The sequence below is a fragment of the Telluria sp. GW821-FHT07G12 genome (assembly GCF_059418525.1).
In genome coordinates this window covers 1,312,280-1,421,877 of sequence record NZ_JBWKQA010000001.1, presented here as the reverse complement: position 1 = coordinate 1,421,877, position 109,598 = coordinate 1,312,280, and the positions used below count along the sequence as shown (strand labels likewise).

General features: G+C 65.1%; 111 protein-coding genes (1 of these 111 cut by a window edge). 68 read left to right on the top strand and 43 right to left on the bottom strand.

Annotated elements, in window-relative coordinates; all coding sequences use genetic code 11:
- The 5 genes from AC07PE_RS06680 to AC07PE_RS06660 all read right to left on the bottom strand — a co-directional run.
- Positions 1-154, bottom strand: partial view of a GNAT family N-acetyltransferase gene (locus AC07PE_RS06680; RefSeq protein WP_498762613.1) — the start only. Its footprint begins 344 nt before the window's first position; the window shows 154 of its 498 coding nt (coding positions 1-154); its start codon is at positions 152-154; its stop codon lies off the left edge, out of view.
- A complete protein-coding gene (locus AC07PE_RS06675; RefSeq protein ID WP_498762612.1) occupies positions 151-1,116 on the bottom strand; it encodes a DMT family transporter in 966 nt (321 codons plus the stop codon). Before AC07PE_RS06675 ends, AC07PE_RS06680 begins: the two co-directional genes overlap by 4 nt.
- A gap of 26 nt (positions 1,117-1,142) precedes the next feature.
- Positions 1,143-1,589: an outer membrane lipoprotein gene (locus AC07PE_RS06670; RefSeq protein ID WP_498762611.1), complete on the bottom strand. Its 447-nt coding sequence runs from the start codon at positions 1,587-1,589 to the stop codon at positions 1,143-1,145.
- 73 nt (positions 1,590-1,662) lie between these two features.
- Positions 1,663-2,097, bottom strand: coding sequence for an Mpo1 family 2-hydroxy fatty acid dioxygenase (locus AC07PE_RS06665; protein WP_498762610.1), 435 nt, complete (start codon positions 2,095-2,097; stop codon positions 1,663-1,665).
- Positions 2,098-2,127: 30 nt separating this feature from the next.
- The gene (locus AC07PE_RS06660; protein WP_498762609.1) at positions 2,128-3,117 is read right to left on the bottom strand and encodes a LysR family transcriptional regulator; all 990 of its coding nucleotides are present in this window, start codon (positions 3,115-3,117) and stop codon (positions 2,128-2,130) included.
- 122 nt (positions 3,118-3,239) lie between these two features.
- Between AC07PE_RS06660 and AC07PE_RS06655 the strand changes: the two genes are divergently transcribed.
- From AC07PE_RS06655 to infA (AC07PE_RS06620), 8 genes are all read left to right on the top strand, one after another.
- Positions 3,240-3,404 carry a hypothetical protein gene (locus AC07PE_RS06655; RefSeq protein ID WP_498762608.1) on the top strand — a complete coding sequence of 55 codons (165 nt, stop codon included), beginning with the start codon at positions 3,240-3,242 and terminating at the stop codon, positions 3,402-3,404.
- Positions 3,401-4,270, top strand: a complete 870-nt coding sequence (locus tag AC07PE_RS06650; RefSeq protein ID WP_498762607.1) for an alpha/beta hydrolase — start codon at positions 3,401-3,403, stop codon at positions 4,268-4,270. The genes AC07PE_RS06655 and AC07PE_RS06650 overlap by 4 nt, the downstream gene beginning before the upstream one ends.
- Before the next feature lie 161 nt (positions 4,271-4,431).
- The gene (locus AC07PE_RS06645) at positions 4,432-5,637 is read left to right on the top strand and encodes an efflux RND transporter periplasmic adaptor subunit (RefSeq protein ID WP_498762606.1); all 1,206 of its coding nucleotides are present in this window, start codon (positions 4,432-4,434) and stop codon (positions 5,635-5,637) included.
- Between the two features lie 15 nt (positions 5,638-5,652).
- Positions 5,653-8,847 carry an efflux RND transporter permease subunit gene (locus tag AC07PE_RS06640; protein WP_498762605.1) on the top strand — a complete coding sequence of 1,065 codons (3,195 nt, stop codon included), beginning with the start codon at positions 5,653-5,655 and terminating at the stop codon, positions 8,845-8,847.
- Positions 8,848-8,873: 26 nt separating this feature from the next.
- Positions 8,874-10,466 (top strand): efflux transporter outer membrane subunit, encoded by a 1,593-nt coding sequence (locus tag AC07PE_RS06635; RefSeq protein WP_498762604.1) that lies wholly within the window; start codon positions 8,874-8,876, stop codon positions 10,464-10,466.
- 92 nt (positions 10,467-10,558) lie between these two features.
- Positions 10,559-11,098, top strand: coding sequence for a DNA-deoxyinosine glycosylase (locus tag AC07PE_RS06630; RefSeq protein WP_498762603.1), 540 nt, complete (start codon positions 10,559-10,561; stop codon positions 11,096-11,098).
- 317 nt (positions 11,099-11,415) lie between these two features.
- Positions 11,416-11,682 (top strand): translation initiation factor IF-1, encoded by a 267-nt coding sequence (gene infA, locus AC07PE_RS06625; protein ID WP_230026758.1) that lies wholly within the window; start codon positions 11,416-11,418, stop codon positions 11,680-11,682.
- A 209-nt stretch (positions 11,683-11,891) separates the two neighbouring features.
- Positions 11,892-12,152 (top strand): translation initiation factor IF-1, encoded by a 261-nt coding sequence (infA, locus tag AC07PE_RS06620; protein WP_230026759.1) that lies wholly within the window; start codon positions 11,892-11,894, stop codon positions 12,150-12,152.
- A 9-nt stretch (positions 12,153-12,161) separates the two neighbouring features.
- Here the strand turns inward: infA (AC07PE_RS06620) and AC07PE_RS06615 are convergent, their stop codons facing one another.
- Positions 12,162-13,319, bottom strand: a complete 1,158-nt coding sequence (locus AC07PE_RS06615; RefSeq protein ID WP_498762602.1) for a tetratricopeptide repeat protein — start codon at positions 13,317-13,319, stop codon at positions 12,162-12,164.
- Between the two features lie 89 nt (positions 13,320-13,408).
- Positions 13,409-14,278 carry an HDOD domain-containing protein gene (locus AC07PE_RS06610; RefSeq protein ID WP_498762601.1) on the bottom strand — a complete coding sequence of 290 codons (870 nt, stop codon included), beginning with the start codon at positions 14,276-14,278 and terminating at the stop codon, positions 13,409-13,411.
- A gap of 177 nt (positions 14,279-14,455) precedes the next feature.
- Here AC07PE_RS06610 and AC07PE_RS06605 point away from each other — a divergent pair, with 177 nt between their 5' ends.
- On the top strand, positions 14,456-15,025 hold the full coding sequence (locus AC07PE_RS06605) for a DNA-3-methyladenine glycosylase (protein WP_498762600.1): 570 nt from the start codon (positions 14,456-14,458) through the stop codon (positions 15,023-15,025).
- A gap of 3 nt (positions 15,026-15,028) precedes the next feature.
- On the opposite strand, the gene AC07PE_RS06600 is transcribed toward AC07PE_RS06605, so the two are convergent.
- The gene (locus AC07PE_RS06600; protein ID WP_498762599.1) at positions 15,029-16,714 is read right to left on the bottom strand and encodes a methyl-accepting chemotaxis protein; all 1,686 of its coding nucleotides are present in this window, start codon (positions 16,712-16,714) and stop codon (positions 15,029-15,031) included.
- A 131-nt stretch (positions 16,715-16,845) separates the two neighbouring features.
- Complete coding sequence (locus AC07PE_RS06595) at positions 16,846-17,295, bottom strand: cache domain-containing protein (RefSeq protein ID WP_498762598.1); 450 nt, start codon at positions 17,293-17,295, stop codon at positions 16,846-16,848.
- Positions 17,296-17,576: 281 nt separating this feature from the next.
- Between AC07PE_RS06595 and AC07PE_RS06590 the strand changes: the two genes are divergently transcribed.
- From AC07PE_RS06590 to AC07PE_RS06580, 3 genes are read left to right on the top strand one after another with little or no spacing between them, the layout of a single operon-like run.
- Positions 17,577-18,989, top strand: coding sequence for a KamA family radical SAM protein (locus tag AC07PE_RS06590; RefSeq protein ID WP_498762597.1), 1,413 nt, complete (start codon positions 17,577-17,579; stop codon positions 18,987-18,989).
- 22 nt (positions 18,990-19,011) lie between these two features.
- Complete coding sequence (locus AC07PE_RS06585) at positions 19,012-20,322, top strand: MFS transporter (protein WP_498762596.1); 1,311 nt, start codon at positions 19,012-19,014, stop codon at positions 20,320-20,322.
- Positions 20,291-21,142, top strand: a complete 852-nt coding sequence (locus tag AC07PE_RS06580) for a fumarylacetoacetate hydrolase family protein (RefSeq protein ID WP_498762595.1) — start codon at positions 20,291-20,293, stop codon at positions 21,140-21,142. The genes AC07PE_RS06585 and AC07PE_RS06580 overlap by 32 nt, the downstream gene beginning before the upstream one ends.
- 85 nt (positions 21,143-21,227) lie before the next feature.
- On the opposite strand, the gene AC07PE_RS06575 is transcribed toward AC07PE_RS06580, so the two are convergent.
- Positions 21,228-22,559, bottom strand: coding sequence for an aspartate aminotransferase family protein (locus AC07PE_RS06575; RefSeq protein ID WP_498762594.1), 1,332 nt, complete (start codon positions 22,557-22,559; stop codon positions 21,228-21,230).
- A gap of 115 nt (positions 22,560-22,674) precedes the next feature.
- Between AC07PE_RS06575 and AC07PE_RS06570 the strand changes: the two genes are divergently transcribed.
- Positions 22,675-23,229, top strand: coding sequence for a carboxymuconolactone decarboxylase family protein (locus AC07PE_RS06570; protein WP_498762593.1), 555 nt, complete (start codon positions 22,675-22,677; stop codon positions 23,227-23,229).
- A 61-nt stretch (positions 23,230-23,290) separates the two neighbouring features.
- On the opposite strand, the gene AC07PE_RS06565 is transcribed toward AC07PE_RS06570, so the two are convergent.
- The 5 genes from AC07PE_RS06565 to yjgA all read right to left on the bottom strand — a co-directional run bounded on the left by AC07PE_RS06565 (position 23,291) and on the right by yjgA (position 25,812).
- Complete coding sequence (locus AC07PE_RS06565) at positions 23,291-23,479, bottom strand: hypothetical protein (protein WP_498762592.1); 189 nt, start codon at positions 23,477-23,479, stop codon at positions 23,291-23,293.
- A gap of 255 nt (positions 23,480-23,734) precedes the next feature.
- Positions 23,735-23,932: a hypothetical protein gene (locus AC07PE_RS06560; RefSeq protein ID WP_498762591.1), complete on the bottom strand. Its 198-nt coding sequence runs from the start codon at positions 23,930-23,932 to the stop codon at positions 23,735-23,737.
- Positions 23,933-23,937: 5 nt separating this feature from the next.
- A complete protein-coding gene (locus AC07PE_RS06555; RefSeq protein WP_498762590.1) occupies positions 23,938-24,606 on the bottom strand; it encodes an alpha/beta hydrolase in 669 nt (222 codons plus the stop codon).
- Between the two features lie 17 nt (positions 24,607-24,623).
- Positions 24,624-25,223 (bottom strand): molybdopterin adenylyltransferase, encoded by a 600-nt coding sequence (gene mog / locus AC07PE_RS06550; protein WP_498762589.1) that lies wholly within the window; start codon positions 25,221-25,223, stop codon positions 24,624-24,626.
- The gene (gene yjgA, locus AC07PE_RS06545; RefSeq protein ID WP_498762588.1) at positions 25,207-25,812 is read right to left on the bottom strand and encodes a ribosome biogenesis factor YjgA; all 606 of its coding nucleotides are present in this window, start codon (positions 25,810-25,812) and stop codon (positions 25,207-25,209) included. Before yjgA ends, mog begins: the two co-directional genes overlap by 17 nt.
- 93 nt (positions 25,813-25,905) lie before the next feature.
- Here yjgA and pmbA point away from each other — a divergent pair, with 93 nt between their 5' ends.
- Both pmbA and nfsB read left to right on the top strand, forming a co-directional pair.
- The gene (gene pmbA, locus AC07PE_RS06540) at positions 25,906-27,258 is read left to right on the top strand and encodes a metalloprotease PmbA (RefSeq protein WP_498762587.1); all 1,353 of its coding nucleotides are present in this window, start codon (positions 25,906-25,908) and stop codon (positions 27,256-27,258) included.
- Positions 27,259-27,310: 52 nt separating this feature from the next.
- On the top strand, positions 27,311-27,964 hold the full coding sequence (gene nfsB, locus AC07PE_RS06535; RefSeq protein ID WP_498762586.1) for an oxygen-insensitive NAD(P)H nitroreductase: 654 nt from the start codon (positions 27,311-27,313) through the stop codon (positions 27,962-27,964).
- 18 nt (positions 27,965-27,982) lie between these two features.
- On the opposite strand, the gene AC07PE_RS06530 is transcribed toward nfsB, so the two are convergent.
- Positions 27,983-28,792: a hypothetical protein gene (locus AC07PE_RS06530; RefSeq protein ID WP_498762585.1), complete on the bottom strand. Its 810-nt coding sequence runs from the start codon at positions 28,790-28,792 to the stop codon at positions 27,983-27,985.
- A 75-nt stretch (positions 28,793-28,867) separates the two neighbouring features.
- Complete coding sequence (locus AC07PE_RS06525) at positions 28,868-30,001, bottom strand: M14 family metallopeptidase (protein ID WP_498762584.1); 1,134 nt, start codon at positions 29,999-30,001, stop codon at positions 28,868-28,870.
- A 262-nt stretch (positions 30,002-30,263) separates the two neighbouring features.
- Between AC07PE_RS06525 and AC07PE_RS06520 the strand changes: the two genes are divergently transcribed.
- Together AC07PE_RS06520 and AC07PE_RS06515 are read left to right on the top strand one after the other, a co-directional pair.
- Positions 30,264-30,515: a DUF2442 domain-containing protein gene (locus AC07PE_RS06520; protein ID WP_498762583.1), complete on the top strand. Its 252-nt coding sequence runs from the start codon at positions 30,264-30,266 to the stop codon at positions 30,513-30,515.
- A 25-nt stretch (positions 30,516-30,540) separates the two neighbouring features.
- Positions 30,541-30,738 (top strand): glycine zipper domain-containing protein, encoded by a 198-nt coding sequence (locus AC07PE_RS06515; RefSeq protein WP_498762582.1) that lies wholly within the window; start codon positions 30,541-30,543, stop codon positions 30,736-30,738.
- On the opposite strand, the gene paaX is transcribed toward AC07PE_RS06515, so the two are convergent.
- A complete protein-coding gene (gene paaX, locus AC07PE_RS06510) occupies positions 30,711-31,637 on the bottom strand; it encodes a phenylacetic acid degradation operon negative regulatory protein PaaX (protein WP_498762581.1) in 927 nt (308 codons plus the stop codon). The two genes, AC07PE_RS06515 and paaX, sit on opposite strands and share 28 nt — an antisense overlap.
- 129 nt (positions 31,638-31,766) lie before the next feature.
- Between paaX and paaA the strand changes: the two genes are divergently transcribed.
- The 12 genes from paaA to paaZ all read left to right on the top strand — a co-directional run bounded on the left by paaA (position 31,767) and on the right by paaZ (position 43,573).
- Complete coding sequence (gene paaA / locus AC07PE_RS06505) at positions 31,767-32,753, top strand: 1,2-phenylacetyl-CoA epoxidase subunit PaaA (protein ID WP_498762580.1); 987 nt, start codon at positions 31,767-31,769, stop codon at positions 32,751-32,753.
- Between the two features lie 16 nt (positions 32,754-32,769).
- Positions 32,770-33,054 carry a 1,2-phenylacetyl-CoA epoxidase subunit PaaB gene (gene paaB / locus AC07PE_RS06500; RefSeq protein ID WP_047821541.1) on the top strand — a complete coding sequence of 95 codons (285 nt, stop codon included), beginning with the start codon at positions 32,770-32,772 and terminating at the stop codon, positions 33,052-33,054.
- A gap of 8 nt (positions 33,055-33,062) precedes the next feature.
- Positions 33,063-33,818 (top strand): 1,2-phenylacetyl-CoA epoxidase subunit PaaC, encoded by a 756-nt coding sequence (paaC, locus tag AC07PE_RS06495; RefSeq protein ID WP_498762579.1) that lies wholly within the window; start codon positions 33,063-33,065, stop codon positions 33,816-33,818.
- Positions 33,819-33,837: 19 nt separating this feature from the next.
- Positions 33,838-34,350 carry a 1,2-phenylacetyl-CoA epoxidase subunit PaaD gene (gene paaD / locus AC07PE_RS06490; RefSeq protein ID WP_498762578.1) on the top strand — a complete coding sequence of 171 codons (513 nt, stop codon included), beginning with the start codon at positions 33,838-33,840 and terminating at the stop codon, positions 34,348-34,350.
- Between the two features lie 4 nt (positions 34,351-34,354).
- Positions 34,355-35,431 carry a 1,2-phenylacetyl-CoA epoxidase subunit PaaE gene (paaE, locus tag AC07PE_RS06485; RefSeq protein WP_498762577.1) on the top strand — a complete coding sequence of 359 codons (1,077 nt, stop codon included), beginning with the start codon at positions 34,355-34,357 and terminating at the stop codon, positions 35,429-35,431.
- 140 nt (positions 35,432-35,571) lie between these two features.
- Positions 35,572-36,363 carry a 2-(1,2-epoxy-1,2-dihydrophenyl)acetyl-CoA isomerase PaaG gene (gene paaG, locus AC07PE_RS06480; RefSeq protein ID WP_498762576.1) on the top strand — a complete coding sequence of 264 codons (792 nt, stop codon included), beginning with the start codon at positions 35,572-35,574 and terminating at the stop codon, positions 36,361-36,363.
- A gap of 4 nt (positions 36,364-36,367) precedes the next feature.
- Positions 36,368-37,948, top strand: a complete 1,581-nt coding sequence (gene paaH / locus AC07PE_RS06475) for a 3-hydroxyacyl-CoA dehydrogenase PaaH (protein ID WP_498762575.1) — start codon at positions 36,368-36,370, stop codon at positions 37,946-37,948.
- Positions 37,938-38,369, top strand: coding sequence for a hydroxyphenylacetyl-CoA thioesterase PaaI (gene paaI / locus AC07PE_RS06470; RefSeq protein WP_498762574.1), 432 nt, complete (start codon positions 37,938-37,940; stop codon positions 38,367-38,369). Before paaH ends, paaI begins: the two co-directional genes overlap by 11 nt.
- A gap of 12 nt (positions 38,370-38,381) precedes the next feature.
- Positions 38,382-39,692 (top strand): phenylacetate--CoA ligase PaaK, encoded by a 1,311-nt coding sequence (gene paaK, locus AC07PE_RS06465; RefSeq protein WP_498762573.1) that lies wholly within the window; start codon positions 38,382-38,384, stop codon positions 39,690-39,692.
- Positions 39,693-39,709: 17 nt separating this feature from the next.
- A complete protein-coding gene (pcaF, locus tag AC07PE_RS06460; RefSeq protein ID WP_498762572.1) occupies positions 39,710-40,915 on the top strand; it encodes a 3-oxoadipyl-CoA thiolase in 1,206 nt (401 codons plus the stop codon).
- Between the two features lies 1 nt (position 40,916).
- Positions 40,917-41,507 carry a phenylacetic acid degradation protein PaaY gene (paaY, locus tag AC07PE_RS06455; RefSeq protein ID WP_498762571.1) on the top strand — a complete coding sequence of 197 codons (591 nt, stop codon included), beginning with the start codon at positions 40,917-40,919 and terminating at the stop codon, positions 41,505-41,507.
- A 14-nt stretch (positions 41,508-41,521) separates the two neighbouring features.
- Complete coding sequence (gene paaZ / locus AC07PE_RS06450; protein WP_498762570.1) at positions 41,522-43,573, top strand: phenylacetic acid degradation bifunctional protein PaaZ; 2,052 nt, start codon at positions 41,522-41,524, stop codon at positions 43,571-43,573.
- A gap of 109 nt (positions 43,574-43,682) precedes the next feature.
- Here paaZ and AC07PE_RS06445 read toward each other — a convergent pair whose 3' ends face one another.
- On the bottom strand, positions 43,683-45,737 hold the full coding sequence (locus AC07PE_RS06445) for a UvrD-helicase domain-containing protein (RefSeq protein ID WP_498762569.1): 2,055 nt from the start codon (positions 45,735-45,737) through the stop codon (positions 43,683-43,685).
- Positions 45,738-45,806: 69 nt separating this feature from the next.
- Here AC07PE_RS06445 and AC07PE_RS06440 point away from each other — a divergent pair, with 69 nt between their 5' ends.
- A complete protein-coding gene (locus AC07PE_RS06440) occupies positions 45,807-46,397 on the top strand; it encodes a cupin domain-containing protein (protein ID WP_498762568.1) in 591 nt (196 codons plus the stop codon).
- Here AC07PE_RS06440 and AC07PE_RS06435 read toward each other — a convergent pair.
- The 4 genes from AC07PE_RS06435 to AC07PE_RS06420 form a co-directional block, all read right to left on the bottom strand.
- Complete coding sequence (locus AC07PE_RS06435) at positions 46,375-46,566, bottom strand: helix-turn-helix transcriptional regulator (RefSeq protein ID WP_498762567.1); 192 nt, start codon at positions 46,564-46,566, stop codon at positions 46,375-46,377. The genes AC07PE_RS06440 and AC07PE_RS06435 overlap by 23 nt on opposite strands.
- A 20-nt stretch (positions 46,567-46,586) precedes the next feature.
- Entirely contained in the window at positions 46,587-47,018 is a 432-nt protein-coding gene (locus tag AC07PE_RS06430; protein WP_498762566.1) for a hypothetical protein, read from the bottom strand.
- Positions 47,019-47,085: 67 nt separating this feature from the next.
- Positions 47,086-47,748 (bottom strand): HAD-IA family hydrolase, encoded by a 663-nt coding sequence (locus tag AC07PE_RS06425; RefSeq protein ID WP_498762565.1) that lies wholly within the window; start codon positions 47,746-47,748, stop codon positions 47,086-47,088.
- Positions 47,749-47,767: 19 nt separating this feature from the next.
- Positions 47,768-48,010, bottom strand: a complete 243-nt coding sequence (locus tag AC07PE_RS06420) for a hypothetical protein (RefSeq protein ID WP_498762564.1) — start codon at positions 48,008-48,010, stop codon at positions 47,768-47,770.
- A gap of 248 nt (positions 48,011-48,258) precedes the next feature.
- Here AC07PE_RS06420 and AC07PE_RS06415 point away from each other — a divergent pair, with 248 nt between their 5' ends.
- Positions 48,259-49,314, top strand: a complete 1,056-nt coding sequence (locus AC07PE_RS06415; protein ID WP_498762563.1) for an NF038122 family metalloprotease — start codon at positions 48,259-48,261, stop codon at positions 49,312-49,314.
- A gap of 74 nt (positions 49,315-49,388) precedes the next feature.
- Here AC07PE_RS06415 and argH read toward each other — a convergent pair whose 3' ends face one another.
- Positions 49,389-50,786 (bottom strand): argininosuccinate lyase, encoded by a 1,398-nt coding sequence (gene argH, locus AC07PE_RS06410; protein WP_498762562.1) that lies wholly within the window; start codon positions 50,784-50,786, stop codon positions 49,389-49,391.
- A 135-nt stretch (positions 50,787-50,921) separates the two neighbouring features.
- Between argH and AC07PE_RS06405 the strand changes: the two genes are divergently transcribed.
- The 4 genes from AC07PE_RS06405 (at position 50,922) to AC07PE_RS06390 (ending at position 54,116) form a co-directional block, all read left to right on the top strand.
- Entirely contained in the window at positions 50,922-51,506 is a 585-nt protein-coding gene (locus AC07PE_RS06405; protein WP_498762561.1) for a hypothetical protein, read from the top strand.
- Positions 51,507-51,665: 159 nt separating this feature from the next.
- Entirely contained in the window at positions 51,666-52,043 is a 378-nt protein-coding gene (locus tag AC07PE_RS06400) for a GNAT family N-acetyltransferase (RefSeq protein WP_498762560.1), read from the top strand.
- 75 nt (positions 52,044-52,118) lie between these two features.
- Complete coding sequence (locus tag AC07PE_RS06395; protein WP_498762559.1) at positions 52,119-53,357, top strand: cyanophycinase; 1,239 nt, start codon at positions 52,119-52,121, stop codon at positions 53,355-53,357.
- Positions 53,358-53,429: 72 nt separating this feature from the next.
- Positions 53,430-54,116, top strand: a complete 687-nt coding sequence (locus AC07PE_RS06390) for a hypothetical protein (RefSeq protein WP_498762558.1) — start codon at positions 53,430-53,432, stop codon at positions 54,114-54,116.
- Positions 54,117-54,118: 2 nt separating this feature from the next.
- Here the strand turns inward: AC07PE_RS06390 and AC07PE_RS06385 are convergent, their stop codons facing one another.
- Entirely contained in the window at positions 54,119-55,177 is a 1,059-nt protein-coding gene (locus AC07PE_RS06385; protein ID WP_498762557.1) for an alpha/beta fold hydrolase, read from the bottom strand.
- 126 nt (positions 55,178-55,303) lie between these two features.
- Here AC07PE_RS06385 and AC07PE_RS06380 point away from each other — a divergent pair, with 126 nt between their 5' ends.
- The 7 genes from AC07PE_RS06380 to AC07PE_RS06350 all read left to right on the top strand — a co-directional run bounded on the left by AC07PE_RS06380 (position 55,304) and on the right by AC07PE_RS06350 (position 61,799).
- Positions 55,304-56,728, top strand: a complete 1,425-nt coding sequence (locus tag AC07PE_RS06380) for an IgA Peptidase M64 (protein ID WP_498762556.1) — start codon at positions 55,304-55,306, stop codon at positions 56,726-56,728.
- A 98-nt stretch (positions 56,729-56,826) separates the two neighbouring features.
- Positions 56,827-57,411: a hypothetical protein gene (locus AC07PE_RS06375; protein WP_498762555.1), complete on the top strand. Its 585-nt coding sequence runs from the start codon at positions 56,827-56,829 to the stop codon at positions 57,409-57,411.
- Between the two features lie 156 nt (positions 57,412-57,567).
- The gene (locus tag AC07PE_RS06370) at positions 57,568-58,176 is read left to right on the top strand and encodes a hypothetical protein (protein WP_498762554.1); all 609 of its coding nucleotides are present in this window, start codon (positions 57,568-57,570) and stop codon (positions 58,174-58,176) included.
- Between the two features lie 536 nt (positions 58,177-58,712).
- Complete coding sequence (locus AC07PE_RS06365; RefSeq protein ID WP_498762553.1) at positions 58,713-59,651, top strand: hypothetical protein; 939 nt, start codon at positions 58,713-58,715, stop codon at positions 59,649-59,651.
- Positions 59,652-59,762: 111 nt separating this feature from the next.
- Positions 59,763-60,269, top strand: a complete 507-nt coding sequence (locus AC07PE_RS06360; RefSeq protein WP_498762552.1) for a nuclear transport factor 2 family protein — start codon at positions 59,763-59,765, stop codon at positions 60,267-60,269.
- A 4-nt stretch (positions 60,270-60,273) separates the two neighbouring features.
- Entirely contained in the window at positions 60,274-61,035 is a 762-nt protein-coding gene (locus tag AC07PE_RS06355) for a lipase secretion chaperone (RefSeq protein ID WP_498762551.1), read from the top strand.
- A 17-nt stretch (positions 61,036-61,052) separates the two neighbouring features.
- On the top strand, positions 61,053-61,799 hold the full coding sequence (locus AC07PE_RS06350; protein ID WP_498762550.1) for a DsbC family protein: 747 nt from the start codon (positions 61,053-61,055) through the stop codon (positions 61,797-61,799).
- A gap of 74 nt (positions 61,800-61,873) precedes the next feature.
- Here AC07PE_RS06350 and parC read toward each other — a convergent pair whose 3' ends face one another.
- Both parC and AC07PE_RS06340 read right to left on the bottom strand, forming a co-directional pair.
- A complete protein-coding gene (gene parC, locus AC07PE_RS06345) occupies positions 61,874-64,231 on the bottom strand; it encodes a DNA topoisomerase IV subunit A (RefSeq protein ID WP_498762549.1) in 2,358 nt (785 codons plus the stop codon).
- 11 nt (positions 64,232-64,242) lie between these two features.
- Positions 64,243-66,243: a DNA topoisomerase IV subunit B gene (locus tag AC07PE_RS06340; protein WP_498762548.1), complete on the bottom strand. Its 2,001-nt coding sequence runs from the start codon at positions 66,241-66,243 to the stop codon at positions 64,243-64,245.
- Positions 66,244-66,506: 263 nt separating this feature from the next.
- Between AC07PE_RS06340 and AC07PE_RS06335 the strand changes: the two genes are divergently transcribed.
- Positions 66,507-67,460, top strand: coding sequence for a gamma-glutamyl-gamma-aminobutyrate hydrolase family protein (locus AC07PE_RS06335; protein WP_498762547.1), 954 nt, complete (start codon positions 66,507-66,509; stop codon positions 67,458-67,460).
- Here the strand turns inward: AC07PE_RS06335 and AC07PE_RS06330 are convergent.
- Positions 67,457-68,785 (bottom strand): ATP-binding protein, encoded by a 1,329-nt coding sequence (locus AC07PE_RS06330; protein WP_498762546.1) that lies wholly within the window; start codon positions 68,783-68,785, stop codon positions 67,457-67,459. The genes AC07PE_RS06335 and AC07PE_RS06330 overlap by 4 nt on opposite strands.
- A gap of 185 nt (positions 68,786-68,970) precedes the next feature.
- Here AC07PE_RS06330 and AC07PE_RS06325 point away from each other — a divergent pair, with 185 nt between their 5' ends.
- Complete coding sequence (locus AC07PE_RS06325; protein ID WP_498762545.1) at positions 68,971-69,834, top strand: STAS domain-containing protein; 864 nt, start codon at positions 68,971-68,973, stop codon at positions 69,832-69,834.
- A 73-nt stretch (positions 69,835-69,907) separates the two neighbouring features.
- Positions 69,908-70,273 (top strand): hypothetical protein, encoded by a 366-nt coding sequence (locus AC07PE_RS06320; RefSeq protein WP_498762544.1) that lies wholly within the window; start codon positions 69,908-69,910, stop codon positions 70,271-70,273.
- Between the two features lie 6 nt (positions 70,274-70,279).
- Here AC07PE_RS06320 and AC07PE_RS06315 read toward each other — a convergent pair whose 3' ends face one another.
- Positions 70,280-70,957: an ArsR/SmtB family transcription factor gene (locus tag AC07PE_RS06315; RefSeq protein ID WP_498762543.1), complete on the bottom strand. Its 678-nt coding sequence runs from the start codon at positions 70,955-70,957 to the stop codon at positions 70,280-70,282.
- 73 nt (positions 70,958-71,030) lie between these two features.
- Here AC07PE_RS06315 and AC07PE_RS06310 point away from each other — a divergent pair, with 73 nt between their 5' ends.
- Both AC07PE_RS06310 and AC07PE_RS06305 read left to right on the top strand, forming a co-directional pair.
- Positions 71,031-71,360 carry an NIPSNAP family protein gene (locus tag AC07PE_RS06310; protein WP_498762542.1) on the top strand — a complete coding sequence of 110 codons (330 nt, stop codon included), beginning with the start codon at positions 71,031-71,033 and terminating at the stop codon, positions 71,358-71,360.
- Positions 71,357-71,707, top strand: coding sequence for an antibiotic biosynthesis monooxygenase family protein (locus tag AC07PE_RS06305; protein ID WP_498762541.1), 351 nt, complete (start codon positions 71,357-71,359; stop codon positions 71,705-71,707). Before AC07PE_RS06310 ends, AC07PE_RS06305 begins: the two co-directional genes overlap by 4 nt.
- On the opposite strand, the gene AC07PE_RS06300 is transcribed toward AC07PE_RS06305, so the two are convergent.
- Positions 71,697-72,143, bottom strand: a complete 447-nt coding sequence (locus tag AC07PE_RS06300; RefSeq protein ID WP_498762540.1) for an SRPBCC family protein — start codon at positions 72,141-72,143, stop codon at positions 71,697-71,699. The two genes, AC07PE_RS06305 and AC07PE_RS06300, sit on opposite strands and share 11 nt — an antisense overlap.
- Positions 72,144-72,229: 86 nt before the next feature.
- Here AC07PE_RS06300 and AC07PE_RS06295 point away from each other — a divergent pair, with 86 nt between their 5' ends.
- Complete coding sequence (locus AC07PE_RS06295; protein WP_498762539.1) at positions 72,230-72,565, top strand: hypothetical protein; 336 nt, start codon at positions 72,230-72,232, stop codon at positions 72,563-72,565.
- On the opposite strand, the gene AC07PE_RS06290 is transcribed toward AC07PE_RS06295, so the two are convergent.
- A complete protein-coding gene (locus AC07PE_RS06290; RefSeq protein ID WP_498762538.1) occupies positions 72,562-73,692 on the bottom strand; it encodes a YbdK family carboxylate-amine ligase in 1,131 nt (376 codons plus the stop codon). The genes AC07PE_RS06295 and AC07PE_RS06290 overlap by 4 nt on opposite strands.
- Positions 73,682-74,872 (bottom strand): cation:proton antiporter, encoded by a 1,191-nt coding sequence (locus tag AC07PE_RS06285; protein ID WP_498762537.1) that lies wholly within the window; start codon positions 74,870-74,872, stop codon positions 73,682-73,684. The genes AC07PE_RS06290 and AC07PE_RS06285 overlap by 11 nt, the downstream gene beginning before the upstream one ends.
- A gap of 122 nt (positions 74,873-74,994) precedes the next feature.
- Between AC07PE_RS06285 and AC07PE_RS06280 the strand changes: the two genes are divergently transcribed.
- Positions 74,995-75,606, top strand: a complete 612-nt coding sequence (locus tag AC07PE_RS06280; protein ID WP_498762536.1) for a CPBP family intramembrane glutamic endopeptidase — start codon at positions 74,995-74,997, stop codon at positions 75,604-75,606.
- Here AC07PE_RS06280 and AC07PE_RS06275 read toward each other — a convergent pair whose 3' ends face one another.
- Genes AC07PE_RS06275 through AC07PE_RS06265 form a run of 3 tightly spaced genes read right to left on the bottom strand, consistent with a single transcriptional unit; the run spans position 75,607 to position 78,221 of the window.
- Entirely contained in the window at positions 75,607-76,776 is a 1,170-nt protein-coding gene (locus tag AC07PE_RS06275) for a vWA domain-containing protein (protein ID WP_498762535.1), read from the bottom strand. It abuts the gene before it with no gap.
- A 3-nt stretch (positions 76,777-76,779) separates the two neighbouring features.
- Positions 76,780-77,370: a GNAT family N-acetyltransferase gene (locus tag AC07PE_RS06270; RefSeq protein WP_498762534.1), complete on the bottom strand. Its 591-nt coding sequence runs from the start codon at positions 77,368-77,370 to the stop codon at positions 76,780-76,782.
- Entirely contained in the window at positions 77,367-78,221 is an 855-nt protein-coding gene (locus AC07PE_RS06265; protein WP_498762533.1) for an AAA family ATPase, read from the bottom strand. The genes AC07PE_RS06270 and AC07PE_RS06265 overlap by 4 nt, the downstream gene beginning before the upstream one ends.
- Positions 78,222-78,397: 176 nt before the next feature.
- Here AC07PE_RS06265 and AC07PE_RS06260 point away from each other — a divergent pair, with 176 nt between their 5' ends.
- Positions 78,398-78,745: a c-type cytochrome gene (locus AC07PE_RS06260; protein ID WP_379776040.1), complete on the top strand. Its 348-nt coding sequence runs from the start codon at positions 78,398-78,400 to the stop codon at positions 78,743-78,745.
- An 11-nt stretch (positions 78,746-78,756) separates the two neighbouring features.
- Positions 78,757-79,110: a c-type cytochrome gene (locus tag AC07PE_RS06255; RefSeq protein ID WP_498762532.1), complete on the top strand. Its 354-nt coding sequence runs from the start codon at positions 78,757-78,759 to the stop codon at positions 79,108-79,110.
- 94 nt (positions 79,111-79,204) lie between these two features.
- On the opposite strand, the gene AC07PE_RS06250 is transcribed toward AC07PE_RS06255, so the two are convergent.
- From AC07PE_RS06250 to AC07PE_RS06235, 4 genes are all read right to left on the bottom strand, one after another.
- Positions 79,205-80,746, bottom strand: a complete 1,542-nt coding sequence (locus AC07PE_RS06250; RefSeq protein WP_498762531.1) for an aspartyl protease family protein — start codon at positions 80,744-80,746, stop codon at positions 79,205-79,207.
- A 61-nt stretch (positions 80,747-80,807) separates the two neighbouring features.
- Positions 80,808-81,233: a DUF1841 family protein gene (locus AC07PE_RS06245; RefSeq protein WP_498762530.1), complete on the bottom strand. Its 426-nt coding sequence runs from the start codon at positions 81,231-81,233 to the stop codon at positions 80,808-80,810.
- Between the two features lie 77 nt (positions 81,234-81,310).
- Complete coding sequence (locus tag AC07PE_RS06240; RefSeq protein WP_498762529.1) at positions 81,311-82,882, bottom strand: retroviral-like aspartic protease family protein; 1,572 nt, start codon at positions 82,880-82,882, stop codon at positions 81,311-81,313.
- A 145-nt stretch (positions 82,883-83,027) separates the two neighbouring features.
- Positions 83,028-83,732 carry an RNA pyrophosphohydrolase gene (locus tag AC07PE_RS06235; RefSeq protein WP_498762528.1) on the bottom strand — a complete coding sequence of 235 codons (705 nt, stop codon included), beginning with the start codon at positions 83,730-83,732 and terminating at the stop codon, positions 83,028-83,030.
- Positions 83,733-83,940: 208 nt separating this feature from the next.
- On the opposite strand from AC07PE_RS06235, the gene AC07PE_RS06230 reads away from it, so the two are divergent.
- Both AC07PE_RS06230 and AC07PE_RS06225 read left to right on the top strand, forming a co-directional pair.
- Positions 83,941-85,680, top strand: a complete 1,740-nt coding sequence (locus AC07PE_RS06230) for a proline--tRNA ligase (RefSeq protein ID WP_498762527.1) — start codon at positions 83,941-83,943, stop codon at positions 85,678-85,680.
- Positions 85,680-86,333: a lytic transglycosylase domain-containing protein gene (locus AC07PE_RS06225; RefSeq protein ID WP_498762526.1), complete on the top strand. Its 654-nt coding sequence runs from the start codon at positions 85,680-85,682 to the stop codon at positions 86,331-86,333. The genes AC07PE_RS06230 and AC07PE_RS06225 overlap by 1 nt, the downstream gene beginning before the upstream one ends.
- Before the next feature lie 99 nt (positions 86,334-86,432).
- Here AC07PE_RS06225 and AC07PE_RS06220 read toward each other — a convergent pair whose 3' ends face one another.
- A complete protein-coding gene (locus AC07PE_RS06220) occupies positions 86,433-87,323 on the bottom strand; it encodes a LysR substrate-binding domain-containing protein (RefSeq protein WP_498762525.1) in 891 nt (296 codons plus the stop codon).
- A 94-nt stretch (positions 87,324-87,417) separates the two neighbouring features.
- Here AC07PE_RS06220 and AC07PE_RS06215 point away from each other — a divergent pair, with 94 nt between their 5' ends.
- Genes AC07PE_RS06215 through AC07PE_RS06205 form a run of 3 tightly spaced genes read left to right on the top strand, consistent with a single transcriptional unit; the run spans position 87,418 to position 91,073 of the window.
- Complete coding sequence (locus tag AC07PE_RS06215; protein ID WP_498762524.1) at positions 87,418-88,191, top strand: sulfite exporter TauE/SafE family protein; 774 nt, start codon at positions 87,418-87,420, stop codon at positions 88,189-88,191.
- A 58-nt stretch (positions 88,192-88,249) separates the two neighbouring features.
- Positions 88,250-89,689 carry an alkaline phosphatase gene (locus AC07PE_RS06210; protein ID WP_498762523.1) on the top strand — a complete coding sequence of 480 codons (1,440 nt, stop codon included), beginning with the start codon at positions 88,250-88,252 and terminating at the stop codon, positions 89,687-89,689.
- A 19-nt stretch (positions 89,690-89,708) separates the two neighbouring features.
- On the top strand, positions 89,709-91,073 hold the full coding sequence (locus tag AC07PE_RS06205; RefSeq protein WP_498762522.1) for an alkaline phosphatase: 1,365 nt from the start codon (positions 89,709-89,711) through the stop codon (positions 91,071-91,073).
- 73 nt (positions 91,074-91,146) lie between these two features.
- Here AC07PE_RS06205 and AC07PE_RS06200 read toward each other — a convergent pair whose 3' ends face one another.
- Both AC07PE_RS06200 and ffh read right to left on the bottom strand, forming a co-directional pair.
- Complete coding sequence (locus tag AC07PE_RS06200; protein ID WP_230019610.1) at positions 91,147-91,548, bottom strand: SWIB/MDM2 domain-containing protein; 402 nt, start codon at positions 91,546-91,548, stop codon at positions 91,147-91,149.
- A 133-nt stretch (positions 91,549-91,681) separates the two neighbouring features.
- Entirely contained in the window at positions 91,682-93,046 is a 1,365-nt protein-coding gene (gene ffh, locus AC07PE_RS06195; RefSeq protein WP_258844330.1) for a signal recognition particle protein, read from the bottom strand.
- A 239-nt stretch (positions 93,047-93,285) separates the two neighbouring features.
- On the opposite strand from ffh, the gene AC07PE_RS06190 reads away from it, so the two are divergent.
- From AC07PE_RS06190 to AC07PE_RS06135, 12 genes are all read left to right on the top strand, one after another.
- Complete coding sequence (locus AC07PE_RS06190; protein WP_498762521.1) at positions 93,286-94,260, top strand: ABC transporter substrate-binding protein; 975 nt, start codon at positions 93,286-93,288, stop codon at positions 94,258-94,260.
- 84 nt (positions 94,261-94,344) lie between these two features.
- Complete coding sequence (locus tag AC07PE_RS06185) at positions 94,345-95,181, top strand: ABC transporter permease (protein WP_498762520.1); 837 nt, start codon at positions 94,345-94,347, stop codon at positions 95,179-95,181.
- A gap of 2 nt (positions 95,182-95,183) precedes the next feature.
- A complete protein-coding gene (locus AC07PE_RS06180; RefSeq protein WP_498762519.1) occupies positions 95,184-95,978 on the top strand; it encodes an ABC transporter ATP-binding protein in 795 nt (264 codons plus the stop codon).
- Positions 95,979-96,116: 138 nt separating this feature from the next.
- Positions 96,117-96,914, top strand: coding sequence for a cytochrome C assembly family protein (locus AC07PE_RS06175; RefSeq protein WP_498762518.1), 798 nt, complete (start codon positions 96,117-96,119; stop codon positions 96,912-96,914).
- Entirely contained in the window at positions 96,911-97,204 is a 294-nt protein-coding gene (locus AC07PE_RS06170) for a PP0621 family protein (protein ID WP_498762517.1), read from the top strand. Before AC07PE_RS06175 ends, AC07PE_RS06170 begins: the two co-directional genes overlap by 4 nt.
- A gap of 5 nt (positions 97,205-97,209) precedes the next feature.
- A complete protein-coding gene (locus AC07PE_RS06165; protein ID WP_498762516.1) occupies positions 97,210-98,841 on the top strand; it encodes a sensor histidine kinase in 1,632 nt (543 codons plus the stop codon).
- A gap of 5 nt (positions 98,842-98,846) precedes the next feature.
- The gene (locus AC07PE_RS06160; protein ID WP_498762515.1) at positions 98,847-100,337 is read left to right on the top strand and encodes a sigma-54-dependent transcriptional regulator; all 1,491 of its coding nucleotides are present in this window, start codon (positions 98,847-98,849) and stop codon (positions 100,335-100,337) included.
- 423 nt (positions 100,338-100,760) lie between these two features.
- A complete protein-coding gene (locus AC07PE_RS06155; protein WP_498762514.1) occupies positions 100,761-103,670 on the top strand; it encodes a ribonucleoside-diphosphate reductase subunit alpha in 2,910 nt (969 codons plus the stop codon).
- Between the two features lie 122 nt (positions 103,671-103,792).
- Positions 103,793-104,896: a ribonucleotide-diphosphate reductase subunit beta gene (locus tag AC07PE_RS06150; protein WP_498762513.1), complete on the top strand. Its 1,104-nt coding sequence runs from the start codon at positions 103,793-103,795 to the stop codon at positions 104,894-104,896.
- 86 nt (positions 104,897-104,982) lie between these two features.
- Positions 104,983-105,696 carry a purine nucleoside phosphorylase YfiH/LACC1 family protein gene (locus AC07PE_RS06145; protein WP_498762512.1) on the top strand — a complete coding sequence of 238 codons (714 nt, stop codon included), beginning with the start codon at positions 104,983-104,985 and terminating at the stop codon, positions 105,694-105,696.
- 81 nt (positions 105,697-105,777) lie between these two features.
- Complete coding sequence (locus tag AC07PE_RS06140) at positions 105,778-107,034, top strand: glycosyltransferase (protein ID WP_498762511.1); 1,257 nt, start codon at positions 105,778-105,780, stop codon at positions 107,032-107,034.
- Positions 107,031-108,392 (top strand): glycosyltransferase family 4 protein, encoded by a 1,362-nt coding sequence (locus AC07PE_RS06135; protein ID WP_498762510.1) that lies wholly within the window; start codon positions 107,031-107,033, stop codon positions 108,390-108,392. Before AC07PE_RS06140 ends, AC07PE_RS06135 begins: the two co-directional genes overlap by 4 nt.
- A 574-nt stretch (positions 108,393-108,966) precedes the next feature.
- Here AC07PE_RS06135 and AC07PE_RS06130 read toward each other — a convergent pair.
- Positions 108,967-109,598: hypothetical protein (locus AC07PE_RS06130; protein ID WP_498762509.1), on the bottom strand; the 632-nt coding region annotated here is incomplete at its 5' end.

The following is a 109,598-nucleotide window of genomic DNA, read 5'->3' as shown; positions in this document are numbered from 1 at the left end:
CGAACAGGCCTTCGTGCAGCAGGGCATCGGTCGCCACCACCATGTGCTCGAGCTTCTCGAACACGGCAAGCTCGTGGATCATGCCCATGATGTGGGTAAGGTCGGCCGGGGTTGCAGGGCGGATGGCGAAGGTGTTTACGGTGTCGGCAGTCATGGTGTTTCGCAGGGTGCGTCGAGCGCATCGGTGAGGTTGATTGTGGGCGCCTTGCTCTTGGGCGTGTGCAGTGCCCAGGCGACGCTGCCCAGGCAGACTCCCATCCCCAGCCATTCGATGAGGCCGGGGCGGTAGTGTTCGAGTTTGATCGACATGAGCACCGACAGCACCGGCGTGATCACGCCGATGTACACGGCCTTGGCCGAGCCGATGCGGTTGATCAGCGTGAAGTAGCAGATAAAGGCCACCACCGAGCCGAAGATGGCCAGGTGCAGCAGGCCCAGCACGTAGCTGGTGGTGTGCGGCAGGACGAACTGCTGGCCGCTGAGCACGCACCATAGCGCGACCATGCAGGTGCCCCAGAACATCGACCAGCCGGTGGTCAGAATCAGATTGGTCGACTGTTCGCGCACCTTGCCGACGACGATGCTGCCGCCCGCGCTGGCGATCGAGGCGACGATGCCCAGTCCCAGGCCGAGCAGGAAATGGCCCTGGCCCCCTTGGTTGATGTCATGCAGGGCGCCCTGGATCGAATGCCAGAACAGCAGGACCACGCCGGCGATGGCGCCGACGCCCGCGGTCCAGGTCTTGCGCGGAATCGCCGTGCCGAAGGCGATGCGCGACAGCAGCGGCGTCCAGAACACCATCAGCGCGAACAGCACGGCCACCAGGGCCGACACCACGTATTGCTCCGAGTTGTAGGTGCAAACATACGATAAGCCAAACGTGAAGAAACCTTGCATCAAGGTCCACTTCTGCGTGCGCCAGGGTAGGTGAAGGCATGAAATGCCTGAACGCTTGTGCTCGCGCACCAGGCACCAGGCGAACAGGGCGCCGGACGCCAGCGCAAAGCGGTAGACGACCGAGACCGCGGGCGGAATCTCCCCCAGCTGCAGGGTGATGGCCCAGAAGGTCGAACCCCAGATCAGGGAGGCAATGGTGAAGAGGACATAGGATGGCATCCAGAAAGTATACGTGGAAACAGTCCTCAGTGCGTAATGCGGGTGTTGTAGCCGTTGCTCAGCAGACGCACGCGCTCGCCGGGGCGGAACATCTCATCGGCCGGCTGGGTGATGGCGCGCAGTTCGCCGCTGTCGAGCTTCACGGTGATCTCGAAGCCGGCGCGGTTGCTGGCGCCGCGCTCGACGCGCTGGCCGACCAGGCCACCGGCCACGGCGCCGATCAGGCCGGTCGCGATCGAGCCCTTGCCGCCGCCGGCCTCCGAGCCGGCCAGTCCGCCCAGCGCGGCGCCGGTCATGGTGCCGACCCCGGATTCGGGACTGGCGATGGTGACGTTGCGCACGGACTCCACGGTGCCCATGCGCACCACCTGTTCGTTCATGGTCTGGTAGCTGTTGTACACGCTGCCCGACTCGGGCGGGGTGGCACAGCCGGCAAGGAGGCAAGCTCCAGCCAGGGCGACGACGAGTTTCATGATGAGCTCCTCATGCAGTAGGCCAGCGCGCTGCGGCTGCAGCGACACAGCTAGCCTACTCTCAATGAGAAGATCAGTAAGCCACGTTCAGCCGGCGGTACAGGAAGCCCAGCACGAACAGCGGACCGATCAGCAGGAAGCGCAGGTCGTCCAGGAAGGAGGGCTTCTTGCCTTCGATCTTGTGGCCGATGAACTGGCCGATCCAGGCCACCACGAAGATCGCGATCGACAGCGGCAGCACCGTCATCGGCGGCATCAGGGCCAGCACGGCCAGCATCAGGGCGCTCATCAGCAGCATGCCGAAGGCGAAGGGACGCGACAGCTTGAAGTAATACACCAGCGCCGCCACGCAGGCGAGGACGGCGACGGCCGGGTGGATGCTCCACAGGATGCCCAGCAGCGTGAACACGATCACCGGCACGCACACGAAATGGATCAGCTCGTTGGTCGGGTTGCGGTGGCTTTCGCTGTATTGCTCCAGCAGGGCGTCGATGGTGCGGGGCTGCATGGTGGTCTCCTTGGTCTTATGACTTATGACTTATGAAGACATGGTAGCAGCCGCCGCCGCGGCGGTCACGGTTTCCATCGCCGCCAGCGGCAGCGGGCGCGGCACCGCGCGCAGGTGCATGAAGGGGTGATTCGCGAACAGCTCCGACACCCATTCGACGAACACCCGCACCTTGGCCGACAGGTGGCGGTTCTGCGGATAGATGACGTGCACCGGCAGCGGCTCGCTGGTCCAGTCGGGCAGCAGCTGCACCATGCGCCCGGTCGCCACGTGCTGGGTCAGCAGGTAATCCGTCATCTGGATCACGCCCAGGCCGGACAGGCCCGCCTGCACATAGGCGTTCGAATCGTTCAGCGCGATCACGCCGCGCATCGGAATGTCGATGCGCTCCTCGCCGCGCCGGAAGTCCCAGTCATAGGTCTTGCCGGTCTTGGCCGAAAAATAGTTCACGCAGCGGTGGCGCTCGAGGTCGCGCGGATGCTGGGGCGTGCCGTAGCGCTCCAGGTAGGCCGGCGACGCGGCTGTCACGAAGTTGATGATGCCGACCCGGCGCGCGATCAGGCTGTCGTCGCCCAGCTCGCCGCCGCGGATCGCGCAGTCTACGCCTTCTTCGATCAGGTCGACCGGGCGGTCGGTGCTGCCCAGTTCCATCATGATGTCCGGATAGCGCTCGAAGAAGGCGGGCAGGGCCGGGATCAGGATCTCGCTGGCCAGGCCGGTCGGCACGTCCACGCGCAGCCGTCCGCTCGGGGAGAGGCGGGTGCGCGACAGCGATTCCTCGGCGTCGCGCACGTCGGACAGGATGCGCACGCAGCGTTCGTAATAGGCGGCGCCGTCGGTGGTGACTGTCACCATGCGGGTGGTCCGGTGCAGCAGTTTGGCCGACAGCGAGGTCTCCAGCGCCTGCACGAGGGTCGAGACCGTGGCCTTGGGCAGCTGCAGGGCGTCGGCCGCGCGCGTGAAGCTGCCGGCGTCCACCACCTGCACAAACACTTCCATCGCTTGCAGCTTATTGTTCATTTGGATTGTTCAGGGATCTGAATAATGGATTCGCGATTGCGGTATTTATCAGATTCTAGTTCATGTCTATAGTATCGGCACGGGCACTGATAAAAGTGTCATCCACGAAACGGGAGCAGGTCATGAAACATCGCGATGGAATCCTTGCAAGCCTTGCGCTGGCGCTGAGCGTCACGCTCATGGCCGCGCTGGTCGGCAGCGGCGCCTATGCGAATGCGGCCGCCGGCGAAGCCGTCGGTTACCAGGCCCTGTTCCATGTCGTGGCCACTAACAAGGTGCAACAATGAATGCGGCTGTACTGAACAATGAGCAGGTGGACGATCAGCACGAGCTGGTGGTGAAGGAGCTGGACGTTGCCGGCTCCGAGGGCCCGCTGGCCGGCCGCCTGTACCGCGCAGCCGTGGATGGCAAGCGCGACATCCTGATCGTGTTCTTCCATGGCGGCGGCTTCGACGACGGCGATCTGGACGAGTCCGACAGCTTCCTGCGCCGTCTCGCCGACGCGAGCGGCTACCCGGTGGTGCTGTCCTCGACCTATACGCTGGCGCCGGTCAAACCCTTCCCGGCGGCTGCTGAGGATGCCCACGCAGTGGTGAACTGGGCCAAAAAGAACAAGACCAAGCTGGGCTGGACCGGCAAGCGCCTGATCGTGGCCGGCATCGAGGCCGGCGGCAACCTGGCGGCAGTGGCGGCAATGATGTCGCGCGACCGCGGCGGCCCGGCGCTGGCCGGCCAGATCCTGATCATGCCGATGCTGGACCCCGGCCTGTCGAGCTGCTCGATGCGCGAGATGCCGACCTGCCCGGATAAAGCCAGGGTGTTCGACGAATGCGCGGCAGCTTACCGCGGCTACCTGCCGCACGCCGCCGACCGCGGCCACCCGTATGCATCGCCGCTGCAGTCTAGCCGATTGAAGAACCTGCCGCCGGCACTGATCCTGTCGGCGGACGACGACCCGCTGCGCGACGAGGCCGAAGCCTACGGCGCGAAGCTGATCAACGCGGGGGTACGGACCACGGTGCGGCGCATGGCGCCGGCCCGCATCGAGGAACCGAACGCCCGTAACGAATGTGCCTGTACCGGGCACGCCTTGCACGAAATCGCCAACTTCATCGCCGGGCTCGAATCCGACAGCGCCCCGCCCGGCAACTAGCGCTAACCCTTAGCAGTATCCAAACCTAGAACAACGTGCCCGTTTTCGGGCACGGGAGACCTGTCTTTTCCTGCGTTTCCGTCTGCATCCCGCATGCGAGACCGGAAGGGACTGCTTTCGCCTAATTTTTTATAAGTTATCAATAATCGGAGGGCTTACCCATGAAATCCATTCATCAATTACGCAGCGCCCTACGTCCAGTCGTGCTGGCGCTCGGCGCCGCCGGCGTCGCCGCCCTGATCGCCGGCTGCTCGGATGCCACCGGCAAGGCCGCCGAAGCCCAGCCGCAGGCGCAAGCAGGTCCGCCCGTCTCCGCCGCCATCGTGGTCGAGAAGCAGGTCGCCGACACCCAGGAATTCTCGGGCCGTCTGGAAGCCGTGGAACACGTCGAGATCCGTCCGCGCGTGTCCGGCTTCATCACCGCCGTCAACTTCAAGCCGGGCGCCACCGTGAAAAAGGGCGAGGTCCTGTTCGTGATCGATCCGCGTCCCTTCCAGGCCGAAGCCGAACGCGCCGCCGCCGCCGCCAACTCGGCGCGCGCCAAGGCCGACCTGGCCAAGCTGGAGCTGAGCCGCGCCGAGCGCCTGCTGGGCGACAAGGCCATCGCGCAGCGCGAATACGACGCCAGCGCCTCCGCACACAAGGAACTGGAAGCGAATGCGCGCGCCGCCCAGGCCCAGTACGAGACCGCGAAGCTGAATCTGGCTTATACCCGCGTCGTCTCGCCGATCGACGGCCGCGTGTCGAAAGCCGAGATCACGCTGGGTAACCTGGTCGACGCCTCCAGCCTGCTGACCTCCGTGGTCTCGATGGACCGCATCTACGCCAGCTTCGACGGCGACGAAGACACCTACCTGCGCGTGCGCTCGCAGGCCCACAGCGGCCAGCCGGTAACGGTGCGGGTCGGCCTGGCGAATGAAGAAGGCTTCCCGCACGAAGGCAAGCTGGAATTCGTCGACAACCAGCTCGACACCCGCGCCGGCAGCGTGCGCATGCGCGCCACCTTCGCCAACAAGGACGACCTGATGGCGCCCGGCCTGTTCGCCCGCGTGCAGATCGGCGGCGGCAGCGAAAAGCCGGCGCTCCTGATCAGCGACCGTGCGGTCGGCACCGACCAGAGCCACAAGTTCGTGTTCGTGGTGGACAAGGACGGCAAGGCCGAGTACCGCGAAGTGAAACTGGGCCCGGTGGTCGATGGCCTGCGCGTGGTGAAGACCGGCCTGAAGCCGGGCGAACGCATCGTCGTCAATGGCCTGCAGCGCGTGCGTCCGGGTTCGCCGATCACCGCGCAGACCGTGCCGATGGTCGCCAACCTTGGCAATGCGAAGGACAAGTCCGCGCAGCTGGCCATGGCAGACGCAAAATAAGAAGGAATCAACAACATGAACATCTCACGCTTTTTCGTCGACAAGCCCATCTTCGCGGCGGTGTTGTCGGTCATCGTCTTCGTGGCCGGCCTCATCTCGATCTTCCAGCTGCCGATTTCCGAATATCCGGAAGTGGTGCCGCCCTCCGTGGTGGTGCGCGCCCAGTACCCCGGCGCGAACCCGAAGGTGATCGCGGAAACCGTCGCCACGCCGATCGAACAGGAGATCAACGGCGTCGAGGACATGCTCTACATGACCTCGCAAAACACCTCGGACGGCGCGCTGCAGCTGACCGTGACCTTCAAGATCGGCACCAACGTCGAGCAGGCCGAAACCGCGGTGCAGAACCGCGTCCAGCGTGCGCTGCCGCGCCTGCCGGAAGAGGTGCGCCAGATCGGCGTCACCACGGTCAAGAGCTCGCCCAACATCACGATGGTGGTCCACCTGAATTCGCCGGACGGCCGCTATGACGACCTGTACCTGCGCAACTACGCGACCCTGAACGTCAAGGACCAGCTGGCGCGCATTACCGGCATGGGCGACGTCCAGCTGTTCGGTTCCGGCGACTACGCGATGCGCGTCTGGCTCGACCCGCAGAAGGTGGCCGCTCGCGGCCTGACCGCCAGCGACGTCGTGGGCGCGATCCGCGAGCAGAACGTGCAGGTCGCGGCCGGCGTGGTCGGCCAGGGCCCGTCGAAGGGCGCCGATTTCCAGCTGACCGTGAACACCCAGGGCCGCCTGCAGTCGGAAGAAGAGTTCGGCAACATCGTCGTGAAGACCAGCCAGGATGGCGCCACCACCCTGCTGAAGGATGTCGCGCGCCTGGAAATGGGCTCGAACTCCTATGCCCTGCGCTCGCTGCTCAACAACAAGTCGGCCGTCGCGATCCCGATCTTCCAGTCGCCTACCGCCAACGCGCTGCAGCTGTCGACCGACGTGCGCAACAAGATGGCAGAGCTGTCCAAGGACTTCCCGCAGGGGATGGAGTACAGCATCGTGTATGACCCGACCCAGTTCGTGCGCGAATCGATCGACTCCGTGGTTCACACCCTGATCGAAGCGGTGGTGCTGGTGGCGCTGGTCGTGATTGTCTTCCTGCAGACCTGGCGCGCATCCGTGATCCCGCTGCTGGCAGTGCCGGTGTCGGTGGTCGGTACCTTTGCCGTCATGCTGGGCTTCGGCTTCTCGATCAACACCCTGTCCCTGTTCGGCCTGGTGCTGGCGATCGGTATCGTGGTCGACGACGCCATCGTGGTGGTGGAGAACGTCGAGCGCAACATCGAGAACGGATTGAGCCCGCACGACGCGACCGTACAGGCGATGAAAGAAGTGTCCGGTCCGATCATCGCGATCGCCCTGGTGCTGTGCGCCGTGTTCGTGCCGATCGCCTTCGTGTCCGGCCTGACCGGCCAGTTCTACCGCCAGTTCGCCCTGACCATCGCGATTTCGACCGTGATCTCGGCTTTCCTGTCGCTGACCCTCGCGCCGGCTTTGTCAGCCGTACTGCTGCAGCCGCACGGCGCCAAGAAGGATGCGCTGACCCGCGGCATGGACGCGGTGTTCGGCCGCTTCTTCAAGGGCTTCAACCGCTTCTTCCACCGCTCCTCGCACGCCTATGAGAGCGGTGTGCAAGGTGTCCTGAAGCGCAAGAGCGCCTCGCTGGCGGTGTACCTGCTGCTCGGTATTGCCGGCATCTTCATGTTCAAGGCGGTGCCGCCGGGCTTCGTGCCTGCGCAGGACAAGGCTTACCTGATCGGCTTCGCCCAGCTGCCGGACGCCGCCTCGCTGGATCGCACCGATGAAGTGATCCGCAAGATGTCCGACGTGGCCAAGAAGATCCCTGGCGTGGAATCCTCGATTGCTTTCCCTGGCCTGTCGATCAACGGCTTCACCAATGCGCCGAACGCCGGCATCGTGTTCACCAGCCTGAAGCCGTTCGACGAGCGCAAGGGCAAGGACCAGAGCGCCGAAGCCATCGCCGCCGAGATCAACAAGCGCATGGGCGCCATCGAGGACGCCTTCGTGATGGTGCTGCCGCCGCCGCCGGTGAACGGCCTTGGCACCACCGGTGGCTTCAAGATGATGATCGAAGACCGCGGCAACCTCGGCTACGATGAGCTGAACAAGGCGGTGCAGGCCTTCATGGCCAAGGCCGCAGCCGACAAGCGCCTGCAGGGCGTGTTCTCGGGCTACCAGATCAACGTGCCGCAGCTGTTCGCCGACGTTGACCGCGTGAAGGCCAAGCAGCTGGGCGTGTCGCTGGCCGAGATCAACCAGACCTTGCAGATCAACCTCGGCTCGCTGTACGTGAACGACTTCAACCAGTTCGGCCGTACCTACCAGGTGCGCGTGCAGGCTGACGCCCCGTTCCGTTCGCAGCGCGAGCAGATCGCCCAGCTGAAGGTGCGCAGCGGCACCGGCGAGATGATTCCGCTGTCCTCGATCATGAAGGTCAAGGATACCTACGGCCCGGACCGCGTCCAGCGCTACAACGGCTACGTCGCCGCCGAAATGAACGGCGGCCCGGCCCCGGGCGTGTCCTCGGGCCAGGCCCAGGCCGCGATGGAGCAGATCGCCCGCGAAGTGCTGCCGAAAGGGATCACCTACGAATGGACCGACCTGACCTACCAGGACATCCTGGCCGGTAACACCATGATCTACGTGTTCCCGCTGTGCGTGCTGCTGGTGTTCCTGGTGCTGGCCGCGCAGTACGAAAGCTGGACCCTGCCGCTGGCCGTGATCCTGATCGTGCCGATGTCGATCCTGTGCGCCCTGATCGGCGTGAAGCTGACCGGCGGCGACAACAACGTGTTCACGCAGATCGCCCTGTTCGTGCTGGTCGGCCTGGCGTCGAAGAACGCGATCCTGATCGTGGAGTTCGCGGTGGAGCTGGAACAGCATGGCCGCAGCATCGTCGCCGCCGCGCTGGAGGCTTGCCGCCTGCGTCTGCGTCCGATCCTGATGACCTCGATCGCGTTCATCATGGGTGTGCTGCCGCTGGTGTTCTCGCACGGCGCCGGCGCCGAGATGCGCCATGCGATGGGTGTGGCGGTGTTTGCCGGCATGCTGGGCGTGACCTTCTTCGGCCTGTTCCTGACGCCGGTGTTCTACGTCCTGCTGCGCACCCTGGCGGCGCGCTTCGGCAAGCCTTCGCATCGCCTTGTGCATGTCGAGCCGTACGGCCCTGAACTTGAAGGAGCAACGAAATGAATGTAACGATGAATCAAGCCCGAGGTATGGCTCGTGATGCGGCCCTCGATGAGGCCCTCGCCCGGCCCCCACGCCGTCCGCTGGTGAAGCCGGTGGTCGACAAGGTCGCGAAATTCGCACCGCGCTTCGCCACCGTGCTGGCGGCCCTGCTGCTGAGCGCCTGCGCGGCGCCTGCCTTCCACCAGCCGTCGGTATCGACGCCGGCTGCGTTCAAGGAGGCGCAGGTGGCCACGCCTCTGGCATCGCCTGAAGCAGTGCGCAGCGCGGCCGACGGCACCACCTGGAAGACCGCGCAGCCGGCCGAAAGCCAGCCGCGCGGCGAATGGTGGAAAGCCTTCAACGACACCCGCCTGGACGGCCTGATCGCCCAGGCCACGGCCAGCAACCAGAACCTGACGGTGGCGGCGGCGCGCGTGAAGCAGGCGCGGGCCATTGCCGGCATCGCCGAAGCGGACCGCATGCCGCAGATCGGCGTCGGCATCGGCGCCCAGCGTGCGCAGTTGTCGCCCTTCGAAGCGGGCGTGGCGCCGGGAACGCGGATGTCGCCGGCGACCAGCTACAAGGCCAATCTGAGCGCCAGCTATGAGCTCGATCTGTTCGGCCGCGTGTCGAGCAGCGTGGCGGCGGCGCGCGGCGATGCCGCCGCCAGCGAAGCGACCTACCGCTCGGTGCTGCTGTCGCTGCAGGCCGACGTGGCGCAGACCTACTTCAGGCTGCGCTCCCTGGACGCGGAAATCGCCACCGTGAACCAGACTGTGCGCCTGCGTGAGGAGAGCGTGCGGGTGACCGGCCGCCGCTTCGAGCTGGGCGACATCGGCGAATTCGACCTGTCGCGGGCCAAGACGGAACTGGCAACCGCGCGCGCCGAGGCCATCGGCCTGCAGCGCCAGCGCGCCACCGCGGAACATGCGCTGGCGGTGCTGCTGGGCCAGCCGGCCTCGAACTTCGGCGCCACCAGCGACCCGCTGGAAGCGAATGCCAGCCTGCCGCTGATCCCGGCCGGCCTGCCATCGAGCCTGCTGGAGCGCCGTCCCGACATCGCCGGCGCCCAGCGCACGATGGAAGCGGCCAACGCCCGCATCGGCGTGGCGCGCTCCGCCATGTTCCCGGCACTGAGCATCGGCGCCAACGGCGGCGGCGTGGCCGGCACCTTCGGCGATGTGTTCAAGTGGAGCAGCCGTTCCTGGCTGCTGGGCGCTGCCTTGTCGATGCCGCTGATCGACGGTGGCCGCAACCGCAGCAACGTGGTGCGCAGCGAAGCCGCGCTCGAAGAAGCAGTGGGCTCGTATCGCCAGAGCGTGCTGGTGGCCTTTGCCGAAGTCGAGGACAACCTGGCCGGCCTGCGTGTGCTGGCGGGGCAGGGCGCGGAAGTCGAAGCGGCCGTGCAGTCGGCGCGCCGCTCGGCCGACCTGGCGCAGAAGCTGTACGACGCCGGCCGCTCGAGCTACCTGGAACTGCTGGACGCGCAGCGCAACCTGGCTTCGGTGGAACGCACCGCCGTGCAGCTGCGCGGCGACCGTGCGATCACCACGGTGGCCTTGATCCGCGCGCTGGGCGGCGGCTGGGATGCTGCGCCGGCTTCGTCGTCTGCAAACACGGTGGCGCTGGCGAGCAAATGATGTGACGTGAGTGGGTAGTTTTGGGGAAGCCCTTTGCGGCGGCATGTGTGAGCGTGCCGCCGTTTTTTTCGTCCGGCCGCTACAATCCCTGCATGCCCAGCATTTCTCTCGAATCGACCTCGCTTCTCACCGGCCTCGCCCCGGTCATCGCGCCCGACACGCGCATCCTCATCCTCGGCAGCTTCCCCGGCGCCAAATCGCTGGCCGCCCAGCAGTACTACGCCCACCCGCGCAACCAGTTCTGGAAGCTGGTCGGAGAACTGGTCGGCGAAGATCTCTACAACCTGCCGTATGACGAGCGCCTGCCACGCCTGCTGGCCCACCGTTTCGGCCTGTGGGACGTACTGGCCGCCTGCGAGCGTGAGGGCAGCCTCGATTCCGCAATCCGCAAGCCCGCCGCCAACGACTTCGACCGCCTGCGCCACCTGTTCCCGCAACTGGAAACGGTGGGCTTCAACGGCCAGGCCTCGGGCAAGTTCGCGCCGCAGTTCGAACAGGCCGGCTATCGCACCGTGGTGCTGCCTTCGTCCTCGCCCGCGCACATGGCGATGAGCTTCGAGCAGAAGCTGGCAGTGTGGCGCAAGCTTGTCGACAGCGCTCTTGACACCGGAAGCACTCCCCAGCTTTTTTAAGCTATTTGTGCGCCGCACAAGGAAGCGTGTTACACTGCGTTATCGGTCAGGTCTTGATGGTCCTGCCGTTCCCCGCAAAAGGTACGCGGCGCAATATGTGTAGTGCTGCGCGCGAACACGCCGGACGGGGATGTCATTCCACATACGTTGGTCGGTCTACACGATGGAGGCACCTGGCAGATAGCCTGGGCGTCCGGGCTCCGCACCTTGCAGATAGCAGGGGCTGGAGCGGCGATTAAAGCATTGGCGTCACATTGAAACGAAGCCCGCAGTGAGCGGGCTTTTTTTTCACCATCCTACCGAACAGGAGTATGCAGATGGCAAAAGAAGAACTCATCGAAATGAATGGCGTTGTCTCCGAGGTCCTGCCCGACTCGCGTTTCCGTGTGGACTGCGAAAATGGCCACAAGCTGATCGCCTACACCGCGGGCAAGATGAAGAAAAACCACATCCGCATCCTTGCCGGCGACCAGGTCAGCCTGGAACTGTCCCCGTACGACCTCAGCAAGGGCCGCATCACCTTCCGCCACATCGAGAAACGCGGCGCACCGGCACCCCGCTCGAACTTCCGCGGCCGCCGCTGATCGGCACGGCGCAAAAGCAGAAAAGGGCGCCAGCCCTTTTTTTTTCGCGCAACGTCCCCATATCGCTTTCATCCCCCAATCTCCACACGGCTCGACACTGCAGCCGGAGCCGTTTTTCCCGACTTCGACCCTGTCAACCGCCCCAGGCGTTGCGTAAGCATTGCCTGGGATTGGGCATTGGCGTTAACGAGTTATGTAAAGGACACGAGATGAAAGAAGACCTGATTGAAATGCATGGCAAGGTTACCGAAGTGCTGCCGGAAATGCGCTTCCGCGTGGACCTCGAGAATGGTCACCAGCTGGTCGCGTACACCTCCGGCCGCATGAAGCGGAACCACATCCGCATCATCGCGGGCGACCGCGTCACGCTGGAAATGTCGCCGTACGACCTGAACAAGGGGCGGATCACTTTCCGCCACCTCGAGAAGCATGGCATGCCGAAGCCGGCGCCGCGCCCGCGTCGCCACTAAGCGCTGAACTTAGCGCATGCCGAGCTGGCGCAGGTGGGCCAGCTTGGCGTTGTAGATGTTGCGCGTGTCCTTGCGCGTGCTGGTGTCTGCTGCGAGGCTCAGCTGTTCGCGCGCCTGCTTGAGCTCGCCGAGCTGCAGCAGACTCGCCGCCAGCCAGAAATGGAATTCGTCATAGTAGGGCGCTCGTTTCACCTCGCGCGCGAACAAGTCGCGCGCTTCCTTGAATTCCCCATGCTGATAGGCCGTAACACCCTTGTTGAAGTAGTGGAAGGGCGGGATCGGCTCGATTTTGGCAACGCGCTGCGCGATCGCCTTCGCTTCCTCGGTTTTGCCCAGCGCCATCAGTACCGGCTCGAGGTTGCGTAGGGCGGTGGCGCTCTCCGGCTCGCGCATCAGGGCGGTGCGGTAAGCCCGCTCGGCCATGGTCAGATCGCCGTGGCGCGAATAGATCACCCCCAGCGTGTTGTAGGCCAGCGCGGCGCGCGGATTGCCCTCGGTTGCCGCCCGCGCCCACCAGTAGGCATCGTCGATCTTGCCCTCCACCAGGGCCTCGGCGGCGCGGTTGTTCTTGTACATCATGATGATTTCGTCTTCATCCAGCGGCTGCGTGTAGCGTTTGTCGGCGCTTGGATCCGGCAGGAAGTCGACCACCAGCGCACGCTCCGGATCCGTGGCATACGGCTGGTTGGGGATGCGGAAGCCCAGCACCAGGTTCACGTGGCCGCTGAGCAGGTACAGTCCACCGTCGCGGCTCCAGCTTTCGTCGAGGGTCACGGCCTGGTACTGCACGCGCATGCCGAGTTCCTTGGCGAAGGCGGCCGTCATGATCACCAGCGACATGCAGTTGCCGGCGCGGTCGCGGTAGGTTTCGGCGGCGTTGCGGGTATAGCTGGCGTCGTAGTCGAGCTTGAGGCCGCTCTTGCTGCCGTTGTACAGGGCCTCGAGCAGTCCATATTCCTGGCCGCGGTTGCGCACGTGGGTATTGAAGGCCGCGCTGTGCAGGTACTCGCGCATTTCCGGACTGAGCGTGAACAGGTCATCCGTGCTGACCGGCTTCGTGGGCGGACCGAAGGAAGCGTCGCTGTAGAGGTCGGGGGTAGGGGGCAGTTTCGGCGTGCTGGCGCATCCGGCCAGCAAGACCAGCAGGATCGCTACGAGGTGTCTCATCTTCTCCTCCGTGTCCGGTGAACTTTTTCTTCCAGTATCTGCCGGTGTGGAGAAGATGTAAAGACGCTCTCGAGGGGGAATCAGTTCAATTACTGCTCGTCGTGGAAGGCTTCGTGCAGTTCGTCGAGCAATTCGGCGGTTTCTTCCGCCGACAGGCCGAGATAGGCGCAGGCGCGCGCGCCGCCCTTGTTCCATTCGGGCGATTCGGCATGGCCCTGGTACTTGCAGATCGCGCATTCCGCCAGCAGCGACAGCGCCACCAGCGAACGCACGGCGCCGGGGGTAGCCGCGTCTTCCAGCACGGCGTAGTCGTGGTGGTGCAGGATGGCCCAGGCCACGTGATCCGACAGCCCCCAGTTGTGCGCCAGCAGGCAGCCGATCGAGGCGTGCGAGGTCGCGTGGCGTTCTTCCTCCAGGGCCGTGAACGGGCGTTCTGCTTCCAGCGAGGCGGCGGCGTAGGTGGCGTCGTAATCGGCAAAGCGGTCCATCAGCAGCGGCACCCCGGTATCGCAGAACAGGCCGAAGGTGTGGGCCACGTCCGCCTCGCCGATGCGCAGGCGGCGCGAGAGGAATACCATCGCTTGCGCACGGCGCGTCGAGACGTCCCAGAAGCTGGCCAGGGCCGCGCTGTTGGCCGGGATCGCCTGGCGCGCCAGTAGGCCCGTCATCAGTGCAGCGACCTGGTTAATGCCGAGGAAGAGGATGGCCTGTTCGATCGACTTGGCCTTGCGCCGGCCGCCGTAGATGGACGAATTGGCCAGCTTCAGCAGGGCGCCCGACATGCCGACGTCGCTGGCGACGATGCGGCCGATGGTCTCGGGGCTTGGATCCGGCGACGACAATTCGCGCTGCAGGTCCGCCAGCAGGCTGGGGCGAGGCGGGATACGGATCGACTTCATCAAGGCGTCGACGGGATCCTCGGCGGCGCTCGGACGCGCCAGGGCGGATGCAGTACTCATGGCAGTAGGGGGAAACAATGCCGCACGGAAATATGTGCAAAGCTCGTCACTATAAACCAGTGCAGCTCAAGTTGCACCAAAGTATTCACCATGTGTAGCAAATCGGACAGTTGTGCTTTTTACAATCGGGGCGCTGACTGTGCGACTTGCCGGCCGCAGCCGTTATAAGATTGTTACATGTCTTCTACCATTCTTGCCGGTATCGATTTTTCCGCCCCGTCCCACCTGGTGGCGCGCCAGCTGATCGGCGTGACGGTGCTGTTCGACGGCGTCGGCGGCCGGATCGTCGAGACCGAAGCCTACGACGGCGAGGACCCGGCCTCGCACAGCTATTCCGGTCCCACCGAGCGCAATGTCGCGATGTTCGGCCCGCCCGCCCATGCCTACGTCTACCGCTCCTACGGCATCCACTGGTGCCTGAACTTCGTCTGCCGCGAAGAGGGGCACGGCGCCGGGGTCCTGATCCGCGCGCTGGAGCCGGTTGCCGGGCTGGAGTTGATGCGCGAGCGGCGCGGCACCAGCGACGAGTGGCTGCTGTGTTCGGGCCCGGGCAAGCTGACCCAGGCGCTGGGAGTGACGCGGGCCCAGAACGGGGCCTCGCTGGCGCAGCCGCCGTTCGAGCTGGCGGCCGCGCCGAAGGGGATCGAGGTGGTGACCGGGCCGCGCATCGGCATCTCGAAAGCGATCGATGTGCCGTGGCGCTTCGGTCTCAAGCACTCGCGTTATGTGAGCAAGCGCTTCCCCTGAAGACTAAGCGCGGCGCCGCGCAGGTGTGCGGTGCTCGAGTGCAGGACGCTGGCTGCGCATCGGGCTGCCGGGCGAGCGCCGCTCGACCCGCGCGAACTCCTCGTCCTCTTCCTCTTCGGCCGCGGCCTCGTCGAGCGGCTCGACGCCCTCGATCTTGAAGACCGATACCGCGCGCGCCAGGTTGACGGTCTGCTCGTGCAGGCTGGCCGCCGCCGCCGCGGCTTCTTCGACCAGGGCCGCGTTCTGCTGGGTCATGTCGTCCATCTGCCCGACCGCGAGGTTGACCTCCGCAATGCCGTCGGCCTGCTCGGTGCTGGCCGAACTGATGCGGTTGATGATGTCGTTCACCTGCTGCACCGAGGCCACCACGCTGCCCATGCTGGCGCCGGCTTCGTGAACGGAAGCGTTGCCGCTGTCGATGATGGCGACCGAATCGGCAATCAGGGCCTTGATCTCTTTGGCCGCCGAGGCCGAGCGCTGGGCCAGGGTGCGCACCTCGCTGGCCACCACCGCGAAGCCACGTCCCTGCTCGCCGGCGCGCGCCGCTTCCACCGCCGCGTTCAGCGCCAGCAGATTGGTCTGGAACGAGATGCCGTCGATGACGCCGATGATGTCGACGATCTTGCGCGAGCTGGCGCGGATCGATTCCATGGTCGCCACCGCGCGCTCGACCGACTCGCCGCCGCTGGACGCCAGCCGCGCCGCCTCGGCCGCCAGTTCGGTGGCCAGGCGCGCATTGTTGGCGTTGTCCTTGACCGCCGTGGTCAGGGTCTCCATCGCGCTGGCGGTCTGCTGCAGCGAGCCGGCCTGCAGCTCGGTGCGGGTCGACAGGTCCAGGTTGCCGCTGGCGATCTCCTTCGAGGCGGTGTCGATCGAGCGCACCGAATCGAGCACGCTGCGCAGGGTCTGGTTGAGCGTGGCGATGGTGTGGTCGAGCGCGCGCGAGACGCCGGCGATCTCGTCGCGGCCCTCGTTCCTGGCGCTGGCCGAGAGGCGTCCCGCGGCCAGCTCGTCGACCACCGCCGAGATCGCGCCGATATCGGCCAGCATGGCGCGCCGCACCCGCATGGTCACCACCATCGACACCGCGATCGACAGCAGCACCAGCACCGCCATGGTCTTGCCCAGGTTGTGGAACTCCTCGCGCGCCGTGGCATAGGCCTGTTCGCTGAGGGTCTTTTCCAGCGCTGCCAGCTGGGCCAGCTGCTGGTTCAGCGTGACGAATTCCTTTTCCGCCTTCTGCATCGAGTTGGTCGCGATCGACTGGTCGACCTGGGCCATCTCGATGGTTTCCTGCACCGCCTTGACGTAGGCCGCCAGCGCCGCCAGCGAGGCGTCGACCGGTTTGCGTTCCGCGCCGCTGGTGACCTTGGCCAGTTCGCCCAGCTGGGTCTTGAGCGAGACGTGGCGGCGGCCGATGTCGGCGATCAGGGCGTCGAGCCGGTTCTTGGCGAAGCTGCCGTTGATCCAGGCCAGCAGCTGGTAAGCGTTGGCGTGCACGTACTTGGCGTCGCCGGCAACGTCGGCCACGTTCTGCAGGCGCGCCGCCCGCACCTGCACTATGTTTTCCAGCGATGCGTTCTGGCGCACCATCCCGTACCAGGCGGCGCCCGACAGCATCAGCAGCAGTACCAGCACCAGTCCGGGCGCCAGCAGCAGCTTGGGACCGATCCGCAATTTTTTCAGCATGCTTTGCTCCTTGTCGGGCGCCGTGCCGAGCGCCTGACAAACCTTCAGGGCAAGGCGCATCGTCGAAGACAGTACGTTAGTACGGCGAGACGATGCAACGCCGCCATGAGGGTTTTGTCAGGTGATCGGGATTATTTCTTGTACAGGCCTGCTTCGAGCACCACACCGTCGACCAGCAGGATGTAGGTGGTCTTCGGCTCGATCTTGCCGCTGGTCGGGTTCTTGTACTGGTAGTCGACCCAGCCCTTGCCCTTGGCGGCGGCCAGCTCGATGATCTCGCGGCGGTACTTCTTGCCGTTGGCGTCGGGGACGTCGGTCAGGTCCTTGCCGACGATCGAGGCGTTGTAGGGGTGGGCCAGCACGATGCCGGTCTTGACGTCGCGCATGTCGATATACAGCGAGCCCTGGACGAAATCCGGGTCCTTGGCGGTGATGCGTTTCATCACCTCTTCCTTGCCCTTGGCCTTGACCATGGCAGCGCCGCGCTCGGCCATGGCGATGGCGTCTTTCTCGGTCGGTTCATTGGCCAGTGCGGCGGCGGAGACCAGGCACAGGGCGGTTGCGGTAGCGAGCAGCTTCATGGAGATTTCCTTTCGAAGTGACGGCTGGTCTGAATGTTGCCAAATTGCATTTAGTACTCTACGCCGGGGTCAGCCCTGCGAAATTGTCTTAGCGCAAGCACTTGCCGATGTGGCGGCGCAAATGCAGGACTGATTTTCCACAGTGCTTAGCCATATTCCGACAGGGTGTCAGACTTGACTTGATTAGAGGCAACTCAGGGTCGCAGGCTGCTGTCTACCATCAGTTCCTGCCGGCAATTTCGGTTCCCTACGTCAACCTTTCTTCTCTCTGGAGAACTCCCGTGACCACGCCAGACGCTCTGCCAGCGAAATTCAAGCCTTATACCCGCCAGTCGATCGCCACCGCACGCCAGTGGCAGTGGATGAGCCCGGACCTGCAGGAAGCGGTCCAGGTGGTATCCCATGTCCTGCCTTTCCGTACCAACGAATATGTCATGGAACAGCTGATCGACTGGAACCGCATCCCGGACGATCCGATCTACCGCCTGACCTTCCCGCACCGCGACATGCTGCCGGCCAAGGAGTACGAGCAGCTGCGCGACCTGGTGCTGTATAAGAAGGACGATGCCGCGATCGCCAAGCTGGTCCACGACATCCGCATGCGCATGAACCCGCACCCGGCCGGCCAGATGACCCACAACGTGCCGCGCGTGAACGACGCGCCGCTCAAGGGTCTGCAGCACAAGTACAAGGAGACGGTGCTGTTCTTCCCGAGCGCGGGCCAGACCTGCCACGCCTACTGCACCTTCTGCTTCCGCTGGCCGCAGTTCGTCGGCATGGACGACATGAAGTTCGACGCCCGCGAATGCACCGAGCTGGTGTCCTACCTGGCGACCCACCCGGACGTGACCGACGTCCTGATCACCGGCGGCGACCCGATGATCATGAATACGCGCTCGCTGACCGAATTCATCGAGCCGCTGCTGGCGCCGAACCTGGCCCACATCCAGAACATCCGTATCGGCACCAAGTCGGTGGCCTACTGGCCGCAGCGCTACGTCTCCGACAAGGACAGCGACGACCTGCTGCGCCTGTTCGAGAAGGTGGTCAAGGCCGGCAAGAACCTGGCGATCATGGGCCACTACAACCATGCGGTGGAACTGCGCAGCCCGATCGCCCAGCAGGCCGTCAAGCGCATCGTCGGCACCGGCGCCACGCTGCGCATGCAGGGCCCGCTGATCCGCCACATCAACGAAGATCCGCACAGCTGGGCCGAGCTGTGGACCACCGGCGTGCGCCTGGGCGCGATCCCGTACTACATGTTCGTCGAGCGCGACACCGGCCCGCGCGAGTACTTCTCGCTGCCGCTGGCGCGCGCGCACGAGATCTTCCAGTCCGCCTACAGCATGGTGTCGGGCCTGTCGCGCACCGTGCGCGGGCCGTCGATGAGCGCCTTCCCGGGCAAGGTCGTGATCGACGGCGTGGTCACGATCAACGGCGAAAAGCTGTTCGCGCTGCAGTTCCTGCAGGCCCGCAATCCGGAGTGGGTGCGCCGTCCCTTCTTTGCCAAGTACGACCCGGAGGCCACTTGGCTCGATCATCTGAAACCTGCGTTCGGCCGCAAGAAGTTCTTTTTCGAAGCGGAAGCGGACAGCGGGGATGCCGATTTCCAGCCACCGGCCGGGCGCGTGATCCCGATCGTCCAGGCGCCGCGGGACCGGCGCGCCAGCGATTCTCAGCCCGACGCCGCCTGAGCCGCGCTGAACGCATCCAATCATGGAGACCGACCAGAGCACGCCACGCCTCTCCGGCGTGGCGGTTTTTTTCTACGTGTTCCTGCCGTTCGCGCTGGGGCACTACCTGTCCTCCCTGCTGCGCAACGTGAATGCCGTGCTGGCCCCGCAGCTGGTCGGCGCGCTCGCGCTCACGCCCGGCCAGCTCGGACTGCTCACCAGCGCCTTCTTCTTCGCCTTCGCGCTGGTCCAGCTGCCGGTCGGCATCGCGCTCGACCGCTACGGCCCGCGCAAGGTGCAGCTCTACCTGATGCTGATGGCTTCCTGCGGCGCGCTGCTGTTCGCCTACGGCCACAGTTTCGCGCAGCTGGTGGTGGCGCGCGCGATCATCGGCTTCGGCCTGGGCGGCTGTTTCATGTCCGCGGTGAAGGCGATTTCGACCTGGATCTCGCCCAAGAAGCTGCCCTCGGTGCAGGGTTACCTGATCGCAGTCGGCGGACTGGGCGCGGCAACGAGCACCATGCCGGTGCGCGCGCTGTTGCAGCATACCGACTGGCGCGGCCTGTTCATTCTGCTGGCCATCCTGTCGGCCTGTTCGGGGCTGTTGATCTGGCTCGTGAGTCCGCGTTCGAAGCCGCTGGGCGGCAAGGCGCCCACGGTGCGCTCGGTGCTCGACGTCTACCGCACGCCGGCCTTCCGCAACACGATCTCGCTGGTACTGCTGCCGCATGCGATCTTCTTCGGCATCCAGGGCCTGTGGATCGGGCGCTGGCTGTCCGACGTCGCGCGCTTTCCGGAAGGCGCGGTGGCCTACCTGCTCTACATGGGCATGGCCTCGGTGATCTTCGGCGCGATCGCGGTCGGCATGATCACCGAGTGGGCGGGGCGGCGCGGCATCCAGGCGCTGGACGTGGCGGCGGTCGGCGTGGGCCTGTTCGTGCTCGTGCAGGGACTCATCGTGATCGGCTACCGCCCCAGCCTGCAGATCCTGTCGGTGCTGTTCACGCTGGTGGGCACCATCACCGGCATCGAGTACGCGATCGTGGCCCAGAGCCTGCCGCGCGAGCTGACCGGACGCGCCGCGACCTGCCTGAACCTCCTGATCTTCATCGGCGCCTTCCTGGTGCAGGCCGGCTTCGGCCAGGTGGTCGGGCTCTGGCATCCCGACCTGACTGGCCACTATCCGGTGCAGGCCTACCGCGTGGCCTTCGGCGTGCTGGTGCTGCTGCAGCTGCCCGGCCTGCTGGGTTACTACCTCAAAGTCTTCCGTCGGCGGCGTCCGGTAAAATGCGGGATTGCTTTACTCGCTCCGAAGGAAGAATATGAGATTGGTACGTTACGGTCGCCCCGGTAAGGAAAAACCCGGACTGTTCGACGAAGAAGGCCGCTTGCGCTCGCTGGCCGGCATCATCGACGATATCGATGGGTCGGTGCTGTCGGAAAAGGCGCTGCGCAAGCTGGCCAAGGTCGACTGGAAGACCCTGCCCATCGTGCGCGGCGAACCGCGCTTCGGCGTGCCGGTCAAGGGCGTCGGCAAATTCATCGGCATCGGCATGAACTACTCCGACCACGCGGCCGAGGTGGGCGCGCCGATCCCGAAGGAGCCGATCCTGTTCATGAAGGCGACCAGCTGCCTGTCCGGCCCGGACGACCCCATCCAGCTGCCGCAAGGCTCGAAGAAGACCGACTGGGAAGTCGAGCTGGGCGTGGTCATCGGCGAGCGCGCGCAATACGTCAGCGAAGCGGACGCCATGAAGTACGTGGCCGGCTATTGCGTGGTCAACGACGTCTCCGAGCGCGCCTTCCAGTTCGAGATGGGCTCGCAGTGGGACAAAGGCAAAGGCTGCGACACCTTCGGCCCGGTCGGCCCCTTCCTGGTGACGAAGGACGAGATCTTCGACGTCCAGGACCTCGACCTTTACCTGGAACTGAACGGCAAGCGCATGCAGACCGGGAACACCTCGAACATGATCTTCACGGTGGCGCAAATCGTCAGCTACCTGTCGCGCTTCATGACCCTCGAGCCGGGCGACATCATCACCACCGGCACGCCGCCGGGCGTGGGGCTGGGCCTCACGCCGCAGCGTTTCCTCAAGAAGGGTGACAAGCTGCGTCTTGGTATCGCCGGTATTGGCGAGCAGCAGCAGGAAGTGGTGGCATTCCCGAAGAAGTGATCACGCAGGGTGGGCACCCCGTGCCCACGCGAACGTCTGCACAGTGCCAGCTTCCGCGTGGGCTCGGAGAGCCCACCCTACAAGATTACAGAACCGTCTTCAGCGCGGCCTTCAGGGCATCGTCCAGCCGCGTCACGATCTCCGACAGCTGCGCCGCGCTGACGATGAAGGGCGGCGCCAGCAGCACGTGGTCGCCCCTGCGGCCGTCGATGGTGCCACCCATCGGGTACACCATCAGCCCGCACTCCATCGCCTTGGCCTTGATCGCCGCGTGCAGCTTCAGCTCCGGCGCGAAGGGCTCCTTGGTGGCGCGGTCGCGCACCAGCTCCAGCGCCAGGAACAGCCCGCGGCCGCGGATGTCGCCGACGTGCGGATGGCTGGCGAAGACGTCGCCCAGCATCCGGCGCAGGGTGGCGCCGCGCTTCTGCACCTGCACCAATAAATCGTCGCGCTCGATCACCTCCTGCACCGCCAGCGCGGCGGCCGCCGCCACCGGATGACCGATGTAGGTGTGCCCGTGCAGGAAGCTGCCGCTGCCGCTGCGCAGGCGCTCGACGATGGCGCCGTTGGCCAGCACCGCGCCGATCGGCGCATAGCCCGCGCCCAGTCCCTTCGCCACCGCGATCAGGTCCGGCGCCACGCCGTCCTGCTCGATCGCGAACATGGTGCCGGTGCGCCCCATGCCGCACATGACTTCGTCGGCGATGAACAGGATGCCGTACTTGTCGCACAGCGCGCGCACGCCGCGGAAGTAGTCCGGCGTCGGCGGAATCGCGCCGCCGGTGGCGCCCACCACCGGCTCGGCGCAAAAGCCGATCACCCGCTCCGGCCCGACCAGCAGGATGGTCGCCTCCAGCTCGTCCAGCAGCATGCCGGTGTACTGGGCCGTGGTCTGGCCTTCCAGGCGGTCGCGGTATTCGTAGCAGGGCGCGACGCGCGGCACATCCATCAGCAGCGGCGCGAAGGGCTTGCGGCGCCACTCGTTGCCGCCCACCGCCAGCGCGCCCAGCGTGTTCCCGTGATAGCTCTGGCGGCGCGCAATGAACAGCGAGCGCTGCTCCTCGCCGCCTTCGACGAAGTACTGGCGCGCCAGCTTGAGCGCGGTTTCCATCGCCTCCGAGCCGCCCGACACCAGGTAGACCCCGCCGATGCCCGCCGGCGCGCGCGCCACCAGGCGGTCGGCCAGCTGCTCCGCCACCTCGGTGGTGAAGAAGGCGGTGTGCGCGTAGGCGCAGCGGTCGATCTGGGCGTGCATGGCGGCAATCACGTCCGGGTGGCCATGACCGAGCGAGGACACGGCCGCGCCGCCGCTCGCGTCGATGTAGGTCTTGCCCTGGCTGTCGCGCAGGCAGATGCCCTGGCCGCCGACCGCCACGGGCGGCGTCTGGCGCAGGCTGCGGTGAAGGATGCGGCTCATTGGGAATCTCCTTCAAAAAGTTGACGATTGACAATAAACGCTTAGCGCCAGGATTCTTTTGATTTTTAATGGGAGCCGTGCGAATATTTTCTTCCTGGACATTATTTGAACAGCCATGACCGACCGCCTACGCCCGATTCCCGAAACCGAATGGACCGCCGCCCAGCGCGAGGCGGCCCAGGAGATCGTCAGCGGCCCGCGCGGCGCCCTGTACGGCCCCTTCGTGCCGCTGCTGCGCAGCCCTGAGCTGATGGGCTATGCGCAGCGCCTCGGCGAATACCTGCGCTACCGCAGCGCGATCGGCGTCAGACTATCCGAGCTGGCCATCCTGGTCACTGCGCGCGAATGGGACCAGCAGGTCGAGTGGGCGATCCACGCCCCGATCGCGCAGCAGGTCGGCATCACCGCGGACGTGATCGGCGCCATCGCGCGGCGCCAGCGCCCGGCCGCAATGCTGGTCGACGAATCCGTGGTCTACGATTTTTGTCTCGAGCTGCACCGCGACAAACGGGTCTCCGACCGAGTCTACAACGATGCGCTGGCGCTGTTCGGCGAGCAGGGCGTGGTCGACTTGATGGGGGTGAACGGCTACTACACCTTCCTGGCGATGGTGATGAACACGGCGCAGACCGAGGCGCCGGCATCGTCCGCTGATCCGCTGCCGGAGTAGCTGCTGGGGTATGTAGTGGTTTCGGAGGATAAAAAAAGCCGAGCTATGCTCGGCTTTTTTATCAGTAGTGCCCGCGATCAACCTCGTGAATGTTTACGATATCGATCAGATGAGCAGGATAACGCCTCTCATACATTTCACGAACAGTGTACGCAAATTCAGAAACGAGAATTTCCGTCGTATCCAGAGTCGCAAACTCTTCGAAATAGCGTGGTGCGTCAGGATTGGTAACGCAAATCTTAATTTTCATAGATGTCTCCGCATGAAAACAGGGTTAATGGATCGAGCGCAGACCTATCGTCATGAACGATATTTTTGAGATAGCCCCGGTAAATCGGGTTACTTGGTCTGAACATCTGCCAAATCAGGCAGATGTAATTCCTCGCCATTCCATGCGAAAACTCCTATTGATTAAAACAGAAATGATATTAACACAAAGATATAATTATTTTAACTTTTGCCCAAATTGTGTTTGCAGGTGCACGACGACAAAAGCTCGATACGCTCAGGCCAGCGCTTCCTTGGCCGCCTGCTCCGGCGTGAACTCATCGTAGAACATGTCGGTGAACCACTCGACGTTCTCTTCGATGTGTTCCTGCGCCTGCTTCTGGGTGGCGCCGCCGGCCACCAGGTGTTTTTCGACTTCGATGCACCAGTTAATCAGCGCCATCGTCTCTTCGTCGAGTTCTTCCTTCTTTGCCATCGCACTTACCCTAAAATACGTTTGAAGAATGCAGACATGTGCTGCACCTCTTCCAGGCACACCGAGTGCTGCATGGTGTACTCATGCCACTCGACCTGGTAACCCAGCGACACCAGCAGGTCGCGCGATTGCTCGGCGCGGCTGAAGGGCACCACGTTGTCGTGGCGGCCGTGGGCCATGAAGATCGGCGTCTGCAGGCTTTCCTGGGTACGTTCCGTGGCCAGCTTGGCGGACAGCGGCACGTAGCCCGACAGGCAGAGCATGCCGGCCAGCGATTCAGGGTGGCGCAAGCCGGCCTGGATGGTCATCGCGCAGCCCTGCGAGAAGCCGGCCAGCACGATGCGCGAGGCCGGAATGCCGCGTGCCTTTTCGCGGGCGATGAAGGCTTCGACTTCCAGCTGCGAGGCGCGCAGGCCGGCTTCGTCTTCGCGGCGCGTCAGCTCGGCGCCGGTGATGTCGTACCAGGCGCGCATCACGTAGCCGCCGTTGATGGTGACCGGGATCGTGCGCGCATGCGGGAAGATGAAGCGGATGCCCGGCAGGCCGGCCAGGTCCAGTTCGCGCACGATGGGCACGAAGTCGTTGCCGTCGGCGCCCAGGCCGTGCAGCCAGATGACGGAGATTTCCGGGTGGTCGCTGGTGTCGATCGTGACGTGTTCGAGCAGCTCGCTCATGCGCTTGTCCTTGGGGCTTATTTTTTCTTGGGACGCCAGGCGGCGCAGACGTCCGGGTTGGTGTCGCTGAACGGGCCGCCGATTAGGTCGATGCAGTAGGGGACGGCGGCGAAGATGCCGTTGACGATGGTCTTGCCGTCCGCATCCTTCAGGCCCTCGAGGGTTTCCTTGATCGATTTCGGCTGGCCCGGCAGGTTCAGGACCAGGGCAGCATGGTCCGGCGTCTCGCGGATCACGGCCACCTGGCGCGATAGGATCGCGGTCGGCACGAAGTGCAGGCTGACCTGGCGCATCTGCTCGCCGAAGCCCGGCATCTCTTTCGTGCCGATGGCCAGCGTCGCCTCGGGCGTGACGTCGCGCCGCGCCGGGCCGGTGCCGCCGGTGGTCAGCACCAGGTGGCAGCGGGTTTCGTCGACCAGCTCGATCAGCGTGCTCTCGATCTCGTCGCGGTCGTCGGGGATCAGGCGGGTCTCGACGCGGAAGGGCGTGGTCAGGGCTTTGCCCAGCCATTCCTGCAGGGCCGGGATGCCCTTGTCCTCGTAGATGCCGCCGCTGGCGCGGTCCGAGACCGAGACCAGGCCGACGACCAGCTCCTGTACCTTATTCTCCAGACTCATCGTCGGCTTCCTCGCCTTCGTCTTCGTCGGAAGGCGCGGCCGCTTTGGCCGGCTTGGCCAGGTCCTTCAGGATCTGGAAGATCTCGCGGTAGGCCTTCGGCGGCTTGTTCTCGGCCTGTTCCTTGCGGGCGTTGCGGATCAGGGTACGCAGGTGCTGAACGTCCAGCTGCGGATGTTCTTCCAGCAGCTGGGTGAGAGCCTTGTCGTCGGCCAGCAGCTTGTCGCGGCGGCGCTCCAGCGCGTGCAGCGAAGCGGTTTCGGCCTTCGAGGCGCCTTTCCAGCTCTCGATGGTGCGCTGGATGACGGCGACTTCCTCTTCGTCGAGGGTGCGCATCATCTTGCCCACGTACTGCAGCTGGCGGCGGCGGCCTTCGTGGTTGGTGATGGTCTGGGCCATCAGGATCGCATCCTTGACCTCGTCCGGCATCGGCACGCGCTTGACGCGGTCGCGCGGCGCATCGATGAGTTGTTCGCCGAGCTTTTGCAACTCGTTACTCTGCCGTTTCAGTTCGGACTTGGAAGGGCGGTCGTATTCCGGTTCGAACTCGTCGGAGCGGAAGCCGACAGCGCCGCGGTTTGCATTTGGCATGATGATCTAGATTCGTCAGACGCACGTCTGGACGGTAAAAACAGTAAACGGCTGCTATGATAACTGTTTTAGGGCTCGCTACGAAAAACGCACATGAACGACTCCGTCTTCACCCATACCCAGGATCAGCTCAAGCAGCTCGCGCAGGACGTGCTGGCGATTGCAAAGGAAACCGGCGCCAGCGATGCATCGGTCGAGATCAGCGAGGGTAGCGGGCTGGCGGTGACGGTGCGCAAGGGCCAGGTCGAAACCATCGAGCAGAACAAGGACAAGGGCATCGGCGTGACCGTCTACTGCGGCCAGCGCCGCGGCCATGCCAACACCTCCGATTTCTCCAGCGCCTCGCTGCGCGCCACCGTCGAAGCGGCCTACAACATCGCCCGCTTCACCGCCGAAGACCCGGCCGCCGGCCTGCCGGACGCCGATCTGCTGGAAATGAACCCGCGCGACCTGCGCCTATGCTACCCATGGGACATCGATGCCGAGGGCGCGGTGCAGCTGGCCCAGCGCTGCGAAGCGGCCGCCTTCGGCGTCGACAAGCGCATCACCAACAGCGAAGGCGCCAGCGTCTACGTCCAGCAATCGCATTTCGTGGCCGCCAACAGCCTCGGTTTCTGCGCCGGCTACCCGTTCTCGCGCCACACGCTGTCGGTGGCGCCGATCGCCGGCAAGGGCAACAAGATGCAGCGTGACGACTGGTACAGCTCGGCGCGCGACCCGAAAAAGCTGGCCGACCCCGAAAAAGTCGGCCGCTATGCCGCCGAGCGCGCGCTGGCCCGCCTGAACGCGCGCAAGCTCGACACCCGCACCTGCCCGGTACTGTTCGAAGCCCCGCTGGCCGCCGGCCTGGTCGGTTCCTTCGTGCAGGCAACTTCGGGCGGCGCCCTCTACCGTAAATCGAGTTTCCTGCTGGACTCGCTGGGCCAATCCATTTTCCCCTCGCACATCAATATCGTGGAAGACCCGCACATCGTCGGCGCGGTCGGCTCCTCGCCCTTCGACGAAGAAGGCGTGCGCACCCAGACCCGCAAGGTCGTCAGCGATGGCGTGCTGCAGGGCTATTTCCTGTCCTCGTACACGGCGCGCAAGCTGGGCATGCAGACCACCGGCAATGCCGGCGGTTCGCACAACCTGTCCATGACCTCGAAGGAAACGAAAATTGCGGACGACTTCGAAGGCATGCTGCGCAAGATGGGCACCGGCCTGCTGGTCACGGAACTGATGGGGCAGGGCACCAACTACGTCACCGGCGACTATTCGCGCGGCGCTTCCGGCTACTGGGTCGAGAACGGCGTCATTCAATACCCGGTCGAAGAGATCACCATCGCCGGCAACATGAAGGACATGTTCCAGTCCATCGTCGGCATCGGCAGTGACGTGCTGACGCGCGGCAACAAGTCGACCGGGTCGATCCTGATCGAGAAAATGGTCATCGCCGGCAGCTGAATCCGGTTCCTGCAATAATGTGCGGATATGTATCGCACATGAAAGGAACCGCATGGACATTCTCGCCGCCGCCACCAAACGCCACACCACCAAGGCCTACGACGCTTCGCGCCGCGTCCCTGACGAGCTGATGCAGCAGATCTATGGCCTGCTGCGCAACAGCCCGTCTTCGGTCAACTCCCAGCCCTGGCACTTCATCGTCGCCAGCACCCCGGAAGCCAAGGCCCGCATGGCCAAGGGTGCGCAGGGCGGTTTCTCGTACAACGAAGCGAAGATCACCAACGCTTCGCACGTGATCCTGTTCTGCGTGCGCGCCGACGCCGACCAGCAGCACCTGGACAATATCCTGGAGCAGGAACAGCGCGACGGCCGCTTCAAGGACGAGGCAGCGAAGGCCGGCCAGGCCAAGGGCCGCCTGGGCTACGTCAACCTGCACCGCTACACCCAGAAAGACCTGCCGCAGTGGCTGGAAAAGCAGGTCTATATCGCCCTCGGCACCGCCATGCTGGGCGCGGCCAAGCTGGGCATCGACACGACGCCCATGGAAGGCATCGACGTGCCCGTGCTGGACGCCGAGTTCGGCCTGCACGAGCGCGGCCTGACCAGCCTGGTCATGCTGAGCTTCGGCTACCACGCCGAGACCGACTTCAATGCCGGCCTGCCGAAGTCGCGCCTGGCCGAAGAACAGGTCTTCACCTTCCTGTAAAATCCTCGGGGTTCACGCTCATTTAATGATATTGAAGGGAGCGAGCATGGAAAACCATGCCCGCTCGAGGATCTTCGCGAAGCCCTCGCGGGTCGGGTAACCCTCGTTTTCCCAGTCTTCCAGGTATTGCGGTGCAGCGGTCTCCAGCACGCCGCGGCTGTCGACGTGGAACACGTGCTCGAGGGGCGAGTGGAATTCGGCCAGCACCTCGTCGTTGACGGCGTCGATCATGTGCTTCATGACCTGGGTGCGGAAGGCCGGGTCGGGATTGACGTTGGCGTCGTCCATCACCGTCGTGATCCAGCCGCCATGGCTGTCGACGAAACCGCGGCCGTCGGGCACCGGGTAGTCGTAGCCGTTCAGGAAGATCGGCTGCTGCCAGGGCGTCTTGCGGTAGGCCCAGCGGATGGCGCGGATGATGCCGTTCAAGCCTTCGCTGATGTGGTAGAGCATCAGGTCGAGGCGCGCGGCCGAAAAGCAGGCTGCCGGGTCGGGCGCGGAGGTGCAGTCGTCGCGCAGGGCCAGCCTGTGCTCGAGCGCATCGTTGGCGAAGCCGCCCAGATAGAACTCGGTGAAATGAAAGTTCGGCGCCAGCTCCATGTGGACCACGCCGGCATAGGGGCCGTCGCCGATGTACTGGTTCAGGCGGGCGCCGTTGAAGCCGAGCAGGCGGATGGACGCATGCTCGGGCGCCACCCGCGGATGCTCGACCAGCGCCTGCAGCAAGGTCTGCTCGGCGTGCCAGAACCAGGAGTCGCCCAGCGCCAGTCCGGCGGGAGACGGCGCTCCCGGTTCCGGATTTTCACCTGGCCGATATACGATACCCATACCGTTCCCCGCTTCTGACTGCTACTCATGCTTTGGACATGGGCAGCGCAGACCGGTTCCCAGCTGGGTGGATGCTTACTTGATCGCGCGAACGGCCTGCAGCACCGGCTGCAGCACGGCGGCGCCGAGTCGGGCGCTGCGCGCGCCGTCCCAGCCGACCAGCGGATCCGGATCGTTGGCGTTGTCCTTGAACGGCAGTTCCAGGGTCAGCGACAGGCAGCCGAAGGCGTGCGTGATGTGCGGCGAGCCCATGGTCAGCGTTTCTTCGCTGTAGGGCGTTTCACCGTAGCCGTGCACGTCCTGGAAGTCCGGGCTGGCGATCATGAAGGCGTCCGAGAAGGCTTTCTGCGCCGCGGCCTGTTCGGCGGTAAAGTTCGGCAGGGATTCGCTGCCAGCCACGAACACATAGGGCAGGCCTTCGTCGCCATGCACGTCCAGGCACATGTCGACGCCGGTTTCATGCATCTTCTGCTTCACCAGGAACACTTCCGGGCTGCGCTCCATGGTCGGGTTCAGCCATTCGCGGTTCAGGTTGGCGCCGGCGGCGTTGGTACGCAGGTTACCGCGCACCGAGCCGTCCGGGTTCATGTTCGGCACCACGTAGAACACCGATTCTTTCAGCAGCTGACGCCCGAAGGGATGGGCCGGGTCGAGCAGGGCGTCCAGCATGCCTTCGACGAACCATTCGGCCATGGTCTCGCCCGGGTGCTGGCGTGCGATCACCCACACCTTTTTCTTTTCAGGCGAAGGTTCACCGACGATCAGCATGTTCAGGTCGCGGCCGTCGACGGTCGAACCCAGGTCGACCATGCGCACGTGCTCGGACAGCTGAGCGCGGTCCAGCAGCTCCAGGTGGCGCTCCCACGAGTACGGCTCGAAGTAGGCGTAATAGACGCTGTCCATGGCCGGGGTGTGCTCGATGGTCAGCACCTGGCCGTCGAAGCTGGTCGGCACGCGGAACCAGTTGACGCGGTCGTAGCTCGCCATCGCGTTGTAGTCTTCCCAGCCCTTCGGGTAGGCCGACTGGCCGGCATTGAGCAGGCGGATGGTGCAGGGCTGGGCTTGCGCGCCCTGCAGGCGGAAGTAGAACCACTGGATGATGTCGGCGTGCGAATCCTTGCGGATGTTCAGGTCGATGGCGCCGGCGCTCGTGGCGCTGACGATATCGATGGCGCCAGCGTCGAACTGGCTGCTGATCTTGATAGACATTGTGCGTCCTGTAGATGGGACCTCGTCAAACCTGCTGCGCGTTGCATTTTCGGCCTGCGATGCTCGCCGTACCGTCAGTACGGCTGCGCTTCTCGGCCGAAACTGCGGCCGCTCGCTACGGTTTGACGAGGTCCTGTTATTGAGTGGTAAGAGACACATCATACCCACACCACGAATCGGTGCGCAAATCTGCTCATCTGTTGCCGCTCAAATGCGGGCCTTCGGGCTTTTGCTAACGTGCTTGTTTGGGAGGAAAAGAAGAATGAAAAACGAAATCCGCGTGGCACGCGCCGAAATTACCAGCATCGACAGGCAAGGCTTCTGGCTGCGCTGCCGTCGTGAAGAGCTGTATCTGCCGTTCGCTATGTTCCCCTGGTTCGAGCACGCCACCGTGGCGCAGCTGTGCCGGGTCGAATGCTTTGGGGATACCTGCCTGTACTGGCCGGGGCTGGATCTGGAGCTGGGGATCGACAGCATCCGTAATCCTGCCGTCAAACATGGCCGCCCGAGCTAGCCGGCTCGAACAGAAGGGAGATCGCATGAACGAGTTGGCATTGGGAATCGCCTTAGGAACGCTGTTCGGCGCGGTCTATTTGAATCCTTCGGTCGGCATTTGTCTCGGGGTAGCGTTCGGCCTTTCCCTACGGCAGCTAAGGCGCTCGGCGGCAAAGAAGGCCGGCAAAGACGAGCTGCTCACGCCATCGTCCGATCAACCGAGGCCGCCGAATCGTTCATAGAAGGCGCCGTCCGCCTCGGGCGCCTCCACATCCTCGCGTCTCAGCACATCCATCAGGTGCTGCTCGGCCTTTTCCCAGGTCAGGCGGTAGATCGCCTGCGCCAGCGCATACGCTTCCGAGCCCGGCCAGGGTTGCGGCAGCAGCTCCAGCGGCAGCATCGGATCGTGCAGCTGGACGCGGCGGTAGGCGTGGATCAGGAGGCTGCGCACCACGAAGGCGTCCCGGTTCGACAGCTGCGGCTCCTCGCGCAAGGTGGCCAGCAGCGGCGTGAACTCGGCGATGAAGCGGCGGTAGTCGGCCACCACGGCGCTCAGGTCCCAAGCCTCGCGCACCAGCTCGCCCAGCGGACGGGAACCGGATCCCGGCAGCTCGGCGGCGCTGCAGACGAAGATCTTGCCGGTGCCTTTCACACGCTCGAGGATGTCGGCCAGGGTCGGGGCATCGGCCGCCGGATGGGTCAGCAGGCCGGGCGCCAGCATCGCATAGCCTTCCCACTCGAGCTCCTTGCGCACGGCCGCGCGCAGAGGCGCATCGATGCTGCCGTTGGGCGCCATCACGACGGTCCAGCGGCCGTCCCAGTCCAGGCCGGGCGGCGCGTAGATGCGGTGGTTCGCGCGCTCGAAACGCGGACGCGCTTCTGGGAGCAGGGCATAGCTGCTGCGCCGTCCTTCGCGGCTGGCGACCAGCCAGCCTTCCTGCGCCAGGCGGAACACGCTGGTGCGCACCAGGCGGTCGGTGACGCCCATCGGCGCCACTAGTTCGATCAGGCTGCCCAGCCACAGGCGCGCGCCGTGCGGGGCGATGGCGTCGCCGAAGATGGTCATCACCAGCGATTTCGAGCGCGGCGGATCGGTGGCGAGGAACTGGCTGATCCAGTCGTTGCTGGTGAGCATTTTCATATAGTTACTTTACCGTAATCACGTCGCATTCGACAGATACTTGCACCTCAATATGATTCAAAATTCTTGTGTACATCGCGTTTTTTGTATCGTATTATGGATTCAGTGAGAACACAAACGGAGACCACCATGTACGCCCAACTGGTAGAAACCGGCCTCAAAAAGGTGCAGACCCGCGAAGACATGAGCGCGGAAGAGCAAGCCTTTCAGGCCCGCATCGACGCCGGCGTGAAGATCGAAGCCAAGGACTGGATGCCCGAGGCTTACCGCAAGACCCTGATCCGCCAAATCTCCCAGCACGCCCACTCCGAGATCGTCGGCCAGCTGCCGGAAGGGAACTGGGTCACGCGTGCACCGACGCTGAAACGCAAATCGATCCTGCTGGCCAAGATCCAGGACGAAGCCGGCCATGGCCTGTATCTGTACAGCGCGGCCGAGACCCTCGGCGTCTCGCGCGACGAGCTGCTGGAAGCTCTGCACTCCGGCAAAGCCAAGTACTCGAGCATCTTCAATTACCCGACCCTGACCTGGGCCGACATCGGCGCCATCGGCTGGCTAGTCGACGGCTCGGCCATCATCAACCAGATCCCGCTCTGCCGCTGCTCCTACGGCCCGTATGCGCGCGCCATGATCCGCGTCTGCAAGGAAGAGTCCTTCCATGCGCGCCAGGGCTACGACATCATGATGAAGCTGGCCCAGGGCTCGCCCGAGCAGAAGGCGATGGCCCAGGATGCGCTGAACCGCTGGTGGTGGCCTTCGCTGATGATGTTCGGCCCCTCGGATGCCGAGTCGGTCAACAGCGCGCAGTCGAGCCAGTGGCGGATCAAGCTGTTCTCGAACGACGAGCTGCGCCAGCGCATGGTCGACCAGACCGTGCCGCAGGCCGAATTCCTCGGCCTGACCGTTCCCGACCCGGACCTCAAGTGGAACGAAGAAACTGGCCACTACGACTTCGGCGAGATCGACTGGACCGAATTCCAGAACGTCCTGAAGGGCAACGGCCCCTGCAACAAGGACCGCCTGCGCACCCGCGTGAAGGCCTGGGAAGACGGCGAGTGGTTCCGCGATGCGCTGGTGGCGTATGCGGACAAACAGGCGGACAAGCAAGCCGCTTAAGAATACGGAGACAAACATGAGCAAAGAATGGCCACTGTGGGAAGTCTTCATCCGCAGCCAGCACGGACTCGCCCACAAGCACGTCGGCAGCCTGCACGCACCGGATGCCGAGATGGCGATCAACAACGCACGCGACGTCTACACGCGCCGTAACGAAGGCGTCTCGATCTGGGTTGTGAAGGCGGCCGACATCGTCGCCTCCAGCCCGAGCGACAAGGACGCGCTGTTCGAGCCGTCCAACAGCAAGGTGTACCGCCACCCGACCTTCTTCCCGATGCCGGAAGAAGTCAAGAACCTGTGAGGCCTGGCGTGGATAAGGCAAAGTTCGAATACCTGCTGCGCCAGGGCGACAACGCCCTGATCCTGTCCCAGCAGCTGTCCCAGCTCTGCGGCAAGGGCCCGGCGCTGGAAGAGGACATGGCGCTCACCAACGTCGCCCTCGACCTGCTGGGCCAGACCCGCATGTGGCTGACCTATGCCGGCGAACTCGAAGGCCATGGCCGCGACGAAGACCGGCTGGCCTACCTGCGCGACAGCCGCGAATTCCGCAACGTGCTGCTGGTCGAGCAGCCGAACACGGACTATGCGATGGTCATGGTGCGCCAGTTCTTCTTCGATACCTGGCACTACTTCCTGATGCGCGAGCTGCTGAATTCGACGGACAAGCGCATCGCCGAGATCGCGGAAAAGTCGATCAAGGAAGTCACTTATCACCTGCGCCGCAGCGGCGACCTGGTGGTGCGCCTGGGCGACGGCACCGACATCAGCCACGCCAAAATGCATGCCGCGGTCGACGAGCTGTGGACCTATGCAGGCGAGGCCTTCATCTACGACGAGCTTGATCTGGCGATGGTGGAGCAGGGCGTGGCCCCGGCTGCCGAGACCCTGCGTGCAGCCTTCCTGCAGCACGTGTCCGAAGTCCTGCTTGAGGCCACCCTGAGCATGCCTTCGCCGGACGCCTACATGCAGCGCGGCGGCAAGCAGGGCAGGCACAGCGAGCGCCTCGGCTTCATCCTGGCCGAGATGCAGTTCCTGCAGCGCGCCTATCCCGGCGTGGAATGGTAAGACCGTGGCGGAGGCGATCGTGACCGATACCGCACAAGTCTGGGCCTGGCTGGGCGAGGTGCCCGATCCCGAGATTCCGGTGATCTCGGTGGTCGACCTGGGCATCGTGCGTGAGGTCGCCGTAGACAAGGCCAGCGGCGAATGCGTGGTGACGATCACCCCGACCTATTCCGGATGCCCGGCGATGCAGGTGATCGCCGAGGACGTGGAAGCGGCCCTGCGTGCGCGCGGCGTGGACAAGCTGCGCATCGCCACCCGCCTGTCGCCGGCCTGGACCACCGACTGGATGAGCGAAGCCGGCAAGGCCGCCTTGAAAGGCTACGGCATCGCCCCGCCGGTGCAGCAGGTGATCGACATCAGCGGTTTGAAGCACGGTGTGAAACGCCATGCGATCCAGCAGCCCGACGTCGCGTGCCCGCACTGCGGCTCGCACCACACCCGGCTCACCAGCCAGTTCGGCTCGACGCCCTGCAAGGCGCTGTACCAGTGCCTCGATTGCCGCGAGCCTTTCGACTACTTCAAGTGTCATTGAGACCATGAGCAAATTCCATCCCCTGACCGTCGCCCAGGTGAAGCACGAAACCCGCGACGCGATCGCCGTCACCTTCGAGGTGCCGCCCAACCTGCAGGATGCCTTCCAGTACCAGCAGGGCCAGCACCTGACCCTGCGCGCGATGATCGACGGCGAGGACGTGCGCCGCTCCTATTCGATCTGCTCGGCGGTGCAGGACAAGCGCCTGCGCGTGGCCATCAAGCGCGTGAACGGCGGCCTGTTCTCGACCTGGGCCAACGAATGCATCCGGCCCGGCGTGACCATCGACGTGATGCCGCCCGAGGGCCGCTTCAACCTGCCGCTGGAGCCGGAGAGCAGCCGCCACTACCTGGCCTTCGCGGCCGGCAGCGGCATCACGCCCATCCTGTCGATCATCAAGACCACCCTGCTGGCCGAACCGAACAGCCGCTTCACGCTCCTGTACGGGAATCGCGCCTCCTCGTCCGTGATCTTCCGCGACGAGCTGACCGACCTGAAGGACCAGTACCTGGAGCGCCTGAACCTGGTCTACATCATGAGCCGCGAGCCCCAGGACATCGAGCTGTTCCACGGCCGCATCACCGAAGATAAATGCCGAGAGCTGTTCCAGCACTGGCTGCGCGTGGAGAACGTCGACTACGCCTTCATCTGCGGCCCGGAAGACATGATGCACGGCGTCTCGAACGCGCTGCAGGAAGCGGGCATGCCGAAGGAGCGCATCCGCATCGAGCTGTTCGCGGCAGGCACGGGCAAGACCGAACGCAAGCCGCGCCCGGTGTCTGCGGAGCCGCGCCACCAGACCGAAGTCACGGTGGTGATGGACGGCGTCCACGCCAGCTTCACGATGGACAAGGACAAGGAATCGCTGCTGGACGCCGGCCTGCGCGCGGGCATCGACATGCGCTATTCCTGCAAGGGCGGCGTGTGCTCGACCTGCCGCTGCAAGGTGCTGGAAGGGCAGGTGGAGATGGACGTCAACTACGCGCTCGAGGACTACGAAGTGGCGCGCGGCTTCGTGCTGAGCTGCCAGAGCTTCCCGGTGACGGACAGGATCGTGGTCGATTTCGACGTGCACGAATAAACACCACCCCGTCATCCCCGCGCAGGCGGGGATCCATACTGAGCTGGCTAAGATACTCAGCATGGGGTCCCGCTTCCGCGGGAAGTCAGGTCGGGCAATGCCCGGCATGACGGCGCAATAAAAACAGGAGGAGACATCTAATGAGCTACGAATCCATCAAATTCACCCTGGACCACGGCATCGCCGTCCTCACCCTCAACCGGCCGGACCGCCTGAACAGCTTCACCCAGGCCATGCACCGCGAAGTGCGCGACGCCCTGGACAAGCTGCAGGCCGACAAATCCGCCCGCGTGCTGGTGCTGACCGGCGCCGGCCGCGGCTTCTGCGCCGGCCAGGACCTGAACGACCGCGCTGTAGAGCCGGGCGCGCCCGGCGTGGACCTGGGCGAATCGGTCGAAAAATTCTATGCGCCGCTGGTCACGACCCTGCGCACCCTGCCGATGCCGGTGATCTGCGCGGTGAACGGCGTGGCCGCCGGCGCCGGTGCCAACCTAGCGCTGGCCTGCGACATCGTGCTGGCCGCGAAGTCGGCCAGCTTCATCGAAGCCTTCTGCAAGCTGGGCCTGATTCCCGATACCGGCGGCACCTGGGTGCTGCCGCGCCTGATCGGCCCGGCACGCGCCATGGGCCTGGCCCTGCTGGGCGACAAGCTGCCGGCCGAGAAGGCCGAGCAGTGGGGCCTGATCTGGCGCTGCGTGCCGGACGAAGCCCTGATGGACGAAGCGATGGCGATGGCCGAGCACTTTGCCGCCGCGCCGACCAAGGGCCTGGCGTTCACCAAGAAGGCGATGCTGGCCAGCTGGACCAACACCCTCGAAGAACAGCTGCAGATGGAAGCCGGCATGATGCGCGAGCTGGGCTACAGCCATGACTACCGCGAGGGCGTGGCCGCCTTCATCGAAAAGCGCCAGCCGCACTTCAAGGGAGAATAAGACGATGGCACATGCATTGGACAAGGGCAGCGTCATCGCCGTCGTCGGCAGCGGCGCCATGGGCTCCGGCATTGCCCAGGTGGCGGCCAGCGCCGGGCACCAGGTGCGGCTGTACGACACGCGCCCGGAAGCCGTGGCGAAAGCGATTGCCGGCATCGGTAAAGCCTACGACAAGCTGGTGGAAAAGGGCCGCATGGGCGCCGCCGAGGCGGACCTCGCCCGCGAGCGCCTGATGCCCGCGCAATCGACGGCGGAGCTGAAGGATGCGGCGCTGGTGGTCGAGGCCATCGTCGAAGACCTGGACGTCAAGCGCAGCCTGTTCGCGGAGCTGGAAGGCATCGTCGGCCCGGACTGCATCCTGGCTACCAACACCTCCTCGATTTCGGTGACGGCCATCGCCGCGCAGCTGCAGCGCCCGGAGCGCCTGGTCGGCATGCACTTCTTTAACCCGGTGCCGCTGATGGCGCTGGTCGAAGTGATCAGCGGCGTCGCCACCGACAAGGCCGTCGCCGATACCGTGTACGCCACCGCGGAAGTCTGGGGCAAGAACCCGGTGCACGCGAAGTCGACGCCGGGCTTCATCGTCAACCGTGTGGCGCGTCCCTACTATGCCGAGGCCCTGCGCCTGCTGCAGGAACAGGCCGCCGATGCCGCCACCCTGGACGCGGTGATGCGCGATTGCGGCGGTTTCCGCATGGGCCCCTTCGAGCTGATGGACCTGATCGGCCACGACGTCAACTTCTCGGTCACGCAGTCGGTCTTCAAGGCCTACTTCAACGACCCGCGCTTCACGCCCTCGGTGCTGCAGCAGGAACTGGTGAACGCCGGCTTCCTGGGCCGCAAATCGGGCCGCGGCTTCTACCGCTACGGCGAGGATGCGGCTGCGCCCACGGCCCAGGCCGAGCCGCTGGCGGAGCGCCCGCATACCGTGCGCATCACGCGCAAACGCGACGTCGCCGACTCTGCCTTCGATCCGCTGCTGGCGGTCGTCACCGAGCGCCTGGCGCAACACGGCGTTGTGCCCAGCCACCCGTCCATGTTCGACGGCAGCGATACGCGCGAAGAACCGGCCTTCCACGTCCACGGCGCCGCCATCTACCTGACGGACGGCCGCAGCGCGACCCAGCGTGCGGCGGACGACAACCATCCGAACACGGTGCTGTTCGACCTGATGCTGGACCCGGCAAAGTCGCCGCGCATCGCCCTGGCACGCGCCGACCAGTGCAGCGAGGAAGCCTGGCAGGGCGCGGTCGGCCTGTTCCAGACGACCGGCTTCACCGTCACGCGCCTGGATGATGTGCCCGGCATGGCCGTGATGCGCACCGTCGCCATGCTGGCCAACGAAGCGGCGGACGCCGTCAACCAGGGCGTGTGCAATGCGCGCGCCGTCGACATCGCGATGCAGAAGGGCGTGAACTACCCCTGCGGGCCGCTGGCCTGGGCGGACAAGGTCGGCCTGCGCCACATCGCCGCGGTGCTGCACAACCTGGGGAAGGCGTATGGCGAGGACCGCTACCGCATGTCGCCGCTGCTGCGCCGCAAGCTGGCCGCGAACGCGGGAGGAGCACGCTTCCATGCAGTTTGATGCACAAGCGCTGGCCGAACTGGCCGGCAAGACCATGTACGAACGCGATCCGGCCAGCCAGAAGCTGGGCATGACGCTCGACGCCATCCGCCCCGGCTACGCGCGCATGAGCATGCGGGTGCGCGAGGACATGCTGAACGGTCATAGCACCTGCCACGGCGGCTACATCTTCATGCTGGCCGACAGCGCCTTCGCCTTCGCCTGCAATTCGCACAACTTCAACACCGTCGGCGCCGGCTGCAGCATCGATTACCTGGCGCCCGGCCGCGGAGGCGACCTGTTGACGGCGGAAGCCGTCGAGCAGGCGCTGTCCGGCAAGACCGGCGTTTACGACGTCGTCGTCACCAATCAGGAAGGGCGCAAGGTGGCGCTCTTCCGCGGCAAGTCCCACCGTGTGAACGGCATGGTGGCGGAAGTTTAAAAGGAGAGGCAGATGGTGCAACGCATTCCTCAACCCGGCGATCTCGAACCGATCGAGCGCGCCAGCCGCGACGAGCTGCAGGCGGTGCAGCTCGAACGCCTGAAACAGACGCTGCGGCACGCCTACGAGAACGTGGCCCACTACCGCCGCAGCTTCGACGAGGCGGGCGTGCACCCGGACGACCTGAAAACGCTCGGCGACCTGGCGAGGTTCCCCTTCACCACCAAGAAGACCCTGCGCGACAACTACCCCTTCGGCCTGTTTGCGGTGCCGAGGGAGCAGGTGGTGCGCGTGCACGCATCGAGCGGCACCACCGGCAAGCCGACCGTGGTCGGCTACACGAAGCGCGACATCGACACCTGGGCCGACCTGGTGGCGCGTTCGATCCGCGCGGCCGGTGGCCGTCCCGGCGACATGGTCCACATCGCCTACGGCTACGGCCTGTTCACCGGCGGCCTGGGCGCCCACTACGGCGCCGAGCGCCTGGGCTGCACCGTGGTGCCGATGTCCGGCGGGCAGACCGAGAAGCAGGTCCAGCTGATCCAGGATTTCAAACCCGCTATCATCATGGTCACGCCTTCCTACATGCTGAACATCGTCGAGGAATTCAAACGCCAGGGCATCGATCCGGCCACGTCCTCGCTGCAGGTCGGCATCTTCGGCGCCGAGCCCTGGACCGATGCCATGCGCCGCGAGATCGAAGCGGGCGCCGGCATCGACGCGGTCGACATCTACGGCCTGTCCGAAGTGATGGGCCCGGGCGTGGCCAGCGAGTGCATCGAGAGCAAGGACGGCCCGGTGATCTGGGAAGACCATTTTTATCCCGAGATCATCGACCCCGACACCGGCGAGGTGCTGCCCGACGGCGCCGAGGGCGAACTGGTGTTCACCTCGCTGTCGAAAGAGGCGCTGCCCATCATCCGTTACCGCACCCGCGATCTCACGCGCCTGCTGCCGCCGACTTCGCGTGCTATGCGCCGCATGGGCCGCATCACCGGCCGCTCGGATGACATGCTGATCATCCGCGGCGTGAACGTCTTCCCCAGCCAGGTCGAGGAGCAGGTGCTGCAGATGCCGGCGCTGGCCCCGCAGTACCAGCTGGTGGTCAGCAAGGACGGCCACCTGGACAAGCTGGAAGTGCGCTGCGAGCTGCGCGAGGGCGAGTTTTCGGATGAGATGGTAGCGGCTCTGGCCCAGGAACTGAAGCACCGCATCAAGACCTATATCGGCGTGACGACCAGCGTGAACCTGCTGCCCAGCCAGGGCATCGAGCGTTCGATGACGGGCAAGGCCCGGCGCGTGGTCGATCAGCGCAACAAATAAAACGAGGAGATTGATCCATGAGTGACGCATACATCGTCGACGCCGTCCGCACCCCCTTTGGCCGCTTCGGCGGTTCGCTCGCCAACGTGCGCGCGGACGACCTGGGCGCGCTGCCGATCGCGGCGCTGAAAGACCGCAACCCCGGCGTGGACTGGAGCAAGGTCGACGACGTCTATTACGGCTGCGCCAACCAGGCCGGCGAGGATAACCGCAACGTCGCGCGCATGGCGGCCCTGCTGGCGGGCTTGCCGCCGTCCGTCCCGGGCAGCACCATCAACCGCCTGTGCGGCTCCAGTCTGGACGCCGTGGGCCTGGCCGCGCGTGCGATCCGCAGCGGCGAGGCCCATCTGGTCATCGCCGGCGGCGTCGAGAGCATGACCCGCGCGCCCTTCGTGATGGCCAAGGCCGACACGGCCTTCTCGCGCACGGCCAAGATCGAGGACACCACCATCGGCTGGCGCTTCGTGAACCCGAAGATGAAGGCGGAATATGGCATCGATTCGATGCCGGAGACGGCCGAGAACGTGGCGCGCGATTTCAATGTCTCGCGTGCGGACCAGGACGCGTTCGCGCTGCGCAGCCAGCAGAAATGGGCTGCCGCGCACGCTGCCGGCGTGTTCAAGGAAGAAATCGTGCCGGTCACCCTGCACGGAAAAAAAGGCGAGTCGCGCGTGTTCGACACGGACGAGCATCCGCGCCCGGACGTGAGCCTGGAAGGCCTGGCCAAGCTGAAGGGCGTGGTCACGCCGGACGGTTCGGTCACCGCCGGTAACGCCTCGGGCGTGAACGACGGCGCCTGCGCGCTGCTGCTGGCATCGTCGGCGGCGATCGACCAGTACAAGCTGACGCCACGCGCACGCGTGGTCGGCATGACGGTCGTCGGCCTGGAGCCGCGCATCATGGGCTTCGGCCCGGCGCCGGCCACCAAGAAGCTGCTGCAGATGACGGGGCTGAGCATCGAGCAGATGGACGTGATCGAACTGAACGAAGCCTTCGCCTCCCAGGGCCTGGCGGTGCTGCGCGACCTCGGCGTGGCCGACGACGATGCGCGCGTAAACCCGAACGGCGGCGCCATCGCCCTCGGCCACCCGCTGGGCGCGTCCGGCGGACGCCTGGTGATGGCGGCCGTGAACCAGCTGCACCGCACCGGCGGCCGTTATGCGCTGTGCACGATGTGCATCGGCGTCGGCCAGGGCATCGCGCTGATCGTCGAGCGGGTCTGAGATGCCCATCTACGAAATCGATGGCATCCGCCCGGTGGTGCACCCGAGCGCCTACGTGCACCCGACCGCGGTACTGATCGGCGACGTGATCGTCGGCCCGCGCTGCTACGTCGGCCCGCTGGCCTCGCTGCGCGGCGACTTCGGGCGCCTGATCCTGGAAGAGGGCGCGAATATCCAGGACACCTGCGTGATGCACGGCTTTCCGGAGGATGACACCGTGGTCGAGGTGGACGGCCATATCGGCCACGGCGCCGTGCTGCACGGCTGCCGGGTCGGGCGCAATGCCATGGTCGGCATGAATGCGGTGGTGATGGACAAGGCCGTCGTCGGCGCGGAATCCATTGTCGGCGCCGCGGCCTTCGTCAAGGCCGGGATGGCGATCCCGCCGCGCAGCCTGGTGTTGGGCGCTCCGGCCAAGGTCGTCCGCCCGGTCAGCGATGAAGAGATCGCGTGGAAGAGTTATGGCACGCGCCAGTATCACGACCTGGCAGTGCGCTCGATGAAGTCCCTGCGCGAAGTCGAGGCCCACACCGAGGTGGAGCCCGGCCGCGGACGGATGGTGTTCGACGAGCCGCACAAACCGAAAAAGTAAAAGGAGAGAGACAAATGCACACCCCGTCGACCCTGCAAAGCTATATCGCCGGCCGCTGGCAAGGCGAATCGGCCCATCAGCCGCTGCACAGCGCGCTGGACAACCAGCTGATCTATCACACCCACGCCGAGAAAATCGACTTCGACGAAGCGCTGACCTACGCCCGCAAGCAAGGCGTGCCTCAGCTGATGCAGCTCGACTTCCAGAAGCGCGCCCAGCGCCTGAAGGCCCTGGCCATGTACCTCATGGAGCGCAAGGAAGAGCTGTACGAGATCTCGCACCTGACCGGCGCCACCCGCCCGGACAGCTGGGTCGACGTCGAAGGCGGCATCGGCACCCTGTTCGCCTATGCCAGCATGGGCTCGCGCGAGCTGCCCTCGTCGAACGTGCTGCACGAAGGCCCGGCCATGGCGCTGGGCAAGCGTGGCGGCTTTGCCGGCACCCACATCCTGGTGCCGCGCGGCGGCGTGGCGGTGCACATCAATGCCTTCAATTTCCCGATCTGGGGCATGCTGGAAAAATTCGCGCCCAGCTTCCTGGCCGCCATGCCCTGCATCGTCAAGCCGGCCACCGCCACCAGCTACCTGACCCACGCCACGGTGAAGATGATGATGGAATCGGGCCTGGTGCCGGAAGGCTCGCTGCAGCTGGTGATCGGCTCGACCGGGGACCTGCTGGACCGCCTGAGCGGCTTCGACGCCGTCACCTTCACCGGCTCGGCCGACACCGCCGCCAAGCTGCGCGCGAACCCCAACCTGATCCGCGAAGCCGTACCTTTCACGGCGGAAGCCGACTCGCTCAACTGCGCGATCCTGGCGCCGGACGTGACGCCCGACGACGAGGAATTTGACCTCTTCGTCAAGGAAGTCGCGCGCGAGATGACGGGCAAGGCCGGCCAGAAATGCACGGCGATCCGCCGCATCATCGTGCCGGAACAGCACGTCGATGCGGTCGGCGAGCGCCTGCGTGCGCGGTTATCGAAAATCGTGGTCGGCAATCCGAAGGTCGAGGGCGTGCGCATGGGCGCGCTGGCCTCGATGGACCAGCATCGCGACGTGAGCGAGCGTGTGGAGATGCTCGCGCGCGGCAACGAAGTGCTGTTCAGCGCCCGCGACGGCTTCAAGCCGGTGGGTGAAGGTTGCGGCAACGGTGCCTTCTTCTCGCCGACCCTGATCCTGTGCCGCAACGGCATGAACAACGACGCCGTGCACGATGTCGAAGCCTTCGGCCCGGTCAGCACCATGATGACTTACCGCGACATCGACGAAGCCCTGATTCTCGCCGCGCGCGGCAAGGGCAGCCTGGTGACGACCCTGGTGACGAAAGACCCGGCGATCGCCGCGCATGCGGTGCCGGTGGCGGCGGCGTATCACGGCCGCGTGCACATCCTCGACCGCGTGGCAGCCGTCGATTCGACCGGCCACGGCTCGCCCCTGCCGCAGCTGAAGCACGGCGGCCCGGGCCGCGCCGGCGGCGGCGAAGAGCTGGGCGGCATCCGCGCGGTGAAGCACTTCCTGCAGCGCGCCGCGGTGCAGGGCTCGCCGACCATGCTGGCGGCGGTGACCGGCGAATACGTGCGCGGCGCCGAGGTCAAGGAAAGCGAGATCCACCCCTTCCGCCGCTGGTTCGAAGACCTGGAAATCGGCCACTCGCTGCTGACCCACCGCCGCACCGTGAGCGAGGCGGACATCGTCAACTTTGGCGGCGTCTCGGGCGACTACTTCTACATGCACTTCGACGAGATCGCGGCCAAGGACACCCAGTTCGGCAAGCGCATCGCCCACGGCTACTTCGTGCTGTCGGCGGCGGCCGGCCTGTTCGTCTCGCCGGCGCCGGGCCCGGTGCTGGCCAACTACGGCCTCGACAACCTGCGCTTCGTGGCGCCGGTGGCGATCGGCGACACCATCCGCGCGCGTTTGACTTGCAAGCGCAAGGTGGACCGCAATCGTACCGACGAGCAGGGGCGTGGGCAGGGTGTGGTGGCGTGGGATGTGCAGGTGACCAACCAGAATGACGAGCTGGTGGCCAGCTATGACATTCTGACCTTGGTGCAGAAGCGGGGCTGAGCCTAGCTCGTAACCCAAGCACGTCATTCCCGCGCACGCGGGAATCCATACTGAGTATCCCGTTCAGCTCAGCATGGATCCCCGCGTTCGCGAGGATGATGTGCGGCAGCTAACTCAAATACGCCAGGCGCTTTCCAGCTGACGCCTCATCCGGCTCGAACAGAACGAGCTCCTTCATCACCCGCGTCAAGCCAACATACAGGTGCCGCACCTCGTTGGTCGCATCCCGCCCGCGCACGAACTCGTCCTGCTCGAGGAAGGGCACCAGCACATACGGCCATTCGCGCCCCTTGGCCGCCTGGATGGTGGTGACGCGCACCAGGCTGCGCCGGGTGCCGATGCTGTTCGCGCTCTTCGACTTGCGCACCAGTGCGACGTCGTTTTCCATTTGCGTGATCCGGGCCAGGAATTCCGCCGCCGGCACCTGCCCGTGCGACGAGGCAAAGCGCAGGAAGGCATCGATGGACCGCCGCGCCGAGGCCACGCGGTCGCGGCTGACGAAGGCGCGGCTGGTGGCGTCGTGCAGGTCGACCTGCGCGCGCAGCGTGACCAACAGCTCGTAGGCCGTCGCCGACGCCGCCGAAGAAGTCATCGCCGCGATCACCGGCCGGATCAGGTTCTTGGACTGGCGCGCCTGCGGGCTGTCGAACTCGGTCTCGCGCAGCAGGGCGCCGTCGAAGAAGCTCTTCAGCACTTCCGGCGTGCGCTTGACCTCGTCCTGCGCATAGCCCAGCACCGAGCGGCGCTCGGCCCAGTCGAGGTTCCAGTGCTTCGGATCGCGCGTCAGGTAGAAATAGCGCGACAGCGCCAGCACCATCTGCACGCAGGTTTCGGTGTGGCCTTTCAGGGCCGAGTAGTCGTTGCTGACGTAGTGCAGGATCCCGCGCAGCAGCAGGATCTCCGGCAGCAGCAGGAAGGTCTCGAAGCCGTCGCATTTATAGGGGATCTTCGCTTCCATCAGCGCCGTTTCGATCTCGATGCTCTGGTCGACGTCGCGCAGCACCACCGCGAAGTCGCGGTTGCTGGCGCGGTTGCCGGATCCTGGGCGGCCCTTCTGCAGGGTGGTGCGGATGGTGTCGGCCACCAGCTGCGCGCAGGCGCCGGGCTGCGCCGGATGGTAGGCCACGCGGCGCACGACGGTATCGCGGTCCGGGCGGCCCTCGCAGCCGTTGTGGGTCAGCGCATCGGCCAGCACGGCGGCGTCCGGGCCGAAGCGGTAGGACATCCCCAGCGGGAAGCGCTCGGCATCAGGACGGTAGGCATCCATGAAGCGCTGGCCGGAAAAGACGGGGTCGGCGCCGCGGTCGCGGTTGATGGTCTGGTCCTTGTCGCCGGCCACCACCAGGCGCGCGCCGCGGCGCAGGCGCTGCAGCAATTCGAATTCGGCGGCGTTCACGTCATGCCATTCGTCGACGAGGTAGAGCGACCAGCGGCGCAGTTCCTGGGCCAGCGCGGGCTGGCGCTGCAGCAGGTAGACCAGGTCGGTCACCGCGTCGTTCGGCCCCTGCCAGCGGAAGTCGTCAGGGTAGGGATGGCGCGCCGTCTCGTACTCGCGGATGATGTCCGCGATCGGGTCGGCCTGGCCGGCCAGTTCGCCGTCGCCGCTTTCGTCGTAGGCGGCATCGTCGTCGTTCTCGTCGGTGAAGTTCTCGTTGTCCTTGGGCGCGAATTCAGCGGTGGCCAGCGCGGCCTTCAGCTGGGCCAGGCGGCGCGCGATGTCGTCGAGGTGCTGGTTGTTTTCGTCGAGGCCGAAATTGAAGTCGCTGCGCACGCCCTGTTCCTGGTAGCGCTGCCAGACGCGCGCGGCGGCCGCGACCAGTTCGCCGCGGATGCCTTCGACGTCGGCGTGGGCCACGGGGCGGGTGATGCGGCCCTTTTCGGCCAGGTCTTCGATCAGCTGGCGGGCGAAATCCTCGACCGTCATCACGAAGACGGCGCTGTCCTCGCCCGCTTCCTCCTTCAGCTTTTCATGGAAGCGCAGGCGCGCGCCGCGCGAGAAGCACAGGGCCAGGATGCCGCGCTCGGACAGACCGTCGTCGCGAGCCTGGCGCGCTTCCATCGCAAGCGTTGTGGTTTTGCCTGCGCCGGCGACGGCGGCGATGAGTTTGACCTTGTGGGGGGACTGCAGGATGGCAGCCTGCTGGCTGTTTGCTTGCGTGGACATGCGTGGTGCTTTCGGCTTTTTGGCTACTATACACTGTCACTTGTCCAAACCAACAATGAGGAACGTCCAATGTCGAGGTTAGACCTGAGCAGTATTCCCGTGCTGACCGGCACCGGTTATCCCGATCCCTTCGCCGAGGCCGTCAACGGGCGCAGCCGCCAGGCGCTGGGGGACGCCGGCGGCATCACCCAGTTTGGCGTCAACCTGACGGAACTCCAGCCCGGCGCGGCATCCTCGCAGCGCCACTGGCATACGCACGAGGACGAGTTCGTGATGGTCGTGTCCGGCGAGCTGACCCTGATCACCGACGAAGGCGAGACCCTGATGCGCGCCGGCGATTGCGCCGCCTTCCCGGCCGGCCGACCGAACGGCCACCACCTGGTCAACCGCGGCTGGGGCACGGCGCTGTTCCTGGCCGTGGGTTCGCGCTTCGAGGAAGACAAGGCGACCTACCCGGACATCGACCTGATGTACGACGGCAGCACCGACAGCTACACGCACCGCGACGGCACGCCGTATCCGAAGCGCGACAAGAACCGGCCGGCCGGCAGCCTGCCGATCGAAGCCGAGACCCTGGCGCCGCGCGTTTACATCGCCGACCACGGCGAGCAGGACGGTCTCAGTGGCCATGGCGGTCTCAGTCCGGGCGAAGCTCGATAGCGAACAGCTCCTCCACCGTCACCCCCAGTACCTTCGCCAGTTTCAGCGCGAGGAGGGTGGAGGGGACCATGTGGCCGGCCTCGATCGCATTCACCGATTTGCGGGTGACGCCGGCGCGTTCGGCCAGCTCGGCCTGGGTCAGGTCGAGGCGCGCGCGCTGGACTTTCATGGTGGTCGTCAGGTGCTCCATCAACGGTCGTACCACTGGAGCGTGGTGAGCACAGTGCCAGCGCCGATGCAGACGGTGGCGGCGGCCATCAGGGCAAGCCCGTTCGCCGCGCCGCTCCAGGTCAGCCCCAGGGCCAGCACCGGCTGCACGCCTAACGCAGCAATCAGGCCGTTGCGCCAGGCGAGTGACAAGCTGGCCTGACGCAGTTCGTCATTGCGCATGGCCTTCATCGCACGGGTCTCTACCCGCCTGTACATGCGGTGCAGCGATGCCGCGGTGACCGCAATCATGATCGGCAGGACCCTCCACAGCGTCTTGCCGGCATCTCCGCCGGCCGTGGTAAGACTCAACACGGCAGCAAAGCCCAGCATACCGACGATCATCAGCGCTGCCATCAGGTGACGGTGCGACATTCTTGCGGCATCGTCGATCGCGCTCGCTTGTTCGGCCATTTCCTGCTCCTTCATGAGTTGTGGAAACGGCAGAGTAACCTGAATGACTCAAAAAGTCACCAATAAGTTACATCGACGCGATACGCAAGCCGTCCGGTGCGGTCACCACGCGCAAGTCCTCGTAATCGAGCACGGCAGTCACGCCGGTCTCCAGCGGATGCGAATGCGTGGTGGTCACGACGATGCTCGCCATGCCCGCAGCGGCTGCGGATTGCAGTCCGGCCAGCGTATCTTCGAACACCAGGCAATCGGCGGGCGCCACGCCCAGCTTGCGCGCGCCCAGCAGGAAGGGATCGGGCGCCGGCTTGCCGCGCTCGACGTCCTCGGCGGCCACCAGCACCTCGGGCATAGGCAGGCCGGCGGCGGCGATGCGCGCCTCGGCCAGCAGGCGCGGGGCGGAGGTGACGATGGCCCAGCGTGCCTCCGGCAGGCTGGCCAGGAAAGCGGCGGCGCCGGCGATGGCTTCGATGCCGGCCACGTCCTCGATTTCGGCGCGCGTGATGAAGGCGGCTTCACGCACCGGGTCGACGCCCGGCAGTTCGAGTGCGCGAATGGTTTCCTCGGTGCGCTTGCCGTGGATGGTGGGGAGGAAGGCCGCGACGTCCAGGCCGTGGCCCTTGGCCCACTGTCCCCAGACCCGCTCTGCGGCCTTGATCGAGGTGAGGATGGTGCCGTCCATGTCGAACAGGAAGGCGGAGAAGGAACGGTCGGGCAGGGGAATCCGGGTCACTGGGAACTTTCATTGATGGTTAGTACAAGCGGCCCGAGTTTACCTTGCGCTCGTAGCGGTTGTGCACATGCTGGCTGATGAAGCTGGACAGGCCGCTTCCGGCCCGCGCCAGCTCCTGCATCTTCGCGACGTTGGCGGCGCCGGCGCTGTCCTCGGTATAGAGATAGCGGTCGCCGTTCCTGAACTGGACGATGATCTGGCCGGCGTCGATGTCGTAGGCGACCACGCCCGACTCGCCGCCGCTGTGCTTGTAGCGGTGCATGTCGAAATCCTCGGTCAATAAGTGTGCTGTGAGATCTTACGCAGGGAAGAAAAACACGAGCGTTCTGAAGGAAACGGCAGAAACTGTCGGAAATATTTACATTGACCACCGAAAATTTCGTTTCATAAATAAATTTTCTATTAGAAACAATTACTTGCTCTTTCTGGCCCGAAACTTGCTAATCAGAAATCGACGATTCTCGCAGACAGATCGCCGATAAACAGATTAATGACAAGCGGAAAGAGACTATGAAAAACCTGAAAAAAATCTTCAAGATTGCACCGTTGCTGGCCCTTGCGTTCGGCGGTTCCGCGCAAGCGCTGACGATCAACTTCAATCACGCCGCAGACATGGATGCGCGTGCGCTGGCCGGCTTCCAGGCTGCAGCCGACCGCTGGAGCGCGGTGCTGCACGACGACGTCACCGTCAACCTGAACATCGGTTTTTCGGTCCTCGGCCCCGGCATCCTGGGCTCGACCGGTTCGACCCGCGGCACCCTCAGCTATGAGGACTACCGCAATGCGCTGATCGCGGACGCATGGGGCGCCACCGACCAGGCTGCCATCGCGCACCTGTCGCAAAACAAGTGCCTGAACGTGTACATGAACGGTACCAAGGGCAATCCGAACGGCGCCGGCAGCGCCACGCCTTACCTGGATAACGACTGCGACGCCAACAACCAGACCATTCGCATGACCTGGGCGAATGCCCGCGCCCTCGGCCTGACCGATGCGCATGACTCGACGGTCGACGGCTCGGTCTCGTTCAGCAGCACCTTCAACTGGGACTTCAACCCGGACGACGGCGTCAATGCCGACGCCTTCGACTTCATCGGCGTGGCAACCCACGAAATCGGCCACGCGCTCGGTTTCGTCAGCGGCGTGGATACGCTGGACGCCAACCGCAGCAACCCCAACCTGCTGGATTCGCAGTTCACCTACATCGCTCCTGCCGACCTGTTCCGCTGCTCGACCGCCAGCAAGGCGGCCGGCGCCGACATCGACTGGTCCGCCGACAACCGTACCAAGTTCTTCTCGTTCGACAATTGCGACACCACCCTCGCAACCTTCTCGACCGGTGTCACCAACGGCGACGGCCGCCAGGCTAGCCACTGGAAGGACAACCTGGGCATCGGCATCCTGGACCCAACCGCAGCCTACGGTGAGCACATGGCGATCAGCGCCATGGACCTGAAGATGTACGACGCGATCGGCTGGAACGTGGTTCCTGAGCCGGGCAGCTTCGCACTGCTGGGCCTCGGCATGTTCGGCATGTTCGGCCTGCGCCGCCGCAACAAGGCATAAGCCTGTCGTTCAAAGGCTGCAAAAGAAACGGCGCTCACTGAGCGCCGTTTTTCTTTGTGCAGCGCCGGTAGCGCTTAGTCCTTCAGCTGCCCGCGCACGCGTTCGATGGCCTTGCGCACCTGGTTCGGCGCGGTGCCGCCCACGTGGTCGCGCGCGGCCACCGAACCTTCCAAGGTCAGCACGGCAAACACATCCTGCTCGATCAGCGGCGAAAATGCCTGAAGGCGCTCGAGCGCCATCTCGGACAGGTCGCAGCCGGCGTCGTCGCAGGCGCGCACCGCATGTGCCACGGCTTCGTGGGCGTCGCGGAAGGGCAGGCCCTTCTTGACCAGGTAGTCGGCGAGGTCGGTCGCGGTGGCGTAGCCCTGCAGGGCGGCGGCGCGCATGTTCTCGGCTTTCACGCTAATGCCGGCGGCCATGTCGGTGAAGATGCGCAGGGTGTCCAGCACGGTGTCGACGGTGTCGAACAGCGGCTCCTTGTCTTCCTGGTTGTCCTTGTTGTAGGCCAGCGGCTGGCCCTTCATCAAGGTCAGCAGGCCCATCAGGTGGCCGTAGACACGGCCGGTCTTGCCGCGCGCCAGTTCCGGCACGTCCGGGTTCTTCTTCTGCGGCATGATCGACGAGCCGGTGCAGAAGCGGTCGGCGATGTCGATGAAGCCGACGCGCGGGCTCATCCAGGTCACCAGCTCTTCCGACATGCGCGAGATGTGCATCATCAAGACCGATGCGGCCGCCGTGAACTCGATCGCAAAGTCGCGATCAGACACAGCATCGAGCGAGTTGTGGGATACGTCATCGAAGCCCAGGGTCCTGGCCACGCGCAGGCGGTCGATCGGGAAGGTGGTGCCCGCCAGGGCGGCGGCGCCAAGCGGCAGGCGGTTCACGCGGCGGCGCGTGTCCTGCATGCGCTCGGCATCGCGGCCGAACATCTCGACATAGGCCAGCAGGTGGTGGCCGAAGGTCACCGGCTGCGCCACCTGCAGGTGGGTAAAGCCCGGCATGATGGTGTCCGCGTGCTTCTCGGCCAGATCGGTGAGGGCGCTGCGAAGGCCCTTCAGCAGGGCCAGGATGTCGTCGATGGCGGCGCGCATGTACAGGCGGATGTCGGTCGCCACCTGGTCGTTGCGGGAGCGGCCGGTGTGCAGGCGCTTGCCGGCGTCGCCGACCAGTTCGGTCAGGCGTTTTTCGATGTTCAGGTGCACGTCCTCCAGGTCGAGCAGCCACTCGAACTTGCCGGCTTCGATCTCGCCGCGGATCTGGGCCATGCCGCGCTCGATCTCGGCACGGTCTTCGGCGCTGATGATGCCTTGCGCGGCCAGCATTTCGGCGTGGGCCAGCGAGCCCTGGATGTCGAACAGGGCGAGGCGCTTGTCGAAGAACACCGAGGCGGTGTAGCGCTTGACGAGGTCGGAGACGGGTTCGGAGAAGCGGGCCGACCAGGCCTCCGCTTTTTTGGCGAATTGTTCGGTCATGATGGAGGAGGGTGTGGGAGATTCTTGGATCCCTGATTATAAACTGTGCACCGGATGATCCCCCAAAGCTGGGGCGATGACTTCTAAACGGAAATGCGGGATGATGTCTGTTCTAATAATTACAAGGAGACAGGCATGAAGCGTTTCACCCTCGTGGCAGTGGCGATTGCGGTCGCCATCGGCGGCGTCTACAGCGCCAAAGCGCAGACGGCGGCTGCCCCGGCAGCGGCGCCCGCACCGGCATCACCGGCATCCAGCTACCAGGCCCGCGCCGCCGACGTGCAGAGCGTCGACGGCATCGTCGCCGCGCTCTACGACGTGATTTCCGGCGATGCCGGCAAGCCGCGCGACTGGGACCGCATGCGCTCGCTGTTCGCGCCCGAAGGCCGGCTGATGGCGGTCGGCGCCCGTCCGGACAATAACTTCGTGCTGCGCGGTATGAGTGTCGAAGACTATATCTCGCGCAACAGCAAAGCCTTCGCCACCATGGGCTTCTTCGAAAAGGAAGCCGCGCGCACCACCGAGACCTTCGGCCAGATCGTGCACGTGTTCAGCACCTATGAATCGCGCCACGCGGCGGGCGACGCCAAGCCCTTCCAGCGCGGCATCAACAGCATTCAGCTCTACAACGACGGCAAGCGCTGGTGGATCGTGAATGTGCTGTGGCGCGCCGAGGATGAGCACCTGCCATTACCCGAGCGTTACCTGCGTGGTCATTGAGGCCGGGGCGGCGCACGATTGGATAATCGGCCCGGGCGCCGCGAACGGCGCTAGAATTGGTTTTTTTACCAGAGTTACCAAGCCACGCCGCCCATGATGCACACTACCAACGACTCAAATTTCCAGGTAAGTACGGATCGCACGCGCTTGGACGTGCCGATGATTTATCGCTTCCTCAGCGAAAATTCGACGTGGGCGGTAGGCATCTCGCGTACCGTGGTCGAGCGCTCGATCGAAAATTCGCTGTGCTTCGGCGGCTACCTCGATGGCCGCCAGGTTGCCTTCGCCCGTGTGGTGACGGACTATTCCACCTTCGCCCACCTGTGCGACGTCTTCGTCATCCCCGAATACCGCGGGCGTGGCTATGCGAAGCAGCTGATCCGCGTCGTCATGGAGCACCCCAGCCTGCAAGGCTTGCGCCGCTTCACGCTCAACACGACCGACTCGCATAGCCTGTACGAGCGCTTTGGATTCACAGCGCCGCAACGTCCGGAAACCGTGATGGAGCGTTACTCCCCGAACATTTATCTGACCTGACTCGGCTCAACACGGCGACACCTCTCTGCAATCAGGCTTACGATTGTTCCATCGGTCAAGATTGGAAGGGAGCTCATGTTCCGGGTTGCATTGCGTGTCGTCCTCGCCTGCCTGGCGCTCGCCAGCTTCCAGTTCGCCCTGGCCGCGGAGGCAAACGCGGCCTCTGCCAGCGCGCCGCCGCCCAAGGGATCGCTGGTCATCATCGGCGGCAACCTGCGTCCGGGTAACGCCCCGGTCTGGGAACGCATCCTGCAACTGGCCGGCGGCAAGGATGCGCGCATCGCCGTGTTCGCCTCCGCCGCGGGCTATCCCGAAAAATCCGGCAAGTTCCTGGTAGACCGTCTCAACGCTTACGGCGCCAAGGCCTTTTTCGTGCCGGTGGCCGTCAAGCTGGCCGGCAGCGATTACCACGCCGCGGCCGACGATCCCAAGCTGGCCGAGCTGGTGCGTTCCGCCGGCGGCGCCTTCTTCGCCGGCGGCGACCAGAGCCGCATCACCAGCGCCCTGCGGCATGAGGACGGCAGCAATACCCGCGTGCTCGATGCGCTGTGGGACATGTACCGGCGCGGCGGCGTGATCGCCGGCACCAGCGCCGGCGCCGCCATCATGAGCAGCACCATGTTCGGCCGCCCGCGCACCGTGCTGGCCACGCTCAAGCTGGGTGTCGAGGACGGCAAGGAAATCACGGAAGGCCTCGGCTTCATCGGCGACGACGTCTTCGTCGACCAGCACCTGCTGGTGCGCGGCCGCTTCGCGCGCATGCTGCCGGCCATGATGGCCAAGGGCTACAAGCTTGGCCTGGGCATCGACGAGGACACCGCCATGGTGGTGCTGCCCAACCGCGACGTCGAAGTGATCGGCTACAAGGGCGCGCTGGTGCTCGACCTGGCCGGCGCCGGCGCGCGCGAGGGCGCTTTCAACATCAGCAACGTGCGCGTCAGCTACCTCGACAATGGCGACCGCTTCAATATCGTCACCCGCGAATTCACGCCCTCGGAAGACAAGGCCGACGGCAAACTCGACCCGTCGCGGCCGTATTACCGCGAGCCCCTGTTCACCGCCGACATCCTCGGCAACAGCACCGTCGTCGATCTGATGAGTAAGCTGATCGACAGCGACCAGCCGGAAGCCATCGGCATCACCCTCGGCAGCCCGAACGGCGTCCAGCCCGACCTCGGCTTCGAGTTCCGCTTCACCCGCGCTGCCGACAGCGTCGGCTATTCCTCGGCCTCGACCGACGCCTACTCGATCTACAACCTGCGCCTCGACATCCGGCCGATCCTGATCCGGCGGCCGATCTACCAGTACAAATAAGCGCAAGTAATTGCATAAAAGAAAATACTGGGATAGATTGTTGTTTCTTTATCTATTCCAGGTTGGTTTGTCATGCATTTCGAGGTCCCCAAAGCGAAGAAATTCAAGGAGTTCGGCGGCGAGTACGTGATGATCGTCATCAGTATCCTCACCGCACTGGCGCTCGAGCATGGCGTGCAGACCTGGCATCACCGCCACCTTGCGCATGAAGCGGCCGAGAAGATGAACGTCGAACTGCGCGCTACGATCAAGGAAGTGAATGCGGCGCTGGAGCACAACGAGAAAAAGCGGCAGACACTTCATCAGGTACGTGAGCAACTGCTTGCCGGGATACGTGCGAAGACCAGCGATGCCGAACTGATGAAGCGCTATGCACAGGAATGGGCGGAGATGATGCGCCTGGACCTGAACACGCCCACACTGCACCGCGAGGCATGGGAAGCGGCGGTCGCCAACCAGGCTGTCACCTGGATGACGCGGGAACAGCTGGAAAACTATGCGGTGGCCTATGGCGCGATCCGGGACACGAGCAGTATCACGTACAACGGGGCAATGGGTTTCATGGATGTGCCGCGCTTGCTGGACACCATCGGCCGGGCGCAGATGGGTACGGCGAATCCGCAGGAAATCTACCTGCTTTCGTACCGGATGGTCACCGCCTACGACAACCTCGACGGCAACCTGAAGTCCTTGAACAAGCTGCTGGAGGCGGTCGTTAACGAAAACGACGGTGGCCACGTCGACAAGCCTAAGACCTGATCTCAGCGGCAGTCGCCGATCTTCTTCAGCAGCCGGTACTGCGCATCGACCATGGGCGGATTCGGGTCGTGCCCGGCGCGCGGCACCAGCACGAATTCCTTGCGCGGCGCCTGGATGAAATCGAAATAGCGCTTGCTGGGTTCCGGCATCGTCAGCAGGTCCTGCTCGCCCTGCACCATGTAGATGGGTATCTCGAACGTCGGTCCCAGCTTGTACAAATCGATTTTCGAGCCGATGCCGTCGCCCTTCAGGCCGACGAACTGCAGCCAGGAATAGTCCTCGCCGGCCGTGTAGTCGGCTTCGTATCTGGCGGTGGCGTACTCGGGCGAGGGCGCCCACCAGGCTTTCGGCGCCGGCTCGGTGCGCATCGCCTCGTACTTGCGCATGATCCGGCGCATGATGCCGGGGTTGCGCGGATTGGTCCAGGGCGGCGGGCCGATGCCTTCCAGCTTCCCGATCGCGTCCGCATCGCCGGCCGCGCGCGTCAGCGCCAGGGTCGCATCGTAGCTGCCGCGCTGCGAGACCGCGTTGCCCACCACTTGCGCGCTGCTGACGTAGCCGCAAAACATCTCCGGGTTCGATTTCGCCATGTGCACGCCCAGCACCGAACTCCAGGACCCGCCCATCAGAATCACCTTGCGCTTGCCGAAGCGCTTCGCCGCATAGCGCGCAACCTCGACGCCATCGTCGCGCAGGCGCTCGAGCACCAGAGGCTCATCCTCGGCCGGCGGATTGCGTCCATAAGTCATGCCGGCGCCGCGCTGGTCCCACTGGACGATGGTGAAGTCCTTTTCCCAGGCGTGATAGACATTGTCGGCCCAGGGCGTGGTCGGATTGCCCGGTCCGCCATGGACGAGCAAGAGGATCGGATTGGCGCAGCTGCTGCCCTTGATGCGCACCCATTGCTCCAGGCCGCCGATGCGTACAAAACCTTTTTCGTCGACGGGATTGTTGGCGCTGGTGCAGACAGCGTCGGGGAGCAGGCCTGACACGGGAGCTTGGGCCTGGGCCGGCAGCTGGATGAACAGGAAGGGCAGGGCGGCAAGGACGTGACGTGGCATCGCGAACTCCAATGGGGTAATGGCAGCCATTCTTGCCGGGAAATCAGGCCCGGTCATCCTGCGGAAAATGACAGGACGGCGGTAGCCAGGCTTACAATGTGATGATTCTCAGCCGCAAGGAAGATCATGTCCCTCGCTTCGAAACGCCTGCTGTCCGCACTGTTTAGTTTCACCTGCATCACCGCGGCCGGCGTCGCCCAGGCCCAGCAACCCGCCACCGTCCGCCTCGACTACACCCACAGCGGCAACGCCCTCTCCGAGCAATACGCCATCGAGCGCGTGCTGATCGAACCGCTGCCCTGGCCGGGCGATCTGTCCCAGCCCTTCGACAACACGAACCGCGGCAATAACCGCCTGGAAGTGGCGGATGCGAAAACCGGCGACCTCTTGTACTCGCGCGATTTCTCGACCGTCTTCGGGGAATGGAAGACGACGGAAGAGGCGAACAAGCTCAGCCGAGGATTCCACGAATCGGTGCGCTTCCCGAAGCCGGACCGCAAGGTTGCCGTGCGCATCCTGAAGCGCGACGAGCGCAACGAATTCTCGGTGGCCTGGAGCGTCGAGGTCGATACCAATGCGCAGGAGGTCGTGCGCAGCCAGCCGCCGGCGCCGGCAAAGCCGATTGCCATCAAAGTCAGCGGACCCTCGCCGCAAAAGGTCGACCTGCTGATCCTGGGCGATGGTTACACCCAGAAGGACATGGCGAAATTCGAAGCCGACGCACGCCGCCTGTCCAAGCACCTGTTCGAAGTGTCGCCTTTCAAGGAGCGGGCGAACGACTTCAATGTCTGGGCGATGGCGGTGCCGACCCAGGAGTCCGGCATCACGCGGCCGTCGACTGGCGTGCACCATGCGTCGGCACTGGGCACGCGCTACGACATCTTCGGCAGCGAGCGCTACGTGCTGACCCTGGACAATCGTGCGCTGCGCGACATCGCCCAGTACGCGCCCTATGAGTTCATCGAAATCCTGGTCAACAACGACACCTATGGCGGCGGCGGCATCTTCGGCCAGTTCAGCACGGCGGCAGCCAGCAATGATTGGGCGAACTACCTGTTCGTGCACGAGTTCGGCCATCACTTCGCCGGCCTGGCCGACGAGTACTACACATCGCCGGTGGCCTACCAGTCGAGCGGCGCGCGCATGGAGCCGTGGGAGCCGAATGCGACCGCGCTGCGCGACCCGAACAAGCTGAAGTGGAAGCAGCACGTGAAGGCCGGCACGCCGCTGCCGACGCCGTGGCCGAAGGCGGAATACGAAGCGTATTCGCGCGAGTACCAGAAGCGGCGCGCGGCGCTGCGGGCGGCGAATCGTCCGGAATCGGAGATGAGCGCGCTGTTCCGGGAAGACCTGGTGCACACGAAAGAGCTGTTCTCGAAGGCCGAGTACCGCACGGCGATCAGCGCCTTCGAAGGCGCCAACTACGAAGCCAGCGGCTACTACCGTCCGGCCATGCAGTGCATCATGTTCGACCGCAGCGAGCAGTTCTGCCCGGTATGCCAGGACGGGATCAGCGAGATCATCGACCTGTACGCGCGCCCGGCCAGGTAAGGCGCCATCGGCATCGCGCCCTAGGGTGCGGTGCCGAACAGATGGCGGGAGCGCCGGCTCCTATTCTCGATGCTTATTCTTATGCAACGGGAATCATCATGAACAAACTCCTTGCCATCCTCATCGGCGGCCTGCTGGCGGTGTCCGCCCAGGCCCAGACCCAGACGCCCCAGGCCAAACCCCAGCCGCGCGAGCAGGCCGGCAGCTCCGCCAACTCGGCGCCGATCGGCCAGGCGGTGTCCGGCCATAACTCGACCGCCGCCGGCGTCTCGGGCACCGGCTTGCACACCGATGGCAGCGCCACCACCGGCAGCGCGCATGGCGCCACCGGCCTGCAGGCGGCGGGCGTGAACAGCGCCGGCCAGGTGACCGGCAAGAGCACCGCGGTGATCGGCGTCGATCCGCAGAAGGCGGACAACGTCAACGCCCAGGCCACCAACACGACGGCGCCGAACAACACGGCGGCGGATGCGAAAGCCACCGGCGGACGCGGCAAGGCCGGCACCAGGGCCGAGCAGGAAGTCCGCAAATCGAATACGAGCAAAGTCGCGGAACCTGTCGGTGCGCGCCTGAAGACCGCACATTCGGCACAGGAAGGTATCGAGAAACGCGCCGAAGCCAAGGAAAAGTCGAAGCGCAAGGCAGCCAACCGCGCAGCCGGCGGCGATACCGAGAACCGTTGAATAATTTGTTACATTTTTAACACGCCTTCCTTGGGCAGCGTGCGCTGGCGAACAGAACGCGCGGTGTCCGAGGCCTATTCTGAAAGCTCGAATTAATTAATAAAAAGTCATGGCGCACCCGCGCCGTCTCACCATATACGGAATAGGAGAACTACCATGAATAAACTGCTCGCTACCCTGATCGCCGGCCTGTTTGCTACCTCGGTGTACGCCCAGACCCAAGCCCAGAGCACTTCCTCGACCGGCGCCCCGGCCGGCAGCACCGCCACCAGCATGACCCCGGCCACCGGCACCGCCGTGACCCCGGCAGCAGGCACCACCGTGGTCGGCACCCAGTCGACCGGTACCTCGGGCATGGCTGGCCAGACCGGCTCGACCGGCGATGCCAAGGCCGACAAGGACATCGCCAAGGCCAACGAGAAGGAATCGAAGGAAATCGCGAAGCAGGACGAGAAGATCTCGAAGGCTACGCAAAAAGCCAACGAGAAGAAGGCCAAGGCACAGCACAAGGCCGACAAGAAGATCGCTGACGCCAACGAAAAGGTGATGAAGGCCGATCCGGAAGACAAGGCCAAGGCATCGGCCAAGGCCGAGAAGAAGATCGCCGAAGCCAACGCCGACGCGCACGAGACCATGATCAAGGCTGACGAGAAGGCCCAGAAGAAGATCGTGGACGCCAATGCCGACAAGGCCAAGGCCCAGAACAAGGCTGCCGAGAAGACTTCCAAGGCTGTGGCTGACGCGCACAAGGACGCCGCCAAGTAAGTTCGGATCGAAGCTGGCGCCCAACCGGGCGCCACGACCCGGCGCAAACGGACCCGTCAAGGGTCCGTTTGCATTTTGCAATTCCCCTGGCATGGAGCAAGGATTTACGTATTGATCTTGATCAATTTTCACAAATCTGTTGTTTTTTTTATAGTTTTGTTAGGTTTGTGTGAAGTTTTAGAAAGCTCAACATTTGCGCTCTATACTAAGTTTTTTCGGCATGTATAGCAGCTCAACAGGAGGCGTCTCAATGTCGTGTTCCACAGCTTGGCTTTACGTTTCGCCTCTCGTCGTCGCCCCTCCCCGCATGCTCCCTGCGCAGGTCCCTTTGCCGCCGCGCTAGCTTCCTCTTCGTATCACCGAATTCATACCGCTTGCGAGATCGCGCAGGCGGCATGCCAGGCATTCGCGCGCCAGGACCTCTTGCGTCCTGCGTGCGGGTAAGTCTCTGCGCCGGGCCAAAAACCTTGCCGGAGGAACGGGAACGTCCCGACTCGGGACGACATTATTTTAATAACGATCGAAACGGAGAAACAATGAAACTCAGCCGCAAACTTGGCCTGCTCGCTGCCAGCCTCGCATGTGCTTTTGCTGCCCAAGCGCAAACTGTCAAAGAAACGCCAAATTCCCATTTCAAGCCGACCGGCAAGGGTTTCGGTGAACTGGACAACGTCGCCACTGAGGCGTCGAGCGGCAATGCCGGCGGCAGCTCGCGCGCCGCGCCGTCGTCCAACCTGAGCTACCACGGCGGTCCGGTGATGGTGGCGCCGACCAACCTGTACTACATCTGGTACGGCTCGCAGTGGGACACGGCCTCGAAGAACGTGCTGACCAACCTCGGCCAGAACATCGGTGGCTCGCCTTACTTCAATATCAACACGACCTACTACAACGGTTCGAACGTGCACGTGCAGAACAGCGTGACCCTGGCCGGTACCACCACCGACAGCGGCACACTGGGCACCAGGCTGACCGACGCGAACATCGCCTCGATCGTCTCCAGCGCGATCACCTCGGGCAAGCTGCCGAATGACGCGAACGGCGTCTACGTCGTGCTGACCGACAAGGCGACCACCGCGACCTCGGGCTTCTGCACCCAGTACTGCGGCTGGCACGATCACACCACCGTCAGCGGCAAGGACATCAAGTATGCCTTCGTCGGCAATGCCGAGACCCAGTGTGCATCGGCCTGCGGCGCGACCAGCCCGAGCCCGAACGGCACCCCGGGTGCGGACGGCGCAGCCAGCGTGCTGGCCCACGAGCTGGAAGAGGCGGTGACCGATCCGAACCTGAACGCCTGGTACTCCAGCTTCGACGGCCAGGAAAACGCCGACAAGTGCGCCTGGACCTGGGGCACGACGTCGACCGCTTCGAACGGCGCCAAGTACAACCAGACCTTCGGCACGATGAAGTACCTGATACAGCAGAACTGGCTGATCGCTACCACGCAGAAATGCGTGCAGAAGTATCCGTGAGCGACTGCCTGAAGCTATGCTGATGTAGCCAGGTAAACGAGAAGGCAGAGGCGGCCAAGCCCGTCTCTGCCTTCGCGTGTGCTTTTTGTCCGTACTTTTTTGTCGAAGCATATGAAACGATTCCTGATTTTCCTTGGCCTGTCCGCAGTGCTGGGCAGCGCAATGGCGGTCGAGCAAACGCCGACCGGCGGCCGCGGTGGGCCCGTCCCGACCCGCAACGTCTCGATCTTTAGCAAGCTCGAAAACGACTTGCTCGATGCGGTCCGGCGCCATGACGCCGACGCGCTGGCGCGCATCGTCGGCGACGACTTCGAGATCCGCAGCGCGGGAGCGCCCGGCGTACCGACCGCGCGCGAGGAAGCCTTGCACGCGTGGACCCAGCTGCCGGCCCAGCCCTCGGCGATCGGCCAGATGGCGGCGCACGATTACGGCGAGCTGATGGTGGTGAGCTTCGCCTGGAAGCTGGGCGAGCAAGCCTTCTTCGTGGTCGATACCTGGAAGCGCGCCGGCGCCGACTGGAAGCTGTCGGTGCGCTACGCCGCCCCGATCGTGGCCGGCGCTGCAGCGGTGCCGGGCGCGGTCGCGCCGGGCGAGCAGTCGCTGCGCAAGAAGATGTAGCGCGATGGCTTCCCTGCTGGACAGTAAATTCGGCTTCGGCCTGGCCTGCGTGCTGTGCGCGGCGGCCGGCGCGGCCGGCGTTGCCTGGCTGCGCGACGAAGGGCCGCAGCCGCCGTCCGCCGCGCCGGTCAAGGCGGCGTCCTGGGACGGTCCGCTCGGCCCGGGCGCGTTGCCGGCGTCGCCATCGGATGGCGGCGCCGCCTTTGCGGCGGTATCGGCCGAGCCGCCGCTGATCGATGCCGCCGGCCGCCTGGCGGTCGATTCTGCGCTGCACCACCTGTTCGACGCTTACCTCAAGAACGGCGCGCCGCGCGAGCAGGAACTGCGCGCCTTGCTGCGGCGCCGCCTGCAGCAGCCGGCGCTGGCGCAGGCCGAGAGCCTGGCCGGCGATTATCTGCGCTACCTGCGGGCCGAGGCGGCCCTGCGCGCGAACGCACGCCTGGTGCAGCCCGATCCGGCTGGCTTGAGCGCGGCCCAGGCCGAGCAGATGCTGGGATGGCAGGATCAGCGCGCCCAGCTGCGCGAGCGGATGCTGGGCGCCGCCGTCTCGCAGGCCTGGTTCGGGCAGGAAGACGCGGCGTGCCGGACCGCGCTGGCCGACTGGCGCCTGGGGCGCGCACCGGCCGAAGCGGAAGAGGTGGATTCGAACGAACTGCGCGCGCGCCGCCTGCATGGCGCCATGCTGGTACAGCGCCGCAACGAACGGGCGCAGTCGTGCGCCGCCCAGCTGATGGACCGGCTGGCGGCGGACGACCCGGCCGCATGAACCCGAGGAGCAGAACGATGACATGGACAACCGGATGGGCGCGGGCGCTCGGCGTACTCGCCCTCGCCGCAGCGGCAGCCGCAAGCACGGCCACGCCGCAGGTGGAGTCGCCGGACGAGGCGCGCGTGCACAAGCTGGTCGAGCCGCGCATGGGCAGCAATGTGACGGTCGACGCGGTCAGCAAGACCGCGTATGGCGGCCTGTATGAAGTGCGCAGCGGCGGCGACATCTTCTACACGGACGCCGATGCACGCTACATGTTCGTGGGGAAGGTGGTCGACCTGGGGACGCTGCAGGATCTCACGCGCGCCCGCGCGGACGAGCTGGCGGCGGTCCGCTTTGCCGATCTGCCGCTCGACATGGCGATCAAGACCGTGAAGGGCAATGGCCAGCGCGTGATGGCGGTGTTCGAAGACCCGAACTGCCCGTATTGCCGCAAGCTGCACGAGACCCTGCGCGGGATCGACAACGTGACGGTCTACACCTTCCTGATGAATATCCTGTCCGAGGATTCGGCGGCGAAATCGAAGAACATCTGGTGCGCCGCCGACCGCGCCCAGGCCTGGCAGGACTGGATGCTGGCGGCCAAGCCGGCGCCGGCCGCGCCGGCGGCCTGCGTGACGCCCAACGAGCAGGTGCTGGCGCTGGGCCGCAAGCTGCACCTGCAGGGGACGCCGACGATTTATTTCGCCGACGGCTCGCGCAGCGGCAGCGGCTTCGACGCCGCGACGCTGGAAGCTCGGCTGCGGCAGGCGCAGCGGTGAGCGTGGGCACGTGGTGCCCACCCTACGGTTAGCGGCCGAGTCGGTAGGGTGGGCACCCCGTGCCCACGTATACCTTAGCTGGCCTCGCCCAGCACGCGCATCGCCAGATCCTTGGCCTTGAGCTTGGCCGACAGCGGCTTGCCCTTGCGCGCCCGCTTGCCGAAGTGCGGCTCGAGGCCGACGCCGAACAGCTCCACGGTGCGCGGCTTGTCGCCGGCCCAGGTGCCGTTGACGTTCACGCCTTTCGGGCTGATCGGCTGGGCGGCCAGCAGGCTTTCCTTCGGCTCCAGCTCCATCAGGGTCACGCCGCGGCCGCCGTTGGTCAGCACCTTCATTTCGTCGATGCCGAACACCAGCACGCGGCCCTTCTCGGACAGGCAGGCGATCGCGCCGGCATTGTCCGTCACCACGCGCGGGGCCAGCGGCACGGCGCCGTCGTCCAGGGTGATGAAGGACTTGCCGCCCTTGAGTCGCGTGGCCATGTCGCCGGCCTTGGCGATGAAGCCGAAGCCGGCGGTGGTCGACAGCAGCAGGCGCGTGTCGGCGGCGCCGGCGAAGTAGTACAGGATGCGGCCGCCGCCCGACAGGTCGACCAGGGTCGTGATCGGCACGCCGTCGCCGCGCGCACCCGGCAGCGCCGCCACCGGCACCGAATATGCCTTGCCGTTGTCGCCGATGCACAGCAGGTTGTCGACGGTGCGGCATTCGAATGCATAGCCGAGCGAATCGCCGGCCTTGAAGGTGAACTGCGCCGGATCGTGGCCGATGCCGGTGCGCGCGCGCACCCAGCCCTTCTCGGAGACGATCACGGTGACCGGCTCGTCGATGATCTTCTGTTCGAGCACGGCCTTCTGGGCTTCCTCGATCAGGGTGCGGCGGTCGTCGCCGAATTGCTTGGCGTCGGCTTCGATCTCGCGGATCACCAGGCGCTTCATGCTCGAGGTATTCTCGAGCAGGTCCTCGAGCTTTTCCTTTTCGCCGCGCAGCTCGGCCAGCTCCTGCTGGATCTTGATCGCTTCCAGGCGCGCCAGCTGGCGCAGGCGGATTTCGAGGATGTCCTCGGCCTGGCGGTCCGACAGATTGAAACGCTCGATCAGCGCGGCCTTCGGCTCGTCCGAGTTACGGATGATGGCGATGACTTCATCGATGTTCAGCAGGACGGTCTCGCGGCCTTCCAGGATGTGGATGCGGTCGTTGACCTTGCCCAGCCTGAACTCGGTGCGGCGGCGAACCGTCACGAAGCGGTAGTCGATCCATTCCTGCAGGATCTCGGTCAGGCCCTTCTGGCGCGGACGGCCGTCGCCGCCGATCATCACCAGGTTGATCGGGGCCGAGCTCTCCAGCGAGGTGTGGGCCAGCAGCATCAGCATGAACTCGGCCTGGTCCTGGTTCTTCGACTTCGGCTCGAATACCAGGCGCACCGGGGCTTCGCGGCCCGATTCGTCGCGCACGGCATCCAGCGCGCCGAGGATGGTCTGCTTCAGCGCCAGCTGCTCGGGCAGCAGGGTCTTCTTGTTCGGCTTGAGCTTCGGGTTGGTCAGTTCCTCGATCTCTTCCAGCACGCGCTGCGACGAGCAGCCCGGCGGCAGTTCGGTGACGACCGCCTGCCACTGGCCGCGCGCCAGTTCTTCGATCTTCCAGCGCGCACGCACCTTCATGGAGCCGCGGCCGGTGGCGTACATGTCGGCGATGTTCGAGGCCGGCGTGATGATCTGGCCGCCGCCCGGGTAGTCCGGACCCGGCATCAGGGTCATCAGCTCGGCGTGGGTGATCTTCGGATTGCGGATCATCGCCACCGCTGCCGCCGCCACTTCGCGCAGGTTGTGCGACGGGATCTCGGTGGCCAGGCCGACCGCGATGCCGGAGGCGCCGTTCAGCAGCACCATCGGCAGGCGTGCCGGCAGGGTACGCGGTTCCTCGACCGAGCCGTCGTAGTTCGGCTGGAAATCGACCGTGCCCATGTCGATTTCGTCCATCAGCACGCGCGCCATCGGCGTCAGGCGGGCTTCGGTATAACGCATCGCCGCGGCGCCGTCGCCGTCGCGCGAACCGAAGTTGCCCTGGCCGTCGATCAGCGGGTAGCGCAGCGAGAAGTCCTGGGCCATGCGGACCAGGGCGTCGTACACGGACTGGTCGCCGTGCGGGTGCAGTTTACCCAGCACGTCGCCGACCACGGCCGCGGATTTGCGCGGTTTCGCGGTCGGGCCCAGGCCCAGCTCGTGCATCGCGTACAGGATGCGGCGCTGCACCGGCTTCTGGCCGTCGGACACGTCCGGCAGCGCGCGGCCCTTCACGACCGAGACCGCGTAGTCCAGGTAGGCGCGCTCGGCGAAGGTGGAAAGGGTGAGGGTTTCGGCGTCGTCGCCGTTGCCGCCGTTATTGTCGCCGCCGCCGGGCGGATTCATTTGTTCAAAAAGGCTTGCTTGAGTCATATTCGTTCGTATCAGATATCCGCTTCGGTTTCGTTACCGTGCTCTTCCAGCCATGCGCGGCGGGCGGCGGCTTCGCCTTTACCCATCAGCATGTTGAAGCGCGCCGACGACTCGGCCAGGTTGTAGTCGCCGAAGGAGACCGGCAGCAGGCGGCGGGTGTCCGGATTCATCGTGGTTTCCCACAGCTGCTCGGCGTTCATCTCGCCCAGGCCCTTGAAGCGGGAGATGCTCCACACGCCTTCCTTCAGGCCTTCCTTCTTGAGCTTGTCCTCGATCGCCAGCAGTTCGCCGTCGTCCAGCGCATACAGTTTCTGGATCGGCTTCTTGCCGCGCGCCGGCACGTCGACGCGGTACAGCGGCGGACGGGCGATGCACACGTGGCCATTGCGGAACAGGGCAGGGAAGTGCTTGAAGAACAGGGTCAGCAGCAGGACCTGGATGTGCGAGCCGTCGACGTCCGCATCGGAGAGGATGCAGATCTTCCCGTAGCGCAGGCCGGACAGGTCGGGATTGTCGCTTGAGCCATGCGGGTCGACGCCGATCGCCACCGCGATGTCGTGGATCTCGTTGTTGGCGAACAGGCGGTCGCGGTCGGTCTCCCAGGTGTTCAGCACCTTGCCGCGCAGCGGCAGGATGGCCTGGAATTCCTTGTCGCGGCCCATCTTGGCGGAACCGCCCGCCGAGTCGCCCTCGACCAGGAACAGTTCGTTGCGGGTGATGTCGGTCGATTCGCAATCGGTCAGCTTGCCCGGCAAAACGGCCACGCCCGAGGACTTCTTCTTCTCGACCTTCTGCAGCGAGCGCAGGCGGCTTTGCGCCTGCTTGATGACCAGTTCGGCCAGCTTCTTGCCGTAGTCGACGTGCTGGTTCAGCCACAGTTCGAGCGGCGGCTTGGTGAAGGTCGAGACCAGTTTCACGGCGTCGCGCGAGTTCAGGCGCTCCTTGGTCTGACCCTGGAACTGCGGGTCCAGCACCTTGGCCGACAGCACGAACGAGACGCGTGCGAACACGTCTTCCGGCAGCAGCTTGACGCCCTTCGGCAGCAGCGAGTGCATCTCGACGAAGTTCTTCACCGCGCCGAACAGGCCGTCGCGCAGGCCGGATTCGTGGGTGCCGCCGCTGACCGTCGGGATCAGGTTGACGTAGGATTCGCGCACCACGGCGCCTTCCTCGGTCCAGGCCACGACCCAGGCCGCGCCTTCGCCTTCGGCAAAGCCTTCGTCGCCGGCGGCCGCGTATTGCGCGCCTTCGAACAGCGGGATCACGGTCTGGCCCTGGCCCACGGTCTGGGCCAGCGCTTCGGTCAGGTAGCCGCGCAGTCCTTCGTCGTAACGCCAGGTCTGGACGTCGCCGGTCTTGCCGTTGGTGAGCGTGACGGTCACGCCCGGCAGCAGCACGGCTTTCGAGCGCAGCAGGCGCTGCAGCTCGGTCATCGGGATGTTCGGGGAATCGAAGTATTTACCGTCCGGCCAGGCGGTGACGCGGGTGCCGTTCTTCTTGCCGCCGCGATCAAACGGTGCGGAGCTCAGGGCTTCGACGACGTCGCCGGCTTCGAAAGCCAGGTTGTGCACGCCGTTACCCTGGTCGTCCTTGCGCCAGACGGTGATTTCGAGGCGCTTCGACAGCGCGTTGGTGACCGAGACGCCGACGCCGTGCAGGCCGCCCGAGAAGGCATAGGCGCCGCCCGAACCCTTGTCGAACTTGCCGCCCGCGTGCAGACGCGTGAAGACGATCTCGACGGTCGAGACGCCTTCTTCGGGGTGGATGCCGACCGGGATGCCGCGGCCGTCGTCCTCGACCGTGATCGAACCGTCCGGGTTCATCGTCACGGCGATGTTCTTGCAGTGACCACCCAGCGCCTCGTCCGAGGCGTTGTCGATCACTTCCTGGATGATGTGCAGCGGGTTTTCGGTGCGCGTGTACATGCCCGGGCGCTGCTTGACGGGCTCCAGTCCCTTGAGGACCCGGATGGATGATTCGCTGTAATCGGTTGGGGTTTTCTTGGTGGCCATGCTGTATTTGTGTAATCGAATGCCTGCGCATTCTATCTTGTCGCGCGGCAATAAGGACGCTAAAGGACGTGGTAAAAGCGTGGCAAAAGGCGCCAGTGTCGGTGCTTACGCGCGTTTTGGGAAGAGTACCTCGCGCAACACTGTATGGAAACACAGTATTTTTGCCTGTAGTGCGGAAGTTTGCAAGCCCTGAATCGTCAGAATCTGCAGAATGTGCGAATGCGGCGAATCGTGCGCGCCTACGGCAGGGCTATAGTTATTTCATGGCAGAGGACAATGAAAATCGCGAAAGTTCAGGTCCGCCGCGGGTGCCGGACCGGCGCGCCACTGGCGGCGGCTCGCGCTACCTCCGGCAGGGCGATACACCCTTGACCGTAGCCGGGCGCGTGCTGCGCTCGCGCTGGCGCGCCATCAGCGACCGCTTCAGCCGCGACTTCATGCGGCGCACGCTGCGCATCGGCGTCTCGGCCCGCATTTTTCACCCGGAGCCCGGCTCCGTCGGCCTGCGTAGCAAGAACCTGCAATACCTGGAAGAGTCGATCGCGCAATGGGTGATGTCGCGCGACGTGCTGGTCTTCATGGTGCCGACCGTGAATACGAACGGCCTGCTGCATCCTTCCAACATCACCATGCGCCACTACGCACGCCACCTGGACGGGCTGGTGCTGCAGGGCGGGGCCGACGTCTCGCCGATGACCTATGCGGAAGCGCCGACGCGCCCCGAATGGAACGGCGACCGCGCGCGCGACGTGTACGAGCTGGAACTGCTGCATGAGTTCGTCGACGCCGGCAAGCCGGTGCTGGGCATCTGCCGCGGTTGCCAGCTGATCAACGTTGCCTTCGGCGGCACCCTGTACCAGGACGTGGCGACCAATGTGCCCGAGGCGCAGGCCCACGTGCACGAAGACTACGACGCCCACCGCCACGCCATTGTGTTCCCGTCCGGTTCCTCGCTGGGCAAGATGTTCCCCGACCAGAAGCGCCCGATCGTAAACTCCATCCACCACCAGGCCGTCAAGGACCTGGGCCGCGACATCCATATCGAGGCGATGTCGGATCCGGACGGGATCGTCGAAGCGATCCGCTACCAGCGGGCGCCCTTCGTGATGGGCCTGCAGTGGCATCCGGAGTTTCACCGGGCGAAAGGGACGGAGCTGCTGGACTGCACGCCGGTGCTGGATGAATTCCTGCGGGCGGCGCGCGAGACGCGGCTTTAGTTTTGTTGTCCGGTCAGCTTCAGGCGCACCTCGAACCGGCTGCCGCAGCCTGCGCCGCCGCTGCTGGCCGTCACGCTGCCGCCATGCGCCTCGACCAGGCTTTTTACCAGCGCAAGGCCCAGCCCCAGTCCGCTGTTCTTGCTGTCGGTTGAGCGTTCCGCCTGGGTGTACAAATCGAAGAGATGGGGCATCAGGTCCGCCGGAATGCCGATGCCGTTGTCGGACACGCGCATCAGCAGCCAGCCGTCGTCCGCTTGCATGCTCAGCTCGATCCTGCCGCCGTCGGGCGTGTAGCGGATGGCATTGCCCAGCAGGTTGGCGACGATCTGGACTAGTCGCGTACGGTCACCCTCGACGGTCCAGGCCTGCAGCGCCTCCGGCTGGCTGACGTTATGTCCTTTGGCCCGCACCGCCGGTGCGTGCTGCTCGAAAGCCGCGTCGACCACCTCGCGCATGTCCACCGGGGCGCGGCTGATCGACACCAGGCCGCGGCTGACACGCGAGACGTCCAGCAAGTCCTCGACCATGCGGCTCATGTGCCCGGTCTGGCGCTTGATGAGCTGGCCGAGCCTGACGCCCTGGTTGGGGTTATCGGGACTGTTTTCCAGCAAATGCGCCGCCATCGATACCGCCGAGAGCGGGCTGCGCAATTCATGGCTGAGGATGGAAAGGAACTCGTCCTTGCGACGGTCGGCCGATACTAGCGACTGCGCCTTTTCGTTCAGAAGCACGTTCAAGGCCTCGACCTGGCGGTTGGTGCGATCCAGGCAGGCGGACATCTCCAGCAGTTCGGCCTGCTTGGCCTGCAAGGCGGCCAGCGCGCCGGTCAGCTCACGGTTCTGCTGATTGGCTTCCGACAGCGCGACATTGCTCGGCAACGCACCCAGCTGCGACAAGGCGAGGTCGATGGCGCCGGCATGCAGCACCGGCGCCTGCGCCGCAAAGGCTTTTACCAGCACGATATGGGTGCCGTGGCTGCCGGTGTCGATCTCGCAACGGTCCATCAGGCGGCGCGCGGCCGGGATGCCGCCGCTCAGGGCGCCGTGCGACGCGCCGTCTTCGCCCAGGATGCGATCGAGCGCGGCAATGCCCGTCCCCTGGTCGTCGATGGTGACTACCAGGGCCTGGCGCGCGCCCAGGCGCCCGACGAAGAAACGCACCTTGCCCCCGTCAGCGTAGACGAGGGCATTCCTGGCCAGTTCGGACACCGCTGTGGCGATACGCGTCTGCTCGTGATGGCCGAACGCGCACAAGCTCGTGATCTGGCGCGCGCGCAGCCGGGAAGCAATGACGTCGAGTTCGCTGCGTACGCTTACCGTCAGCAAAGGATGAAGAGGAGCGAACTCTTGGGGGAAAGGCTCAGGCATTTCCGGGATTATCCGCTATGAAGGCCGGCAAGTGTCAAAAAGCTTGCGTGTTTTTCATTACAAGAGTGCTATAGTCGACCGGTTATGCACCCGAGACCCGATGCCTCCTTGGTCGGTTTACAAGTTTGAAGCTGGACCCGACAATGACCGACACAAGCTATTTCCCCGCGATCGCCGAGCTGCTCCAGGAGCACCGCAGTGCCATCTTGGCGGAGTGGGAAGCCCGGCTCGACACGGTCGTGCTTGGCAGCAGGCGCGTCAGGAAAGACGAGCAGCGCAGCCAATGCGACGATTTTCTCGGCGCATTCGTTGCCGCCCTGCGCGACGACAGCCCCGGCGACATCGACAGCCGGGGCTGGAGCGGGATGCGCGTCGTCCTGGACGACGTGTCGTCCTCGCGTGCAAAAGCAGGCTCCACCTCCAGCGAAACCGCCACCTTCGTGTTTTCGGTCAAGCAGCCGATCTTTGCCGTCCTGCGCACCGGCCTTGCCGATCAGCCGGCCGTCCTGGCGGCTGCATTCTGGGCGCTCAGCACCTTGCTGGACAAGCTCGGCCTGTACACGGTCGAGGTATTCCAGCGCGGCCGCGACCAGGTCGTCGTGCGCCAGCAGCAGGAACTGCTCGAGCTTTCCACGCCGGTCATCAAGTTGTGGGACGGCGTGCTGGCCTTGCCGTTGATCGGCACCCTCGACAGCATGCGAGCCCAGGTCGTGATGGAAAACATCCTCCAGAAGATCGTCGATTCCGGCGCCACGATTGCCATCATCGACATCACCGGCGTGCCGACCGTCGATACCCTGGTGGCGCAGCACCTGATGAAGACCATCGCCGCCGCGCGCCTGATGGGCGCGGACTGCATCATCAGCGGCATCCGCCCGCAGATCGCCCAGACCATCGTTCATCTCGGGGTCGACCTGCAGAACGTGACCACCAAGGCCACCCTGGCCGATGCTTTCCTGGTCGCGCTCGAGCGGACCGGGACGACGGGCATTGCCAGGGCATCCTGAATTCGCTTGCGCAGGCGGCAAACTGCCTCCATAATCTAAATGAGAATCATTCTCATGAAGAAAAGGAGCTTCCATGGACGACGATTACCTGGACGACAGCCCCGCATCGGGCACGCCGAGCACCCGCCACGCGCTGCTGGTCGCGGCCCTGCTGCACCTGATGTCCCAATACACACTGCGCAGCACGCAACGCAGCCCGGGCGCGGCGGGCAGCGATGACGGCGGCCCCTGCGTGAAGCTGGCCGCCGTGATCGAGCGCCACCTCGACGCCCTGGCGCGCCTGCCGGACGCCGAGCCGGTGCTGCGCGCCACCTGCGAGCAGCTGCGCGTGAAATGGGAAGACCTGGTCGACAGCCGCATGCCGGCGCCCGTCAAGCGGCCGCTGTTGTCGCGCATCCTGCGCCCAGGCGCGTTCAAGGCGCCGGCGCTGGCGACTTGATCGACACTAGGCCAGCCAGGCGCGCAGGGCGGTTTCGCCGTCCGGTGTAAACGCCAGCACCCGCGAGTCCGGCACGCGCCTGGCCCAGCCCAGTTGCTGGAAGCGGTCCAGCAGGGTGCTGCCGAGCTGGCCGGCCAGGTGATGGCGGCGCTCGCTCCAGTCCAGGCAGGTGCGGCAGAAGGGGCGGCGCGAGACGGGCAGCGTGGCGGCGTCGATGCCGAGTGCGCGCACCAGATCCTGGCCTTGTGAAGTCAGCGCGATGCCGTCGGCGCCGAGCGCAAAGGCGCCGCGGCGCGCCAGGCTCTCGTAGACCAGCACGCCCAGTTCGCCCGCCAGGTGGTCGTAGCAGACCCGCGCCTTCCTCAGCGCCGGCTCGCGCGGGCTCGAGCGCACGCGCACGGCGCCGGTGCCGAAGGCCACGCCCATCAGCGATTCGAGCAGCTGGGCCACCTCGGCATCGGCAATGCGGAAGTAGCGGTGCCGGCCCTGCGACTCGACGCTCAGCAGGCCCGCATCCGCCAACTTGGCCAGGTGCGTGCTGATGGTCTGGCGCGTGACGCCGGCGGCATTGGCCAGTTCGGTCGCGGTCAGCGCCATTCCGCTCATCAGGACGGTGAGTACTTCGGCGCGCGCGTGGTCGCCGATCATGGCGGCGATATTCGTAATGTTCGGTCCATCTTTCATGCTTCGATCCTAACCGAAGCATCGCGACATGGCAAAAGACTACAGTGGTCTCATTCATCAACGAGGAGACCCCATGATCACCTGCTTCATCCGCTACGAGATCGACCCGTTCCAGAAAGAACAATTCAAACGCTACGCCGACAACTGGGGCCGCATCATCCCGCGCCTGGGCGGCCGCGTGCTCGGCTACTTCCTGCCGCACGAGGGAACGAACTACGAGGCCTGGGGCCTGGTCGGCTTCGACAGCCTGGCTGCCTACGAAGCCTACCGCGCGCGCCTGAAGCTGGACGAGGAAGCGCGTGCCAACTTCGCCTTCGCGCAAGAGCAGCGCTTCATCCTGCGCGAAGAGCGGACCTTCACCGAGCTGGTCGAGGGCACGTTCCAGCCGGAGCCGCTGCAATGATCGCCGTGATCTTCGAAGTCGAGCCAGATCCGGCGTATCGGCAGGACTACCTGGATACCGCGGCCGCGCTGCGCGCCGAACTGGAAGCGATGGACGGCTTCATGTCGGTGGAGCGCTTCGAGTCGCTGGCACAGCCGGGAAAAATCCTGTCGCTGTCCTTCTGGCGCGACGAGGAAGCGGTCAAAGGCTGGCGTAACCTGGCCTTGCACCGCGAAGCGCAGATGCGCGGGCGGCAGGGCGTCTTCCGCGACTACCGGCTGCGCGTGGCCGAGGTGGTGCGTGATTACGGCCTGCGCGAGCGCGAGGAGGCGCCGGCCGACGCCCCACGCCTGCCCATCAATCCCTGACCTCGGCCTCGACCAGCTTGGCCAGCAGCTCCAGCGATTCCTGCCAGCCCAGGTAGCAGGCCTCGGCCGGAATCGCGGCCGGGATACCTTCCTGCGTGATCCTCACCTCGACGCCGCAGAACACCTCGCGCAAGCTCACCGTGGTCTGCATGCGGCCCGGCAGGTGCGGATCGTCGAATTCGGCCGAGTAGCGCAGGCGCTGCCCCGGTTCCAGTTCCAGGTATTCGCCGCCGAAGGAATGGCTATGGCCAGTGGTGAAATTGGTGAAGGACATCCGGTAGCGGCCGCCGACCCTGGCGTCCATCTCGTGGACGGTGCCGATGAAGCCATGCGGCGGCAGCCATTTGGCAAAGGCGCCGGCGGTGGTGAAGGCGCGGTAGACGCGGTCGGCGCTGGATTTCAGCACGCGGTGCAATTCGACGGTATTCGTGGACATGATCTCTTCCTTATCGTTGGCAGAGGAGAACCCTCTGATGCTACGACGAACGGGGTGCGGCGGAATCGACATGCTACAGTGAGTTCATGCCGACTCCTCGAGAATATCCCGTCACGCCGGACGGCCGCTACTTCGTGGTCGACGGCCGCTTGTGGCGCACATCCAATCCCGCGCTGGCGCCGGAACTGCGCCAGGAACTGGTCGATAAACTGATGAAGGCGCGCCGCCAGGTCGGTCTCGCGAAGAAGGCCGGCGATGCGGCAGCGGAGCGCGAGGCCCGCGCCGCGGTCGACGAGGCCAAGCGCGCACTGGGCGAGCGCGGTCCCGTGTGGTGGACCGATGGTGCGCCGGATTTCAACCGGCGGCTTGCCGTCAACACGCCCTACGCGGACTGGCATGCATCGCTGCTCGCCGGCAATTAGTGCAGGCGCCGCTCGCCCCGGAAACGCTGGATAGCCGCATTCACCATGCCTTCGCAACTGCCCTGGCGTTCGTACTGCGCCCGCAGGTAGGACGCATCGCTGCCCTCCGAGGCCGCGGCGGCCAGGTGCAGCAGCGCCTCCACGCTGCCCAGCGCCTGGGCGTGCGGTTCCATCTGGTCGAGGGTGGCGAGGATGTCTTCGCGCAGCGGCAGCTGTTCGTAGGTCTTGGGGTGCGTGATCACGCCGTCGAGGCCGAAGCGCGCGGCCTGGAAGCGGTTGTAGTTGTAGACCAGGTAGTCGTCTTCGAGGGGCGGCGCATCTTTTCTTTGCAACAGGTGCCGGCAGATCGCCTGCAGGTAGGCCGCCAGGCTTGCTGCGCGCTCCACCGTCAGCGGGGTGTCGCACACCCGCAGCTCGATGGTGCCGTACTCCGGCTTGGGCCGCAGGTCCCAGTAAAAATCCTTCATGCTCTTGATGATGCCGGTACGCTCCATCTTCGCGAAATACACCTTGGAGAAGTCGTCCCAGTCCAGCACGAAGGGCGCGCGGCCGCTCAGCGGGAAGGCGGTGACGGAATTCAGGCGCGCCGAATCGAAGCCGGCGTCAATGCCCTGCACGAAGGGCGAGGAGGCGGACAGCGCGATGAAATGCGGGATGTAGCGCGAAAGCGCGTGCAGCAGGTAGAGCGCGTCGTCGCCATGTGCGCAGCCGATGTGCACGTGCTGGCCGAACACCGTGAACTGCTTGGCCAGGTAGCCGTACAGGGTCGACAGCTCCTGGTAGCGCGGCTTGGAGGAGATGCGCTGCTCCGACCAGTGCTGGAAGGGATGCGTGCCGCCGCCGGCGATGCCGATGTTGAGGACGTCGCCGGCGGCGACCAGGGTATCGCGGATCTCCTGCAGTTCCGCCAGCAGCGGGCGGTAATGGGTCTGCACGCTCGAGTTAATCTCGATCATGCTCTCCGTGATTTCCGGTGTCACGTTGCCGGGAAAAGGCTTGCGCTTCAGGAGGTGCAGCAGGTCGGGGCTGGCCGGGGTCAGGTCGAGATCCGACAGGCTGACCAGCTGCAGCTCGAGCTCGACCCCGAAGGTCAGCGGCTCGGAGGTGGCGAAGGCTTCAAGCGGCATGGCGCGGCTCCGGGGCTTCGCGCGCCCACACCAGGGCGCGCTGCAGGATGATGGGTCCGAACACTTCGAGCAGCATGGTCACCGCGGCAATCGCGCGCAGCTCCTCGACCACCTGCACGCCGGCGTGGCGCGCATGCTCGATCAGGAGAATCACGAACACGGACAGGGGCGCCAGCGCGACTCCGGTCAGCGCGCCCTTGCGCCAGGAGATGCCGGCCAGATGCGCGAAGGCCGTCACGCCCAGCAGCTTGGTCAGCAGGCGCGCCAGCACCAGCGCCACGGCCATGGCGCCGCCGGCGAGGATCTTTTCCCAGTCCAGCGTGGAGGCGGCGAACACGAACAGCACCACGGTCAGCAGTTCGCCCAGAGCGCCGAAGTTGCGCTGCGCCTGGCTGAAGGCGACCCGCCGATGCCGCGCCATCAGACCGAAGGCGAGGGTGGCGACCACCGGCGACAGACCCAGCGTATAGGTGATCGAGACCAGCAGGATCACCGCCAGCGCGAAGGCGACGGTGGCGTCCTGGGCCAGCTTGCCCAGCAGGCGCAGCACCGCCGGCACGACCAGGCCGAACACCGCGCCGCTGAAAGCCGACACGGCCAGTACCACCAGGCTGTTCAGCAGGGCATCGCCGACGTCCTCGGAGGTGCGGAAGATCCACAGCGCGACGCTGACGTTGAAGGCGAATACCGCCAGCACACAGTTCAGGGCGCACAGGTGCAGGGCACGCTCCGTCACCTGGCCGGAGCTTTTCTGTTCGTTGATCACGCGGACCACGGTGGCGGGCGAGGTCGCCATAGCCAGCGAGGCCAGCATCTGCGCATTGATGACGGCCACGCCGAAAGCCCGCGCGATGTAATACACGGCAAGGAAGGTGAGGAGCGCTTCCGCCAGCCCGGACACGCCGATCCACGGATTGGTGCGCAGCCAGCGCAGGTTGATGCGGTAGCCGAGCTCGAACAGGATCAGGCCAAAGGCGACGTCGGCCAGCAGCAGCGCGGTGCCGGCTTCGGGACGCGGCAGCACGCCCAGCTGGGGCGCGGCCAGCAGGAAGCCGACCAGGCCATAGAAGCTGATGCGCGGCAGACCGGTCCAGCGCTGGCCGAATTCACCGGCCAGCCAGGCCAGCGTGATCGCGACCGGCCAGGACAGACTGCTCAGGATCGCCAACAGGTCCGGCATGCACGCTCCTTTTGTCAAAATGGCATGATGTGTGAGCCGATTCTACAAGAGGGTCCTGCGCGCACGATTGCGTGTAGGAAGACTGGAAGAGCGGGGCGTCTGCGCTGGGATAAAATGGCGGGATGACCCAAACACCGAATATCGATACACCGCCGCCGCCGACCACGGCCCGCGCGCCCATCCGTCTTGTCTCGCAAGTCCTGACCTGCCTGGTTTTCTGCCTGATCGCCGCCCCCATCATCTGGTTCAACCGGCCCGAGCCGCTGACCGTCTTCAGCCGTCCGGCCGGGCCGCTGACCCAGTTGCTGGTCGGCCAGGTGCTGGCATTGATCGCGGCCGTCGTCTGCTGGCTGCTGTACAAGCTGACGTCCAGCTCGGCCTCCAGCGCCAGGACCGTGCAGAGCTATGCACGGCTGGACCTGCGCGGCCTGAATCCGCTGTGGATCAGCATCGCCGCCGCCATCGGCGAGGAAATGCTGTTCCGCGCGGCGCTGCAACCGCTGCTGGGCGTGTGGATCGTCTCGCTGCTGTTCCTGCTCACGCACGTGCCGGTGTACCGCTTCCGCAAGATCGACGGCGCGACGATCGCGCAGGCGGCCAGCGTGTTTGCCGGCAGCGTGGTGCTGGGCTTCGTGTTCGAGTATGTCGGGGTGATCGCTTCGATCCTGGTGCATGCGTGGATCGATATCGTGGGCTTGCTGATCGTGCGGCACGCGATCCAGACGCGCGCCTGATTACTTGCTCAGCAAGCGCATCGCCCGTTCCAATCCATCGATCGTGACCGGAAACATCCGGTTATTCATGATCTGCCGGATCACGGCGATGGATTGCCGGTACTGCCACAAACTCTCCGGCTCCGGATTCAGCCAGGCGAACTTCGGGAAGGCGTGGCAGAAGCGCGCCAGCCATTCGGCGCCGGCTTCCTCGTTGTTGTACTCGACCGAGCCGCCCGGGGCCAGCACCTCGTAAGGGCTCATGGTGGCGTCGCCGACGAAGATCACGCGGGTATCGGGCGGGTACTTGCGCAGCACGTCCCAGGTCGGGAAGCGTTCGGAGCTGCGGCGGCGGTTGTTCTTCCACAGGTAGTCGTAGACGCAGTTGTGGAAGTAGAAGAACTCCATGTTCTTGAATTCGGTCTTCGCCGCCGAGAACAGCTCCTCGGTGCGCTCGATGTGGTCGTCCATGGTGCCGCCGACGTCCAGCAGCATCAGCACCTTGATGCGGTTCTTCCGTTCCGGCTGCATCTTGATGTCCAGCCAGCCGGCGTTGTTGGCGGTCGAACGGATCGTGTCGTCGAGCGCCAGTTCTTCCGCCGCACCGGTACGCGCGAAGCGGCGCAGGCGGCGCAGCGCCACCTTGATGTTGCGGACGCCCAGTTCGCGCTCGCCGTCGTAGTCTTTATATTCGCGCTGCTCCCAGACCTTGACCGCGGTGCGGTTGCGGCTCTTGCCGCCGATGCGGATCCCTTCTGGATTGGTGCCGCCATTGCCGAAGGGGGAGGTGCCGCCGGTGCCGATCCACTTGCTGCCGCCTTCGTGGCGGGCCGATTGCTCCTTCAGCAGCTCGGCCAGGCGCGACATCAGCTTGTCGTAGCCGAGCTTCTGCAGCTCGGCCTTCTGCTCGGGCGTCAGCTCGCGCTCCAGGCGCTTGATCAGCCAGTCGAGCGGAATGTCGGCTTTCGCATCGAACACCGCTTCGATGCCCTTGAAATACAAACCGAAGGCCTTGTCGAACTTGTCGAAATGGGCCTCGTCCTTCACCAGGGTCAGGCGCGCGAGGTAGTAGAACTCGTCCAGCGAAGGCGCGATCACGTTCTTCTCCAGCGCCTCCAGCAGCGTCAGGAATTCCTTGATCGTGACGGGGACCTTGGCGTCACGCAGGGCGAAGAAGAAGCCGATCAGCATGGCTCAAGCCTCGGCATGCCGGCTGAGGCGATAGTGCAGCTGCGATTTGATCTCGGGCCATTCGCCGCGCAGGATGCTGTACATGACGGTGTCGCGCACCGTGCCGTCGCGGCGCAGCGCGTGGTGGCGGATGGCACCGTCCTTCTTCGCGCCCAGGCGCTCGATCGCGGCCTGCGAGGCGTGGTTGAAGTTATCGGTGCGCAGGCCGACCACCGCGCAGCCGAGGGTGTCGAAGGCGTGCGAGAGCAGCAGCAGCTTGCAGCTGGTGTTGACGTGGCTGCGCTGGCGGCTGCGCGCGTACCAGGTGTAGCCGATCTCGACGCGGTCGACGCCGGGGACGATGTCGTGGTAGCTGGTCGAGCCGATCACCTGGCCGGTCGGCACGTCGATGACGGCAAAGGCCAGCCGGTTGTCCATCTCCAGCGCGGTGCGGATGTAGCGCTCGGTCTCCTCCGGCGCCGGCACCGAGGTAATGCGCAGGTTCCACAGCTCGCCGTCCGCGGCGGCGGCGCGCAGGCCATCGGCGTGGTGCAGGGCCAGCGGCTCCAGGCGCACGCCGTTGAATTCGAGGGTGACGGGGTCGACGCGGATCATCGGTTGTGCCTCGCCATTGCCACCAGGCGCTCGAACAGGTGCACGTCCTGCTCGTTTTTCAGCAGGGCGCCGTGCAGCGGCGGCACGATGGTCTTCGCGTCCTGGCTGCGCAGGGCCTCGACCGGGATGTCCTCGGCCAGCAGCAGCTTGAGCCAGTCCAGGAATTCCGAGGTCGACGGCTTCTTTTTGAGGCCCGGCACGTCGCGCAGCTGGAAGAAGTTCTCCAGCGCGGCCGCCAGCAGGTCCTGCTTCAGGTTCGGGTAGTGGACATTGACGATGTCCGCCATGGTCTCGCGGTCCGGGAATTTGATGTAATGGAAGAAGCAGCGGCGGAGAAAAGCGTCCGGCAGTTCCTTCTCGTTGTTCGAGGTGATGATGACCAGCGGGCGGTGCTTGGCCACCACCATCTCGCGCGTCTCGTACACATAGAATTCCATGCGATCGAGTTCGCGCAGCAGGTCGTTCGGGAATTCGATGTCGGCCTTGTCGATCTCGTCGATCAGCAGCACCACCGGTTCCGGCGCCGTGAAGGCCTGCCACAGCACGCCCTTGACGATGTAGTTGTGGATGTCGCGCACGCGCTCGTCGCCCAGCTGCGAATCGCGCAGGCGCGAGACGGCGTCGTATTCGTACAGGCCCTGCTGCGCCTTGGTGGTGGACTTGATGTGCCACTGCAGCAGCGGCATGTTCAGCGCCGCCGCCACTTCCTCGGCCAGCATGGTCTTGCCGGTGCCGGGCTCGCCCTTGATCAGCAGCGGGCGGGCCAGGGTGAGGGCGGCGTTCACGGCCAGTTTCAGGTCATCGGTGGCGACGTAGTTGTCGCTGCCTTCGAAGCGTTGAGTTGCGTGCATGAGCGTGCGCGGTCGTTTAGGGAAATGCCATCGAGTATAAGACAGATGCCCGGGGCGCGCCGAAAGTGTTGCTCTGTAGACTGAGTCATGTTCTTCATATAGAATCGGCTATTCGTAGTACAAATGCTAAGTTTTTGGGCAGTTGCGGTTCCGATTCAACCTTACGATTCCCAATCATGAAAAAATCATTAGCAGTACTGATGTTTGCCGCCGCTGCCGGCGCGGCAGGCGTCGCAGGCGCTGCCGACATCGTCGCCAATCCGAAAGCAGCTCCGAACAAGATCGAACAGTGCATCGGCTGCCATGGCATCCCCGAATACAAGACCGCTTTCCCCGAGGTCTACCAGGTGCCGATGATCGGCGGCCAGTCCGCCAAATACATCGAAGCCGCCCTGCAGGCCTACAAGAAGGGCGACCGCAAGCATCCGCAGATGACCCCGACCGCGAAGGTGCTGTCGGACCAGGACATCGCCGACATCGCCGCCTACTATTCGCAGCAGTCGGCCGCCACGCCCACCAAATGAGCCGGGACGCCATGAATAAACTGATCCTTTCCCTGTCCTGCACCGCGGCGCTGCTGGTCTCCGCGTCCGCCTTTGCCGGCGGCGACACCGCGCGCGGCGCCGAGCTGACCAAGAAGTACAACTGCGCTTCCTGCCACGGCGCCGACTACAAGACCCCGATCGATCCGAGCTATCCGAAGCTGGCCGGCCAGCACGCCGACTACCTGGTGCATGCGCTCACCGCCTACAAGCGCGGCGACAAGGTCATGAACGGCCGTAACAACCCGATCATGGCCGGCATGGCCCAGCCGCTGTCGGACCGCGACATGGTCGACATCGCGGCCTACCTGCAAAGCCTGCCCGGCCCGCTGGTGGTTCGCAAGTAAGCCGTACGCAGGTTCGCCTGCACGATAGCGGTCTCTCTCTGGTCCGCCGGCTCGCCGGCGGACTTTGCTTTTCTGGCGTCCTTCCCGAACGCCCTCAGTCGCCGATGGCGGTGAAGGTCTGCCCGCCATCGCCGCACGCGGCCTTCAGCTGCGCGTCGAGCGCCCTTGCCTGGTCCGGCTGGGCGTGCGCCCGGTGCCAGTCGCCCATCGCCGACAGCGCCTCGCAGCGGCGCCCCTTGCCTTCCTTGCGCTCGTCCGCCGCCTGCGCCAGCAGCTTGTCGGCGGACAGCGCGCCGAGATAGAAGTCGGCGATCGGCTTGGGCCATTCGTCGCTGTCGCTGCGCGCGAAGGTGGCGGCCAGTTCCGACTTCGCGAGGTCGGCCTGGCCGTTGCGCACGCGGGCGATGTAGAGCAGCAGGGCGCCGTCGCGCTCGGCCGGCAGCTTGTCGAGCGCGGTGCGCAGGCGCGGTACGGCCGCGGCGTAGTCGTGGCGCAGCATCAGGTTGCGCCCGGTGAGCAGGTTGGCGTGCGCGCTGCCGCCCTTCGCCGCTTTCTCCAGCCAGTCGAAGGCGCGGGCATCGTCGCGCGCCACCAGCTTGCCTCTTCCGTACGCCTCGGCCAGCATCATCTGGGCATCGGCATTCCCGCTTTCCGCCTCGGCCACGACCCAGGGTTCCAGCGTGCGGCGCTGGCCGAAGGGTTCTCCGCCCACGTACGAAAAATACAGTTTGGTCTGGCTCATCGCGAACAGCACGCGGTGCGCGCGCAGGAAGTCGGCGCCGAGCGTCACGTGGGCGCTGTTCATGCCGGAATCCTCCACCGCCATCTCGGCGTTTTCCACGGTCTCGTCGCCGATCTGGAAGCGCTTGACCGTCACGAACCAGCGCGAAGTCGTGTAGTTGCCGATGCCGACCAGGTCGCCGCCGCGCGTGACGCCGGGCGTGTCGAAGGGGATCCCGAGGCGCTTGGCGGCGTCGCTGGTGATCGAGCTGACGGCGGCGCCGCTGTCGATCATCGCCTCCACCTCCGCGCCGTTGATACGGACCCGGAAATGCGGGTTCATGTGGTTCTGGTCATGCCGCCTCAGCGGGATCGCACTTATGTTGCCGCCCCAGTAGCCGAGAAAGGCGTCGCCGCAATTTTCGGGCACGAAGAAGGTCAGTTCCTTTGCCGCCAGCGAGATTTCGACGTCGGTCTGGAACAGGAAGGGCGCGCCCAGGATGCCGTCGTAGGAAGGCGTGTAGCCGAAACTGCCCAGCACCGGCATGTTGCTCCGTCCGGCGCGCACCGGGCCGACGATGAATTCGTTGACGATCGAGGCGTAGATCGGCGACATGCCGCCGATGCCGGTGGCGCGCCTGCCGGTCGCGTAGGCGCGGATGCCGCGCCGCTCGGTGCCGGTGCGCGTCAGGTAGGTCTGGGAGGCGCCGCTATCGACCAGCAGCTCGGCCGGCGTGCCGTTGATGGTGCCCTGGGTCGTGATTTCCAGGCCGGGGCCGCCGTATCGGAGCGGCAATTTGCCGATCGGCCTATAGCTGCACTTCGCCGGTTCGGCGGCCGCGTGGGAGGAGGAGGCGAGGGCGCAGGCCGCGCCCAGGATCAGGCGCGCGAACGCGTGGCGGCGGGAAGAGTTCATCCATAAATTCTACGAGGAAAGTTTCATTTATGGCAATTCAACGTGCATATGGCCTGCGGATTTAACGCACCCGGCGCCGCACGCAGTCGATATAGGTTTCGGCATCCGGCGGCAGGCCGCTGCGCTGCGAGGTCCACATCATCTCGCCCAGGCATTCCATGATTTCGTGGTGGGCGTCGTGTTCGCCGATGCGCATGGCCAGTGCATCGTGCGCGGCCTTGATGCCGCGCGGCTGGTCGACCGAGACCTGCTCGGCGATCGACAGATGCATGGACAGGTGCAGGAAGGGATTCGGCTGGCCGCCTTCGACCGAGTAGTCGCGCGCCACGGCGGCATCGGCGTCGAGCAGGGCGTCGTGGTACTCGGGATGCTGGTCGATCCAGTCGGCGGCGATCGCGTCCATCGGCGTCAGGATCTCGCCGGCGCGGCGCTTGCGGAAGGCCTCGCAGAAGAAGCGGCGGACGTCGTTGGAGGAGGGGGTGAACATGGTGGGGTCGCAGAAAGAAAAGCAGGCGCCATTGTAGCGCGCCGGCGTGTTCCGCGCCGGCGCGTGCCCTTGCCGGTTCAGGGCGCGGCAGCAGGCGTGCCGGTGGCGGGAGCGGGAGACGGCGCCTTGGGAGGCTGCGCCGGGCCGCACTGGGCGCGCACGGCCGCCATCAGCGAGGCCGCGCGCTCCTTGTCGCCCTGCGCCGCGTGCCAGCGCGACATATAGGCATTGGCGTCGCAGGTGCGCCCGCGTGCGAGTTTCGGTTCCTTGCCGGCTTGCTTGAGCAGGCCTTCCGCATCGAGTTTGCCCAGGTAGAACTCGGCGATCGGCGTCGGCCAGTCGTCGTTGTCCTGCTTCTTGACGATGCGCTGCAGCTCGGTCTTCGCGAGTTCGGCCTGGCCCTCATGCATGAGCGCGAGGTAGAGCCACAGCGGGACAAAGCGATCGGCCGGCAGCTTGTCGAGCGTGCCGCGCAGGCGCGGGATCGCATCGGCGGCGTGGCCGGACGTCACCAGCTGGCGGCCGAGCACCAGGTTTGCGTGCGGCTCGCCGCCGGCCGCGGACTTGTCCAGCCAGGCTTTGGCCAGCGCCGGATCGCGTGGCACGCCGCGGCCGTCGCGGTAGGCGGTCGCCAACGCATACTGGGCGTCGGCATTGCCGCCGTCGGCTTCCGCGCGCACCCAATCCGGCACGCCCAGGCTGCGCGAGAAGGGCTCGCCGCTCAGATACGCCAGGTAGAGCTTCTTCTGGCTCATCGCGAACAGCACGCGGTGGGTGCGCAGGAAGTCCTGGCCGAGCAGCAGGTCGGCCGGCACGTCGCTTTGCGCATCGATGATGCCGAGTTCCGCGTTGTTGATGGTCTCGCCGCCGATCTGCACGGTCTTGACGGTGGTGCTCCAGTGCGGCGCGCGCGCCGAACCGACGCCGACCACGTCGCCGCTGCGCTTGACCTCGGCGCTCTTGACGTCGATGCCCAGCCGCTCGGCGGCCTCCAGCATCAGGATCGAATGGTGGGCGCCGGTGTCGATCATGGCGTCCAGCTCCTTGCCGTTGATGAGGACCTTGAAGTGCGGGTTCGGGCTGCTGTCGTTGCTGCGGGTGAAGGGCAGCACCACCGTCTCTTCCTTCCAGAGGTTGAGCTCCACATCGTCGTTGCAGTCCAGCGGCTTGAACATCTTGACCTGCTTGTTGCGCAGGTCGACTTCGAGGTCCATCTGCAGCAGGAAGGGCGAACCGGCGATGCCGTCGAAGGCCGGCGTGATGTTGATTTCGTCGATGACCAGCAGATCGGTCCTGTGCTTGCTGCGCGCCGGACCGATCGAGAAATCCTTCAGCCGCGTCGAGTACACGCGCGAACGGCCGCCGACGCCCTGGACGTAGCGCCCGGTCATGCGCAGGTTCAGCTCGCGCCGGTTGGCGCCGTTCATGGTCAGCTGGGTGTCGAAGGCGCCGGTATCGACCAGCAGGGTCGCGGGCGTGCCGTCGATCGTGCCGTCCACCGCCGGCTGCAAGCCTTCGCCGACATAACGCACGGGCAGGGTGGCGGCTTCGACATAGATGCATTTCTTGGCAGGCGCTTCGGCGCCGTACGCGAGCGGGTGCAGCAGCATTGCGCAGGCAAGCGGCAACAGGGTGCGTTTCATCGGCATGGTTCTATTCTTTCTATGCGGGAACAATGTCGATGATTCTACTGCGCAAGCTTGTAAATATTGCAAGGATCAAAATGCAAAAAGGCGAACGTGTCGGTTACAAGACACATTCGCCTTCTGCTTTGTTGCTTTTACGCTACTACAACTACTCTTTATCGCGCAACATGGCCAGTTTGGAGCTCCCCGCCGCATCGGCGATGGCCTTGCTGGCCGCCACGACCGCCTTGCTGCTGGGGTTGCCGGCCTGCTTGTTGCCGGACTGGACATTACCGCCAGCGCTGCCATTGCCGCCGCCGTTGCCGCGCTCCTGGCTGCGCCGCTCATGCGGCTGGCGCAGGTAGCGCGAGGTATGGCGGCGCTCGCCCTGGCCGTTGGCGGGCCAGGTGAGGAAGCGCGACAGTTCCTGCAGCGCGCGCTGGTAGACATCGCGCTTGAACTCGATGACCACGTCCAGCGGCACCCAATAGTCGTGCCAGCGCCAGGCGTCGAACTCCGGATGGTCGGTCAGGCGCAGGTTGACGTCGTTGTCGCGCGCCACCATGCGCAGCAGGAACCAAATCTGCTTCTGGCCGCGGTAATGGCCGCGCACTTCGCGCTTGATGAAGTGATCCGGCACCTCATAGCGCAGCCAGTCGCGGGTGCGGCCCACGATCTTGACGTGCTCCTGGCGCAGGCCGATCTCTTCCTCGAGCTCGCGGTACATCGCCTGTTCCGGCGTCTCGCCGTATTTGATACCCCCTTGCGGAAACTGCCACGAGTGCTCGCGCACCCGTTTGCCCCACCACACCTCGTTGTTGGCGTTCAGCAGGATGATGCCGACGTTGGGGCGGAACCCTTCACGATCGAGCATGATTCACCTCGAAACTTTCTGCCAGCCTTGGTCTTCTCTCTTGTATTTTTACTTACAGCTCAGGTATGTCTGCCGTTTACTCGCATCGGAACAACGGCATGCATCACTTCTTTCGGAGCCATTTGTATAAAGATTGGATGCATCGGCCAGCTAATCCTTTAAAATTAGGTCGATTATAACCCTCTCTTTTTAAAAAGAATTCATCGATATGCGCGCCTCACGATTTTTTATTTCAACGCTCAAAGAAGCGCCTTCGGACGCCGAGATCGTCAGCCACAAACTGATGATGCGGGCCGGGATGATCAAGCGCCTTGGCTCCGGCATCTATACCTATATGCCGCTGGGCCTGCGCGTGATCCGCAAAGTCGAGGCCATCATTCGTGAAGAAATGAACAAGGCCGGCGGCGTCGAACTGCTGATGCCGCTGGTTCAGCCGGCCGAACTGTGGCAAGAGACGGGCCGCTGGGACAAGATGGGGCCGGAACTGCTGCGCCTCAAGGACCGCCACGGCCGCGACTTCGCGCTGCAGCCGACCTCGGAAGAAGTCGTGACCGACGTCGTGCGCACCGAAATCAAGAGCTATCGCCAGCTGCCGGTGAACTTCTATCACATCCAGACCAAGTTCCGCGACGAGCGCCGCCCGCGCTTCGGCCTGATGCGCGGCCGCGAATTCACCATGAAGGATGCGTATTCCTTCGACCGCGACGTCGAGGGCATGCAGGTTTCGTATCAAACCATGTTCGACGCCTACGTGAAGATCTTCAGCCGTTTCGGCCTGAAGTTCCGTGCGGTCGCCGCCGACAACGGCGCGATCGGCGGCACCGGCTCGCACGAGTTCCACGTGATCGCCAGCACCGGTGAAGACGCGCTGGTCTACTGCCCGACCTCGGATTACGCCGCCAACATGGAAGCGGCCGAAGCCATGCCGCTGATCGCAGCGCGCGGCGCGGCCACGCAGCCGCTGACCAAGGTCTCGACGCCGAAAACCACCAAGTGCGAAGACGTGGCCAAACTGCTCGGCATCGAGCTGTCGCAGACCGTGAAGTCGATCGCGCTGACCGTCGAAAACAAGGACGAACACGGCGTCGTGACCTCGAAGGAAAACTGGCTGCTGCTGCTGCGCGGCGACCATGAATTGAACGAAGTGAAGGTCTCGAAGGTCCCGGGCCTGAAGGACTTCCGCTTCGCCAGCGAAGGCGAGATCCTGGAAGCCTACGGCAGCAAGCCGGGCTACCTGGGTCCGATCGCTACCCGCCAGCCGGTCAAGGTCGTGGCCGACCGCACCGTCGCCAACATGGCCGATTTCGTGTGCGGCGCGAACGAAGAGGAATACCACCTGACGGGCGCCAACTGGGGCCGCGACGTCGCCGAGCCGATGGTTGCCGACCTGCGCAACGTGGTCGAGGGCGACGCTTCGCCGGACGGCAAGGGTGTGCTGGCGATCGAGCGCGGCATCGAAGTGGGCCACGTGTTCCAGCTCGGTACCGCCTACTCGGCAGCGATGAACTGCGTCTACCTGGACGAGAAGGGCCAGCCGGCGCCGATGCAGATGGGCTGCTACGGCATCGGCGTGACCCGCATCCTGGGCGCGGCGATCGAGCAGAACTTCGACGACAAGGGCATCGTCTGGCCGGACGCGATCGCACCCTTCGAGATCGTCCTGTGCCCGATGGGCTATGACCGCAGCGAGCTGGTGAAGGCGGAGACCGACCGCCTGTACGCCGAGCTGCAAGCGGCCGGCGTCGACGTCATCGTCGACGACCGCGGCCTGCGTCCGGGCGCCATGTTCGCCGACTGGGAACTGGTGGGCGTGCCGCACCGCGTGGTGATCGGCGAGCGCGGTCTCAAGGAAGGCAACCTGGAATACCAGGGCCGCCGCGATGCCGAGGCGAGCGCCGTTCCGGCCGCGGACATGGTCGCTTTCGTCAAAGGCAAACTGGGCAAGTGATGCTGGCACGTCTTGCACGCCAGGCTTCGGCCTGGCTCGGTTCCGCGCTGTTTGCCGCTTTATTGATGAGCAGCGGCGCGGTGCATGCCGGCAACCAGAAGGAAGAAGCGCTGGCCGATTCGGTCCGGCTGGCGCTCGAACGGGCGATCCGCGACGGCCGCCCGCCCAAGCCGGTGTTCCGCGATGCCACTGCGCAGGCGCGCTACCAGCAGTGGTTCGACGCGATGTCGAGCCGCCTGAAGCGCCGCCTGCCGGACGACCAGGTCCGCACCGAGTTCCTCGAGTCGGCCTGGTACGAAGCGACCCGCGCCGGCCTCGATCCGGGAATGGTGCTGGGCCTGATCCAGGTGGAGTCGGCCTACCGCAAGTACGCGGTGTCGATCGTCGGCGCGCGCGGCTACATGCAGGTGATGCCTTTCTGGACCAAGGTGATCGGCGACTCCAACCGCCGCGCGCTGTTCGACATGCAGACCAACCTGCGCTACGGCTGCTCGATCCTGCGCATGTACATCGACATGGAAGGCGGCAATCTCTACCTGGCGCTGGGCCGCTACAACGGCAGCCGCGGCCGGCCGGAGTATCCGAATGCGGTGCTGGCGGCGTGGAAGAATTGGGATTTCAAGGCGGCGTCGACCGCGATTGCCCTGAATTGATGCCATGATGTGTGGGCACGGGGTGCCCACCCTACGAATCATCCACACGCTGTAGGGTGGGCGGCCTCCGCCCACGCGGATGCCAACGCAATGCAACGTTCACGCCCGCAACGCATCCACCAATTGCTGCGCATGCCTTGGCAGCTCGTCAAAACTGCGCACGCAAATCGCCAGCTGCCGCAGCGCCCACGCATCCGCCAGCTCCAGCACCGTGATCTTCATCGCCTGCGCGCAGCGCCGCCCCGCCGGTTCGGGCACGATGCCGATCCCGACGCCGGCTTCCACCATCCTGCAGATCGCCTCGAAGCCGCGCAGGCGCACGCGCGCATGCAGCGTGCGTCCCAGGCGCCGCGCCTGCAGTTCCAGGTAGTTGGACAGGGCGCTGTCGCCGGCCAGGCCGACCTGGTCGAAGTCGGCCACGCGCACGAAGGCCACCGGCCGCCCGTCCGGCGACAATAGCTGCGCCAGCTCGGGCGTGGCCACCGCCACCAGACGGTCGGTGCGGAAGGGGAAGCTCTCCAGCTGCGACAGGTCGACCGCGTCCGCGAGGATGCCGATGTCCGCCGCGCCTTCGCGCACCGCCTTCGCCACCTCGTGGCTGGGGCGCTCTTCCAGTTCGATGTCGACGTGGGCGTGGCGCGCCAGGAAGCCGGCCAGCGCATCCGGCAGGTATTCGCTCAGCGACGCCGTGTTGCACAGCAGCCGGACCGTTCCCTTCAAGCCTTCCGCATGGTCGCCCAGCTCGGCGCGCATGCGCTGCAGTTGCTGGAACACCAGGCGCGCATGCCGCACCAGGGCCTCGCCGGCCGGCGTCGGCGCCACGCCGCGGCGCCCGCGCAAGAGCAGGGGCACACCGAGGGTCTCTTCCATGCCGTGGATGCGTTCGCTGCACGAGGCCAGCGACAGGTGAGCGCGCGTGGCGCCGCCGGTGATGCTGCCGGCTTCCACCACGTGCAGGAAGAGCTGCATGTCGATCAGGTCGAATCTCATGTTTTGTCTTTCGCTTCAGCCTTCGGATAAGCCGAAGGCTGGCTGCGGTAATCCCTCATTCTGCAAGCGCCCATGATGCGTCAGAATCGTCGCTATGGACGCTCTACTTTCTATCTTACACGCGCACGCACCGGCCGAATTGGCCTTGATCTCACTGGTGTTCGTGCTCGCCGGCCTGGTCAAGGGCGTGGTCGGGCTCGGGCTGCCGACGGTCGCGGTCGGCCTGCTGGGGATGCTGATGGCGCCGCGCGAAGCAGCCGCTTTATTGGTTGTGCCTTCGCTGGTGACGAATGTCTGGCAGCTGGCGGCCGGTCCCTCTGCGGGCGCCCTGGCGCGGCGCCTGTGGCCGATGCTGGTGGGGATCGCCGTCGGCACCCTGGTCGGCGGCATGCTGCTGCCGGCCAGCGCCTCGCTTGATGCGGTGGCGGCGCTGGGCGGGGCCCTGATGATGTATGCGGCAGCCGGCCTGGCCTCCTTCACACTGCACGTGCCGCCCAGCGGCGAACGCGCGGCGTCTCCCGTGGTCGGGCTGGTCACGGGCGCCGTCACGGCCGCCACCGGCGTGTTCGTGATCCCGGCCGTGCCCTACCTGCAGGGCCTGAAGCTGGAGCGCGACATGCTGGTGCAGGCGCTCGGCCTGGCCTTCACGACCTCCACCATCGCGCTGGCGGCCTCGCTGCTGCTGGCCGGCCAGTTCGAGGTGCAGGCGGCCGGCCTGTCCTTCTTCGCGCTGGTCCCGGCGCTGGCCGGCATGATGCTCGGCCAGTGGATCCGCGGCCGCATCCGGCCCGAGCTGTTCCGCCGCTGCTTCTTCATCGGCTTGATGGCGCTCGGGCTGCATCTGCTGCTGCGTCCCTTCCTCGGCTAGTCACCCGCATCGGGTGAGGTGTAGACTGCTTGCTTTCCTCATCAGGGAGCAAGCAGCAATGCGATTGACCACCTTCGCCGCCGGCGTGCTGATAGTGTGCGGCGCCGCCACGCTGAGCGGCTGCGCGAGCGCGCCGCCACCGCCCACCGCCTCGACCATGCCGGCCCACGACATCGACCGCGCCCGCAACGTCATCTTCTTCCTCGGCGACGGCATGGGCATCAACACCCTGACCGCCGCGCGCATCTTCGCGGTGGGCGAAAGCGGCGAGCTGACCATCGACACGCTGCCCGAATCGGCCTTCATCAAGACCTACTCGAACGACACCCAGGTGACCGACAGCGCGGCCTCGATGTCGGCCTACATGACGGGCGTGAAGCAGAACAACGGCGTGATCTCGATGTCGGGCGACACCAGCGCCATCGCGCCCGCAGCGGACGGCAGCAGCCGCTGCACCAACGGTACGCCGATGCCGACCCTGCTCGAGCTGGCCAAGGCACGCGGCCTCGCCACCGGCATCGTCACCACCACCAGCGTCACCGACGCCACCCCGGCCGCGACCTATGCGCACGCCTGCCACCGCAAGCTGCAGAACCAGATCGCAGCGATGATGGTGCCGGGCGGCGCCGGCTACAACCCGGCCCTCGGAAGTGGACTCGACGTGGTGTTCGGCGGCGGCGCACAGTTCTTCCAGCCCGTTGCAAACGGCGGCAAGCGCACGGATGGCCGCGACCTGCTGGCCGAACTGCAGGCGCGCGGCTACCGCACGGCGAAGGACGCTGCCGGCTTTGCCGCGCTGGCGCCGTCGACCCAGCCCGCCATCGCCCTGTTCGCGCAGGAAGACCTGGCCTACGATGTCGAGCGCGATCCGGCCAGGCAACCGAGCCTGGCCGAGATGACGCGCAAGGCGGTATCCCTGCTGGGCCAGCGCAGCGCCGATAAAGGCTTCTTCCTGATGGTGGAGGGCGGCCTGATCGACCACGCCCTGCACGGCACCCGCGCCAAGCGCGCGCTGCAGGAAACCGTGGCCTTCGACGCCGCGCTGAAGGCCGCGATCGACGAAGCAAGCAAAATCGATCCGGGCCTGAAGCACACGCTGATCGTCGCCACCGCCGACCACGACCACACCCTGCTGATCAACGGCTACTCGCCGCGCAGCGGACCGACGACCGCCGATAAACCGGGCGTGCTGGGCCTGGTGCGCAGCCTCCCGGACGGCAAGCTCAAACTGGACAAGGACGGCGCGCCCTACGCCATCCTCGGCTTCGGCACCGGCGAACACCGCGTGCAGGGCAGCCGCGCCGCGCAGGCCGGCCTGACGGATGCCGTCGTCAGCGCCGACGACTACCACCAGGAAGCGGCGGTGCGCATGAAGTCCGAAACCCATGGCGGCGCCGACGTCTACCTGGGCGCGACGGGCGCCGGCGCGGAACTCTTCCGCGGCACCATCGACAACACCCGCGTGTTTACGCTGATCAAAGAGGCGGCCGGCTGGTAAGCGGCGCAAGGAGACCACGATGAAATCGATCCGACTCTGCGCGCTGCTGGCAGCCGCATTCACCTCCCAGGCCTTTGCCCAGACCCAGGCGAAGAACGTCATCTTCTTCCTCGGCGACGGCATGGGCCCGACCACGATCACGGCCGCACGCATCTATAAATACAAGGAAGAGGGCCTGCTGAACTTCGAGCGCCTCGACCGCACCGCCCGCATCAAGACCTATTCCGCCGATGCGATGGTCACCGACAGCGCACCGTCGATGGGCGCCTACATGACCGGCGTGAAGATCAACAACGACGTGATCTCGCGGAAGGATTCCACACCGATGGCGCCGGCCAAGGATGCCAACGGCAACCCGACGGTCGACCGCTGCGGCGAGAACAATGGCAGCGCGCCGATGACCATGCTAGAACTGGCCAAGGCCGCCGGGCGTGCGACAGGCGCCGTCACCAGCACCGAGCTGACCCACGCGACCCCGGCCTCGACCTTCGCCCACGTCTGCAACCGCAACACCGTGTACACGATCGCGCAGCAGATCGTGCCGGGCGGCGCCGGCTACAACGAGCGCCTGAAGGACGGCGTCGACGTGCTGATGGGCGGCGGGCGTCCGCACTTCACGCCCTTCGATGCGAAGGCCAATCCGAAGGGCCGCGCGGACGGACGCGACCTGCTGGCCGAGTTCAAGGCGCGCGGCTACTTCGTGGCCGCCACCCGCGCGGACATGATGTCGGCGCTGCCGAACCGGAAGTTCGTCGGCATCTACGCCGACAGCCACCTCGATTATGCGACCGTGCGCAAGCCCACCCAGCCGACCCTGGCCGAGATGGCGACCAAATCGATCGAGCTGCTGGCGAAGAATCCGAAGGGCTTCTTCCTGATGGTCGAAGGCGGCAAGATCGACCACGCGCTGCACGACTCCAACGCGAAGAACGCGCTGGAAGAGGTGGTCGACTTCGACAACGCGATCCAGGCCACGGTGGACCGCATGCGCCAGCTCGATCCGGGCCTGGAGCACACGCTGATCGTGGTGACCGCCGATCATGACCACACGATGGTGATGAACGGCTACCCGAAGCGCGGCAACCCGATCCTCGGCATCGTGCGCGGCGGGAACGGCGAGCCGGCGCTGGATGCGGACGGCAAGACCTACACGACCCTGGTCTATGGCGGCGGCCCGAACCGGCCGGATACCCGCAGCGACGTCGACGACGTCCGTGCGCAGGCACTGGACTACCACCAGGAGGCCGGCGTGCGCCTGCCCGGCGAAGGACATGGCGGCGGCGACGTGAAGCTGTATGCGGTGGGAGCGGGATCGGCGCCGTTCAAGGGGACGATCGAGAACACGCGGGTGTTCGAGTTGATGAAGGCCGCGGCAGGCCTATAAACAAAAAGCCCCGGCATGACCGGGGCTTTTCATTTGGACTGGTATCGGCCAGCGGGGCGGCCTGTCGTCTTTTTTATTTGAGGTGATCCGAGATCAGCTTGGTCATCTCGAACATCGATACCTGGGCCTTGCCACCGAAGACGGCTTTCAGCTTGTCGTCGGCATTGATCATGCGGCGGTTTGCAGCGTCTTGCAGGTTCTGGGCCTTGATGTAGTCCCAGACTTTCTTGGTGACTTCGGTACGCGGCAGCGGCTTGTTGCCCACCACTGCGGCCAGCGTCGCCGACGGGGTCATCTCTTTCATGAAAGCGGCGTTAGGCTTGCGTGCTGCTGCCGGCTTCTTTGCTGCTGCTGCTTTCGGTGCTGCTGCCTTGGCAGGAGCTGCTGCCTTCTTTGCTGCAGGCTTCGCCGCTGCAGCCGGTTTTGCAGCGGCCTTCTTTGCCGGCGCTGCGGTGGTTTTTTTGGCTGTTGCCATCTTCGAGCCTCCTAAACGGAACACATGGAAAATTGCGCAATGAATCGCACCGGCTTATATTGGTAGGGTTTTAGTGTTCGTGCAAGTCTTTTTCGAAATTTTTTCACTCTAACAAGCCCTAAAACCCCCCTAATCAGCGCATACCGGGCATCATGCCCTTCATCCCGCGCATCATCTTCATCAGGCCGCCGCCCTTCAGCTTCTTCATCATCGTGTTCATCTGATCGTACTGGGTCAGCATGCGATTGACTTCCTGCACCTGCACGCCGGCGCCGGCGGCGATGCGGCGCTTGCGGTTGGCCTTGATCAGTTCCGGCTTGGCACGTTCCTGCGGCGTCATCGAGTCGATGATGCCGCACATGCGGCGCACCTGCTTCTCGGCCTGGTCCATGTTGGCGCCGGCCGCGGCTTGCTGGAACTGGGCCGGAAGCTTGTCCAGCAGTCCCGACATGCCGCCCATCTTCTTCATCTGGGTCAGCTGGGCCTTGAAGTCGTTCATGTCGAACTTACCGCCCGACTTGATCTTGTTGGCCATGTCGGCCGCGGCCTGCATGTCCACGCCCTTGCGCGCTTCCTCGACCAGGGCCAGGATGTCGCCCATGCCCAGCACGCGGTTGGCCATGCGGGCCGGGTCGAAGGCTTCCAGGCCGTCCAGCTTTTCGGACACGCCGGCGAACTTGATCGGCTTGCCGGTCACGTGGCGCACCGACAGCGCCGCGCCGCCGCGCGAGTCGCCATCGAGCTTGGTCAGGATCACGCCGGTCAGCGGCAGCGCCTCGTTGAAGGCCTTGGCGGTGTTGATCGCATCCTGGCCGACCATGGCGTCGACCACGAACAGGGTCTCGATCGGCTTGACGGCGGCGTGCACCGCGGCGATCTCCTGCATCATCGCCTCGTCGATCGCCAGGCGGCCGGCGGTGTCGATGATCAGGACGTCGTGGTAGTGCTTCTTGGCCCAGTCCAGCGCGGCGAGGGCGATGTCGACCGGCTTGTCGTTGGCGGTGGACGGGAAGAAGTCGGCGCCGACCTGCTTGGTCACGGACTCCAGCTGCGCGATTGCGGCCGGGCGGTAGACGTCGGCGGAGACGGTCAGGACCTTCTTCTTCTGTTCCTTCAGGTACTTGGCCAGTTTGCCGGTGGTGGTGGTCTTGCCCACACCCTGCAGGCCGGCCATCAGGATGATCGCCGGCGGCTGCTGGGCGAAGGAGAGCTGGGATGCCTCGGGGCCGAGGTCGGCGCCCATCAGGGCCGCCAGCTCCTTTTGCACCACGCCGACCAGGGCCTGGCCGGGGGAGAGCGAGCCGATGACCTCTTCGCCCAGCGCTTTTTCCTTCACTTTGGCGATGAATTCGCGCACGGCCGGCAGCGCGACGTCCGCCTCGAGCAGGGCCAGGCGCACTTCGCGCAGCATCTCGGCGGTGTTCGATTCGGTCAGGCGCGCCTCGCCGCGCATCGTCTTGACGACCTTGGCAAGGCGTTGGGTCAGGTTATCCAGCATGGTGAGTTCTACCTATCTACCTAGATTGTGTTGGGCGCAAACCGCCATTTTACCGCATGCTCCCCTCCAACCGCGCAAGGGGAAAAGTCAAATGGAAACGTTGATTCTTGGTTGGCGTATTTGATACTTGGTAAGTACGTACTGGTACGGTTTGACAATACGTTCCTTAACGTTATAGCCTCATTGAAATGATTTCGCAGCACGACACATTCGCAGTTCGACACACAATGGAGACAGCAATGACAGCAAAAGTGTTCGGCAAGACCTTCCTCATCGCCGCCCTGCTCGCCGCGGGCAGCGCCCAGGCCCAGGAGGTCGTCCGGCTCGGCAACCTGAAGTTCGCGCACTATGGCGCGGTGTCATATATCAAGGAAATCGCACCGAAGTGCGGCATCAAGGTCGAAGAGCGCGTGTTCGCCAAGGGCCTGGACGTGATGCAGGCCATCATCGCCGGCGAGATCGACGTCGGCACCACGGCCTCGGAAGCGGCGATCTCGGGCCGCGCCGGCAATGCGCCGATCTACGTCGTGGCCGGCTTCGCCAAGGGCGGCGCGCGCCTGGTGGCGGGGCAGGGCTCGAACATCAAGAGCGTCAAGGACCTGAAGGGCAAGAAGGTCGGCGTGACCCGCGGCGGCATCCAGGAAGTGCTGCTGATGGCCGAGCTGCAGAAGGCCGGCCTGACGGCTGACGCCGCGCCGGGCAAGGACGTGCAGCTGGTATTCCTGGCCTACGCTGACCTGAACCAGGCGCTGCTGGGCAAGAACATCGACGCCATGATGCAGTCCGAACCGCAGTCCTCGCAGGCGATCAACAAGGGCTTCGGCACCGAGATCATCAAGCCCTACGACACCCCGATCGGCTCGCCGGTGCGGACCATGGTAATGACCGAGAAGTTCTATTCTACCCGCCGCCCGCTGGCCGAGAAGTTCATGCGCTGCTTCGTGCAGGCCACCAGCACCTTCATCAAGGATCCGGCGCTGGCCGAGAAGTACGTGCGCGAGAACGTGTTCAAGGGCCAGATCACCAGCGACGACTTCCGCGACGCGATGGACAATGCGCAGTACACCTATGACATCACGCCGGAGCACATCCAGACCACGACCGACATCATGTACAAGACCGGCGTCGGCCGCATGGCCAAACCGCCTGCAGCGAAGGAGTGGGTCAAGACCGACCTGCTGGAAGAGGCCAAGAAGAGTCTCAATATCAAATAAGACGTAGGGTGGGCACCCCGTGCCCACCATGGCGGCAACTGAAGGTGGGCACAGGGTGCCCACCCTACGTTTGGAGAGCAGGAAATGGTAAAAAGAAGTTGGCGGGACATCGCGGTCGGCCTGGTGGTGCCGGCGATCGCGATCGGGATCTGGCAGTGGGTGGCGAGCATGGGATGGGTCAACGAGAACGTCCTGCCGTCGCCGCTGGCGGTGTGGAACAAGTGGGTGGCCTATCTCATGCCGCTGCAGGATTTCAATACCTGGCATGAGAACAACCCCACGGGCAGCCGGCTGGCCTGGGCATTCTCGGGAGAGCTGATCGTCGATTCGCTCGGCAGCCTGTACCGGGTGGTGGTCGGCTTCGCGGTCGGCGCCGGCCTGGGCCTGCCGCTCGGCCTGGCGATGGGCGCGAACCGCATCGTGTATGCCTGGATGAATCCGCTGGTGCAGCTGCTGCGCCCGATCCCGCCGATCGCCTACATCCCGCTGTCGATCCTGTGGTTCGGGCTGGGCAACCCGCCGGCCATCTTCCTGATCGCGATCGGCGCCTTCTTCCCGGTGCTGATGAATACCATCGCCGGCGTGCGCCAGGTCGACGGCATCTACCTGCGCGCGGCGCGCAACCTGGGCGCCGGCCGCTCGACCATGTTCATGCGCGTGATCCTGCCGGCCGCCGTGCCCTACATCCTGACCGGCATGCGGATCGGCGTCGGCACCGCCTTCATCGTGGTGATCGTGTCCGAGATGATCGCGGTGAACAACGGCCTCGGCTTCCGCATCCTGGAAGCGCGCGAGTACTTCTGGTCCGACAAGATCATCGCCGGCATGATCAGCATCGGCATCCTCGGCCTGGCGATCGACTCGGCCATGAACAAGCTGAATAATTACCTGCTGCGCTGGCATCGCGGCCTGGAGCACTGAGCATGAGCGCGCATATCGTCATTGAAAACGTCAGCAAGGTGTTCGAGACCGACGGCCGCCGCATGGTCGCGCTGGAAAACATCGACCTCGAGATCCCGCGCGGCCAGTTCGTCTGCCTGCTCGGCCCTTCCGGCTGCGGCAAGTCGACCCTGCTGAACGCCGTCGCCGGCTTCGCCCCGCCGACCAAGGGTCGCATCATGGCCGACGGCGCCCTGGTGGCCGGGCCGGGGCCGGAACGCGGCATGGTGTTCCAGGAATACGCGCTGTTCCCGTGGATGACGGTCGAGCAGAACGTCGGCTTCGGGCTGGAAATCAAGGGTATGGCCAAGGCGGACATCGCCGCCCGCGTGGCCGAGCTGCTGAAACTGCTGTCGCTGGAAGACTTCGGCAAGCGCTATCCGAAGGACCTGTCGGGCGGCATGCGCCAGCGGGTCGCGATCGCGCGCGTGCTGGCGCTGGACTCGCCCATCATGCTGATGGACGAACCCTTCGGCGCACTCGACGCGCTGACCCGCCGCAACCTGCAGGACGAGCTGCTGCGCATCTGGGCCAAGCTGAAGAAGACCGTCATCTTCGTCACCCACAGCATCGAAGAGGCGATCTATTTGGCCGACCGCATCGTCGTGATGACCTACCGGCCCGGCACGGTCAAGCGCGACATGCTGGTGGACCTGCCGCGCATGCGGGACCCGGCGGCGCCGGAGTTCAATGCGCTCAAGCGTGAGCTGGGGCAGCTGGTGATGGAAGAGCAGCAAAGACACCACGAAGCAGAGATGAAATCCGCAGCGGTGGATTGATCGCTAATGTAAACAACGTCATTCCCGCGAAGGCGGGAATCCATACTAAAGCCGCATCGCCGCACACTCAGCAAGGATTCCCGCTTCCGCGGGAATGACGTTTACAGGCCACAGTCCGGATAGTGTAGACTCGCCCCTATGCAAACCACCTTATTCATCGCCGCAGCCATCCTGTACGCGGTGTGCGCCCTGCTGCCATCGCCGCGGGGCGCGGTCATTTCCGGCGTGACGGCGCTGGCGTGGGTCCTGCATGGGGCGGCGCTGTGGCCGGACATGCTGGGCAATGGCACGCTGCGGGTCGGCTTCGCCTTCATGCTGTCGGCGGCGCTGTGGATTTCGGTGGCGGCCTGGTGGCTCGAGAACCGCAATCTCGCGCTCGACAGCATGCGCCGCATGGTGATGCCGTGCGCGGCCGTCGCCGCGCTGCTGCCGCCGCTGTTCCCGGGCAGCGTCATGACGCTGCAGGGTCCCGCCTTCGGCTGGCACGTGGCGGTGGCCGTGATGGCCTACAGCACGCTTACCATCGCCGCCTTCCACGCCGTGCTGATGGCGCTGCAGGAGACGCGCCTGCATGCGAAGAGCTCGAAAAAAGGCTGGCTCGGCGCGGCCATCGACCAGCTGCCGGCCCTGCTGACCATGGAAAAGCTGCTGTTCCGGATGATCGGCATCGGTTTCGTGCTGCTCAGCCTGACCGTCCTGTCGGGCATCGTGTTCTCCGAACAGCTGTTCGGGCGCGCGCTGCGCTGGGACCATAAAAACGTGTTCGCGCTGCTGTCGTGGCTCCTGTTCGCCGCGCTGCTGGCCGGACGCCGCTGGCGCGGCTGGCGCGGCAAGACCGCGCTGCGCTTCACGCTGGCGGGATTCGCTACCCTGGCGCTGGCCTATGTCGGCAGCCGTTTTGTTCTTGAAGTCGTTCTGCACCGGGGGTTCACATGACGCGACTGTTATTCTGGATTGCGCTCATCATCCTGGTGGTGATGGCGGTACGCAGCAAGCTGCGGGCGGCGGTGGCCGCGCGCGGGTTCGACCCGCATGCCGGGCAGGGCGCAGGCGCGCCAACCGGCGGTCCGGCTCGCGCCCAAGCGCGGGTCGCGGAGTCCGAGCGCATGACCAACTGCGCCCACTGCGGCATCTATTTCCCGGCCTCGGAAGCGATACACGAGGGCGGGCACGACTACTGCAGCCAGGCGCACGCGCGCCTGCCGGCGACATCCCGCCCTGATTGAGGCGCATGGCGCCCTGGCAGCCCCTGTCCACCGCATCGCGGGAGACCTTCTGGCGTTCGCTCCAGACCTTCACCGTGACGCGCATCGTGATCACGCTGGTACTGCTGGTCTACCTGACCTACGACGCGCGCCGCGGCCATATGGTCGGCACGGCCTATGCCGAGACCTGCATCGCCTACGTGCTGGCGGCGCTGCTGTTCGCCGCCATTGCCCAGCGCTGGCGGCACCGCTTCCTGTGGCAGCTGTCGAGCCAGATCCTGATCGACATCGTCGCCATCTCGCTGCTCTACCTGGCCGCCGGCGGCGCCCGCAGCGGCCTGGGGCTGCTCTACCTGTTCCCGCTGGCCGGGGCGGCGATCCTGGCGCCGCTGGTGCTGGCGCTGTTTTCGGCCTCGCTCGCGACCCTGTTCATGCTGGCCGAGAGCACCTGGCGGATCTTCATCAGCGGTGACGAACCGCCGCTGTTCCAGGCCGGGATCATGGGCGCGGCCTTGTTTGCCGTGGTGGTGGTGGTCAGCCGGCTGGCGGCGCGCCTGATCCGGCAGGAAGAGCTGGCGTCCAGGCGCGGCGCCGACCTGCGGGTCCAGCAAGCGGTATACCGCATCGTGGTCGACGACGTCGGCGACGGCATCCTGGTGGTAGGGCGCGACGGCTTCGTCTTCAGCGGCAACCCGGCGGCGCGGCGCATGCTGGGTCTGGAGGCCGACAACGACTTCCGCCTGGCCGACAGCCCGGCCCTGGAGCCGGTGGCCCAGTGCTTCGAGGCCTGGCTGGCCGGCGGCACGGCCGACGGCCATGTCACCATCAAGCGCTGGCAGGAGCAGGACGGACCGGTGCGCGGCCGCCTCGACCAGCCGGTGCACCTGAAGCTGCGCTTTGCGCGGGTCGACACCCCGGATGACGCGGCCGAGCGCTGCGTGATCTTCATGCAGGACGTGAGCGCCATCGAAAACCAGGCGCAGCAGCTCAAGCTGGCCTCGATGGGCCGCCTGACCGCCAGCATCGCGCACGAGGTGAGGAACCCGCTGTCGGCGATCGGCCACGCCACCTCGCTGCTGGCCGAAGACCTGAACGGACCGGCCGAGACGCGCCTGCTGCGCATCGTCGGCGACAACGTGGCGCGGGTCAACCGCATGGTCGAGGACATCCTGAAGCTGTCGCGCAAGGTGCAGCCGGGCGCCGAGCCGGTGCATTTGAAGGCCTTCCTGGAAGAGCTGAAAGCCGAATTCACGGAAACCCATGGCCTGGCCGATAATATGGTGTGGATCGGCGATGCCGGCAATCGCACCGTGCGCTTCGACGGCCTGCATCTGCGCGAAGTGCTGGTCAACCTGCTCGGCAATGCGATCCGCTATGCGAGCGGCAAGCCGGCCAGCATCCGGCTGTTCCCGGTACTGGATGCCACCGGCCGCGTCGAACTGCACGTGCAGGACGACGGCCCCGGCATCACGGCCGAGGTACGGGCCCATTTGTTCGAGCCCTTCTATACCACCTCGAGCAAGGGCACCGGCCTGGGGCTCTACCTGGCGCGCGAGCTGTGCCTGAACAACGGCGCCATGCTGGACTACGAATACCGGGTGGACGGTCCCGCCGGCTTCGATGCGCCGGGACGGTTCGTGATCACCTTCTCTATATAGATAGTATGAGTTCTCCTCGCATCCTTGTAGTTGACGACGAAGCCGACCTGCGCGAGCTGCTCGAGATCACCCTGGTCAAGATGGGACTGGACGTCGACAGCGCCTCGACCGTGCGCGAAGCGCGTGCGCTGCTCGGCCAGAACGAGTACGCGCTGGTGCTGACCGACATGCGCCTGCCCGACGGCACCGGCCTGGAACTGGTGCGCGAAGTGGCCGGCGCGGGCCGCGGCACGCCGATCGCCGTGATCACCGCCTACGGCAGCGCCGAGAACGCGGTGATCGCACTGAAGGCCGGCGCCTTCGACTACGTCTCCAAGCCGGTGGTGCTGGACGATTTGCGCACCATGGTGCGCTCGGCGCTGCGCCTGTCCGAGAAGCCGGCGGCCCAGGCGGCCGGCGATGCGAACCCGGTAGACGACGGCGGCAATTCGCGCCTGCTCGGCCGTTCGCAGGCGATGCAGGCGCTGCGCGCCCAGATCGGGCGGCTGGCGCGCTCGCAGGCGCCGATCGCCATCAACGGCGAATCGGGCAGCGGCAAGGAGCTGGCGGCGCGCGAGATCCACGCCCAGAGCGCGCGCGCCGGCAAACCCTTCGTGGCCGTGAACTGCGGCGCGATTCCCGAAGCGCTGATGGAGGCCGAGTTCTTCGGTTACCGCAAAGGCGCCTTCACCGGCGCCACCGACGAGCGCGACGGCTTCTTCCAGGCCGCGAACGGCGGCACCCTGATGCTGGACGAGGTGGCCGACCTGCCGCTGGCGATGCAGGTCAAGCTGCTGCGCGCGATCCAGGAACGGCGCGTGCGCAAGATCGGCGCGACAGCCGAGGAGGCGGTCGACGTGCGCATCATCAGTGCGACCCACAAGAACCTGGCCCGGCTGGTCGAGAGCGGCCAGTTCCGCCAGGACCTGTTCTACCGCCTGAACGTGATCGAATTGACCCTGCCGCCGCTGCGCGAGCGCCTGGACGACCTGGCGCTGCTGGCCGACGCCATCCTGGTGCGCTTGGCGGGACCGGGCAATGCGCGCCTGGGCGCCGGCGTGCTGGAAGCGCTGCGCAGCTATGCCTTCCCCGGCAATGTGCGCGAGCTGGAAAACGTGCTGGAACGGGCGCTGGCTTTCGCCAACGACGGCGTGATCGAGGTCAGCGACCTGTCCTTGAAGGGCGCGCGCCTGGCCGAGCAGGGCGGGGCAGCGGCGCCGGCGCTTGCGCAAACGGAGGAGCAGCCGGTGGCCGTCCCTCCGGCCGCACCGCCGTCCGCTCCCGTCGCGGCGCCGGCGATGGCATCGGCGCCGCTCGACAGCCTGCCCGCGCTCGGCACCGGCGAACTGCCCAGCAACCTGCCGGACTACCTCTGCCAGATCGAGCGCGACATCATCCAGCGCGCCCTGCAGCAGACCCAGTTCAACCGCACCCAGGCCGCCAGCCTGCTGGGCATCAGCGTGCGGCAGTTGCGCTATCAGATGCAGAAACTGGACATCCACGCGCCCGAGCCCTGATCTTTGACCTCGCTCATATGCTGTTGTCTTTTCGCCATCGCAGCATGCCCTAATTGTGGGCATCCAGCGCCCCAAGCGACAGCAGCGTGGCGCCCTCAAAACCTTATGTTAGTGCTCACTTTCATTCCGAGGCCCAGAATGATTCGCCTTGGCAAATGTCAAGCTCGGCGCTAGAAAAAAATCCGCTCAGCAGAGTCTTTGATATTCCTGAATATCGACTATACTTAGGTTCATAAGGCGCTCAAACACTAGATCTAGTGGTCGGTGGCAGAGTCAGCCAAGCAAGAGGAGGGCCAGTTGCAGGCTTTTTAAGAACAGGCTTCTCCTCTTTATTATTCTCAAAAAGTTATTAGGCTGCCAACTTTGCACAGTTGGCATTCATCGTTTATCAGTCGGTGGCGTGCAGCCATCCTGGGAGGCTCAATGCAAACATCTTCGGACATCTCCATCAATCCGCAACCAGGAACGGCTGCCGGCGCGAGCGCCGCCGAGCTGGTCGCCAATAACGACTACCGCATCATCCGCCGCAACGGCGCCGTGGTGCCCTTCGCCCCGAGCAAGATCGCGGTTGCGATGACCAAGGCTTTCCTCGCCGTGAACGGCGAGCAGGGCCGCGAGTCGGCGCGCATCCGCGAGCTGGTCGAGCAGCTGACGAACAACGTGGTCGCGGCCCTGGTGCGCCGCCAGCCGAACGGCGGCACCTTCCACATCGAGGATGTGCAGGACCAGGTGGAGCTGTCCCTGATGCGCTCGGGCGAGCATGACGTCGCGCGTGAATACGTGCTGTACCGCGCCAAGCGCATGGACGAGCGCCGCGCCGCCAAGGAAGCCGCCGGCGTCACCTCCGCCGACACCCCGCAGTTCACCGTCGTCGACGGCGGCGTGCGCCGTCCGCTGGACATGAACGAAGTGGTGTCCCTGATCGGCGCCGCCTGCGTGGGCCTGGAAAAGCACGTCGATGCCGACGCCATCCTGGCCGAAACCGTCAAGAACCTGTACGACGGCGTGCCGGTCGAAGAGCTGCACAAGTCGGCCATCCTGGCCGCCCGCGCCCTGATGGAAAAGGATCCGGCCTACAGCCAGGTCACCGCGCGCATCCTGCTGCACACCATCCGCAAGGAAGTCTTCGGCAAGGAAGTGCCGCAAGCCGGCGCCGCCGCCGAGTACATCACCTACTTCCCGCAGTACATCGCCAAGGGCATCGACGCCGAGCTGCTGGACGAGGAACTGGGCAAGTTCGACCTGCAGAAGCTGGCCAAGGCCATCGTCGCCGACCGCGACCTGCAGTTCGGCTACATCGGCCTGCAGACCCTGTACGACCGCTACTTCCTGCACATCCGCGAAACCCGCATCGAGATGCCGCAGGCCTTCTACATGCGCGTCGCGATGGGCCTGTCCCTGCGCGAAGAGAACCGCGAAGCGCGCGCGATCGAGTTCTACAATCTGCTGTCGAGCTTCGACTTCATGAGCTCGACCCCGACCCTGTTCAACTCGGGCACCCGCCGCTCGCAGCTGTCGTCCTGCTACCTGACCACGATCGGCGACGACCTGGAAGATATCTACGACGGGATCAAGGAAAACGCGCTGCTGTCGAAATTCGCCGGCGGCCTGGGCAACGACTGGACCCCGGTGCGTGCGATGGGTTCGCGCATCAAGGGCACCAACGGCAAATCGCAGGGTGTGGTGCCGTTCCTGAAAGTGGCGAACGACACCGCCGTGGCGGTCAACCAGGGCGGCAAGCGCAAGGGCGCGGTCTGCGGCTACCTGGAAACCTGGCACCTGGACATCGAGGAATTCCTCGACCTGCGCAAGAACACCGGCGACGACCGCCGCCGCACCCACGACATGAACACCGCGAACTGGATTCCGGACCTGTTCATGAAGCGCGTGATGGAGAAGGGCTCGTGGAGCCTGTTCTCGCCGTCCGAAGCGCCGGACCTGCATGACAAGGTCGGCAAGGCCTTCGAGGAAGCCTACCTGGGCTATGAAGCCAAGGCGGCGCGCGGCGAAATGACCGTGTACAAGAAAATCGAAGCGCTGGACCTGTGGCGCAAGATGCTGTCGATGCTGTTCGAGACCGGCCACCCGTGGATCACCTTCAAGGATCCGTGCAACATCCGCTCGCCGCAGCAGCACGTGGGCGTGGTGCACTCGTCCAACCTGTGCACCGAGATCACGCTGAACACCAACGCCGACGAGATCGCCGTCTGCAACCTGGGTTCGGTCAACATGCCGGCCCACATGAAGGGCGACGGCCTGGACGCGGTCAAGCTGCAGAAGACCATCCGCACCGCCATGCGCATGCTGGACAACGTCATCGACATCAACTACTACGCCGTCGACAAGGCCAAGAACTCGAACCTGCGCCACCGTCCGGTCGGCCTGGGCATCATGGGCTTCCAGGACTGCCTGCACATGATGCGCGTGCCGTTTGCCTCGGACAAGGCGGTGGAATTCGCCGACCGCTCGATGGAAGCCGTCTGCTACTACGCCTACCTGGCCTCGACCGAACTGGCCGAAGAGCGCGGCCGCTACCAGTCCTACGAAGGTTCGCTGTGGGATCGCGGCATCCTGCCGCAGGACTCGATCAAGCTGCTGGCGGAAGAACGCGGCGGCTACCTGGAGCAGGATACGTCCGAGACCATGGACTGGAGCATCGTCCGCAACCGCATCAAGCAGTTCGGCATGCGTAACTCGAACTGCGTGGCGATCGCCCCGACCGCGACCATCTCGAACATCATCGGCGTGTCGGCCTGCATCGAGCCGACCTTCCAGAACCTGTACGTGAAGTCGAACCTGTCGGGCGAGTTTACCGAGATCAACGGTTACCTGGTGCGTGACCTGAAGGCGCGCGGCCTGTGGGACGAGGTCATGATCAACGACCTGAAATACTTCGACGGCTCGCTGTCGCGCATCGACCGCGCACCGCAGGACCTGCGCGACATCTACGCAACGGCCTTCGAAGTCGAGCCGAAGTGGCTGGTGGAAGCCGCATCGCGCCGCCAGAAGTGGATCGACCAGGCGCAGTCGCTGAACATCTACATGGCCGGCGCCTCGGGCAAGAAGCTGGACGAGACCTATAAACTGGCCTGGCTGCGCGGCCTGAAGACCACCTACTACCTGCGCACCGTGGCGGCTACCCACATGGAGAAGTCGACCACCCGCACCGGCGCCCTGAACGCCGTGCCGGTCGACGGTGGCCTGTCGGCTGCAGCAGCGGCGGCTCCGGCCCCGGCGGCAGCGCCGGCAGCGGCAGCGGATGTGGTGGAAGGCGCCGCCTGCTACCTGCGTCCGGGCGACGCCGGTTTCGACGAGTGCGAAGCCTGCCAGTAACTATATAAAAGTACGTCGTCCCCGCGAAGGCGGGGACCCAAGTTAGTGGCAAACCACAAAAACTTGGATTCCCGCCTGCGCGGGAATGACGGTTTCTAAGCTAACAATACAAGGAAAAGATCATGGCTCTGTCATGGGACGATGAACCGATTACCAGCGCACCGGCCGCCGGCGCCGCTCCGGAAGGCGCCACCGCCGCCGACGTCGCCAAGCGCGTGAACGCCGACGACAAGCGCATCATCAACGCCAAAACCGACGTCAACCAGCTGGTGCCGTTCAAGTACAAGTGGGCCTGGGACAAGTACCTGGCCGGCTGCGCCAACCACTGGATGCCGCAGGAAGTGAACATGCAGCGCGACATCGAGCTGTGGAAGAACCCGAACGGCCTGACCGAAGACGAGCGCCGCATCGTCAAGCGCAACCTGGGCTTCTTCGTGACCGCCGACTCGCTGGCCGCCAACAACATCGTGCTGGGCACTTACCGCCACATCACGGCGCCGGAATGCCGCCAGTACCTGCTGCGCCAGGCCTTCGAAGAGGCGATCCACACCCACGCCTACCAGTACATCGTCGAATCGCTGGGCCTGGACGAGAAGGAAATCTTCAACGCCTACAACGAAATCCCGTCGATCCGCGACAAGGACCAGTTCCTGATCCCGTTCATCGAGGTCATCAACGATCCGGAATTCAAGACCGGCACCCTCGAAAACGACCAGAAGCTGCTGAAGTCGATCATCGTGTTCGCCTGCCTGATGGAAGGCCTGTTCTTCTACGTCGGCTTCACCCAGATCCTGGCGCTGGGCCGCCAGAACAAGATGACCGGCGCCGCCGAGCAGTACCAGTACATCCTGCGCGACGAGTCCATGCACTGCAACTTCGGCATCGATCTGATCAACACGATCAAGATGGAAAACCCGCAGCTGTGGACCGCCGAGTTCAAGGAAGAGATCAAGCAGCTGTTCCTGAAGGCCGTCGAACTCGAGTACCGCTACGCCGAAGACACCATGCCGCGCGGCGTGCTGGGCCTGAACGCCCCGATGTTTAAGGGCTACCTGCGCTTCATCGCCAACCGCCGCGCCGTCCAGATCGGCCTGGACGCGCTGTTCCCGAACGAGGAAAACCCGTTCCCGTGGATGAGCGAGATGATCGACCTGAAGAAGGAACGCAACTTCTTCGAGACCCGCGTGACCGAGTACCAGACCGGTGGTGCGCTGAGCTGGGACTGATCCCGGGGCAGGCTCGTGCCGTCCATCAAGCCCGCTGCCCGGCGGGCTTTTTTATTTCCGTCATCGCCGCTTCACCTTGAAATGCTATGCTGCCCGCACCTATGCAAGGCAGCTTCCCGATGCTCACCAGCCCGCTCCTCGACCATCCCGCCATCGTCCACGGCTTCAGCCGCCGCCACGACGACATGGCCCGTCTCCTGCCCGCCTACTGGCCCCAGCGCCCGGTCCAGCACGAGCGCCACGGCACCCACATCGCGATCCCGACCGAACCAAACCAGGACTGCGGCGAAGCCGACGGCATGCTCACCGACCGCCCCGGCCTGCTGCTGGCGATTGCCACGGCCGACTGCGTGCCGGTGCTGCTGGCGCGCCGGGATGGGCGCGAGGTGGCGGCCCTGCACGTCGGCTGGCGTGGCGCCCATGCCGGCATCGTCGACCGTTTTGCCGCGCTGGTGCGCGAACGCGGCGGCGATCCCGGCGACTGGATCGCGGCGATCGGGCCGGCGGCGCACGCCTGCTGCTACGAGGTGTCGGCGCAGCTGATCGAGGACTTCCACATGCGCACCGGGCTGCCGCGCGAGACCATCGCACCGGCGCCGCGCCGGCTCGACCTGCCCGCGATCGTGCGCTGGCAGCTGGGGCAGGCCGGCGTCAAGCGCATCTCGGTCCAGTCCGAATGCACCATGTGCCGCAGCGGCGATGACGGCCGCTTCGTCTATCACAGCTACCGCCGCGACCGCGAAACGCGCACGCCGATCGTCGACGTGCAGTGGTCGGTGATCGCGATTGCGAAGACCTGACCACGATTCGCGCAGTGATTTGCGCGGAAGTTTGTGCGTGGGATGCGCCACAGGCTTGCTAGTAAAGCTATCATGCCTGCCATGCTACGCGTCCTCTTCATCCATCAGAACCTGCCGGGCCAGTTCCGCCGGCTGATTCGCTACCTGCAGACGAGGCCAGACGTCGAACTCGTCGCGATCGGCGAAGAGGCCGCGGTCGCGCGCGAGAAGCTCGGGCCCAAGGTCCGCACGATCGCGTATGCGAAGCCCGAAGGACCGGGCGAGAAGACCCACCACTACCTGAAGCATTTCGAAGGCTGCATCCGGCGCGGCCAGGCCGTCACCCGCATCCTGGTCGAGCTGAAGAAGCAGGGCTGGGCGCCGGACGTGGTGGTCTGCCATCCAGGCTGGGGCGAGGGCCTGTTCGTCAAGGACGTGTTCCCGCATGCGCGCCTGGTGGTGTTCTGCGAGTTCTGGTGGGCCGCGGACGGGCTGGACGTCGGCTTCGATCCAGAGTACCCATCCAGCTTCGACGACCGCCTGCGCATCCGCATCAAGAACTCGGTGCTGATGCAGTCGCTGCTGGCGGCCGACGACGGCGTCACGCCCACCGACTGGCAGCTGGGTGCGCATCCGCCCGAGCTGCGCCACAAGATCCGCCGCATCCACGAGGGCATCGACACCGGCTACCTGACGCCGGACCCGCAGGCGCGCCTGACGCTGCCGGATGGACGCGTGCTGACGCGCGCCCAGCCGGTCCTGACCTACGTCGCGCGCAACCTCGAACCCTACCGCGGCTTCCACGTCTTCATGCGCAGCCTGCCGCGTCTCCTGGCCGGCAATCCGGAGCTGCAGGTGGTGGTGGTCGGCGGCGACGGCGTCAGCTACGGCCGCAAGCCGCCGCAAGGATTCGACAGCTACCGCGCCGCTTTATGCGCCGAATTGGCCAATTCCGTGGACTGGTCGCGCGTGCATTTCCTCGGCAAGCTTCCATATGCGAGCTACCGCACTGTGCTCCAGGTCTCGAGCCTGCACATTTACCTCACGTATCCGTTTGTGCTGTCGTGGTCTATGCTGGAAGCGATGGCAGTCGGTGTGCCGGTGCTCGGTTCGGATACGGGGCCGGTGCGAGAAGTGATCCGCGATGGTGAGAATGGCTACCTGACCGGCTTCTTCGACACCGCGGCGCTGGCCGAGCGCGCACTCGCACTGATTGCGCGCCGCGACGAGACCGCCGCAGTCGGATTGCGCGGACGCGAGACGGTGCTGCGTGACTACGATTTCGAGTCGTGCGGCCTGCCGGCCTACCTCGAGCTGCTGCAGCCACTGCAGCCGCCCGTTCATGAGGAAGATAGATGAAGGACCGCTTCCTGGGCGAGCGCCGCTACAGCCTGTGCGGCGTCACGCACACGATCGCCACCCACGCGGTGATGAGCGGCATCGCCAACCTGCCGGTGGCGCCGGTGCGCAGCTGGGATGCGGTGATCTGCACCTCGCGCGTGGTGCGCGACAGCGTGCGCCAGGTGCTGGAGCGCCAGGCCGAGTACCTGCGCGCGCGCCTGGGCGCCGAACGCTTCGAGCTGCCGCAGCTGCCGCTGATCCCGCTCGGCGTGCATTGCAGCGACTTCGAATTCGACGAGACCGCCCGCAGCGGGGCGCGGCGCCAGCTCGGCATCGCGGATGGCGACGTCGCCATCCTCTTCTTCGGCCGCCTGTCCTTCCACGCGAAGGCGCATCCGCAGCAGATGTTCAGTGCGCTCGAACGCGCCGGCAAGGACGGCCGCCAGGTGCACCTGATCCTGTGCGGCTGGTTCGCCAACGAAGCGATCGAGAAGGCCTTCCGCGAGGCCGCGGCGCTGCTGTGCCCATCGGTGCGCCTGGCGGTGCTCGACGGCCGTGTGCCGGACAGCCAGGCCGGCGCCTGGGCCGCCGCCGACATCTTCACTTCGCTGCCGGACAATGTGCAGGAGAGCTTCGGCCTGACGCCGCTCGAAGCGATGGCGGCCGGGCTGCCCTGCGTGGTGAGCGACTGGAACGGCTACCGCGACACGGTGCGCGAGGGCGTCGACGGCTATCGCATCGCGACCGTGATGCCCGGCGCAGGCGCCGGCCTTGACCTCGCGCAGCGTTACGACGATGGCGTCGACAGTTACGACCAGTATTGCGGTCATACCAGCCAGGCAGTGGCGCTGGACGGCGCCCAGCTCGCGCAGGCCTTCGAGCGCCTGATCAAGGACGCCGGGCTGCGCAGGCAGATGGGCGAGAACGGACGCAGGCGCGCGCGCGAGGAGTTCGACTGGCAGGTGGTGTTCGGGCGCTACCGCGCGCTGTGGAGCGAGCTCGATGAGCGGCGCCGCGCGGACGCCGTGCTCACGCCGGCGCTGCCGCAACTGGCGCCGGACCGGCTCGATCCGTTCGCGATGTTCGCAAGCTATCCGAGCGCGCAGCTGACGCCGGAATCGACGGTCGAGCTGGCGCCGGATGCATCGCTCGCGCTGCTGCGCCAGTACCGCGAACTGGGGATCAACCGCTTCGCCGCATCGTCCTTGCCGACGCTCGAGGAATTCGGCCAGATCTTCGGTTCGATCGAGTCGCGGCCGACGCAGGTGGACGAGTTGCTCGATGCGCTAGGTCCTTGCGATCGCCCGACTTTGCTGCGCGGATTGGCCTGGCTTTGCAAGATGGATCTGCTGCGGATTGGCGCGGCAGGCGAGTAATGGGAATTGGATTTTGTATGGAATGCGCGATCGATGCGCGCTTGTTTTTTGAGGAGCTGGAGTACGAATAGGATCAAACGTTATCGCGACGATCGATAGAAAGCCGTCGATAAGAGTTCGTCCAAGCGGAAAGACATGGAAAAATACTGTGTGCGGGTTGCGCACTGACAAGGTTTTCGTGTACTTTACGTGATTGAATTTGTCAAAACGTGAACGTAGATTTTTTTACCACGTTAAACGGGTGACAAACCGATCAAAAAATGGGACGCTGATTCATTCAGTATGCACGTAAGCTTCGCGAAAAGAACAAGCCGCATTGCCTGAATTAATTCGGGCATGGCGGCTTTTTCTTTTCGCGCTCTTGCGGGTTGCGGAGTGGACAGTGCAGTGAACCATCGAACTTTTGTCGTTAGGTCGTCGGCGACGACGATAGCTGAAGTGCTGCAGACTTGAGGAGTTGCAGCAGTTCAGCTGGTGCCGGATTCATTGACGCAGACGCGAGTGTGCGCCGATGAATAATTCGCCCGACCAAGCAGACGGGTTGGACGGGTTCAAACCTTGTAGCGTATTTTTCTCATCGCAGAGAAGGAGAACATAAAATGGCAACAGCCGCTAAGAAACCCGCAGCAAAGCCGGCAGCAAAAGCAGCCGAAAAAACCACCGCCGCTAAAAAGGCAGTAGCCGCCAAGCCGGCAGCGAAAGCCGCCGCGAAACCGGCAGCAAAGCCGGCCGCTAAACCGGCTGCAAAGCCGGCAGCAAAAGCTGCAGCAACCAAGACCGCTGCCAAAGCACCGGCCAAGAAAGCCGCTGCAACTAAAGCAGCTGCTCCGGCAAAGAAAGCCGCAGCAACTAAAGCAGCTGCTCCGGCCAAGAAAGCCGCAGCAACTAAGTCGGCTGCAAAGCCGGCGGCAAAAGCTGCTGCAACCAAGTCGGCTGCTAAAGCGCCGGCCAAGAAAGCCGCTGCAAGCAAATCGGCTGCAAAAGCTCCGGCAAAGAAAGCCGCTGCAACCAAGTCGGCTGCTAAAGCTCCGGCAAAGAAAGCTGCTGCAACCAAGTCGGCTGCAAAAGCTCCGGCAAAGAAAGCCGCTGCAACCAAATCGGCTGCTAAGGCTCCGGCAAAGAAAGCTGCTGCAACCAAGTCGGCTGCTAAAGCTCCGGCAAAGAAAGCTGCTGCAACCAAGTCGGCTGCAAAAGCTCCGGCAAAGA

Excerpts from the sequence above, each read along its gene's own strand:
- AC07PE_RS06675 (WP_498762612.1), bottom strand. The coding sequence starts at position 1,116 with ATGCCATCCTATGTCCTCTTCACCATTGCCTCCCTGATCTGGGGTTCG.
- AC07PE_RS06670 (WP_498762611.1), bottom strand. The coding sequence starts at position 1,589 with ATGAAACTCGTCGTCGCCCTGGCTGGAGCTTGCCTCCTTGCCGGCTGT.
- AC07PE_RS06665 (WP_498762610.1), bottom strand. The coding sequence starts at position 2,097 with ATGCAGCCCCGCACCATCGACGCCCTGCTGGAGCAATACAGCGAAAGC.
- AC07PE_RS06660 (WP_498762609.1), bottom strand. The coding sequence starts at position 3,117 with ATGAACAATAAGCTGCAAGCGATGGAAGTGTTTGTGCAGGTGGTGGAC.
- AC07PE_RS06655 (WP_498762608.1), top strand. The coding sequence starts at position 3,240 with ATGAAACATCGCGATGGAATCCTTGCAAGCCTTGCGCTGGCGCTGAGC.
- AC07PE_RS06650 (WP_498762607.1), top strand. The coding sequence starts at position 3,401 with ATGAATGCGGCTGTACTGAACAATGAGCAGGTGGACGATCAGCACGAG.
- AC07PE_RS06645 (WP_498762606.1), top strand. The coding sequence starts at position 4,432 with ATGAAATCCATTCATCAATTACGCAGCGCCCTACGTCCAGTCGTGCTG.
- AC07PE_RS06640 (WP_498762605.1), top strand. The coding sequence starts at position 5,653 with ATGAACATCTCACGCTTTTTCGTCGACAAGCCCATCTTCGCGGCGGTG.
- AC07PE_RS06635 (WP_498762604.1), top strand. The coding sequence starts at position 8,874 with ATGGCTCGTGATGCGGCCCTCGATGAGGCCCTCGCCCGGCCCCCACGC.
- AC07PE_RS06630 (WP_498762603.1), top strand. The coding sequence starts at position 10,559 with ATGCCCAGCATTTCTCTCGAATCGACCTCGCTTCTCACCGGCCTCGCC.
- infA (WP_230026758.1), top strand. The coding sequence starts at position 11,416 with ATGGCAAAAGAAGAACTCATCGAAATGAATGGCGTTGTCTCCGAGGTC.
- infA (WP_230026759.1), top strand. The coding sequence starts at position 11,892 with ATGAAAGAAGACCTGATTGAAATGCATGGCAAGGTTACCGAAGTGCTG.
- AC07PE_RS06615 (WP_498762602.1), bottom strand. The coding sequence starts at position 13,319 with ATGAGACACCTCGTAGCGATCCTGCTGGTCTTGCTGGCCGGATGCGCC.
- AC07PE_RS06610 (WP_498762601.1), bottom strand. The coding sequence starts at position 14,278 with ATGAGTACTGCATCCGCCCTGGCGCGTCCGAGCGCCGCCGAGGATCCC.
- AC07PE_RS06605 (WP_498762600.1), top strand. The coding sequence starts at position 14,456 with ATGTCTTCTACCATTCTTGCCGGTATCGATTTTTCCGCCCCGTCCCAC.
- AC07PE_RS06600 (WP_498762599.1), bottom strand. The coding sequence starts at position 16,714 with ATGCTGAAAAAATTGCGGATCGGTCCCAAGCTGCTGCTGGCGCCCGGA.
- AC07PE_RS06595 (WP_498762598.1), bottom strand. The coding sequence starts at position 17,295 with ATGAAGCTGCTCGCTACCGCAACCGCCCTGTGCCTGGTCTCCGCCGCC.
- AC07PE_RS06585 (WP_498762596.1), top strand. The coding sequence starts at position 19,012 with ATGGAGACCGACCAGAGCACGCCACGCCTCTCCGGCGTGGCGGTTTTT.
- AC07PE_RS06580 (WP_498762595.1), top strand. The coding sequence starts at position 20,291 with ATGAGATTGGTACGTTACGGTCGCCCCGGTAAGGAAAAACCCGGACTG.
- AC07PE_RS06575 (WP_498762594.1), bottom strand. The coding sequence starts at position 22,559 with ATGAGCCGCATCCTTCACCGCAGCCTGCGCCAGACGCCGCCCGTGGCG.
- AC07PE_RS06570 (WP_498762593.1), top strand. The coding sequence starts at position 22,675 with ATGACCGACCGCCTACGCCCGATTCCCGAAACCGAATGGACCGCCGCC.
- AC07PE_RS06565 (WP_498762592.1), bottom strand. The coding sequence starts at position 23,479 with ATGAAAATTAAGATTTGCGTTACCAATCCTGACGCACCACGCTATTTC.
- AC07PE_RS06560 (WP_498762591.1), bottom strand. The coding sequence starts at position 23,932 with ATGGCAAAGAAGGAAGAACTCGACGAAGAGACGATGGCGCTGATTAAC.
- AC07PE_RS06555 (WP_498762590.1), bottom strand. The coding sequence starts at position 24,606 with ATGAGCGAGCTGCTCGAACACGTCACGATCGACACCAGCGACCACCCG.
- mog (WP_498762589.1), bottom strand. The coding sequence starts at position 25,223 with ATGAGTCTGGAGAATAAGGTACAGGAGCTGGTCGTCGGCCTGGTCTCG.
- yjgA (WP_498762588.1), bottom strand. The coding sequence starts at position 25,812 with ATGCCAAATGCAAACCGCGGCGCTGTCGGCTTCCGCTCCGACGAGTTC.
- pmbA (WP_498762587.1), top strand. The coding sequence starts at position 25,906 with ATGAACGACTCCGTCTTCACCCATACCCAGGATCAGCTCAAGCAGCTC.
- nfsB (WP_498762586.1), top strand. The coding sequence starts at position 27,311 with ATGGACATTCTCGCCGCCGCCACCAAACGCCACACCACCAAGGCCTAC.
- AC07PE_RS06530 (WP_498762585.1), bottom strand. The coding sequence starts at position 28,792 with ATGGGTATCGTATATCGGCCAGGTGAAAATCCGGAACCGGGAGCGCCG.
- AC07PE_RS06525 (WP_498762584.1), bottom strand. The coding sequence starts at position 30,001 with ATGTCTATCAAGATCAGCAGCCAGTTCGACGCTGGCGCCATCGATATC.
- AC07PE_RS06520 (WP_498762583.1), top strand. The coding sequence starts at position 30,264 with ATGAAAAACGAAATCCGCGTGGCACGCGCCGAAATTACCAGCATCGAC.
- AC07PE_RS06515 (WP_498762582.1), top strand. The coding sequence starts at position 30,541 with ATGAACGAGTTGGCATTGGGAATCGCCTTAGGAACGCTGTTCGGCGCG.
- paaX (WP_498762581.1), bottom strand. The coding sequence starts at position 31,637 with ATGAAAATGCTCACCAGCAACGACTGGATCAGCCAGTTCCTCGCCACC.
- paaA (WP_498762580.1), top strand. The coding sequence starts at position 31,767 with ATGTACGCCCAACTGGTAGAAACCGGCCTCAAAAAGGTGCAGACCCGC.
- paaB (WP_047821541.1), top strand. The coding sequence starts at position 32,770 with ATGAGCAAAGAATGGCCACTGTGGGAAGTCTTCATCCGCAGCCAGCAC.
- paaE (WP_498762577.1), top strand. The coding sequence starts at position 34,355 with ATGAGCAAATTCCATCCCCTGACCGTCGCCCAGGTGAAGCACGAAACC.
- paaG (WP_498762576.1), top strand. The coding sequence starts at position 35,572 with ATGAGCTACGAATCCATCAAATTCACCCTGGACCACGGCATCGCCGTC.
- paaH (WP_498762575.1), top strand. The coding sequence starts at position 36,368 with ATGGCACATGCATTGGACAAGGGCAGCGTCATCGCCGTCGTCGGCAGC.
- paaI (WP_498762574.1), top strand. The coding sequence starts at position 37,938 with ATGCAGTTTGATGCACAAGCGCTGGCCGAACTGGCCGGCAAGACCATG.
- paaK (WP_498762573.1), top strand. The coding sequence starts at position 38,382 with ATGGTGCAACGCATTCCTCAACCCGGCGATCTCGAACCGATCGAGCGC.
- pcaF (WP_498762572.1), top strand. The coding sequence starts at position 39,710 with ATGAGTGACGCATACATCGTCGACGCCGTCCGCACCCCCTTTGGCCGC.
- paaY (WP_498762571.1), top strand. The coding sequence starts at position 40,917 with ATGCCCATCTACGAAATCGATGGCATCCGCCCGGTGGTGCACCCGAGC.
- paaZ (WP_498762570.1), top strand. The coding sequence starts at position 41,522 with ATGCACACCCCGTCGACCCTGCAAAGCTATATCGCCGGCCGCTGGCAA.
- AC07PE_RS06445 (WP_498762569.1), bottom strand. The coding sequence starts at position 45,737 with ATGTCCACGCAAGCAAACAGCCAGCAGGCTGCCATCCTGCAGTCCCCC.
- AC07PE_RS06440 (WP_498762568.1), top strand. The coding sequence starts at position 45,807 with ATGTCGAGGTTAGACCTGAGCAGTATTCCCGTGCTGACCGGCACCGGT.
- AC07PE_RS06435 (WP_498762567.1), bottom strand. The coding sequence starts at position 46,566 with ATGAAAGTCCAGCGCGCGCGCCTCGACCTGACCCAGGCCGAGCTGGCC.
- AC07PE_RS06430 (WP_498762566.1), bottom strand. The coding sequence starts at position 47,018 with ATGGCCGAACAAGCGAGCGCGATCGACGATGCCGCAAGAATGTCGCAC.
- AC07PE_RS06420 (WP_498762564.1), bottom strand. The coding sequence starts at position 48,010 with ATGCACCGCTACAAGCACAGCGGCGGCGAGTCGGGCGTGGTCGCCTAC.
- AC07PE_RS06415 (WP_498762563.1), top strand. The coding sequence starts at position 48,259 with ATGAAAAACCTGAAAAAAATCTTCAAGATTGCACCGTTGCTGGCCCTT.
- argH (WP_498762562.1), bottom strand. The coding sequence starts at position 50,786 with ATGACCGAACAATTCGCCAAAAAAGCGGAGGCCTGGTCGGCCCGCTTC.
- AC07PE_RS06405 (WP_498762561.1), top strand. The coding sequence starts at position 50,922 with ATGAAGCGTTTCACCCTCGTGGCAGTGGCGATTGCGGTCGCCATCGGC.
- AC07PE_RS06400 (WP_498762560.1), top strand. The coding sequence starts at position 51,666 with ATGATTTATCGCTTCCTCAGCGAAAATTCGACGTGGGCGGTAGGCATC.
- AC07PE_RS06395 (WP_498762559.1), top strand. The coding sequence starts at position 52,119 with ATGTTCCGGGTTGCATTGCGTGTCGTCCTCGCCTGCCTGGCGCTCGCC.
- AC07PE_RS06390 (WP_498762558.1), top strand. The coding sequence starts at position 53,430 with ATGCATTTCGAGGTCCCCAAAGCGAAGAAATTCAAGGAGTTCGGCGGC.
- AC07PE_RS06385 (WP_498762557.1), bottom strand. The coding sequence starts at position 55,177 with ATGCCACGTCACGTCCTTGCCGCCCTGCCCTTCCTGTTCATCCAGCTG.
- AC07PE_RS06380 (WP_498762556.1), top strand. The coding sequence starts at position 55,304 with ATGTCCCTCGCTTCGAAACGCCTGCTGTCCGCACTGTTTAGTTTCACC.
- AC07PE_RS06375 (WP_498762555.1), top strand. The coding sequence starts at position 56,827 with ATGAACAAACTCCTTGCCATCCTCATCGGCGGCCTGCTGGCGGTGTCC.
- AC07PE_RS06370 (WP_498762554.1), top strand. The coding sequence starts at position 57,568 with ATGAATAAACTGCTCGCTACCCTGATCGCCGGCCTGTTTGCTACCTCG.
- AC07PE_RS06365 (WP_498762553.1), top strand. The coding sequence starts at position 58,713 with ATGAAACTCAGCCGCAAACTTGGCCTGCTCGCTGCCAGCCTCGCATGT.
- AC07PE_RS06360 (WP_498762552.1), top strand. The coding sequence starts at position 59,763 with ATGAAACGATTCCTGATTTTCCTTGGCCTGTCCGCAGTGCTGGGCAGC.
- AC07PE_RS06355 (WP_498762551.1), top strand. The coding sequence starts at position 60,274 with ATGGCTTCCCTGCTGGACAGTAAATTCGGCTTCGGCCTGGCCTGCGTG.
- AC07PE_RS06350 (WP_498762550.1), top strand. The coding sequence starts at position 61,053 with ATGACATGGACAACCGGATGGGCGCGGGCGCTCGGCGTACTCGCCCTC.
- parC (WP_498762549.1), bottom strand. The coding sequence starts at position 64,231 with ATGACTCAAGCAAGCCTTTTTGAACAAATGAATCCGCCCGGCGGCGGC.
- AC07PE_RS06340 (WP_498762548.1), bottom strand. The coding sequence starts at position 66,243 with ATGGCCACCAAGAAAACCCCAACCGATTACAGCGAATCATCCATCCGG.
- AC07PE_RS06335 (WP_498762547.1), top strand. The coding sequence starts at position 66,507 with ATGGCAGAGGACAATGAAAATCGCGAAAGTTCAGGTCCGCCGCGGGTG.
- AC07PE_RS06325 (WP_498762545.1), top strand. The coding sequence starts at position 68,971 with ATGACCGACACAAGCTATTTCCCCGCGATCGCCGAGCTGCTCCAGGAG.
- AC07PE_RS06320 (WP_498762544.1), top strand. The coding sequence starts at position 69,908 with ATGGACGACGATTACCTGGACGACAGCCCCGCATCGGGCACGCCGAGC.
- AC07PE_RS06315 (WP_498762543.1), bottom strand. The coding sequence starts at position 70,957 with ATGAAAGATGGACCGAACATTACGAATATCGCCGCCATGATCGGCGAC.
- AC07PE_RS06310 (WP_498762542.1), top strand. The coding sequence starts at position 71,031 with ATGATCACCTGCTTCATCCGCTACGAGATCGACCCGTTCCAGAAAGAA.
- AC07PE_RS06305 (WP_498762541.1), top strand. The coding sequence starts at position 71,357 with ATGATCGCCGTGATCTTCGAAGTCGAGCCAGATCCGGCGTATCGGCAG.
- AC07PE_RS06300 (WP_498762540.1), bottom strand. The coding sequence starts at position 72,143 with ATGTCCACGAATACCGTCGAATTGCACCGCGTGCTGAAATCCAGCGCC.
- AC07PE_RS06295 (WP_498762539.1), top strand. The coding sequence starts at position 72,230 with ATGCCGACTCCTCGAGAATATCCCGTCACGCCGGACGGCCGCTACTTC.
- AC07PE_RS06290 (WP_498762538.1), bottom strand. The coding sequence starts at position 73,692 with ATGCCGCTTGAAGCCTTCGCCACCTCCGAGCCGCTGACCTTCGGGGTC.
- AC07PE_RS06285 (WP_498762537.1), bottom strand. The coding sequence starts at position 74,872 with ATGCCGGACCTGTTGGCGATCCTGAGCAGTCTGTCCTGGCCGGTCGCG.
- AC07PE_RS06280 (WP_498762536.1), top strand. The coding sequence starts at position 74,995 with ATGACCCAAACACCGAATATCGATACACCGCCGCCGCCGACCACGGCC.
- AC07PE_RS06275 (WP_498762535.1), bottom strand. The coding sequence starts at position 76,776 with ATGCTGATCGGCTTCTTCTTCGCCCTGCGTGACGCCAAGGTCCCCGTC.
- AC07PE_RS06270 (WP_498762534.1), bottom strand. The coding sequence starts at position 77,370 with ATGATCCGCGTCGACCCCGTCACCCTCGAATTCAACGGCGTGCGCCTG.
- AC07PE_RS06265 (WP_498762533.1), bottom strand. The coding sequence starts at position 78,221 with ATGCACGCAACTCAACGCTTCGAAGGCAGCGACAACTACGTCGCCACC.
- AC07PE_RS06260 (WP_379776040.1), top strand. The coding sequence starts at position 78,398 with ATGAAAAAATCATTAGCAGTACTGATGTTTGCCGCCGCTGCCGGCGCG.
- AC07PE_RS06255 (WP_498762532.1), top strand. The coding sequence starts at position 78,757 with ATGAATAAACTGATCCTTTCCCTGTCCTGCACCGCGGCGCTGCTGGTC.
- AC07PE_RS06250 (WP_498762531.1), bottom strand. The coding sequence starts at position 80,746 with ATGAACTCTTCCCGCCGCCACGCGTTCGCGCGCCTGATCCTGGGCGCG.
- AC07PE_RS06245 (WP_498762530.1), bottom strand. The coding sequence starts at position 81,233 with ATGTTCACCCCCTCCTCCAACGACGTCCGCCGCTTCTTCTGCGAGGCC.
- AC07PE_RS06240 (WP_498762529.1), bottom strand. The coding sequence starts at position 82,882 with ATGCCGATGAAACGCACCCTGTTGCCGCTTGCCTGCGCAATGCTGCTG.
- AC07PE_RS06235 (WP_498762528.1), bottom strand. The coding sequence starts at position 83,732 with ATGCTCGATCGTGAAGGGTTCCGCCCCAACGTCGGCATCATCCTGCTG.
- AC07PE_RS06230 (WP_498762527.1), top strand. The coding sequence starts at position 83,941 with ATGCGCGCCTCACGATTTTTTATTTCAACGCTCAAAGAAGCGCCTTCG.
- AC07PE_RS06225 (WP_498762526.1), top strand. The coding sequence starts at position 85,680 with ATGCTGGCACGTCTTGCACGCCAGGCTTCGGCCTGGCTCGGTTCCGCG.
- AC07PE_RS06220 (WP_498762525.1), bottom strand. The coding sequence starts at position 87,323 with ATGAGATTCGACCTGATCGACATGCAGCTCTTCCTGCACGTGGTGGAA.
- AC07PE_RS06215 (WP_498762524.1), top strand. The coding sequence starts at position 87,418 with ATGGACGCTCTACTTTCTATCTTACACGCGCACGCACCGGCCGAATTG.
- AC07PE_RS06210 (WP_498762523.1), top strand. The coding sequence starts at position 88,250 with ATGCGATTGACCACCTTCGCCGCCGGCGTGCTGATAGTGTGCGGCGCC.
- AC07PE_RS06205 (WP_498762522.1), top strand. The coding sequence starts at position 89,709 with ATGAAATCGATCCGACTCTGCGCGCTGCTGGCAGCCGCATTCACCTCC.
- AC07PE_RS06200 (WP_230019610.1), bottom strand. The coding sequence starts at position 91,548 with ATGGCAACAGCCAAAAAAACCACCGCAGCGCCGGCAAAGAAGGCCGCT.
- ffh (WP_258844330.1), bottom strand. The coding sequence starts at position 93,046 with ATGCTGGATAACCTGACCCAACGCCTTGCCAAGGTCGTCAAGACGATG.
- AC07PE_RS06190 (WP_498762521.1), top strand. The coding sequence starts at position 93,286 with ATGACAGCAAAAGTGTTCGGCAAGACCTTCCTCATCGCCGCCCTGCTC.
- AC07PE_RS06185 (WP_498762520.1), top strand. The coding sequence starts at position 94,345 with ATGGTAAAAAGAAGTTGGCGGGACATCGCGGTCGGCCTGGTGGTGCCG.
- AC07PE_RS06180 (WP_498762519.1), top strand. The coding sequence starts at position 95,184 with ATGAGCGCGCATATCGTCATTGAAAACGTCAGCAAGGTGTTCGAGACC.
- AC07PE_RS06175 (WP_498762518.1), top strand. The coding sequence starts at position 96,117 with ATGCAAACCACCTTATTCATCGCCGCAGCCATCCTGTACGCGGTGTGC.
- AC07PE_RS06170 (WP_498762517.1), top strand. The coding sequence starts at position 96,911 with ATGACGCGACTGTTATTCTGGATTGCGCTCATCATCCTGGTGGTGATG.
- AC07PE_RS06165 (WP_498762516.1), top strand. The coding sequence starts at position 97,210 with ATGGCGCCCTGGCAGCCCCTGTCCACCGCATCGCGGGAGACCTTCTGG.
- AC07PE_RS06160 (WP_498762515.1), top strand. The coding sequence starts at position 98,847 with ATGAGTTCTCCTCGCATCCTTGTAGTTGACGACGAAGCCGACCTGCGC.
- AC07PE_RS06155 (WP_498762514.1), top strand. The coding sequence starts at position 100,761 with ATGCAAACATCTTCGGACATCTCCATCAATCCGCAACCAGGAACGGCT.
- AC07PE_RS06150 (WP_498762513.1), top strand. The coding sequence starts at position 103,793 with ATGGCTCTGTCATGGGACGATGAACCGATTACCAGCGCACCGGCCGCC.
- AC07PE_RS06145 (WP_498762512.1), top strand. The coding sequence starts at position 104,983 with ATGCTGCCCGCACCTATGCAAGGCAGCTTCCCGATGCTCACCAGCCCG.
- AC07PE_RS06140 (WP_498762511.1), top strand. The coding sequence starts at position 105,778 with ATGCTACGCGTCCTCTTCATCCATCAGAACCTGCCGGGCCAGTTCCGC.
- AC07PE_RS06135 (WP_498762510.1), top strand. The coding sequence starts at position 107,031 with ATGAAGGACCGCTTCCTGGGCGAGCGCCGCTACAGCCTGTGCGGCGTC.